The organism is Novilysobacter longmucuonensis (genome assembly GCF_046600735.1).
GTDB lineage: Bacteria > Pseudomonadota > Gammaproteobacteria > Xanthomonadales > Xanthomonadaceae > Novilysobacter_A > Novilysobacter_A longmucuonensis.
Window position 1 is genome coordinate 1 of sequence record NZ_JBJMAW010000009.1, and the last position, 114,035, is coordinate 114,035.

The window sequence follows — 114,035 nt, forward strand, 5'->3', positions numbered from 1 at the left end:
TCGCCCGGCTCGGGGTCGCGGCGCTGCGGATCCGGCGCCGGATCGGTCGGTTCGCGCCGTTCCGGCGCGGGCGGCTCCGGCTCCGGCCGCTCGTGTTGCGGCGCGGATTCGTGCTGCAGCCGGTCGGGCTGCGCGCTGTCAGGGTCGAGACTGCGAAATTCGCGCTGCATGTCCTGTCCGCTGCGTTGCAGGTCGTCGCGGGCCTCGCGCAGGTCGTCGTGGGTCTGCCGCAGGCTGCGCTTGAACTCCTCGTCGGCCAGCTCGTGCTCCAGTTCGGACTTCACCGAGTACCACTGCGCACGCGCGCGGCGCACCCACAGCCCGGCGAAGCGCGCGGCCTTGGGCAGGCGTTCGGGACCGAGCACCAGCAGCGCGACCAGCGCGACCAGGAATAGCTCGGAGAAGCCGATATCGAACATGGTCGAACGCCGTCGACGCCGCGCGCGGCGTCAGCGTGGCGTGCGGTCGTCGTGGCGCGGCGGCGTGTCCGCGTCCTGCTTGGGGGCATCGCTGCGCGGCACGTCGGCGCTGCGCGACTCGTCGCGCAACTGCGCATCGGGGCCGTCGTCATCCTTCACGCCTTTCTTGAAGCCACGCACCGCTTCGCCGAGGTCCTGGCCGACGTTCTTCAGGCGCTTGGTGCCGAACACCAGCACCACGACCACCAGCACCACCAGCCAGTGCCAGATACTCAAACTGCCCATGGGAATGCTCGGTCGCGAGGGGGACTCAGGATACCGCAGCAGCACTGGGTCAACGGTGAACCGTCAACGGTGAACAGGAGAGGCAAACCGCGAAAGCCGGACGCGCAGCCACTGCGCCTGCCCGCGCCCCACTCTTGACCGTTCACCCATTTACCCCGTCATGGCAGCGGCTCGACCTGGGTCGGGCTCTCTACGGTCTCGAACGGCTGGGGCTGGGGCTGCGGCTGGGGCTGCGGCTGTCCGGGGCTCCGGCCCTGGGCCGGCGGGGTCTGTGCGCTTGCCTGCGCGCCGGCCTGGACCGCCGCCCGGCCGCGGCCGGTGCCGCGGGCGTAGCTGGCCGCGGCGGTGGCTTCCTCGAGCTGGTCGCGGAAGTCGACGATTGCGTTGGATGGCTGCTGCGCCGCGCGGCCTTCGAAGATCATCCGCGGCGTGGTGCCCTGGCCGTAGGCCGCCTGGTTGGCGTCGTCATCGATGCTCAGCACCGCGCCGTCGAGCGCCACGCCGGCGAACAGCCCGCGTGCGCGCGACCACGACCAGATCTCTGCCTCCAGTTGGCCGTCGGTGGCCATCGCGGTGCTGCGCCCGATCGGGCCGGCGGCGATGCTGGCGTCGCCGCCGAGGGTGATCTTGCCGTTGACGATCGAGTCGAGCCCGCGCTGGCTGGTGAACACCAGCACGATGTCGGAGGACTGCACGCCGGCCTGGAAGCCGATGCTGCCGCCGGTGAGCTTGACGAAGGCCGGGTTGGACCAGGTGCCGTCGGGGCTCCTGACCGAGACCACGCCATGGCCGCGGCGGCCGCCGAACACCAGTCCGATCTTCAGCGTGTCGGGCACTACCACTATCCCGCGCGCCTGGTCGAGCAGCTTGTCGGGGATCGCCGACTCCGGGATGTCCTGGATGTCGGTCAGCACGCGCAGCGCGTTGCGCGCGCGGGCGTCCTCGGTGGGTCCGGCCACCGCGGCCGTGGCGAAGCCGAAGGTCAGCAGCAGGATGGCAAGGCGCGGCAAGCGGTGCATGGCGAACTCCAGCGAAGCGAATGGGGTGGTGGCGTGGACCGCGAGCGGCACGAGTTGGTTCAGGCTAGGCAGGCGGCAATGAATCGCCACGGAACTGGTGCATCGCGCTCCAGGTTGCCCCGGGGTGGTCGCCCAGGGTGGTCGTCCCCAGCGTGGTGGCGCCGATCTTCCCGCGCCCTGCCGGCAGCGGGCAAGCCGCTGCGGCGCCCGAGCCTGTCATCCTATGCCGATGACCGCGACATCCGCTTCCCAAACCCTGCCCGCTGACACCACGGCCGTGGTGCTGGTCAACCTCGGCACGCCCGACGCGCCGACCGCGCCGGCGGTGCGCCGCTATCTCGCCGAGTTCCTGCACGACCGCCGCGTGGTCGATCTGACGCGCTGGCTGTGGTGCCCGCTGCTGCACTTCGGCATCCTGCCGATCCGCTCGCCGAAGGTCGCGCGGAAATATGCGAGCGTCTGGCTGCCCGGTGCCGATGGCGGTTCGCCGCTGGCCGTGTACACCCGGCGGCTGGCCGCAGCGGTGCAGCGCGAGCTGCCCGACGCGCGCGTGATCGATGCAATGCGCTACGGCAATCCGGCGCTGGCGGGCGTACTGCAGCAGTTGCGCGCCGACGGCGCCGGTCGCGTGCTGGTGCTGCCGCTGTATCCGCAGTATTCGACCTCGACCACCGCGTCGGTCGGCGACGTACTGGCGCGCATCGACGGCTTGCCGGCGCGCATGGTCGAGGACTACCACCTCGATGCGGGCTGGGTCGCGGCGGTGGCCGCATCGATCCGCGCGCACTGGCAGGCGCAGGGCGCCGGCGAGCACCTGCTGTTCTCGTTCCACGGCCTGCCGCAGCGTTTCGCCGACAACGGCGACCCGTATCCGCGCCACTGCCAGGCCAGCGCCCGCGCCATCGCGCAGGCGCTGGAGCTGGCCGATGACGCCTGGACGCTGAGCTACCAGTCGCGCTTCGGTCGCGAGAAATGGCTGGAGCCGGCGACCAGCGTCACGCTGCAGGCGCTTGCGGCGCGTGGCGTGCGCCAGGTCGACGTGGTCGCGCCCGGATTTGCGGTCGACTGTTTGGAGACGCTGGAAGAGGTCGCGATGATGCTGGCGGAGGAGTTCGCCGAACGCGGCGGTCAGTTGCGCTATGTCCCGTGCCTCAACGACAGCGCGCCACATGCGCAGGCGCTGGCGGCAATCGTGCGGCGTGAGCTGGACGCGTGGCAGTGATGCGTTCTTCCGGCCGTGCCAGCGCTGCCTTGTCCGGTAGGAGCGACGTGAGTCGCGATTTCGCGGCTTCGATCGCTCGCATCATCGCGACTCACGTCGCTCCTACAAGGGCTGCATTGCGCTCTGCCATGGAAGCGACTGCGCACGGAAGTGGTCAGCTCCACCACGCCGATGCGTGAGTTCGCCATCGACACCCCGTTCGGCCGCATCAGTGGCCTGCGCCGAGACGTCGCCGGCGGTCCGCGCGTGCTTGCGCTGCATGGCTGGCTGGACAACGCGGCGAGTTTCGTACCGCTGGCGCCGCACCTGCCGGGGCTGGAGCTGGCCGCGCCCGATCTGCCCGGCCACGGCGCCAGCGCGCACCTGCCGGCGGCGGCGGACTACACCATGGTCGCGTTCGCACGTGCCGGTTTCGCGATCGCCGACGCGCTCGGCTGGGAGCGCTTCGGACTGCTCGCGCATTCGCTCGGCGGCGCGGTCGCCAGCGTGATGGCGGCAGCATGTCCTCAGCGCATCGAGCGCCTGCTGGTGATCGAGTCGCTCGGCGCGCTGGCCGAGGCCGACGACCGCACCGCGCAGCGTCTGCGCGAGGCGTTCGCCGCAGGGGCGCTGCCGCGCCGGCCGTTGCGCGTGTTCGACGACATCGCCACCGCGGTGCGCGCGCGCATGCAGGCCAATGCACTCAGCGAGGCAGTGGCGCGCCTGCTGGTCGAACGCGGTATCGCACCGGCCGCTGCCGATGCAGCCGGCTTCGTCTGGCGCAGCGATCCGCGGCTGACGCAGCCGACCGCGGTGCGCATCAGCGAAGCGCAGGTGCGCGACCTGGTCGCCGGCATCGCCTGCCCGACCCGGGTGATCTACGCCACCCCGGCGCAGCCCTATTTTCCCGAAGCGATCCGGCGTGCGCGCGCGGCGCTGCTGCCCGACGGCGAGCTGGTGGTGATGGACGGCAGCCACCACCTGCACATGGAGGACCCGGCCGGGGTGGCCGCGGCGATCGGCGACTTCTTCGATCGCCCATAGCAACCGACGCACCCGAGGTCCTGTAGGAGCGGCTTCAGCCGCGATCTGGAACAGTACGCGCCACCAAACATCCGATCGCGGCTGAAGCCGCTCCTACCAGGCGCGCGGTTCCGATCCGCCCTACGACAGCAACATGCGCAGCGTCGCCTTGAGCCGCCGGCCCTCGGCGCGGAAATAGTCGCGCTCCTCGCGCCAAGCCGGGAAGCGCACCTCGACTTCGCGCCAGAACGCGCGCGAATGGTCGGCGTGGATTAGATGGCACAGCTCGTGCACCAGCACGTACTCGAACGCCGAGCGCCGCGCCAGCACCAGCGACAGGTCCAGCGCCATCGAGCCGTCCGGCGCCAGCGAACCCCATTGCGAGGACATCACCTTGAAGCGGGTGCGGCGCGGGGGCCGCGGCAATCCAGGCAGGTAGCGCGGCAGCCAGCGGCCGAGATCGGTGCGCGCCTGCGCCTCGTAGAAATCGCGCAACGCGCGGCGTATCGCCGGCGCGCCGGCACGTGGCGGCACGGTGAATGCCAGCCCGGCGGCGTCGTCTTCGCCGACATGCTGCAGGCGTGTGTAGCGGCCGGCCTGCCACGCCAGTGGCAGCATCGCGCCGCGCAAGGGCAGAGAGTCGGTTTGGCCGCGCACGAGCCGTGGCAGCGCCTCGGCCGCATAGCTCGCGATCTGCTGCGCGAGCCAGTCGCGATGTTGTTCGACGAAGCGCTCGCCGGCCACGGCGCTGGCGCGCAGCGGCAGCGACAGCCGTGCACCGCGTTCGTCGACCGACAGCTTGATCCGGCGCGAGCGTGGGTCGCGCACGCGGCGCACTTCCACCACGCGTCCGTCCGCTAGCGCGAGTGGGAACGAATCGGACTGGATCGTGCGCGGTGCGAGCAGGCGGAAGGGGTTGGGCATCGGCGTTGATCGTGGCGGGACCGAGCACATTGTAGGAGCGGCTTCAGCCGCGATCGGATGGTGCAACGGGCAATCGGTTCACGATCGCCGCTGAAGCCCCTCCTACAGGAGACTACGCCTCGACCTTGCTCAGCTTGAGTGCGCTTTCCAGCACCACGAACAAGCGCTTGACCTCCGCGCTCATCAGGGCGAAGCGCGCATCAAGCTCAGCGCGCACGTCATCGCGCTCGGTGCTCTCGAGCTGGTCGACCGCGCCGTCGAGCAGCTTGAACTTGCGCAGCACCAGGTCTTCGCCGAGCACGAACGAGACGTGGTCATCCAGGGTAAGCGCCAGCCGCGTCACCTGCTTGCCGGACTCCAGGTGCTTGTTGATCTCCTCGCCCTGCAGTTCCATGCGCTGGCACTTGACCACCGCGCCCTGGTCGACCGGATCGCGCAGCTCGCACTCGTCGCCGAGCGAGAGTCCCTCCGGCAACGTCTCGCCGGCGAGCCAGCCGGTCAGGATCGAGCGCGGCGCGACCTCGGCGTTGAGCGGCAGCGCCGGAAAGCTGCCGAGCGCGCGGCGGATCTCACTGGCGACGTTCTCCGCGCTCTTGCGACTGGAGGTATCGACCACGCAGAGGCCGTGCTCCAGGTCGAGCAGCGCATCGGTGCGGCCGGGCTTGATGAACGCGCGCGGCAGCAGGTCGACGATGAGCTCGTCCTTGATCCGCTTGCGGGTGCGACCGCCGGGCTTGCGGCCTTCCTTCTGCTCGATCTCGGCCAGCTTCTTGGCCAGCATGTCGTTGACCACCGAGCCGGGCAGCAGCCGGTCCTCGCCGCCGACGGTCAGCCACAGCGCATCGTTGATCCGGTGCGACATCGCCTCGGCATCGCGACCGGCATCTTGTCGACCAAATGGCGAGATGAAACCGCGCGAGGATAGCTCCATCGGGCCGACCGGCTTGAGCCGGCATTCCTCCAGGCCGGCGTCGAGGTCGTCGAGCTTGGTGGTGAGGGGGAAACGGAACAGCGTGAGGTTGCGAAAGAACATCGAAAGTCCTGCAAGGAAACGAAAAGGAGTTTTTCAGCCCCTCCTTTTTCAAAGGGGGGAACTGCTGTGTTGGGCTGTCAGCCCGAGAAAATCGAACAGCTTCGGATCGCTCAGCTGCGACGGGCGGATGTCGCCCAGCGCCCGCGAGATCGTCTCGATGCGCCCCGGCGCCTCGCGCTCCCAGTCGGCCATCATCCGCTGGACCTGCTTGCGCTGCAGGTTCTCCTGCGAGCCGCACAGGTTGCACGGGATGATCGGGAACTGCCGGGCCTGCGCGTACTGCGCGATGTCGTGCTCGCGCACATAGACGAGCGGGCGGATCACCACGTGGCGGCCGTCGTCGCTGAGCAGCTTGGGCGGCATGCCCGACAGCTTCGCGTGGAAGAACAGGTTGAGGAAGAACGTTGCGACCAGGTCGTCGCGGTGGTGGCCGAGCGCGATCTTGCTGAAGCCTTCTTGCGCGGCATACGAGTACAGCGCGCCGCGCCGCAGCCGCGAGCACAGCGAGCACATGGTCTTGCCCTCGGGCACCACGCGGGTGACCACCGAATAGGTGTCTTGCTCGAGGACCTTGTAGGTCACACCGAGCGACTCGAGATACGCGGGCAGCACGTGCTCGGGGAAATCGGGCTGCTTCTGGTCGAGGTTGACCGCGACCAGCTCGAACTTCACCGGCGCCTTCTTCTGCAGCTGCAGCAGGATATCGAGCATGGTGTAGCTGTCCTTGCCGCCCGACAGGCACACCATGACCTTGTCGCCGTCCTCGATCATGCCGAAGTCGGCGATCGCCTGGCCGACCTGGTGGCGCAGGCGCTTGCCCAGGCGCTCGGCATCGGGCGCCCGCGGCGGCGGCGCGGCCAGGGGCAGCGGATCGAGCAGGGGCAATGCACGGGTGTTCATCGGCCGGCCATTCTACCGGTCGCGGCATCGATGACGGTCGCCGCGGCCGCGCGCTAAGCTGCGATGCATGAGCGAAAGCGACGATCCCGCCGAGATTTCACGCCGTCTGGCCGAGCTGCGGGTCGAGCATCGCGACCTCGACGCCGCGATTGCGCGCCTTGCCCCGCTGCAACTGGATAGCGAGCATGACGACCTCGCGCTGAAACGGCTGAAGAAGCGCAAGTTGCTGCTCAAGGACTGCATCGCGCGGCTGGAGAGCGCACTGATCCCGGACGAGCCGGCCTGAGCGGCCAAGGCCGGCCGTAGGAGCGGCTTCAGCCGCGAACCACAATGGTGTCCTTGCGGCCTCACCCGATGCTGTCGCGGCGTTGCGCGGGGCTCACCTTGGCCGGGACGAAAAGCTCGCGGCTGAAGCCGCTCCTACAGGGGGGGCGTTGCGGCTATGCCGCGGTGTCGCCGGGCCTGGCTGCCGCCGGGCTGACCTTCTCGATGGTGTGGCGCAGTTCGCGGCCGAGGATGAACTTGGCGTCCTTGGCCCAGGCCTCCAGGCGCGCGTCGAACACGAGTTTGCCGGCCTCGTCGGCCCAGACCAGCTTGAGTTCGCGCAACTTCTGGATGAAGCCGCGGAACAGGGTCTTGTCGAAGAACTCCGGCGCGGCCGGCGCGTACAGCAGGCTCAGGCGCTGCGCGGCCAGTTGGCACAGGCTTTCCAGCTCGCCGGCCGACAGCGTGCCGGCGCCGTTTTTCACCAGCACCGAGATGGCGATGTAGTAGCGCTCGAACGCCTGCTGCAGCGAGTGGCCGATCGCGCGCAGGCGGAACACCTCGTCGGTCTGGCCGGCGTTGCGCGCCAGGATGCCGCCGTCGTCCTCGCCGACCTGCTCGAGCAGGCCCTCGCGCATGAACAGGTCGGTGGTGCGCGACAGGCGCTGCACGAAACCGTCCTCGTCCCATGGCAGGAACAGCTCGGCCTGCAGGAACGGGTACACGCTGCGGCCCAGTCGCAGCACGCTGTTGCGGCTCATGCGGCGGTTGTGCTGGAAACAGCACGCGATCCACGAGGCGCCGGTGAACAGGTGCAGCACGTTGTTGCGGAAGTAGCTCAGCAGCACCGCGTTGTCGCCGCTCACCCCGAGCACGTCGCCGAGCGGGTGCGGGGTACGGGTGAGCACGCCGATGTCCTCGCCGTGGGCGACGATTTCGGCTGGCGTGTGCGGGGTCACGGTGACGCGGTCCAGCCGGCCCTCGGCACCGCGCTTGGCCCCGTCGGAATAGGGCACCTCGGCCAGCAGGGTCTTGCTCAGCGCAAGCTGGGCCAGCAGGTCGCCTTCGCCCATCGCGTGCTTGGGCGTGGACAGCAGCGCCAGTGCGAGCAGGTTGATCGGGTTGACGTCGGCGGCGCGGTTGACGTTGATCTGGATGCGCTCGGAGATGTGGCTGACCGCGGCCGGCAGCCAGGCCGGTTTTTCGTCCTCGGCCAGCGGCTCGCCGCGCCACTGCGGCGCGTGCTCGGCAAGCACCTCGCTGAGCCGGATGGGTTCGCCGAAATTCACCACCACCTGGCCGTAGTTGGAGCGCAGCACCTTCGGGATGCCGGCCAGCAGCGCCCAGATCGACTCCTTCCGCTTGGGCTTGCCGGAGAGCTCGTCGAGGTAGCTGCCGCCTTCCATGAGCTTCTCGTAGCCGATGTAGACCGGCTGGAACAACACCGGTCGGGTCGGCTGGCGCAGGTAGCCGCGCACGGTCATCGAGACCATGCCGCCCTTTGGCGGCAGCAGCCGGCCGGTGCGCGAGCGGCCACCCTCCACGAAGTATTCGATCGAGTAGCCGCCCGACACCAGCTGGGCGACGTACTCGCCCAGCACCGCCGAGTACAGCGCGCTGCCGCGGATCGAGCGGCGGATGAAGAACGCGCCGCCCTTGCGCAGCACGCCGCCGATCACCGGCAGGTTGAGGTTGATGCCGGCCACGATGTGCGGCGGCACGGTGCCGCGCGCGTACAGCAGGTACGACAGCAGCAGGTAATCCATGTGGCTGCGGTGGCACGGCACGTAGACCACCTCGTGCCCGGGCGCGTCCTGCTTGAGCTGGTCCAGGTGATGCACCAGCACGCCGCGGTAGATCCGGTTCCAGATCGGGGTCAGCATGAAGCTCAGCGAGCGCACCACCGGATGCGAGTAGTCCGCGGCGATCTCGTAGGCGTAGGCGTGCGCCTTCTTCCAGGCGTCGGCATAGCTGGAGCCGTCGCGCCGGGCCTGGATGGTGATCGCCTCCTTGACCGGCACGGCGGCCAGCACCCGGTCCACCAGCAGGCGCCGGGTCGACAGGTCCGGCCCGATCACCGCCGCGCGGATCAGCCGGAAGTGCGTACGCAGCACGCGCGAGAGCTTGCGCACCGTGCGTTCGGGCGGCAGGCCTTCGTCGATGACGCTGCGCAGCGACACCGGCGGGGCGAACCGCACCATGGTGTGGCGGCCGTTGAGCGCGATTGCGAGCAGCCGCCGGAAACCGCCGACCAGGGTCCAATTTTCCGAGAACAGCACCGAGAACCAGCCGCTGCTGTGGGCCGGGGCGCGGCCTACGAAGATCGACACCGGCACCAGTTGCACGTCCAGTGACGCATCGGCGCGGTGCGCGTCCAGCAGCCGGGCCAGCGAACCGGAGTGGGTGGTCGGCGACGGCGGGTTCTGGCCGAGCGACTGCAACGGCGCCAGCGCGCTGGCGTTGCGCCGCGACAGCGCGACATAGGCGCGCTTGCGGCCCAGCAGGTCGTCGGCCAGCGGCTGCAGCGGCGACGGCAGTCCGGTCTGGCGGCAGGCGCGCTCCAGGATCAGCGCGTTGGACAGGCCGTAGTCCTCCAGCACGTAGCAGACCGGACGGCCCTGGCCGTCGTCATGCTCGGCCGGCGTCCGCGGTTCGACCGTGAGCGTCACCCACGGCGCCATCAGCTTGCCCAGCAGCCGCAGCCACCAGGGGCCGCGGCTGCTGGACGGCCGCGCGTGGGCGGGTGCCGGGCGCGGCGGCGGCGTGGCGGCAGTGGCGATGGGCAACTCGTCCTGGGTGGGGTGTCCGGGCGACGGTGGCGCGGCTGGGTCGATCACGCGTGGCCGAACCGGACCGTCGGGCGCCGGGTCGGTCGCGGCCGAAGAGGCGGATTCCTCCGGCAGGTCCTGATCGCGCCCGGCATCGCTGGGCAGCCGGGGACCCGCGGCGGTCAGCGCGGCGGGCGCCGCCGGATCCTTGGGACCGTGGTCGGCGGTGGAAGGTGGCGACGCGGGCGCGGCGCCGGCCTCGACATCGCCGGGTGGGTCGCCGGCGCTGGCTCCGGGGAACGGCAGGGGTGTCTGTTTGGGCATCCCGGCCATTATGCCGGTTCAGCCGGTGGGCGCCCCGCGCTGCGGGTCGGGTGCCACAGGCGCGGCGGGCGCCGCCGCTGCCGAGACCGTCATCTCCGGCGCCGGGCCGGCCTCGGCTTCGGCATGACGCAGCGCATCGCTCAGGTACCAGCGGCCGTCGCGGCGCTCCAGCCGCACGATCGCATCGATCGGCTGGGTGCCCAGGGTGTAGCGCAGGCGCACCCGTGCGGTATCGCCGGTCTGCTCGAGGAGGCTGGCGTCGATGCTGCCGAGCGCGGCGTCCAGGTCCAGCCCGTAGTCGACCAGCGTCTGCTTGAAGCGGCCGAAAAACGGCCCCAGTCGCTGCAGACTGCGGTCCATGCCGAACCGGGCATAGGCGTCCGGATCGGTCAGGCCGGTCAGGCGCGCGGCGGCGGCCAGCTGCGGGATCGCGGTCCTGGCACGCTGCGGATCGCCCAGCGGCGCCTGCCGGCCCCACTGGCTCAGCGCGCCGATCAGCTGTACGTAATGCTCGCGCTCGACTTCGCTGTAGTCGCCCTCGCTGCGGACGTACTGCGCCGCGAACAGCCCCAGCGTGGCCGCGGCCGAGCGCAGTTCGCGGTGGGCGCCGGCGAACTGGCGCTGGTAGGTCGCCAGCAGCGCCGGTTCCGATTCGGGCGCGGCCAGGGAGCCGATGAAACCCGGCAGTTGCCGGTCCAGCGGCAGCTCGGTCAGGGGCCAGAGGGTGCGGCCTTCGCTCCATGCCGCCTCGATGCGCGCGTGCAGCTCCGGCGGCAGCGCGTGGCGGGCGTAGGCGGTGAGATCGTTGCGGCGCAGGTCGTCCGCGAGCCGGGTGACCGCCTCGACCGGCCCGGTCGGTTCGGCCGAGGCGGGATCCGCGGCCGGTGTGGCATTACGGTGGCACGCGGCCGACAGGGCCACGAGTGCGAGCGCGGCAAACGCGCGGTGGATCGATAACATCGGCGGCTCCCCAGTCGCTGGCGGCGGTGTCGTGCTGGCCACGCGCCCGGAGGGTACCAGCCCGGCCCGCGGCGGATCGGGGTGGGGTGCGCAGAAAGTGAGCTGGGTGGAGGCGCGCGAAGGCTGTGCCTGGGAACCGGCAGGTCGGGAGCTGTTTTTCGCTGCTGCTGGCTCAGGCCCGGACCGGCACTCGCCACTGCGACTGCCGCTACGGCGCCACGTCCAGCGCCGCACGCTTGGCCGCGCGGCGCGCCTCGCGCGGCTGGGTCCAGTCGTTGTTGAACGCGGCCGGCTCCCACGAACCATAGGTCGGGTTGGGCAGCATCCACCAGCGCTCGCCGAACCAGTCGCCGTACTCCTCCAGCAGATCGGCGCGGCCGGCGGCGGTGTTGCTGAGCACTTCGACGAAATCGCCGAGCTGATCGCCGAACTGCATCAGCACGCGATACTCGCGCCCGGCCCGCTGGCGCCGGCAGTTCTTTTCGCTGCCGTTCTGCTCGCAGCCCTCGACCACCGTGCCCAGGCCCATGAACACGCTGGAATCCTTGACCGGCAGGCCGACCGCGCGGAGGTTGGCGATCGTCGCCTCGTCCAGGTGCTGGGCGCGGTTGGAGATGTAGAGCAGAGTGATGCCCTTGGCATCGGCGGCGCGGGCGAACTCGACCACGCCCGGCAGCGCCCGCGCCTTCTTTTCGGCGACCCACCCCGCCCAGGTGACCTCGTTGTATTCCAGCCCGTTGCGGACCAGCCGCGCCTGGTAGGGCGAGTTGTCGAGCACGGTCTCGTCGATGTCCAGGATCACCGCCGGCGCCAGTCCGATGGCGGCGTTGGCGCGCTCCTCGGGCACCAGCGCGTCCCAGTTCGCCTCGGCCAGCGCCGTGTCCAGATGGTCGGCGGCGGCGCGAAAGGTCTGCAGGCTCAGCGCGCGGTATTCGGCCGAGGTCTGCACCCACAGCACCGCGTTGAGGTTGTCGTCGGCCGCGCCCGGATCGACCGCGCCAGCGATCGCGTCCTCACTCGCCGCCGGCGAGGCGGTCGACATCGCCGCGACTTCAGGCTCCGGCACCGGCGCTTCGGTGCGCTTGCAGGCGCCGAGCGCGAGGCTGCAGGCGAGGATGGAAACAGCGAGGGCGCGGGTGCGCATGCGCGGTGTACCGGTGGCGACGGAGCGGTGAGTGTAGCCGAGCAATATGGCGGCTCTGAGTCGGGCAGCGATCAGCCGTCGAGCAACGCCTTGATCGCGGCGAATCCCGCACTCGCGCGCTCCTGCTTGCGCGCGGCGTCGGCGACCGGATCGGCGCCGTCGCGCTGGATCTCGGCCGGGGGCAGTTCGTCGAGGAAGCGGCTGGGCTGCAGCCGGATCCGGTCGCCCCAGCGCTGGGTCTCGCGCGAGTGCGACAGCCACAGGGCTTCTTTCGCGCGGGTGATGCCGACGTAGAGCAGGCGGCGCTCCTCGTCGAGCCGGCCCTCCTCCAGGCTGGCCTCGTGCGGCAGGGTGCCGTCTTCGACGCCGACGATGAACACGTAGCGGAACTCCAGCCCCTTGGCGCCGTGCAGGCTCATCAGCCGCACCTGGTTGCCGGCATCGCCCTTGTCGGCGTGCGACAGAAGCGCAAGCTGCGCAGCCAGCTCGCCCGCGCCGGAACCGGCACGGCGTTCGGAACCGGCGTCGAACCAGTCGGCCAGTTCCTCCAGGTTCTGTTTGCGGCGCTGGTAGCCGGCCTCGTCCTTGCATTGCGCGCGCAGGGCGGCCAGAAGGCCGGACTTGTCGGCGAGCAGGCGCACCAGCTCGGCCGGCGCGAGCTTTTGCGCCTGGCCGCGCAAGCCGCGCACGATGGTGACGAAGCCATCGAGCCCATTGGCCGCGCGCGGGGTCAGCTGCTTGAGCGCGCCGACCGATTCGGCCGCGCGCGACATCGGCATGCCGGCGCGCTGGGCCAGCTCGGCGAGCTTGGCCAGCGTGGTCGCGCCGACCTCGCGCTTGGGCGCGGTCACCGCGCGCAGGAACGCCGCGTCGTCATCGGGGTTGGCGACCAGCCGCAGCCAGGCGAGCGCGTCCTTGACCTCGCCGCGCTCCAGGAACGCGGTGCCGCCCGACAGGTGGTACGGCACGCGCAGCAGCTGCAGCGCTTTCTCCAGCGCGCGCGACTGGAAATTCCCGCGGAACAGGATGCAGAAATCACTCCACGGCACCTGCTTGGCGGTCGCCAGGAAATGGATCTCGGCGGCGACCTTCTCGGCCTCGTGGGCGCTGTCGCGGCACTCCCAGATGCGGATGCGCTCGCCGTCGGCCTGCTCGCTCCACAGCGTCTTGGGATGCTCGTGCGGGTTGTTGGCGATCAGCGCGTTGGCCGCGCGCAGCACGCGATTGGAACAGCGGTAGTTCTGTTCGAGCTTGACGATCCGCAGCGCCGGATAGTCGCGGCCGAGCTCCAGCAGGTTGTCCGGGTTGGCCCCGCGCCAGGCGTAGATCGACTGGTCGTCGTCGCCCACGCAGGTGAACCGCCCGCTCGGGCCGGCCAGCGCCTTCAGCAGCCGGTATTGCGCATCGTTGGTGTCCTGGCACTCGTCGACCAGCAGGTAGCCGATGCGCTCGCGCCACGCCAGCGCGAGGTCCTGGTCGGTTTCGAGCAACTGCACCGGCAGCCGGATCAGATCGTCGAAATCGACCGCATTGAACGTGCTCAGCCGCGCCTGATAACGCGCATACAGTTTGGCCGCCTCGTGCTCACGCGGGCTGCCGGCCGCCGCGGCCGCTTGCTCCGGCGACAGTCCGGCGTTCTTGGCGCGCGAGATCAGGTTGCGCACGCCGTCGAGCACGTCGGGCTTGCTGCCCGGCGGCAGCAGGTCCTTGATCTGCGCGCCGGAGTCGTCGCTGTCGAACACGCTGAAACCGCGCCGCAGGCCGACCTTGGCGTGGTCGATCTGCAGCATGCGCAGGCCGAGCGCATGGAAGGTGCAGATCGTCAGCCCGTCGGCGGCATCGCCACGGATGCGCTTGCCGACGCGCTCGCGCATCTCGCGCGCGGCCTTGTTGGTGAAGGTGATCGCGGCGATGCGCTTGGCCGGCATGCGCCCGGAGGCGATCAGGTGCGCGATCTTCTCCACGATCACCCGCGTCTTGCCGCTGCCCGCGCCGGCAAGCACGAGCAGGGGGCCGTCGGTGTGCTCGACGGCGGCGCGTTGGGGGGAGTTGAGGCCGTGCATGCAGAAAGGGTCCGACTTGCCCATCAGTTTACCCGGGGCGCCAAGGCCCAGCGGCTACCCTGTCACACTCAGCCCGACAGGAACTGATCGGCATGCAACAGACACTCAGCGCCGCCGACACCCCGTCCCGGCAGGGCGGCCCGTAACTGCCATCCGGCCGCGCTCGTCGGAGAAGGCCTGAGACAAAGGGCGGCCGTCAACCCGGCCCGGGGTCGATCGCTCGGCCGCGATTCTGACTGCTGCCAGCCCCGGCGGCTCGACACGCGACGACGCGTTCGGCCCTTGCCTACAATCCGCCGATGGCCAAGCTCTACTTCTACTATTCGGCGATGAACGCCGGCAAGACCACCACCCTGCTGCAGTCGGCACACAACTACCGCGAACGCGGGATGCGGGTGGCGATCCTGACCCCACAACTCGACCACCGCGCCGGCAGCGGCATGGTCGCCTCGCGCATCGGCCTGCAGGCGCAGGCGATCACCTTCGATCGCCAGCAGGACCTGGAGGCGCTGGTGCGCGCCGACCTCGCCGCCGGGGGCGCGCTGCACTGCGTGCTGGTCGATGAGGCGCAGTTCCTCACCCGCAGCCAGGTCTGGCAGCTGAGCGAAGTGGTCGATGCGCTCGGCATCCCGGTGCTGTGCTACGGCCTGCGCACCGATTTCCGCGCGGACCTGTTCGAGGGCAGCCAGCACCTGCTGGCCTGGGCCGACGAGCTGAGCGAAATCAAGACGATCTGCCACAGCGGCAGCAAGGCGACGATGTCGGTGCGCGTCGATGCGCACGGCCGCCCGGTGCTGGCCGGGCCGCAGGTCGAGATCGGCGGGAATGAGCGGTATATGTCGGTCTCGCGCGCCGAGTACAAGCGGGTGATGCGTGGGGAGGGCGTCGGCGGCGAGGGCATGGCCGGCGAAGGCATGGCCGACCCGCGGCAGCCGCCGCTGCTGCTCTGATCCGGCGCGGCGGCCGCCCTAACCGGACGGAGCCGCGGTGCCAGGCCGGCGCACCGGGCGCGCCGGGGTCGCGGCCGCGCGCTCGGCGGTCGGGGTGCCGCACCCGGCGCGGATGCGCGCCACATCGCGGCGCAGCACGGCGCCATCGGGCAGCGCCAGCGCGAGTTCGTCCGACAGCGTCTGCAGCGTCTCGAGCGCCTGCTCGTGCTGCCCGCCGTCGCAGCGCAGGTGCGCGGCGTACGCGCGCGCGCGCCTCGCGACCGCGCGCGCCTCGCGATCCTCGGCGGGCAACTGCGACAAGGCATCCAGCCGCGCATCCATGGTGGCATCGCCGGACAGCCCGGTGTGGTAGGCCAGCACCACTTCACTGAGTCGCGTCAGGGGGTGGTCGCGGCCATAGCCGGCGCGGGTCAACTGCAGCGCCTGGCGCAGGCGCGCCTCGCCGGCGGCCGGCTCGCCCAGTGCGATCTCGACCTCGCCGAGCAGGCGGTCGATGTCGCCGACCAGCGCATGCCGCGCGCCGTAGTGCTCGCTGCGCAGCGAGCGCGCCTCCTGCAGCAGTGGACGCGCCTCGCCGGAGCGGCCGGCGGCGTGCAGTACCTGGGCGAGGTTGGACAGCGCCTCGGCGACGTTGACCGGATCGGCGTCTTCACGGGTGATCGCCAGCGCCTGTTGCAGCAGGTCGATCGCGCCCGGCAGGTCGCCGCGCTCCCAGGCGAGCAGCCCGAGGCGCAGGTAGCTGCCGGCCAGGTCCCGGTGGCCGGCGCCTAGTCGCTCGACCAGCTGCTGGTGGATTTCCCGGAAGCCGGCGTCGGCCTCGTCGTATTGCCCCTGGTCGACCTGCACCGCGGCAAGCTGGCGGCGCACCGCCAGGGTGGCGGGGTGGCCGGTGCCGTTGAGCTCCAGCGCGATCGCCAGCGCCCCGCGCAGCTCGCTTTCGGCGGCGCCGATGTTGCCGACGGCGCGGTAGAGGTTGCCCAGGTTGCGGCGGATCTCGATCAGCAGCGGATGCCGGTCGCCGACGTCGCGACGCAATTGCGCGCGTGCGCGATCGAAGCCGCGCAGCGCGGTCTCGACCTCGTCGACGTCGGCGTGCAGGCCGGCCAGGTCCATCAGGTTCTGGACCTCGCCGACGCTGTCGCCGCCGGTCTCGCGACGCAGTGCCAGCGAGCGCTCGAACAGTTGCCGCGCGCTCTGGCGGTCGCCGTTGACCCGATGGCAGCGGCCCAATTGCGAATACAGCTCGGTGGCCTGGGGTGGCAGTTGCGCCTGCTCGCGGCGGCTCAGCGGCAGCATCGGCTGCAACAGCGCGATGCACTCGTCGGATCGGCCGAGCATCCGCAACACGCGGCCGCGTTGGGCCAGCGACTCCAGCCGGAGGCTCGGCGGCAGATCGTCGCCCAGCAGCGTGATGATCTCGGACTGGCGATCCAGCAGTCCCAGCGCCTCGCGATAGTCGCCCAGCCCGGTGCGCACCCGCGCGACCACTCCGAGCAGCTCGGCGCGGTCGCGTGGCTGCCGCGCCAGTTGGCGGTTGCCGCGCTCGACCGCGTCATCCAGCAACTGCCGCAGGTCGAGCGGCTCGTTGGCGCGGGCACCACTGGCGTGGTCGAACAGGCCGACCATGAAATCCTGCATCGCCTGCGCGCGGCTGGCCTCCTGCACCGCCTCGCGCGCCTGCCAGGCCACGCTTGCCAGCGCGCCGACCAGTACCACCGCGACCAGGCTGCCGGACGCCACCGCCCAGCGCTGCCGGCGCAGGTACTTGCGCATCCGGTAGCCGATGCTCTGCGGGCGCGCCTGCACCGGCTTGCCGTCGACGTAGCGTTGCAGGTCCAGTGACAGGGCTTCGACCGACGGGTAGCGCTGCTCGGCGCGCTTGGACAAGGTCTTGAGCACGATGTTGTCGAGGTCGCCGGCCAGCGTGCGCGCGTGTCGGCGCCGCGCCGGCGTCGGGGTGGCCCCGTCGGTGGTGCGCAGTACCGCCTGCGATGGCCGCAGCGGATCGGCCGACAGGATCGCCTCCTCCCATTCGGCATCGCTGTTGCGCTTGAGCCGGTAGGGCTTGCTCTCGGTCAGCAGCTCGTACAGCACCACCCCGAGCGAGTAGACGTCGGTCATAGTGCTGACCGGCTCGCCGCGGACCTGTTCGGGCGCGGCATAGTGCAGGGTGAATGCACGCATGCCGGTGCGGGTCTGCTCGGGCGCCGGGACTTCGGTATCGAGCAGCTTGGCGATGCCGAAGTCGAGCAGGCGCACCTCGCCGCCCGGCGTGACCAGGATGTTGGAGGGCTTCAGGTCACGGTGCACGATCAGGTTGGCGTGCGCATGGCTGACCGCGTCGCAGACCTGGCGGAACATCTGCAGCCGCGTCTCCAGTGGCGTGCGCTGGTTGCTGCAGTAATCGGTGATCGGCTGGCCGTCGACATATTCCAGCGCGAGGTACGGCAGGCCGTCGGCGCTGATGCCGGCGTCCAGCAGCCGTGCGATGTTGGGGTGCGCCAGCCGCGCGAGGATCTGCCGCTCGCGGGTGAAGCGCAGGCGCAGGTCGGTGTTGGCCAGGCCCGGCCGCAGCAGCTTCAGCGCGACCCGGCGCTGGTACAGCCCATCGGCGCGCGAGGCCAGCCACACCTGTCCCATGCCGCCCTCGCCGAGCAGGCTTTCCAGCCGGTACGGTCCGACCTCGGTGCCGGCGCGCATGCCGTCGGCGGCCGGCATCATGATGGGCTTGGCGAGGAAGTCGTCGCGCTCCTGCTCCAGCGCCATCAGCGCCTCGAGATCCGCCGCCAGGGCCTTGTCCTCGGCGCGCAGCTCGTTGAGGCGCCGTTCGCGCGCCCGCGGCTCCAGCTCGAACAGTGCATCGAGCAGCGGGGACAGACGGCTCCAGTGTTCCGCGTCCACGGCCTGATCGACCTAGCTGTCCCGGAGCGACGCCAGCAGGAACAGCCGCGCCTTCTGCCAGTCGCGGCGGATGCTGCGTTCGGAACGTTGCATGAGCGCGGCGATCTCCAGTTCCGACAGCCCGCCGAAGTAGCGCAGTTCGACCACCTGCACCAGTCTCTTGTCGACCGCCGCAAGCCGGGTCAGCGCGGTGTCCAGGCCGAGGGTCTCCTCGTCCAGGCGCACACCGCCCTCGAGGTCCTCGGGCAGGTCGGTCACGCGGTGCAGGTCGCCGCCGCGCTTCTGCGCCAGGCGCTGGCGCGCGTAGTCCACCACCACGCTGCGCATCGCCGAGGCGGCGTAGGCGAAGAAGTGGGCGCGGTCGTCGAACTTGGCCTCGCGGCGGCCGACCAGTTTCAGGTACGCCTCGTGCACCAGCGCGGTCGCGTCGAGCGTATGCCCGTGCTGCCCGGCGAGCTGCCGGCGGGCCATGCCATGGAGTTCGTGGTAGAGCGTTGCGAGTACGTTGTCGAGCGCGCCACGGTCGCCATCGCGGGCCGCATCAAGCAACAGCGTGATCTCGGCGGTTTCGGCCATAGCCATACGGTGGTCCCCCCCTTGCAAGTGCGGCGGACTATAGCCCGCGCTGGTGTGACGATGATGCAGAGACGGACCGCTGGCGAGGGGCCCTGCGGCGGTCACGCCAGCGCCTGCGGCCAGGCTGCGCGCGGTCGCAGTTGCGCAGGGTCGGCACGCGGTCTGTGCCTTCCTGGCGGCGCGGCGAACGCACAAAGGTGGGGCAGAACGCGTGCCCCACCCGAACCGACCTTCAGCGTTGGCAGTGTGCGCACCAAACTGTCGCGCGCTGGCCGATCCAGGCCTGCTTCAGTGGACGCGCGCAGTGCCGGCAGGGCTCGCCGCCGCGGCCGTACACGAACAGTTCCTGCTCGAAATACCCGGGCGCGCCGTCGGGGCTGATGAAGTCGCGCAGGGTGGTGCCGCCGCGCGTGATCGCATGGACCAGGATGGCCTGCACCGCCTCGACCAGCCGCGCATAGCGCAGCCGCGAAATCCGCCCTGCCGGCCGCAGCGGCGAAATGCCCGCGGCGAACAGGGCCTCGGCCGCGTAGATGTTGCCGACTCCGACTACCACGCGCTGGTCCATCAGGAAGTTCTTGACCGGCGCACTGCGACCGCGGCTCAGCGCGAACAGGTAGTCGCCGTCGAACCCGGTGGCACGGCCTGCGTCCACCGCCGGCGGCGACCCGTGCATCACGCCCGCATGCGGCAGCGGTTCGGGTCCGAGCGCGCTAAGCAGCGGGTGGACCTCGCCGGTCGGCTGCCACAACAGGCAGCCGAACCGGCGCGGGTCGTTGAACCGCAGCACCCGGGACGGCTGGTCGCCGGTCGCCTCCAGCGCGAGATCGACGTGGTCGTGCGCGCGCAACGGGGCATTGGCCGGCAGCACCCGCAGGCTGCCCGACATGCCCAGGTGCCACAGTGCGGTGCCGGCGGCGGTATCGATCAGCAGGTACTTGGCGCGCCGGCGTACCGCCTGGATGCGCTGGCCCGGCAGCCGTTCGCGGATGGCCTCGGGGATCGGCCAGCGCAGGTCGGGCCGGCGCAGCACCACCGCCTGCACGCGCCGGCCCTCCAGGTGCGGCGCCAGGCCGGCGCGCGTGGTCTCGACTTCGGGCAATTCGGGCATCGGCCAAGCTTAGGTTCTTCGAAGGCGGAGTGCGGAACCGATGCGGGCGCTGGGTGCGGCGGCGTGTTCATGAAACGCCTGCGGGGCCCCGGCCGCGCCTGACCTGCGCCACCGGCAGCGGCTTCCTTTTCGCGGGCCTGAACGCGCCCCGCTCCATACCCGTGCGGACGGCGGCCGCGGATGGCATCATCGTGCCTGGACCGATGCCGCTGGTGTGGTCCACCCGCTTTCCGGAGTATCCATGTTCGCTTCCCTGCTCGATTTCCTCGCTGGCGGCCTGCTGCAGGCCAGCCTCGGCACGCTCGTGATCTATTTCCTGGTCGCCACCCAGCTCACCATCTTCTCGGTGACGCTGTACCTGCATCGTTCGATGGCGCACCGCGCGGTGGACTTCCACCCGCTCATCGCCCACGTGTTCCGGTTCTGGACCTGGCTGACCACCTCGATGGTCACCAAGGAGTGGGCGGCGATCCACCGCAAGCACCACGCCAAGTGCGAGACCGAGGAGGACCCGCACAGCCCGCAGATCAAGGGCATCAAGACGGTGTTCTGGCGGGGTGTCGAGCTGTATCGTGAGGCGCGCGCCGACCGCGAGTCGATCGAGAAGTACGGCAAGGGCTGCCCTGACGACTGGATCGAGCGCAATCTCTACTCGCGCTGGCCGACCATGGGCCCGACCCTGCTGCTGTTCATCAGCTTCGCCCTGTTCGGCTTCGCCGGCGTGGCGCTCTGGGCGCTGCAGATGGCGTGGATCCCGTTCTGGGCCGCCGGCGTGGTCAACGGCCTCGGCCACTGGTGGGGCTATCGCAACTTCGAGACCGCCGATACCTCGACCAACCTGACCCCGTGGGGTGTCTGGATTGGCGGCGAAGAGCTGCACAACAACCACCACGCGTTTCCAAGTTCGGCCCGATTCGCGCTGCGCCGGTTCGAGTTCGACATCGGCTGGAGCACCATCAAGCTGTTCGAGAAGCTCGGCCTGGCCAAGGTGCTGCGCGTGGCGCCTTCGCTGGACGTGCGCCCGAACATCGCGATGCCCGATGGCGAGACGCTGAAGGCGTTGCTGGCGATCCGCTTCCAGGCGATGACCGACTACTACCGCGGAGTCACCCTGCCGGCGCTGCGTGAGGCCGACGACCGCCTGCCGCGACCGCTGCGCAAGGCACTGGCCGACGGCGGCCGCTGGCTTGACGACGGCAAGCGCGCGCGCCTGCAGGAGTGGCTGGCCGAGCGTCCGCGCATGGCGACGCTGGCCGACTACCGCCAGCGCCTGGCGCAGGTGCTGGACGATCGCTCGCACGACGCCCAGGCGCAGCTCGCGCGGCTGCATGCCTGGTGCGCCGACGCCGAAACCAGCGGCATCCGCGCGCTGGAGGAGTTCTCGGTCCGGCTCAAGGGTTACGCGCTGGTCCCGGCCCGCAGCTGAGCGAGCGGCCGCGGCCGTGATCTCCCGCGCATTCGCGCACGAAAAACCCGCGCCTGACCGCGCGGTTTTTTTGTGCGCGTCGGGTCCGGTCACTCACGTGGCCCCCCCCTTTGAAAAAGGGGAGCAGGGGGGATTTGCTTCTGCTCCCGAGCAACAGCAAATCTCCCCCAAGCCTCCGCAGCGAGCAACAGCCAACGCTCCCGCGCTGGCACTAGCCACAGCGCTCCTGCTGTTGCCGTTGTTCGCCAGCGCGCAGGTCCGCGCCACCGGCGATTACCTGCAGCGCATGGACAGCGACGGCGACGGCCACGTGTCGTTGGCCGAGTACCAGGCGTGGATGGGCTACGCGTTCGGGCAGATGGATCGCAACCACGATGACGTGCTGAGCGCCAATGAACTGCCCGGCGGCCGCGGCCGTCCGGTCAGCCTGGCCGAGCATCGGCAGGCGCTGGCCGAGGCATTCAACCGTCAGGACCGCAATGGCGACGGCGCGCTGGACGCGCGCGAACTGGCGGCGCCGCCGCAATAGTGGTCGCGCAGCCGCGCGGGCTGCGTCATGGCATCCGCTGTGGCAACCGGTGGTGCTCTTCCTCGACGATGTAACGCAGCAGCTCGTCGTCCGGCGGCGGTTGGTCGTTGAGGAACACGCTGATGTCGCCGGTCACCTCCAGGATCGCGTACTGCACCTGCGCCAGCGAACGCGCGCCCTTGACCCGCAGTTCGGCGTAGAGCTCGCGCTGGGTGGTGCGTTCGCTGCGCAGGGCGTCATGGTCGACCACGCCATCGGCCACCAGCACCCGCGAGCGTGATTCCACGTAGTCGCGCACCTGCCGCGAATGCCCGCTGAGCATCTCCAGCAGCATGGTCAGGCTGGTTATCCCGACCAGGATCAGCGCCGCATAGATCAACGGCACGGTCGGATACAGCAGCGCGTCGCCGGCGGCCGAACCCAACGCGATCATCAGCATCTGCTGCATGGGGCTGAGGTTCTTCTGGCCGCGCTTGCCCAGCAGCCGCATCACCAGCAACAGGAGGCAGAACACCACCACGCACTTCAGTGCGACTTCCGCCAGATAGGAGTAGGGCTGCAGGCCCAGCAGCAGGCGGTCCCAGTGGAACGGTTCGAAGTCGGTTTCCATGGCGGATCCGGCGGCGGCAGAGGCCGTCATCTATAGGGCGCGCGGTGTGAGCGCGGTGACGAGGCAACGCGCGGCCAAAGCGCGGATGCCGGGTGCGGCCCGTGGGCTCCAGCGTCCCGCCCCTGCAAAAGCGGCGCATGCGCGTCACCGCGGCCACGCCGGCGGATGCGGCACACTGGGGCCCCTGCCGAATCGCTGCCCGGAGCGCGCCATGACCGATCCCGCCCCCGTCCATCCGATCGACCCGCAGTTCGCCGCGCAGGCGCGGATCACGCGTGAGGACTACGCGCGGCTGTACGGCGAATCGGTCGCCGAACCCGAGGCCTTCTGGAACCGCATCGCGCAGCGGCTGGACTGGATGACGCCGCCGACCCGGATCAAGGACGTCAGCTTCGACCTGGCAGACTTCCGCATCCGCTGGTTCGAGGACGGCGAGCTCAACGCCAGCGTCAACTGCCTGGACCGGCACCTGGCCACCCGCGGCGACAAGACCGCCCTGCTGTTCGAGCACGACGACCCGGCGCTGCCGGCCGAACACATCAGCTATCTCGAGCTGCACGCGCGCGTATGCCGGCTGGCCAATGCGCTGCGCGCGCTGGGCATGCGCAAGGGCGACCGGATCACGATCTACCTGCCAATGATTCCCGAAGCGGTGGTCGCGATGCTGGCCTGTGCGCGCATCGGCGCGATCCACTCGGTGGTGTTCGGCGGCTTCGCGCCGCAGTCGATCGCCGACCGGGTCGGCGATTGCGGCAGCAAGCTCATCATCACCGCCGACGAGGGCCTGCGCGGCGGCAGGAAGATCCCGCTCAAGGCCAACGTCGATGCGGCCCTCAAGCTGTCCGGCACCAACTCGGTGGAGACCGTGCTGGTGGTGCGCCATACCCGCGCCGCAGTCGACATGCAGATGCCGCGCGACCGCTGGTACGACGCGGTGGTCGACGAGCAGCCGAGCCAGTGCGAGCCCGAGCGCATGAATGCCGAGGACCCGTTGTTCATCCTCTACACCTCCGGTAGTACCGGCAAGCCCAAGGGCGTGCTGCACACCACCGGCGGCTACCTGGTGTATGCGTCCTACACCCACGAGGCGGTGTTCGACCTGCGCGAGGACGACGTCTACTGGTGCACCGCCGACGTCGGCTGGGTCACCGGCCACAGCTACATCGTCTACGGCCCGCTGGCCAACGGCGCGACCGCGCTGGTGTTCGAAGGCGTGCCGAACCATCCCGACGTGTCGCGCTTCTGGCAGGTGATCGACCGGCACCGGGTCACGATCTTCTACACCGCCCCGACCGCGATCCGCGCGCTGATGCGCGAGGGCGACGAGCCGGTGGCGAAGACCTCGCGCCAGTCGCTGCGGCTGCTCGGCACGGTCGGCGAGCCGATCAATCCCGAAGCTTGGCGCTGGTACTTCGAGGTGGTCGGCGACGCGCGCTGCCCGGTGGTCGATACCTGGTGGCAGACCGAGACCGGCGGGATCATGATCACCCCGCTGCCCGGCGCGATGGAGCTCAAGCCCGGCTCGGCGATGCGGCCGTTCTTCGGCGTGCAGCCGGCGCTGGTCGATGCCAACGGCGCAGAGCTCCTCGGCGAGGCCGAGGGCAACCTGATCCTGAAGGACTCCTGGCCCGGCCAGATGCGCAGTGTCCATGGCGACCATGCGCGCTTCATCGACACCTACTTCAAGACCTACCCCGGCGCGTACTTCACCGGCGACGGCTGCCGCCGCGACGCCGATGGCGACTACTGGATCACCGGCCGCGTCGACGACGTAATCAACGTCAGCGGTCACCGCCTCGGCACCGCCGAAGTCGAAAGCGCGCTGGTGTCGCATGCCAAGGTCGCCGAAGCCGCGGTGGTCGGGTTCCCGCACGAGGTCAAGGGCCAGGGCCTTTATGCCTACGTGACCCTGGTCGCCGGCGAGGCGCCTAGCGACGAACTGCGCAAGCAGCTGATCGCCCACGTGCGCCAGGAGATCGGCCCGATCGCCACCCCCGACCACCTGCAGTGGGCGCCGGGCCTGCCGAAGACGCGCAGCGGCAAGATCATGCGGCGGATCCTGCGCAAGATCGCCGAATCGGGCTCATCGGAGCTGCCGCCCGATCAACTCGGCGACACCAGCACGCTGGCCGATCCATCGGTGGTGCAGAGCCTGGTGGATGAGCGGCTGGGGCGGTGAGCTTCACGGCAACTGCAGATTCACAAGCAACAGCAAACCCCCGAGCAACAGCAAATCCCCCCCCACCCCCCTTTGAAAAAGGGGGGTGGGGGGGTGCTCTTCCCGGAGCTAGTGTGGCCGCCACCGCATCCGGTCGGCTCGCGTTCCGGGGTTCGCGCGTATCCTCCGGCGGCTGCACCATCCACCGCCACCATGACCGTACTGATGCCGATAAGAACCTCGCGCCGCTTTCGCCCGTTGCCGGCCCTGTCGTTGGTGCTTGCCCCGCTGCTGTTGGCCGCCTGCGCCGGCAACCTCAAGCCGACGGCTCCGGTCGATGTGGCGCCACCCCCGCCGCCGCCGGAGATCCGCATCGGTATCGCGCTCGGCGGTGGCGCGGCCAAGGGGTTCGCCCACATCGGCGTGATCAAGATGCTCGAAGCCGGTGGCATCAAGCCCGACGTGGTGGCCGGCACCAGCGCCGGCAGTATCGTCGGCGCGTTCTACGCCAGCGGCATGGACGCGTTCCAGATGCAGCAGCGTGCCGTTGCCCTGGACGAGGCCAGCATCCGCGATGTCAGCCTGTTCTCCGGTGGCGTGATCAAGGGCCAGAAGCTGCAGGACTACGTCAACGAGCAGGTGGATGACCGGTTCATCGAGCACATGCACAAGCCGTTCATTGCGGTGGCCACCCAGTTGGAAACGGGCCAGCGCACCTTCTTCGATCGCGGCAACACCGGACGTGCGGTGCGCGCATCCAGCAGCATTCCCGGCGTGTTCGAGCCGGCCGCGATTGGCCCGTCGCGCTACGTCGACGGCGGCGTGGTCAGCCCGGTCCCGGTCGATGCCGCGCGCCACCTCGGCGCCGACTTCGTGATCGCGGTGGACGTCTCCACCAGGGACGCCGGGACCGCGCCCACGCACATGGTCGGAATCATCGGCCGGTCGGTCGCCATCATGGGCCAGATGCTCGGCGCGCAGGAACTCGCACGCGCCGACGTGGTGATCCGGCCGAAGGTCAGCGACATCGGCCCGGCCGATTTCGAGCAGCGCAGCCGCGCGATACTGGAAGGCGAGAAAGCCGCACTTGCGGCGATGCCGCAGATCCGCGCCAAGCTCGCGCGCCTGCAGCAGGAACGTGCCGCCACCCTGGCACCGCCGCCGCCGGTGCGGGAGCAGACCGCAACGCGATGCGACCGCGGGTTGTTTGGCATCGGCGGGCTGCTGCGTCGCGATGAAGCCTGCGCAGGCGATAGCGCGGCGCGCTAGCCCGTCCGCACATCAGCCGCACGGGCGTTATGTCGGCGCATGGGCACGTGCCTGGCAGGAGCTCGAGTGGGCCACGCCCTGGGCGAGGCCCTTGCCGGGAGCACGGGAGCACGGGAGCAACAAAAAACCCGCCGTGCGGCGGGTTCTTTGCGTACAAGCTGGAAGGCGCTGCTCGATCTGGTGGATCCCCGCCTTCGCGGGGATGACGCAGTGACACAAAGGCGTTCGCGTTGCGAACGCGTCACTGCGTCACTTGATCTTGCCTTCCTTGTAGATCACGTGCTTGCGGACGACGGGATCGTACTTCTTGATCTCCATCTTGGCCGGCGTGTTCTTCTTGTTCTTGTCGGTGGTGTAGAAGTGGCCGGTGTTGGCCGAAGAGATCAGGCGGATCTTGTCGCGCTTGGAAGCCATGGGTCAGTCCTCCTCAGATCTTTTCGCCGCGGGCGCGGAGATCGGCCAGAACGGAGTCGATGCCGTTCTTGTCGATGGTGCGCATGGCGTTGGCGGATACGCGCAGCTTCACCCAACGGTTCTCACTGGCGACCCAGAAGCGGCGCTCGTGGAGATTGGGCATGAAACGGCGGCGGGTCTTGTTCATGGCGTGCGAGACGTTGTTGCCAGTCGTCGTTCGCTTGCCGGTTACTTGGCATACACGGGACATACGCACCTCGAAAGGATGTTGGGTGCTTCCCTTGGCCAGGGAGGCGGCGGCCCCGCCATCGACCGATGGCGCGCAATGCGGGTTGGAATCCTGCCGCGTCGGACGGCCCGGAATCGCGCTTCCGGGGGTGTCCTGCGCACCGGGGTGGGCTGGACGCAGCGAGCCGCGCATTATGCTGTGGTTTTCAGTGCTCTGCAAGCAGTTGGCGCCTGCGGTGAGGCCGGTCGTCAGGTGACCTGTAGGAGCAACGTGAGTCGCGATAACGCCAGCGCTCGAAGCTACAAACCGCGACTCACGTCGCTCCTACATGAGAGGAGCAGGGATCACGCGGTGGGCGTGCGCAGCTTTTCCAGCACGCCTTCGAGCGAGTCCAGGTCGCTGTAGTGGATCACCAGCCGGCCCTTGCCGCCGCGGCCGTGCAGCACGTTGACCTTGGTGCTGAGCGACTCGGACAGCTCGCGCTCCAGGGTGACGATGTCGGCCTGCGGCTTGACCTTGCCGGGCCTGGGCTTGCGGCCGCTGTCAGGCACCCGGCCGAGTGCGAACTGCTGGGCGCGGTGCTCGACCTCGCGCACCGACCAGCCGTGCTCGGCGGCATCGCTGGCGAGCTTGCCGGCGAGTTCCGGCGACAACGTCAGCAGGGCCCGCGCGTGGCCCATCTCCAGCCGGCGCGACTCGACCAGGGCGCGGATCGCCGGCGGCAGCTCCAGCAGGCGCAGCAGGTTGGACACCGCCGCGCGCGAGCGGCCGACCGCTTCGGCGGCCTGGGCGTGGGTCAGGTCGAATTCGTCGATCAGCCGCTGCAGCGCGGTGGCTTCCTCCAGCGGGTTGAGGTCCTCGCGCTGGATGTTCTCGATCAGCGCCATTGCCACGACCGTGCGGTCGTCGACCTCGCGCACCACCACCGGGATATCGCTGAGTCCAGCGAGCTTGCTCGCGCGCCAGCGGCGCTCGCCGGCGATGATCTCGTAGGTGCGGCTGCCGCGCACCGCCTCGCCGTTGCGCGCTTCGCGCACGACCTCCCGGACCACGATCGGCTGGATCACGCCCTGCGCCTTGATCGACTCGGCCAGCTCGGCCAGCTTGTCCTGGTCCCAGTGCTTGCGCGGCTGGTACTTGCCCGGCGCGAGCGCATCGACCGGCAGGGTGCGCAGGGTGTCGTCCGGGCTGGCTTCCAGCGCCGGCGCCCCGGCGGCGGCTTTGGGCCCGAGCAGCGCTTCCAGGCCGCGGCCGAGGCCGCGCTTCTTGGCCGCGCCGCCGGCGGCGGCCTTGTCGGTGCTCTTGGCGCCGGCCTTGTCGACGTCCTTGGCGGAACTCATGCCGCGGTCTCCTGCGATGCGGGGGTGGCCGGTCGCGCCGGCTGGTCGCGCTCGCGCTGGCGGCGCAGCACCTCGCCGGCCAGGCCAAGGTAGGCAATGCCGCCGCGGCTGGCGCGGTCGTAGCCGACGATGCTCTGGCCGTGGCTGGGCGCCTCGGCCAGGCGCACGTTGCGCGGCACGATGGTGCGGAACACGCGGTCGCCGAAGTGGTTGGTCAGTTCGGCCGAGACCGCATTAGCGAGGTTGTTGCGCACATCGAACATGGTGCGCAGCACGCCCTCGATCTCGAGCGCGGGATTGAGCCGGGACTTCATGCCTTCGATGGTGTCGAGCAGCGCGCTGACGCCCTCGAGCGCGTAGTACTCGCACTGCATCGGCACGATGATCGAGTCGGCCGCGGTCAGCGCGTTGATCGTCAGCAGCGACAGCGCCGGCGGGCAGTCGATCAGGACGAAGTCGTAGTTGCCGGCGACCGGTGCGAGCGCGCGCTTGAGCCGCAGTTCGCGGTCGTCCTGGTCCATCAGCCGGATCTCGGCCGCGGTCAGGTCGATGTTGCCCGGCAGCAGGTCGAAGTCCTCCGGCGTGCGCACGATCACGGTGGCGATGTCGGCCTCGCCCAGCATCACCTCGCAGACCGACTCCTCCAGCTCGCGCTTGTTGACGCCGCTGCCCATGGTCGCGTTGCCCTGCGGGTCCAGGTCGATCAGCAGCACGCGCTTGGGCGTGCGCGCGAGCGCGGCGGCCAGGTTGACCGCGGTGGTGGTCTTGCCGACCCCGCCTTTCTGGTTGGCGACGGCGATGATGCGGGCCATGCGGCTCGTCCCCTGTGGCTGGTGCGAAGAGGGCGCGGGGCGCCGCTCGGACCGGGGATTATGCCCGCCTCGGCCGGGGCTTGCTGGAACCGGAGGCCGGAGCTGCGACGGCGGTCGCGGGCCGGGATTGCCCATGAGCCGCCCGAAAGTCGGCCCGGCCCGTAGGAGCGGCTTCAGCCGCGAACCAGAACCCTCGACCCGCGTACCTGGCCGATCGCGGCTGAAGCCGCTCCTACCACAGCCCCGCTGTCACGACGCCCGCCCGATTTCGATCAGGTGCCGCTCCGCGTCCAGCCCGGGCACGCGCAGCGGATGCGCGGCGAGCAGCGTCCAGCCCGCGGGCAGCGCGGCGATCTCCTCGTGCGGGTAGACGCCCTTCATCGCCAGCAGCCGGCCGCCGGGCCTGAGCAGGTGGCCGCCGAGTTCCACGATCAGCGGCAGCGTCGCCAGCGCGCGCGCGGTGATCGCATCGAAACCGCCGGGCAGGCCCAACGCCTCGATCCGCGATTCGGCGACGCTCGCCCGCGTCAGTCCGAGCTGGCGGACCGCCGCGCGCATGAACCGCGCCTTCTTGCCGTTGCTCTCGACCAGGGTGACGTGCAGGCCCGGCTTGACGATCGCCAGCGGGATGCCGGGCAGGCCGGCGCCGGTGCCGAGGTCGGCCAATGCACCGCCGGACGCGGCGATCGCGTCGAGGTACGAATGCATCGCCAGTGAGTCGAGCAGGTGCTTGCCGACCATCTCGTGCGGCTCGCGCACGGCGGTGAGGTTGTAGGTCTTGTTCCAGCGCACCAGCAGTGCGAGGTAGGCCAGCAGCGGACTTGCGAGTGCGGGCTCGAGCGCGAGTCCAGACAGGCCGGTCTCAAGCGTGCGGCGCAGTTCGGGCGGAAACGGGGCGGGGCTGTTCATGAGGTCGCGAAGTATGACCGGTGCGTGCCTTCGGGTCTCTGCCGGTAGGAGCGACGTGAGTCGCGTGCACTTCCTCAACCGCATCGCGACTCACGTCGCTCCTGCAAGGGCCGAACAGGCCAGTCCGCCCGCTACGCCGGCCGCCATGCCAGCGCGCCGAGGTAGCCCGGGGCCGGCGCCAGTTCCAGCAGCGTCCAGTCCTGCGGCCGCCCCAGGGCCGGATCGCATTCGAGCAGCCGCAGCGTGCCGTCGACATCGCCGAACCGCAGGCGGTCCAGGCCGAACGACAGCCCGTGCCCGTGCGCCTTCAGCACCGCCTCCTTGGCGCACCACAGGCGCAGGAACGCGGACTCGCGTTGCGCCGGTGACAGCGATGCCAGCCAGCGGGTTTCACCGGCAGCGAAATAGCGCCGCGCCAGGGCCTGCGCGTTCGGCCGCGGCCGTTGCCATTCCAGGTCGATGCCGAGCTGCACGCCGGCGCCGATCGCGATCAGCAGCCCGCCGCCGCTGTGGCTCCAGCCGCAGTCGTGGTCCGCGCACGGCGGCTGCAGGCAGGGCCGCTGGCGTGCATCGCGCCGCAACGGCACGGCCTCGGCAGCCAGCCCCAGTTGCGCGGCCAGCCACGGGCGTGCCTGATCCTGAGCGGCAAGCCCCGGCTGGCGCGCTTGCCACACCCAGGCCGGATGTGCGGGCGGTGGGGGCGCATCCGGTGGAGCCGGGAGCGGCGGCGTTGAAGGTGGTGGCGGCAGGGACATCGATGCGGCGTCTGGGCTCGGCCCGGTGGGCCAGCGTAAGCTATGCGGCAGGGGGCGGCGCTGGACGCGCGATCGGACGAGGTCGGGCATGCCGCGCGCCGTGCCGGTGCATGCAACGAGCGGGATTTATCCGATGATGTCTGCGGTTGTCGACACCACTGCTGCTGAAGCCGGCGCGACGCCGCGCGCGGCCCTGAGCTTCGGCGAGGGCGGGCGCGCCATTGCCTTCGACCGCCACGGCGACATCTCGCTGGAGCGGTTCCGCGGCGAGGTCCGCGGCGTCGCCGCGACCCTGCCCGATGCGCCGTATGCGATCAACCTGTGCGAGGACCGCTACAGGTTCCTGGTCGCGTTCTGCGCCGCCGCCGCGCGCGGACAGACCACGCTGCTGCCGCCTTCGCGCGCGCCGGCGGTGATCGACGAGGTCATCGCCCAGCACCCCGACAGCTATTGCCTGGGCGATATCGCGCTGGTGCCCGCACCGCCGCGCTACCAACGCCTGCCGGCGACGCTGCCGCAGCCATGCTCGCCTGGCGCGGACGCGATCGCGCTGGAGATCGACGATGCCGCACTGGTCGCGATTGGATTCACCTCCGGCAGCACCGGCCATCCCAAGCCGAACCCGAAGGCCTGGGCGGCGTTCCGCGCCAGCACCGCGCAGAACCTGGCCGCGCTGGCCGACCTGCTGGATCCCACCGGCAGCACCCACCTGGTCGCGACGGTGCCGCCGCAGCACATGTACGGCATGGAGATGTCGGTGCTGTTGCCACTGCTGGGCCCGGTGGCGGTGCACGGCGCGCGGCCGTTCTTCCCGGCGGATATCGCGCGCGCGCTGCACGATGCGATCACCCCGCCGTTGCTGGTGACAACCCCGGTGCACCTGCGCGCCCTGCTCGAGGCGTGCCGGTTCGACCCGGCGATCGCGCTGCCGCCGCTGGCCGGGATCGTGTCGGCGACCGCGCCGTTGCCGGCCGAACTGGCCCGCGCCGCCGAAGCCCGCTTCGGCTGCGAGGTGCGCGAGCTGTTCGGCTCGACCGAGACCTGCATCCTCGCGCGCCGCCGCACCGCGCTGGAGGCGGCCTGGACGCCGCTGCCGGGCGTGCGGCTGTCGCCACAGCCCGATGGCACCGCGGTGCACGCGCCGTACCTCGCGCAGCCGGTGGTGCTGGCCGATCTGGTCGAGCTCCAGGCCGACGGCCGCTTCCACCTGCGCGGCCGCAACGCCGACCTGCTCGAGATTGCCGGCAAGCGCGCCTCGCTCGGCGACCTCACCCGCAAGCTGCTGGCGATACCGGGCGTGGAGGACGCGGTGGTGGTCCAGCTGGACGGTGCCGGCGTGCGCCGGATCGCCGCACTCGCGGTCGCGCCGACGCTCGACGCCGCGCAGATCTTGCGCACGCTGCGCACCAGCATCGATCCGGTATTCCTGCCCCGCCCGCTGCGCTGCGTGGCGGCATTGCCCCGCAACGAAACCGGCAAGCTGCCGCGACAGGCCGTCCTGGCAATGCTGCAGAGCGCTTCTTCACGCTGACGCGACAACCGGGCGCAGCCCAGCGCCCGCGCCCCTGACATCGCCATCACGCATACCTAGCAAAACTGTCTCCGCCCCCACGCAGGGGAGCATTCGACCCCCTCTGAATGGATAAGGAGACACGAGCATGATGGGCATCATCATTTGGCTTATCGTCGGCGGCATCATCGGCTGGATCGCCAGCATGATCATGAAGACCGACGGGCAACAAGGCATCTTCCTCAACATCGTCGTCGGCATCATCGGCGCGTTCCTCGGTGGCTGGATCGGCGGCATGCTCGGTCTGGGCGGCGGCGACATCAACCAGGGCGATTTCAGTCTCTCGGGTCTGCTGCTCTCACTGGTCGGTGCGATCGTGTTGCTCGCCATCGTCAACCTGTTCCGCCGCGGCCGCGCACGCTGAATGCGCTGCAATGAAGGACCGCAGGGCCCGGCTCACGCCGGGCCTCTTTACTGCGTCCGCGGTCGCGCCGCCGGTTGAGGCCGCGGCGCCGCCGCGGAGCAGTCGCTTCGCTGTGAGAAAGGTCAGCAGAGCACCCAGTCGCCCTTCTCGGCGGCGCAGCTGCCGGCCTGACTACTCGCAACGAGTGCAGCGAGCGACTCCCGGCGCTAGTCGTCCAGCTCGACCCACACCGGCGCGTGGTCGCTGGGCCGTTCCCAGGTCCGCGGCTCGCGGTCGATGCCCGCCGCCAGGCAGCGCGCCCGCAGCGCGTCCGAGACCAGCGTCAGGTCGATGCGCAGGCCGAGGTTGCGGCGGAACGCGGCCTGCCGGTAATCCCACCAGCTGAACTCGCGTGTGTCGTCGTCGGGCCTGCCGTCGCGGTGCAGCCGGTAGGCGTCGTGCAGGCCAAGCGCGCACAGGCGCTGCAGGGCTTCGCGCTCGGCAGTGGAGGTCAGGATGTGGTGGTCGTTCCAGGTCACCGGGTCGTGCACGTCCCGCTCGTCGGGGGCGATGTTGAAATCGCCCAGCACCACCAAGTGCGGATGCGCCAGCAGCTCCTTGATCAGCCAGCCCTGCACCGCTTCAAGCCAGCGCAGCTTGTAGGCGTACTTGTCGGTGCCGACGTCCTGGCCGTTGACCACGTACAGGTTGACGATGCGGATGCCGCCGAAGGTTGCGGCGATCGCGCGCTGCTGGACGTCCTCGAAGCCGGGGATGCCGATCTGCACGTCGCTGGCCGGCCCGCGCGACAGGATCGCCACGCCGTTGTAGCTCTTCTGTCCGCAGAACACGCTGCGATAGCCCAGCTCGGCCAGCGCGGTATCGGGGAAACGCTCGTCGTCGAGCTTGGTTTCCTGCAGCCCGACGATGTCCGGCGCACTTGCGGCCAGCCACTGTTGCAGGTGCGGCAGCCGCACGTTGAGCGAGTTGACGTTCCAGCTGGCGATCTTCATCGGGCAACTCTATCGGGCTGGCTTCATCACGCAAGCTTCATCGGAGGATTCTCCCCCGGCAGCGCGTGGCCGAGACCCTGTGCATCGCGGCAGTCCAGTCGACGCCGCACGCGCGATGGCATCATGGAACGCCCTTCGAGGCGAGCACCGCATGGACTGGATCGATCTGCGCAGCGACACCGTGACCCGACCCACCACCGCGATGCGCGAGGCGATGGTGCGCGCGGAGGTCGGTGACGACGTCTACGGCGAGGACCCCACGGTCAACGCGCTGCAGCAGCGGCTCGCCGACGAGCTCGGCTTTGCCGCAGGCCTGTTCGTGCCCAGCGGCACCCAGTCCAACCTGCTCGCGCTGATGGCGCACTGCGGCCGCGGTGACGAGTACCTCATCGGCATGGACGCGCATGCCTACAAGTACGAGGGCGGCGGCGCGGCGGTGCTGGGCTCGATCCAGCCACAACCCATCGTGCATGCGATCGACGGCACCCTGCCGCTGGATGCGGTGGAGCGCGCGATCAAACCGATCGACCCGCACTACGCGCGGACCACGCTGCTGTGCCTGGAGAACACCTGGCACGGCCGCGCGCTGCCGCCGGACTACCTGCGCGATGCCCGCGCCCTATGCGACCGCGAAGGCCTGCGCCTGCACCTGGATGGTGCGCGCATGTACAACGCCGCGGTCGCGCAGGGCGTGTCTCCGCGCGAAGTGGCGCGGCATTTCGACAGCGTATCGGTGTGCCTGTCCAAGGGCCTCGGTGCGCCGGTCGGTTCGGTGCTGCTGGGCACCGCGGCCCTGATCGACACCGCGCGGCGCTGGCGCAAGGTCACCGGCGGCGGCATGCGCCAGGCCGGCATCCTCGCGGCCGGTTGCCTGCACGCGCTCGACCACCACGTGGAGCGGCTGGCCGAGGACCACGCGCGCGCCGCGCAGCTGGCCGAAGCGCTCGCTGGCCTGGAGGGTCTGGAAGTGCTCGGGCAGCACACCAACATGGTGTTCGTCGCGCTACCGCCAGGGCGAGTGGACGCGCTGAAGGCGCACATGGACGCGGCACGCGTGCGGCTGGTGGTCGGCCAGGCGGGGGCGGTGCGGCTGGTGCTGCACCTGGATGTCGACGATGCCGGGTTGGCGCGAGTGGTCGATGCGTTCGCTACGTTCTTCACCTCAGCCAGCAGGCCGCCACTGCCCAGACCGTAGGAGCGGGCCATGCCCGCGATGCTCTGGTTGGACTCCGTCAGCGCTTCAGGCAGCGTGCGAAGAAGTGGCCGGTCAGGCGCAGCCGGTGCAGCAGGTCCTGGCCGCGCAGGCCATGCTTCGCGCCGGGGTAGGTCATCAGTTCGAATCGCTGCCCGCGCTGCTGCAACGCGCTCATCAGCGCGGTGGAGTTGGAGAACAGCACGTTGTCGTCGGCCATGCCGTGGATCAGCAGCAGTTCCGGCGCGTCGGCGCCGACCAGGCCGTCGATGTGCTCGAGCACGCGCGCGCCGCGGTAGCCGTCGACATTAGCCTCGGGCAGGTTCATGTAGCGCTCGGTGTAGTGGGTGTCGTACAGCGCCCAGTCGGTCACCGGGGCGCCGGCGACGCCGCAGGTGTAGGCGTCGGGCGCCTGGCCGAGCAGCATCAGGGTCATGTAGCCCCCGTTCGACCAGCCGTACACGCCGATGTGTTCGCCACCCACCCACGGCTGCGCCTGCAGCCACTCGACCCCGATGCGCTGGTCGGCCACCTCCACCGTGCCCTGCCTGCCGTACAGCGCGCCGCCGAATTCGCGCCCGCGCCGCGGGGTGCCGCGGTTGTCGATCGAGAACACCACATAGCCGTGCTGGGCGAGGTACTGGTTGAAGTCCGGCGTCCAGTTGCGGCGCACGGTCTGCCCGGCCGGGCCGCCATAGACATACACCACCACCGGGTATTGGCTGGAGGGATCAAAACCGCTGGGCTTGATCACGCTGTAGTGCAGTTCGGTCTGGCCGTCGGCCGCGGTCAGCGTTCCGAACTCGATCGGCCGGTGCGCCTCCCGGTACGGGGCGTATGGGTGGTCCGGGTCGGCCAGGTCGTTCTCGACCAGTTCGGCGATCCGGGTGCCGTCGTTGCGATGCAGGGTCAGCTGCGGCGGCGTGGTCGGGTTGGACCAGTTGTCGACGTAGACGCTGGTGTTGGCCGCGAACGTCGCCGAATGCACGCCCGGCTGTTGCGAGAGGCGCTCGATCGCGCCGCCGGCCAGTGGCACGCGATAGACCTGGCTGTCGAGCGGGGTGTTGCGGCCGGCGGCGAAGTACACCCACCCCGCGGCTTCGTCGACCGCGAGCAGCCCATCGACCGGCCAGTCGCCGGAAGTCAGCGCGGTGGCAGCGCTATCGGTGTCGAGCACGTACAGGTGCTCGAATCCGCTGCGCTCGCTGCTCCACAGCAGCCGTCCGTCGTCCAGGAAGCGCAGGTCGTCGTGCAGCGGCACCCAGGTGCCGCTGGTTTCGGTGACCAGCGTGCGCTGCGCGCCGCTGCCGAGGTCGGCCTCGACCAGGTCCAGGCGCTGCTGGTCGCGGGACTGGCGCTGGAACGTCAGGTGCTGCGGATCGCGCCAGTCGACCCGGGCCAGGTAGATGTCGCGCTCCTGGCCCAGGTCGATCCAGCGCGGCTGCGCCCCGGCCCGCGGGGCGATGACGCCGAGCTGGACCAGTACGTTGTCATCGCCCGCGGACGGGTAGCGCTGCTCGACCACTTCGGTGCGGTCCGGGTACACCTCGTAGCGCTTCTGCACCGGCACCGGGCTTTCGTCGATGCGTGCGAACGCGATCGCCGAATCGTCCGGCGCCCACCAGTAACCGGTGTGGCGGCCCATCTCCTCGTCGGCGACGAACTCGGCCACGCCGTTGCCGACCGTGTCGCTGCCGTCGTCGGTCAGCTGCACCGCCTCGCCGCTGGCCAGCTCGATCACCCACAGGTCGCGCTCGCGCACGAAGCTCACGTAGCCGCCCTTGGGCGAGAGCTTCGGGTCGGTGGCAAAATCTTCGCCATCGGTCAGCTTGCGCACGGCGTCGGCGCCGCTCTGGCCGAGGTCGAACAGGTACAGCTCGCCGCCCAGCGGGAACAGCAGCGAGCGCCCGTCGGGTGCCCACTGGTAGTCGACGATGCCGCTCAGCGCGGCGATGCGCTGGCGCTCGCGACGGGCCTTTTCGGCGTCGCTGAGCACTTCCACACCGGGCAGCACGTCCTCGGAATCCACCAGCATCCGGGTCTGGCCGGTGGCGATATCAAAGGCCCACAGGTCCAGCCGGTTCTTGTCGTCGGGCTTGCCACGCAGGAAGCCGACGCGGCTGCCGTCGGGCGCGATCTTCGGCTTGAGCAGGCTCGGCCCCGACAGCGGCGCATCGCCGGCCAGCGCTTCCAGGCTCAGCTTGCGCGGGGTGGGCTGCGCATCGGGGGTCTGGGCAAGTACGGGTGCGCTCATGAGGCTCAGAGTCGTGAACAGGACGGGCAGCAGGGTAGGAAGCGAGTGGACAGAGAACTTGGCAAGCCAGCGTGCGGTCATCGGCGGTCCGGGCGGTGAAATCAGCGCTCGAGTGTAAGCGGTGGCGATTCCGAAGCCCCTGTCCCGCGGGGAAGGGCTCATGAACGAGGTGAACCCGACATGGCACGACCCCCGGCCGCCCGCTACGCTAGCGCGCCTTTTGTCCAGCCCGACTGCCCATGCCCGATCTCCGCTCGCCCCGCCTCAACCCGCTGCCGGCGTTGATCTTCAGCTCGCGCTGGCTGCAGTTGCCGCTGTATTTGGGCCTGATCGTCGCGCAGGGCGTCTACGTGTTCCTGTTCATCAAGGAGCTGGTGCATTTGGTCAGCGATGCGCCCGGGATGACCGAGCAGACCATCATGCTGCTGGTGCTGGGCCTGATCGACGTGGTGATGATCTCCAACCTGCTGGTGATGGTCATCGTCGGCGGTTACGAGACGTTCGTCTCGCGGCTGGGGCTGCAGGGCCACCCGGACCAGCCCGAGTGGCTCAGCCACGTCAACGCCAGCGTGCTCAAGGTCAAGCTGGCGATGGCGATCATCGGCATCTCCTCGATCCACCTGCTCAAGACCTTCATCGAGGCCGGCACGATGGACTCCGGCCTGCCGCTGTGCGGCACCACCGAGGCGCTCATCGCCGCGCAGGAGGCGGCTGCCTTCACCCTCGCCAACCCGGGCCTGGTCGCAACCAAGATCTGCAGCAGCACCACTTCGACCGGGGTGATCTGGCAGACCATCATCCACACCGCGTTCATCCTGTCGGCCATCGGCATCGCCTGGACCGACAAACTGATGGCGCATGCCGGCAAGGCCAAGCTCGCTGCCGCCACGGCATGAGCGCGGCGTGCGCCGGATCCGCGCCGGCTTGACCGGCGCCGCCGCAGCGGGCTTGATTGGGATACGCAGAACCCAGGTCAGTGCCATTGCCAGCACCACCCGCGCCCGCATCCGCCCCCTCCAGCACCGCCAGTGACGATCACTACGCCCGCCGCGCCTTGCGCTACGGGTGGGTGCTCGCGGCGATGCTGCCGCTGCTGGGCCTTAGCCTGCTGTGGAACGAGTACGGCAACATCCAGGCGCGTACGCTGGCGCGCTCGCAGCTGCTGACCGAGGCAGTCGAGAAACAGCTCCGCGACCGCATGCACGTGGTCGCCGGCCAGCTCGAGGACGCCGCCCGCGCGGCGCGGCGATCAGAGGACAGCGCGGCAGCGGCCCACGCCAGAGGCCCCTCGATGCGCGGTGTGTACCTGGCCGCCGACGACCAGCCGCCCGCCGCCGACGGTTCCAGACCGCTCTCGATCGGCGCACCGCAGCGGCGCGACGGCCGCTGGGCGCTGCCGGTATCGCGGCGCACCGCGGGGGGAGTGCGGGTGCACGGGTGGGTCGATGCGGCGATCTTCGCCGACCTGGTGCAGGGTTATTCGCTGAGCGAGAACGACCGCATCGGACTGGTGCATGCCGACAGCGCGATCGTCGCGCGCTCCAACGACATCGACCGGCGCGTCGGTGAGCGGCTCGACGACTGGGCGCTGTTCGGTCCTGCCTGGCAGGGCGTGGCGAAGGGGCATTTCGACGAGCGCAGCCCGTACGACGGAGTCGAGCGCCGATTCGTGTTCAGGCGGCTGCCGGACCTGTCACTGGTCGTGGTGGTCGCCACCCAGCAGCGCAGCGTGTTGGCGGCATGGGCCGGCTTCGCCAGCATCGGGTTCGTGTTGTCTCTGCTGCTGGCGCTGTTATGGGTCCTGCTGACGCGGCGCCTGAGCCAGGGCCAGGCGCGGCAGGCGCGGCTGATCGGAAAGTTGCGCGAGACGATCCGAGCGCTCAACCGCACGGACGAGCGCCTGCGTCAGGCACACACGCTGGCAGGCATGGGCGAATGGGAGTGGAACCTCGACAGCGGCCTGGTCGACTGGGACCAGGAGACCTGGCGCATCTACGGGCGCACCCCTGGCGATGCGCCGCTGACGCTGGAGGATGCGTTCGCGGCGATCGACCCGCGCGACCGCGCCGGACTGCAGGCCCGCGCCGGGGCGCTGCTTGAACACGCCGACTTGCCGCGCAATGCGTCGCCGATCGATGCCGAGTTCCGCATCTCGCGCCCGGACGGCTCGATCCGCTGGTTGCAGACGCGCGCCCAGCCGGTCATCGGCAGCGACGGTAGCCGCCGCATCCGCGGCGTGCAGCAGGATGTCACCGACCTGGCGGAGGCGCGCGAGCGGCGCGACGTTGCCGAGCGCCAGTACCGTTTCCTGTTTGAGCACAACCCGCTGCCGATGTGGGTGTTCGACCGCGAAACCCTGCGGTTCCTCGCCGTCAACGAAAAGGCCATCGCCAAGTACGGCTACAGCCGCGAGCAGTTCCTGGCGCTCGGCGTGCTGGACATCCGGCCCGAAGACGAGGTGGCCGAGGCCAGGGCCTCGATCGCGGCCGAACCGGCGGCCGAGGACAACGAGCGGACCTGGCGCCACCGGCTCAGCGACGGCCGCATCATCTACGTCAACAATGCCCGGGTCGCGATCGATTTCGACGGCCGTCGCGCCTGGCTGGTGCTGATCCGCGACATCACCGAACAGGTCCGCGCCGAGGCCGAACGCGAGCACAGCGCGCAGCGCTTCCAGCTGATCGCGCGCGCCACCAGCGATGCAGTGTTCGACCTAGATCTCGGACACGACGCGCTGTGGTGGAGCGACAGCTTCTACTCCACGTTCGGCTATTCGCGCGAACAGATTCCCGGCGACCTGGCGGTGTGGCGCACCCTGGTGCATCCCGACGACGTGGCGCGGGTGATCGAGCGCCTGCGCGAAGCGATCGACTCCGACCGCATCGAATGGGAGGAGGAGTACCGCTTCCGCCACAGCGACGGCCGCTTTGTTGAGGTGGTGGAACGCGGCTACCTGCTGCGCGACGCCGACGGCCGTGCGATCCGCATGGTCGGCGGCATGCTCGATGTCAGCGAGAAGCGGCGCGCGGAGGCCGACCTGCGACTGCTGCGTCGGGCGGTGGAGGCGACCAACAACGGCATCATCATTGCCGACGCACGCCAGCCCGACCAGCCGGTGGTGTATGTCAATCCGGCGTTCGAGGAGATCACCGGCTACGCCGCCGAGGAGATCCTCGGCCGCAACTGCCGATTGCTGCAGCACGGCGACCGCAACCAGCCCGCGATCGAGGAGATCCGCCAGGCGTTGCACGAGCAGCGCGAGGTGCGGGTGCTGCTGCGCAACTACCGCAAGGACGGGGCGCTGTTCTACAACGATTTCCAGATCGCGCCGGTGCGCGACGCCACCGGCGTGCTGACCCACTTCGTCGGCGTGCAGAGCGACGTCACCGACCGCCAGCGCTCGGCCGAACAGCTGACCTGGCGCGCCACCCACGACGAACTCACCGGACTGCCCAACCGCCAGCTGCTGCTGGAGCGGCTGCAGCAGGCGGTGCTTCAGGCCGAGCGCGAAGGCACCGAGGTCGCGGTGGTGTTCATCGACCTGGACGACTTCAAGCTGGTCAATGACAGCCTCGGCCACAGCGCCGGCGACGAGGTGCTGCGGGCGGTGGCGCGGCGCCTGCAGGACGTGGTCCGCGGCAGCGAGACGGTCGGCCGGTTCGGCGGCGACGAGTTCGTGATCGTGCTGACCGACCGCATCATCGGCAACGAGCTGGAGCCGGTGATCGAGCGCGTCTGCACGGTGCTCAGCGAGCCGATCGAGATCGCCGGGGTGATGTACACGCTGACCCCGAGCATCGGCCATTGCCGCTACCCGGACTCGGGCTCGGATGCCGAGACCCTGCTGATGCGCGCCGACCTGGCGATGTACCAGGCCAAGCAGCAGGGCCGCAACCGCGCGGTCGGCTATCGCAGCGAGTTCGACGCGGCGGTGTCGCAGCGGCTGCAGCTGGTCTCGCAGTTGCGCGATGCGCTGCAGCGCAAGGAGTTCGGGCTGGCGTTCCAGCCGTTGTTCGGGCTCGACGGGAAGCCCACGGCGGTCGAGGCGCTGGTGCGCTGGCAACACCCGCAGCGCGGCCTGCTGATGCCCGACCAGTTCATCGGGGTCTGCGAGGAGAGCGGGCTGGTGGTCGAGCTCGGCCGCCGGGTGCTCCACGAGGCCGCACGCCACCACGCACTGCTCGCCGCCGCCGGGCTGGGCCACCTGCGCATCGCGGTCAATGTCTCGGCCGCGCAGTTCGCCCACGACCTCCATGCCGACGTCGCCGCGGTGGTGGCGCAGTTCGCGCTGCCGCCCGGCATCCTGGAGCTGGAACTGACCGAGAGCGTGATCATGGTCAATCCGGAACGCGCGATCCACGCGATGAAGCGGATCGCCGCCCTCGGGGTCGGGATCTCGGTGGACGACTTCGGCACCGGCTATTCCAGCCTGGCCTACCTGAAGCGGCTGCCGATAGACCGGCTAAAGATCGACCGCTCGTTCGTGCGCGACCTGGGCACCGATCCGGACGACGCCGCGATCTGCGCCTCGATCATCGGCCTGGCGCATACGCTCGGGCTGAGCACAGTCGCGGAGGGCGTGGAAACCGTGCAGCAGCACCAGTGGCTGCAGGCGCGCGGCTGCAACGAGGTGCAGGGCTACCTGCTCGGCCGGCCACAGCCGTTCGAACCGCTGCTGCCGACGCTGGCCGCGCGTGCGAGGGATCGGGTGGAAGAGAGAACGGTAGAGGGGTGAACGGTGTAGGGGTGAACGGTGAATGGGAAATGGGAAAACGGTGAACGGTGAACGGCCCAGGCCGAGGTCCTGCACGCCACCGTAGAGCCGAGCTTGCTCGGCTGCGCTTGCCACGACGTGAATGAACCGTCAGCGGAGCAAGCGCCGCTCCACCGTTCGCGGCTTGCGCGACACCGGCCGGTAGAATGGCGCGATGGATGTCTCCCACCTGCTCGACGCGCTGAACCCTGCGCAGCGCGAGGCCGTCAGTGCCGCGCCCGGCCATTACCTGGTGCTGGCCGGCGCCGGCTCCGGCAAGACCCGCGTGCTGACCCACCGCATCGCCTGGCTCAACGAGGTCCATGGCGTGCCGACCCACGGCATCCTCGCGGTGACCTTCACCAACAAGGCCGCCGGCGAGATGCGCGCGCGTGCCGACGCGCAGTTGCGCAACGGCTCGCGCGGCATGTGGATCGGCACCTTCCACGGACTGGCGCACCGGCTGTTGCGGCTGCACTGGCACGACGCCGGGCTGCCCCAAGGGTTCCAGGTGCTCGATTCCGACGACCAGTTGCGGCTGGTCAAGCGCGTCGTGCAGCAGCTCGAACTCGACGATGCGCGTTTCCCGCCACGCCAGATCGGCTGGTGGATCAACGCGCAGAAGGACGAGGGCCGCCGGCCGCAGCACATCCAGGCCAGCGACGACCAGTGGCTCGACACCATGCGCCGCGCGTATGCCGCCTACCAGGAGCGCTGCGAGCGCGCCGGCCTGGTCGATTTCGCCGAACTGCTGCTGCGCGCGCACGAGCTGCTGCGCGACAACCCGGCCCTGCTCAACCACTACCGCAGCCGGTTCCGCGAGATCCTGGTCGACGAGTTCCAGGACACCAACGCGATCCAGTACGGCTTCGTGCGGCTGCTCGCCGGCAGCAGTACTGATGGAAGCAGCGGCAACGTGTTCGTGGTCGGCGACGACGACCAGGCGATCTACGGCTGGCGCGGCGCCAAGGTCGAGAACGTGCAACGCTTCCTCAAGGATTTCAGCTCCGGCAACGGCAGCGGTGCGCAGACCATCCGGCTGGAACAGAACTACCGCTCCAGCGCCAATATCCTGGACGCGGCCAACGCGGTCATCGCGCACAACCCGGCGCGCCTGGGCAAGAAGCTTTGGACCGACACCGGCCAAGGCGAGCCAATCGACCTGTTTGCGGCCTACAACGAGATGGACGAGGCCCGCTTCGTGGTCGAGCGGCTACGCCAGTGGGTGCGTGACGGCGGCAGCTTTGCCGATGTCGCGATTCTCTACCGCAGCAACGCGCAGTCGCGCGCATTCGAAGAGGCGCTGATTTCCGCGCAGGTGCCGTACCGCGTCTACGGTGGCCAGCGCTTCTTCGAACGTGCCGAGATCAAGGACACGCTGGCCTACCTGCGGCTGGTGTCCAACCGTGCCGACGACGCCGCATTCGAACGCGCGGTCAACACGCCGACCCGCGGCATCGGTGAGCGAACGTTCGATGAGGTACGCCGCCGCGCGCGCGCCGACGCGGTGCCGTTGTGGGAGGCCGCGCGTCGCGTCACCGGCGACACCGTGCTCGCCGCGCGTGCGCGCAACGCGATTGCCGGTTTCGTGCACCTGGTCGATGCGCTCGACAGCGAGGCCGCCGAGTTGCCGCTGCCTGAGAAGATCGACCACGTGCTCGCCCGCTCCGGCCTGCGCGAGCACTACGCCCGGGAGTCGCAGGGCCAGCTCGACTCGCGCACCGAGAACCTCGACGAGCTGGTCTCGGTAGCCTCGCGCTTCGTGATCGGCGACGACGAGGATGCCGCGGCGATGCCCGAGCTGGTCGCGTTCCTGAGCTACGCCTCACTGGAGGCCGGCGAAGGCCAGGCCCAGGCCGGCGAGGCCGGCGTGCAGTTGATGACCCTGCACAGCGCCAAGGGCCTGGAATTCCCGCTGGTGTTCCTCGGCGGGCTCGAGGAAGGACTGTTCCCGAACAACAAATCGATCGAGGAGGCCGGCCGGCTCGAGGAGGAGCGGCGGCTGGCCTACGTCGGCATCACCCGCGCACGCGAGAAGCTGGTGCTGAGCTATGCCGAGGCGCGGCGCATCCACGGCAGCGAGATGTACGGCATCCCGTCGCGGTTCCTGCGCGAGATCCCGCCGGCGCTGCTGCACGAAGTGCGGCCGAAGGTGCAGGTCTCGCGGCCGATGTTCAATCCGCGCCCACGGGTCAATGCGGGACACGCCGCGATCGAGGCGCCGCCGGTGCAGCTGGGCGCCCTGGTGAAACACCCCAATTTCGGCACCGGCACGGTAACCGACTACGAAGGCACCGGCGCGCACGCGCGCGTGCAGATCAATTTCGACGACGCTGGCAGCAAGTGGCTGGTGCTGGCCTACGCGAACCTCCAGCCGGCGTAGTAGCTGTCCGGGGTCCGGGGTCCGGGGTCCGGGGTCCGGGGATCGGGGCTTCCGGATCGTGTGGCCGACTCCAGCCGTGCCTGCCAGAGGCGCTGGCTTTGCAGCCCAGCCTACGAGTTCTGCCGCTGGTGCCGCCGCGATCGACGAAGCTGCCGCCATTGCGAGCCGAGCCGACGTAGGGTAGGCACGCTCTTTGTGCCCACCATCGCAGCCGCGGACGCTCTGGCGGGCACGGAAAGCGTGCCCACCCTGTCGCGTCGCGGCATCCGGTTTTCGCAACATCAGCGCGTGCGGTGCCGCAGGCACAACGCTATTGCAATGCGATACCGAAGTGGAAGCCTTCGATCCGCAGCCCTTCGCGCAGGTAGAACGCGTGTGCATCCTGCCGCTGCGTGCCCGAATCCAGTTGCAGCCGCACGCAGCCCAGTCGCCTGGCTTCGGCCTTGAGCCAGTCCAGCAGCGCCTTGCCGTGGCCGCGGCTGCGCGTGCTCGCGTCGGTGACCAGGTCGTCGACATAGACGTGGCGGCCGATCGCGAGCATCTCCATCACCCGCCAGCCAGCGAACGCGCGTGGCACGGCCGCGCCATCGAACAACGCGGTGGCGCGATAGTCGTCGTCGTGGATCTGCCGCAGCACCTGGCGCACGAAACCGTCCTCGTCGAGCGCCGGACGCAGTTGCGCGACCACCGGCCAGACCGCGCGCAACGCGGCCTCGTCGTCGAGCGTGCGGATCACCGGGGCGGCGCTCACCATTCGAACAGCTTGTACTGCACCGGCGAAATCGTGCCTTCGCCCTTACTGCTGTCGAGCACGCCATCGCCATCGCTGTCGACCAGGTAATAGGTCGGGCCGCGCGGCGGGGTGATCTTGACCACGTGCAACTGGCCGGCGATGCGGTATTCCTCGATCACCTCACCGGCATCGGTGGTGCGAACGGCGACATCGGCGCCCTGCAGGTTCGCGGTGGGATCGGCGCCGGCGCCCGGCGTGGCGCAGGCGGCGAGCAGGCTCAGCAGGGCGAGCGGGACGGTCGGGGCGAGCGAAGACAAACGCATGGCGGTTCTCCAGGTTCGTGCCGGGCAGCATACGCCGCCGCCCGTCACGCCCGCATGCCGCCGGACGCGGCATGGTTGCACTTGGGCGGCGGCGCTCCGGGTACCCGCTGCCGCGTTGTCCCGTGGGCCCCCGCTGGTCAACTGCGTCTTCTTGTTCCCGGAGGCGATGTCGTGGAGCGGTTTCATGACCCACGCAATGGATAGGCACCCGATCGTGCGAGCGCACGCCGCAGGGCACGCGATGCGCGCGAGAAGGCTGTCGGTCAGCGCGATGCGCGCGCGATGCCATGCAGCCAGGTCCGAGGTCGGCGCATGCCGCCCGCCCGCTGATGCGTGATCAGGGCGACCCACGGAGGCGACGCAGGGTCCTGGTGCTGGACGGGCACAGCAAGGCGGCGGCCCAGGTGGTGCTGGCGCTGTCGCGGGCCTGCGCAGTGGACGTCGCTGCCACCGATCCGCAGTGCCTGAGCTTCGCCTCGCGCCGGATCGTGCAGCGCCTGCAGCAGCCCGAGTCGGCCGAGGCGCTGCGGGCGTGGCTGGCGGTGCGTGACCGGGAGAACTACTACGACCTGATCGTGCCGAGCACCGAGCACTCGCTGGTGCCGTTGAAGTCGCAGGAGCTGCAGCCGCACCTGCGGGCGAAGCTGGTGATTCCCGACGAGTCCTCGATCGACGTCGCCCTGGACAAGCACGAAAGTTCGGCGGTGGCGCGGCGCCTGGGCATCAAGGTGCCCGGCAGCACACTGGTCCGGGCACTCCATGAGTTGCCCGAGCAGCCGACATACCCGCTGGCGGTCAAGCCGATCCACAGCAAGGTGCTGGTCGAGGGCACGCTGCGGACGCTGACGGTGCGGATCTGCGCCACCAGCGCCGAGCGCATCCAGGCATATCGGCAACTGCTGCAGCACGGCGCGGTGGTCGAGCAGGAGTACTTCCGCGGGCGCGGCTTCGGGGTGGAGGCGCTGTTCGAGCACGGCACGCCGCGTTGGCTGTTCGCTCACGAGCGCGTCCATGAATTCCCGCTGACCGGCGGAGGCAGCACTTACCGCCGGGCGGTCGAGGCGCCGGAGGCGATCATCGCCGCCAGCGTGCTGCTGCTGCGGCACCTGCGCTGGCACGGCGTGGCGATGGTGGAGTTCAAGGTGGCCGACGATGGCGACTACCGGCTGATGGAAATCAATCCGCGCCTGTGGGGTTCACTGCCGCTGGCGGTGGCGGCGGGCGTCAACTTCCCGCTCGGGCTGCTGCAGATCGCGTGCGGCGAGCGCCTGGACCCGCAGCCCTGCTACCGGCGGGGCTTCTACATGCGCGACGTAACCGCCGATCTGCGCTGGTTCATGCATGCCGGCCGCGCGCGCTGGCAGGGCCGCGGCCTGTCGGTGAAGTCGATCACCGCCGGTGATTTCGCCGGCCTGTTGCGGCCGCTGTGGGGCCAGGAGCGCTGGGACCTGTTCCGGTGGCGCGAACCGGAGCTGTGGATCGCGCTGTCGCGGCGATCACTCGAGCGTTCGTGGACCGGCCTGCACAAGCTGGTGCGGCGTCCCGCGTCCTGAATCGCGCTGATGAGCGGCGGCGACAAGTTTGCGAGCCGCGTGTAGTCGGCGGAATCTGTGACCTGCGGCACATCAACTGTTCAGCATTGTGCGGGACGCGCCAAGACCGCGGCCTTCAACGTCACGCGCTCTTGTTTTTGCCGCACCTAGTATTCGCTGGTGACCCTCGAAAGCCCCCCCTCATACGACCACCCACTCATGGCTGCACGCGGCCAGGACCTCGCTCGGTCCAATCCGGATCTCCAGGATCCGTTCAACGACTGGCACTTCGCCGACCTGATCGCGCTGGCGGCGCACATCTGCGGCACGAGGTCGGCGCTGCTCACGCTGCTGGATCCGGCCGGTCAGTGCAATCCGCTGGTGCTGGCCTGCTCGGGCGCGCGCGACGACGACCTCGTGCCGATCGTGGCGTTGACCAGCGACTTGGCCGTGCATGGCGAAACCACGGTGGTGAGCGACCTGCGCGCCGACCCGCGCCACGCGCAACACCCGGCCGTGCGCGGTGCACATGGCATCCGCTTCTGTGCGGGCGTCGCGCTGGTCACACCGACCGGACGACGCATCGGGATGCTGAGCGTGCTGGACCGCGAGCCGCGCTCGTTGACAGAAGGCCAGATCCACCGGCTGCAGCTGCTTGCCCGGCAGACCTCGACGGTGTTGCTGGCGCCGCAGATGCAACAGGACCTGGACCGCATGAAACAGGCCATTCGCCTGGTCAGCGACGACCACCAGGCGCAACTGACGCTGCGCTCCATCGGTGACGGCATCGTCACGGTCGACCCGACCGGGCACATCACCTTCATCAACACCCTGGCCGAACACATCACCGGCTGGAGCATGGCCGACGCGATCGGCAAGCGCCTGTCGCAGGTGGTCACGCTCAAGGACGAGGACGGCCAGACCTTCGTGGTGCCCGATATCGAGCAGGCCGGTTTCACCGCCAATCCGCTGTCGGCCAAGACCCTGCTGGTGCGCCGCGACGGCCACGAGATCTCGGTGGAGGGCACATTTGCACCGATCATCGCCGACGACCGCTCGCTGGCCGGCACCGTGTTCGCGTTCCGCAACGCCACCGTCGCGCGCAAGGTGGCGGCCGAGTTGAACCACCAGGCCACCCACGACCCGCTGACCGGGCTGGCCAACCGCCGCGCGCTGGAGCGGCGCATCGGCCAGGCGCTCAAGAGCGTCGTGGAGAGCGAGAGCGGGCACGCCTTGCTGTACCTCGACCTGGACCGGTTCAAGGTGGTCAACGACACCGCCGGGCACCTGGCCGGGGACGAGTTGCTGCGCCAGCTTTCCGGGCTGCTCAAGGAGCATCTGCGCGAGACCGACACCCTGGCGCGCCTGGGCGGCGACGAGTTCGGCGTGCTGCTGGAGAACTGCGATGCCGGCCACGCCGAGATGGTCGCCGAGAAGCTGCGCTCGACCGTCGACCAGTTCACCTACGTGTGGAAGGACCGCTCGTTCGACCTCGGCGTCAGCGTCGGCATGGTGAAGATCCAGGACGACTCGCTGTCGCTGACCGACATCCTCAGCCATGCCGACGAGGCCTGCTACGCGGCCAAGGCGCTGGGCCGCAACCGCGTGCAGATCTACGAGCCCGGCGAGCACGCGCGGGCGCAGCACCACACCGAGCACGAGTGGGTCGAGGAGATCAAGGCCGCGCTGAATGAGGACCGCATGTTCCTGTGCAGCCAGTCGATCGTCAGCGTCGGGCCGGCCGAGTCCAACGACCAGCCCGACGGCCACGTCGAGGTGCTGCTGCGCATGCGCGCGACCAACGGCGCAATCGTGCCGCCGATGGCGTTCATCCCGGCGGCCGAGCGTTACCGGTTGATGCCGGCGCTCGATCGCTGGGTGCTCGGCTCGGTGCTCGGCCACCTGGTCGATACCCCGGGCGATCGCCGCTTGTATGCGATCAACCTGTCGAGCGCGTCGCTGCTGGACGAGAGCTTCCCCGAGTTCGTGCGGACCGAGATCACCGGGCGCAGGGTGGCACCGGAGCGGATCTGCTTCGAGATCACCGAGAGCGTGGCGATCGCCCATCTCAGCCGTGCGATCGAGATGATCGGCGAGCTGCGCGAGTTCGGCTGCCTTTTCGCCATCGACGACTTCGGCAGCGGGATGTCCTCGTTCAACTACCTCAAGCACCTGCGGGTCGACTACCTCAAGATCGATGGCTCGCTGGTGCGGGGGGTGGTGCACGATCCGGTGCACTACGCGATGGTCGAGTCGATCAACCGGATCGGTCAGCTGATGGGGGTGCGCACGGTCGCGGAGTTCGTCGAGGACGACGCCACGCTGGAGGCGGTCCGGGCGATGGGCGTGGACTGCGCGCAGGGCTTCGGCGTGGCCCGACCCTACAGCATCGAGCGCGCCCAGGCGGCGGCCTGAGCGCGCGCCGGCCGGGCGCCGGCCGCCGGTCGTGGGCCAGCATCGCGCGGCGTAGAATCGCGTGATGAAACGACTCGTACTGATCGACGGCTCCAGCTATCTCTACCGCGCCTTCCATGCACTGCCGCCGCTGACCAACGATGCCGGCGAACCGACCGGCGCGCTGTTCGGCGTGGTCAACATGCTGCGCGCCACGCTGGCCGAGAAGCCCGATTTCGTCGCCTACGTGGTCGATGCGCCGGGCCGGACGTTCCGCGACGATCTCGACCCGCAGTACAAGGCCAACCGCCCGCCGATGCCCGACGAGCTGCGCGCACAGGTGCAGCCGATGTGCGACATCGTGCAGGCACTGGGTATCGACATCCTGCGCATCGACGGGGTCGAGGCCGACGACGTCATCGGCACGCTCGCCTCGCGTGCGGTGGCGGCCGGCATCGATGTCACCGTGTCGACCAGCGACAAGGATTTCGCCCAGCTGGTATGCCGCACCGAGGGCGGCGCCGGCATTGCGCTGGTCAACACCATGAGCGGCAGCCGGCTCGATTCGGATGAGGCGGTCATCGCCAAGTTCGGCGTGGCGCCCGCGCAGATCGTCGACTACCTGGCGCTGATGGGCGACAAGATCGACAACATCCCCGGCGTCGACAAGTGCGGGCCCAAGACCGCGGCCAAGTGGCTGGCCGAGTTCGGCAGCCTCGAGGGCGTCATCGCCCGGGCCGACGCGGTCAAGGGCAAGGTCGGCGACAACCTGCGCGCGGTGGTGCCGAGGTTGCCGCTCAACCGCGAACTGACCACGATCAGGACCGATCTCCAGCTGGGTTGCGGGCCGGCCGACCTGGTGCTGCGCGACCGCAACGCCGAAGTGCTGCGCGTGCTCTACGCGCGCTACGGTTTCAAGCAGGCGCTGCGCGATCTGGACGGCGGTGCGGCCAGCGACGGCGGCCTGCGCAACACCGCCGCCGGCTACGCGCGCTCGACCGGCGCGCCCGAAAGCGCGACCGATCCTGCGTTGTCCGCGCCCGGCGAATACGAGCTGGTGCTGGAGCGCGCGCAGCTCGACGGCTGGATCGCCCGCTTGCACGCCGCCGACGAGTTCGCATTCGACACCGAGACCGACTCGCTCGATGCGCTGTGTGCCAACCTGGTCGGGCTGAGCCTCGCGGTAGAGCCCGGCCGCGCGTGCTACATCCCGCTCGCGCACCAGTACCCGGGCGCGCCGCAGCAGCTCGATCGCGATCTCGTGCTGGACGCGTTGCGCCCGCTGCTGGCCGACCCCGACAAGCGCAAGATCGGCCAGCACGGCAAGTACGACCTGCACGTGCTGCGCTGCCACGGCGTCGACGTGCAGGGCTATGCCGACGACACCATGCTGCAGAGTTTCGTGTTCAACGCCACCGCCAGCCGCCACGACATGGACTCGCTGGCCAAGCGCTACCTCGGCATCGAGACGGTCAAGTACAGCGACGTCGCCGGCAAGGGCGCCAAGCAGATCCTGTTTTCGCAGGTCGCGCTGGACGACGCCACCGGCTACGCCGCCGAGGACGCCGACGTCACCCTGCGCCTGCACCGGCTGCTGTCGCCCAGGCTTGCGGCCGAGCCGGCACTGCTGCGCGTCTACCGCGAGATCGAGATGCCGCTGGTACCGGTGCTCGAACGCATCGAGGCGGTCGGGGTGATGATCGACATGGACGAGCTGCGCCGGCAGTCGGTCGACCTCGGGCGGCGCATGCTGGCGGCGCAACAGAAGGCCACCGAACTGGCCGGGCGCACGTTCAATCTCGATTCGCCCAAACAGGTCTGCGCGTTGCTGTTCGAGGAGCTCAGGCTGCCGGCGCTGGTCAAGACGCCGAAGGGCCAGCCGTCGGCCAACGAGGAGGCGCTGGAGGCGATCGCCGAGCTGCACGAACTGCCGCGCGTGATCCTGGAATACCGCGGGCTGGCCAAGTTGCGCAGCACCTACACCGACAAGCTGCCGGAAATGGTCAACGCACGTACCGGCCGCGTGCACACCAGCTACCACCAGGCCGGCGCCGCGACCGGACGGCTCGCCTCATCCGATCCCAACCTGCAGAACATCCCGATCCGCACCGCCGACGGCCGCCGCATCCGCAAGGCGTTCGTCGCGCCGCCCGGGCGCCGGATCGTCGCCTGCGACTACTCGCAGATCGAGCTGCGGATCATGGCGCACCTGTCGGAAGACCCGGCGCTGCTGCGCGCGTTTTCCTCCGGCGCCGATGTCCACCGCGCCACCGCCGCGGAGGTGTTCGGCAAGACCATCGAGACGGTCGAGCCGAACGAGCGCCGCGCCGCCAAGGCGATCAACTTCGGGCTGATGTACGGCATGAGCGCGTTCGGCCTGGCCAAGCAGCTCGGCGTCAGTCGCGGCGACGCGCAGGACTACATCGCGCTGTACTTCAACCGCTACCCCGGCGTGCGCGAGTTCATGGAGCGCACCCGCCAGCAGGCGCGCGAGCAGGGTTATGTCGAAACCGTGTTCGGCCGCCGCCTCTACCTGGAGCACATCGGTGCGCGCCAGCAGGGCCTGCGCGCCGGCGCCGAACGCGCCGCGATCAACGCGCCGATGCAGGGCAGCGCGGCGGACATCATCAAGCGCGCGATGATCGACATCCACGGCTGGCTGGCCGGCCATGCCAGCCGCGCGCTGATGGTGTTGCAGGTGCACGACGAACTGGTATTCGAGGCCGACGAGGACTTCGTCGAAACCCTGCTGGCCGAGGCCACCGCCCGCATGTCCAGCGCGGCCGAGTTGCGCGTGCCACTGGTGGTCGACAGCGGCGTCGGCGGCAGTTGGGAAGAAGCCCACTGAAATCGTGGCGGCCGGACGTTAGGGCCACGTTTGCCGAAGATGTCTGAATGAATCGGTACTGAATCCAACAGATTCTTAACAGAAATCTTCACGAACCATCCATGTGCACAGTGGTCTCATAGCCCGTGACAGGTGCAACGCCTGTCACATGATCTCTCCCTCCCCTGGAGTGATCCGGAGCGAAGGCCCCTCCCCAGGCCCAGCTCCACCAGCCCCGCCGGCCCCCCCTGCCTGCGGGGCTTTTTTATGTCCGGTATCAAACTCCGCCAGCGCCGGTTCCCGGTCGCGGGCATGGCCCGCTCCTACAAAAACTCGTGTGTCTTTCGCTCGCACACCCTCAACCCAGCTCCGCCAACCAGTCGCGCGCCCGCAAGTATTCCGCGAGCCGCGCCTCCGCGCTCCCCGGCTCCGGGACAAAGCCGTACTCCCACCGCACCAGCGGCGGCAGGCTCATCAGGATCGACTCGGTACGACCGCCCGATTGCAGGCCGAACAGGGTGCCGCGGTCGAGCACCAGGTTGAACTCGACGTAGCGCCCGCGCCGGTACAGCTGGAACTGCCGCTCGCGCTCGCCCGATGGCGTGGCCTTGCGGCGCTCGACCAGCGGCAGGTACGCATCGAGAAAGCCATCGCCGACCGCGCGCTGATAGGCGAAGTCGCGCTCGAAATCACCGTGCAGGTCATCGAAGAACAACCCGCCGACGCCGCGCGTTTCGTTGCGGTGCTTCAGCAAGAAGTATTCATCGCACCAGCGCTTGTGCGCCGCGTAACGCTCCGCGCCACCGAACGGCTCGCACAGCGCCCGCGCGGTGCGGTGCCAGTGCAGCACGTCCTCGTCGAACGGATAGAACGGCGTCAGGTCGAACCCGCCACCGAACCACCACGCCACCGTCTCGCCATCGCGCATCGCACGGAAGTGCCGCACGTTCGCATGCGTGGCCGGCAGGTAGGGATTGCGCGGATGCAACACCAACGACACCCCCACCGCCCGCCACGACGCGCCGGCCAATTCAGGGCGCGCCGCACTCGCCGACGGCGGCAGCGCCGAGCCCGACACATCCGAAAACCCCACCCCCGCCTGCTCGAACACCGCCCCCTCGCGCAGGATCCGCGTACGTCCGCCGCCGCCCTCCGGGCGCTGCCAGGCGTCCTCGGCGAAACGCGCAGCGCCATCGGCGCCTTCGACCGCCGTGCAGATGCGGTCCTGCAGGCCGGTGAGGTAGTCGCGTACGCGGGTGAAGTCGCTCATGCCGCGCATTTTAGACGAGCGCGTGGATCGGCATTCCGCGGCCGGCCAAGGCTTGCGCGGCGAAGTCACCGCGGCCGCCGCTCAGTTGCATTTGATAATCATTATCAATAACATCCGCGGCCCATCGACAGCTGCCGTTGCCATGATCTGCCTTTCGCACCGCCTGACCTTTGCCATCGCCGCGGCGCTCGCTGCTGCACCGTTCGCCGTAGTTGCGCAGCAGACCGATGCGTCCGCGGCACAGCCGTCGATCGCCACCACGTCCGCGGCCGATGTGGCCCCGACCGATCTCGACGCCATCCAGGTGGTCGGCCGTGCGCAGCGCCTGTACCGGGTCGAGGAAAGCAGCCTGGCCACGCGCACCGATACGCCGCTGGAGCTGGTGCCGCAGTCGGTGCAGGTGATCAACCGCGAGTTGATCGACGACCAGGCCGCGCGCCAAGTCACCGATCTCTACCGCAACATCAGCGGCGTCAGTTTCTTCAGCTACGCCGGCGTCGTGCTGCGCGGCTTCCGTCAGGAAAACGTGCTTTACGACGGCTTGCGTGGCGACCCGTACGCGGGCTTCTCGGTGCCGCAGCTGTTCAACATCCAGCGCGTCGAAGTGCTCAAGGGGCCGGCCGGTGCCGCGTACGGCTCGGGTGATCCCGGCGGCGTCATCAACTACGCCACCAAGAAGCCGACCGCCAGGGTGGAGCGCCAGTTGCGCCTGGAAATCGGCGACAACCAGTACCGCGCGGCCTCGATCGAGGCCAGCGGCCCACTCGACGCGCAGGGCCGCGTGCGCTACCGCGTCGGGGCGTATGCCGACCACGAATCGCCGTTCCGCTACAACACCGGGCAGGACAGCCGCATCGTCGATGCCGGCTTCGCGTTCGACGTCGGCGACAGCGGCGAACTGCTGCTGCAGTACACCGACCTGCAGCAGGACCTCGACGCCAACCGCCTGCGCGGCGTGCCGGTGAACGACGCGGGCGTGTTCCTCACCGACCGGCGCTGGAACACCAACGAGCCCACCGACTTCCTCAATCTCGATGCGCGCATCGGCCTGGCGCGCTACACCGTGTCCCCGCACGAGCGGGTCGATCTCGACCTCGCCGTGCGCTGGTTCGACAACGCCGAGCGCCAGCAGTATCACGAGTCCCGCGGCATCGGGCCCGACGGGCGCACGGTGCGTCGCGAGTTCCGCGACCAGGCGCGCGACGTCGAGGGCGTGACCGCCGCCGGCCATGCCACGGTGTACTTCGCCACCGGCGCCGCCGAGCACACGGTGCTGGTCGGCGGCGACGCGTTCCAGCTCGACTCGGACTTTCTCGGCCGCACCGCGGTCGGCGTCGAGCGTGGCGGCCCGGTGCCGGGGCTGGATCTGTTCGACCCGGTGTACGGGCTCAGCGGTGCGGCCGACTACGGCCTGGACACCTTGCCGTTCCGCACGCCCTCGCGCACCCGCAGCCGCCAGGACGGCCTCTACCTGCAGGACCAGGTGGCGCTGGGCCAGCGCTGGCACGTGCTGGCCGGCCTGCGCTGGGACCAATTCGAGAACGAGAACCGCGTCAGCGGCGAGCGCATGGAGGGCGACGATCTGACCTGGCGCTTGGGCGCCACGTTCGAAGCGACCGATGCGATCAACGTGTACGCCAGCACCGCCACCGGTTTCGTGCCGCAGTCCGCCCGCAGCCAGGATCCGCTCGCCGGCGGGCCGTTCGAGCCGGAGCGCAGCCGCCAGTGGGAGCTCGGCGCCAAGTCGAGCCTGGCCGATGGCCGCATCACGCTCAACGGCGCGGTGTACCGGATCGAACGCAGCAATGTGGTCCAGGCCACCGGGCTGGACGCCGGAAATGACGGTGTCGATGACCTGGCCGCGCTGGGCCTGGTGCGCAGCAACGGCTTCGAACTGGACCTGCTGGCCGACCTGACCCCGCGCTGGGTGCTGAACCTCGCCTACGGTTACAACGATGCCCGCGTGGTGCAGGGCAATCCCGCCGCCGCCGGCAACACCGCCGGTAACGGCAGCGACCGCTTCGCCAATGCGCCGCGCCACAAGCTCGGCCTGTGGACGCGCTACGACCTGCCGGCGATCGCCTCCTCGATCGCGTTCGGCGCGGACTACGTCGGCGATCGCATCAGCCTCAACAGCCAGGCGGTCAAGGCGTACACCATCTTCGACGCGAGCTGGCAGACGCAGTGGCGCGACTGGACGTTCCAGGCCAACGTCAAGAACCTGTTCGACAAGGTCTACGCCGCCAGCGGCTTCATTCAGCGCACCGGTCACTTCCCGGGTGAGCCGCGGCGCGTGTACCTGCAGGCGCGCTACAACTTCTGAGCCATCGCTTGAGCGCGCAATCGCACCCGCTGCCGTCGCCAGGCGCAGCCGCCGACAAGACATCGCGGCGCGTGTGGTTCGACATCCACAGCTGGGTCGGGCTGAAGCTCAGCGTGCTGATGGCGTTCGTGTGCCTCACCGGCACGCTGGCGGTGTTTTCGTACGAGATCGACTGGGCGCTGCATCCGGAAATGCGGGTGCAGCCGGCGCCGCAGCGCGCCAGCTGGGGGGCGATGGTCGACGCGGTCCAGCGTGGCTACCCCGACTGGCAGTTCAACGCGCTGTCGGCGCCGCGCGGTCCGCGCTCGGCGGCGATGGCGAGCATGGCCACCCCGGCCGGCCGGCTGCGCTTCGTCTGGGTCGATCCGTACCGCGGCACCGTCACCGGCGACACCCACTGGTTCAACGCCCAGCGGTTCTTCCGCAACACCCATCGGCACCTGATGATGCCGGTCAAGTTCGGCGTGCCGATCGTCTCCGCGCTCGCACTCGCCCTGGCCGCGACGCTGGTGACCAGTCTGGTGATCTACAAGCGCTGGTGGCGCGGGTTCTTCACGCGGCCGCGGCCGGAGCGCCAGCGTCGCCTGTGGGGCGATGTGCATCGGCTGCTCGGCGTATGGAGCCTGTGGTTCGTGGCGCTGATCGCGGCGACCGGGCTGTGGTATCTGGTCGAATCGCTCGGAGGCGGTGCCGGAGGGCAGCCCCGGGTGCTGCCCGACGCCCCCACGGAGACGGCGACTGCGACGATCACGCCGGCGGCGGTCGACCGTGCGGTCGCGCGTGCGCGTCAGGACTGGCCCGATCTGGACGTGCGCCGCCTCGGCCTGTCCGAACGCGGGCTGGTCATCGAAGGCCAGGCGCAGGCGTGGCTGGTGCGCGACCGCGCCAATGCCGTCGGCTTCGATCCGGCGGGCAGGCGCGCATTCGGTCGTCGCGACGGCCGCGAGCTCGGCGTCCACCATCGGATTGCGGAGATGGCCGACCCGCTGCATTTCGGCACCTTCGGCGGCCTGGCCACGCAGCTGCTGTGGTTCGTGTTCGGTCTGGCGCTGACCGGGCTGAGCGTCAGCGGCGTGTACCTGTATGGCCTGCGCGTGGCCGATGCCCTGCGTGCGCAGGCACGCCGGTCGCAGCGTGCGGGTGTGCCGCGATGACCGCGCCGCGCGATGCCTGGCGCCTGGGCTGGCGCGGCATGGGGCGCTGGCGCTGGCTGTGCCTGGCGTTGGTGGTCGCCGCGTTCGTGCTGCTTCCGCAGGAACTGATGCGTTAGCCGCTGCAGGCGGCGCGGATCCTCATGAGGAGGGTCGCGCTGCCATCGCGACCGGTAGCCGCCGTTGGTCTGAGCGAAGCCCAGTCCGGGAGCAGGGCTCGTTGTTCGACGCTGCCTGCCTCGGCGATGGGCCGTCCAGGGCAATGGTCGTCATAATTGGCCGCTCGCCCGGTCGCGCCGCCCCCGGCGTGCGGGCGCCACGCCAAGAGCCGATGGACCTGCAGACCTTCCCCGACTATCCCTTCACCCCGCGGCGTTTCCAAGTGCGCCCCGGCATCGCGATGAGCTACCTCGACGAGGGTCCGCGCGAGGGCGAGGTGGTGCTGATGCTGCACGGCAACCCGTCGTGGAGTTACTACTGGCGCAAGCTGGTATCGGGGCTGAGCGGTCCGGCTTCCGCCGAGGGTGGCTCCGGCAAAGGCTACCGCTGCATCGTGCCGGACCATGTCGGCATGGGGCTGTCGGACAAGCCCGACGATGCGGCTTACACCTACACGCTGCAGTCGCGGATCGAGGACCTGGACCGCCTGCTGGAGCAGCTCGGGATCGGCGAGGACATCACCCTGGCGGTGCACGACTGGGGCGGCATGATCGGCTTCGGCTGGGCGCTGCAGCAGGCGCGCCGGATCAAGCGGCTGGTGATCCTCAACACCGCGGCATTCCCGCTGCCGGCGGCCAAGCCGATGCCGTGGCAGCTCAAGCTCGGGCGCGACTACAACCTGGGAGCGCTGGCGATCCGCGGGTTCAACGCGTTCGCCGCGGGTGCCGCGCGGGTCGGGACCCGCCGGCCGATGCCGCAGGACGTGCGCGCCGCCTATCTCGCGCCGTACGACAGCTGGGCCAACCGCATCGCGACCTTGCGCTTCGTGCAGGACATTCCGCTGTCGCCGCGCGATCGCGCCTGGAGCCTGGTCGAACGTGCCGGGCAGACGCTGCCGGAATTCGCCGACCGGCCGGCGTTCATCGGTTGGGGGCTGCGCGACTTCGTGTTCGACCGGCACTTCCTCGAAGGGTTCACCACGGCGCTGCCGAACGCGCAGGTGCATGCGTTCGAGGATGCGGGGCATTACGTGCTGGAGGACAAGGCCGAGGTGCTGGTGCCGGCGATCCGCGGCTTCCTGGATTCCCATCGGCCGAGACCTGCGCCGGTTCGCGGCTGAAGCCGCTTCTACCGGCTCAGTGGGGGCCAAGCTGTTGTAGAGCCGAGCTTGCTCGGCTGCGTAGTGGCCGCGGGCGAACAGCAGCCGAGCAAGCTCGGCTCTACGCAAGCGTGGTGCTTCTGTAGGTGCGCCCATGCCTCCGCAAGCATGGGCGCTCCTAAAGGGGAGTATTGAAGCGCTCGCTACAATCTGCGCATGAGCGAAGACTGCAATATCGCGGCGGCGCTGCCGCGCTTGGCCGCCGCGCAGCCCGATCGCATCGCGATGCGCTGCCCCGGTACGCGCGGAGCCGATGGACTGGCGCGCTACGACCTCACCCTGACCTATGCCGAACTCGAGTCGCGCAGCAACGCGATCGCGGCGGGGCTGGCGCTGCGCGGCATTGTGCAGGGCACGCGCACGGTGGTGATGGTGCGGCCCTCGCCGGAATTCTTTTTGCTGATGTTCGCGCTGTTCAAGGCCGGCGCCGTGCCGGTGCTGGTCGATCCGGGCATCGACCGGCGCGCCTTGAAGCAGTGCCTCGGTGAGGCGCAGCCGCAGGCGTTCATCGGCATCCCGCTGGCGCATGTGGCGCGGGTGCTGCTGGGCTGGGCCAGGTCGGCGCGCATCCGCATCACCACCGGTCGCCGCGCATGGTGGAGCGAGGCCACATTGGCGCAGGTCGAACGCGACGGGGCCGCGGCCGCGCCGCCACCCCAAGCCCGGACCGGACCCGATGACATCGCCGCGATCCTGTTCACCAGCGGCTCGACCGGGGTGCCCAAGGGCGTGGTGTACCGGCACCGGCATTTCGTCGCGCAGATCGGGATGCTCGGCGAGGCATTCGGGATCGCGCCAGGCGGGGTCGACCTGCCGACCTTCCCGCCGTTCGCGCTGTTCGATCCGGCGCTGGGGCTGACCTCGGTGATCCCCGACATGGACCCGACCCGGCCGGCGCGCGCCGATCCGCGCAAGCTGCACGACGCGATCACACGATTCGGCGTCGACCAGCTGTTCGGCTCGCCGGCGCTGATGGGTGTGCTGGCCGCGCACGGAATGCCTTTGGAGGGCGTGAAGCGGGTGATGTCGGCCGGCGCGCCGGTGCCGCCGGAGACGGTCGCGCGCCTGCGCGAACTGCTGCCGGATGATGCGCAGCTCTGGACCCCGTACGGCGCGACCGAATGCCTGCCGGTCGCGGTGATCGAGGGCCGCGAGCTGCAGGCCACGCGCACCGCGACCGAGCGCGGCGCCGGTACCTGCGTCGGACGCGCGGTGGCGCCTAACGAGGTGCGCATCATCGGGATCGACGACGCACCGATCGCGCAGTGGTCGGACGGGCTGCTGGTGGACGCTGGCGTGATCGGCGAGATCACCGTCGCCGGGCCGACCGTGACCGACAGCTACTTCAACCGCGACGCGGCGACACGGCTGGCCAAAATCGGCGAGCGTGGTGCTGATGGCGAGGAGCGCGTCGTGCACCGCATGGGCGATGTCGGCTACCTCGATGGCGAGGGGCGGCTGTGGTTCTGCGGGCGCAAGTCGCATCGGGTCGAGACGGCGCAGGGGCCGCTGTACACCGAGCAGGTCGAGCCGGTGTTCAACACTCATCCGCAGGTGCGGCGTACGGCGCTGGTCGGGGTGGGCACGGCGGGAATGCAGCTGCCGGTACTTTGCGTCGAATTGGCCGAGGGCGTGCCGCGCGGCGAGTGGCGGCGGATCGAAGGCGAGCTGCGGGGGATTGGCGCTGCATTCGCGCACACGGCGCGGATCGGGCGGTTCCTGCGGCACCCGGGGTTTCCGGTGGACATCCGGCACAACGCGAAGATCGGGCGCGAGAAGCTCGCGCTGTGGGCGAGCAAACGGGTTTTGTAGGAGCGGCTTCAGCCGCGATCGTGGATCAGTGCGGGCGCAGGACCAGGGGCTCGCGGCTGAAGCCGCTCCTACAGAAAGCATTGGATGTTTCGGGAGGCGAATGAAAATTCTGGTGACCGGCGGTGGCGGCTTTCTCGGTCAGGCCCTGTGCCGCGGTCTGCGCGAGCGCGGCCACGAAGTGGTCAGCTTCAGCCGCGGCCACTATCCGGCGCTCGATGCGCTCGGCGTGACGCAAGTGCAGGGAGATCTTGCGCAGCGCGATGCGGTGATCGCCGCGGCGCAGGGTTGCGATGCGGTGTTCCACAACGCCGCCAAGGCCGGCGCGTGGGGCAGCTACCAGAGCTATCACGCGGCCAACGTGCTCGGCACCCGGCACGTCATCGATGCCTGCCGCGAACACCGCCTCGGCCGGCTGGTCTACACCTCCACGCCCAGCGTCACCCACCGCGCGACCCGTCCAGTCCAGGGCGGCACCGCCGAGGACGTGCCCTACGGCGAGCACTTCAAGGCGCCGTATGCGGCGACCAAGAAGATCGCCGAGCAGGCGGTGCTGGCCGCCAATGACGCGTCGCTGGCCACCGTCGCGTTGCGGCCGCGGCTGATCTGGGGCGTGGGCGACAACCAGTTGCTGCCGCGGCTGGTCGAACGCGCCCGCGCGGGACGGCTGCGTCTTGTCGGCGACGGCGAGAACCTGGTCGATACCACCTACATCGATAATGCGGCGCAGGCACATTTCGACGCATTCGAGCACCTCGCGCCCGGCGCGGCATGCGCGGGGCGTGCCTACTTCATCAGCAATGGCGATCCGAAAACCATGCGCGAGACGCTCAACGGCCTGCTCGCCGCGGTCGGCGCGCCCCAGGTCGACAGGACCGTCCCGTTCGGCGTGGCCTATGCCGCCGGCGCGGTGTGCGAAGGCCTGTGGCGCGCGCTGCCGCTGCAGGGCGAGCCGCCGATGACGCGCTTCCTCGCCGAGCAACTGGCGACCACGCACTGGTACGACATGGCCCCGCCGCGGCGCGACTTCGGCTACGTGCCGCAGGTGACGTTCGCGCAGGGGTTGCAGCGGCTGCAGGCCAACGCGACCCCGTAGTGCCGAGCTTGCTCGGCATGGAAGGCATGCGGCGGAGGGCTGCCGAGCGAGCTCGGCACTACAATGCGGGCATGAGCCCACGTGCGACGCCGTTCCCATCCCTCAAGCCGCTGGCCGGGCGCACGCTGGAGGCCGCGCTGAACCGTGCGCTGGCGCTGGATCCGGAAACCCGCGACGCCCTGCGCAGCCTCGACGGCCGCCGCGTCGCCCTGCACCTCGCCAACCCCCCGCTGGCGCTGCAGGTGAGGGTCGCAGGCGAGCGCCTGGAGGTCGGCCCGGTGGATGCCGCCGACGCGCCCGACCTGTCGGTGCGCAGCACGCTGGGCGGGCTGATCTCGCAGCTGCCCGGCTTGATCGGCATGGGCTCGCGCGACGACAACGCCCCGCCGGTGGGCCGGCTGCGGATCGAAGGCGATGCCGACCTTGCGCGGCGCCTGCAGAAGCTCGCCGGACGCTTCGATCCGGACTGGCAGCAGCCGTTCGCGGCGGTGTTCGGCGACGTGCTCGGCGTGCAGGTCGCCAATGCGCTCGCCGACGGACTGCGCCATGCGCGCGGCGCGGCGGCGGCGCTGGCGACCAATGCGGCCGAGTTCGTCACCGAGGAGTCGCGTGACGTCGTCGCACGCGCCGAGCTGGAGGCCTTCCACGACGATGTCGACGCCTTGCGCGACGGCGTCGAACGCATCGCCGCTCGCGTTGCGCGGTTGCACGCCGGCACGGAGGGCTCCGCATGAAATCCGCGTTGCGGGCCTGGCGCATCGGGCGGGTGCTGTTGCGCTACCGGCTCGACGACCTGCTCGACGGCACGCCGGTGGAGCGCTGGCTGAAGCTGGCGCGGCCGTTCGTGCCGCGCGCCTCGCGCGAGATCGCGGCGATGTCGCGCGGTGCTCGCCTGCGCCTGGCGCTGCAGGAGCTGGGGCCGATCTTCGTCAAGTTCGGGCAGATCCTCTCGACCCGGCGCGACCTGGTGCCGCCCGACGTCGCCGAGGAGCTCTCGCAGCTCCAGGATCGCGTCGCCCCGTTCGACGGTGACGCTGCGCGCGCGATCGTGGAGAAGGCGCTCGACATGCCGATCACCCAGGCATTCGAGCAGTTCGACACCACGCCGCTGGCCTCGGCCTCGATTGCGCAGGTGCACGCCGCGATCCTGCCACCGGCCGGTGACCGGCCGGCGCGCGAGGTCGTGGTCAAGGTGCTGCGGCCCGACATCGAGCGCCAGATCGCCGGCGACATCTCGCTGCTCAACGCGATTGCCGCGGTGGTCGACCGCACCCATCCCAGCGCCGACAAGATCCGCCCGCGCGAGATCGTGCGCGAGATTGAAAGCACCCTGGCGGCTGAGCTCGACCTGCAGCGCGAAGGTGCCAACGCCAGCGTGCTGCGCCGCTTCTGGCTGGATACCGACGACCTGTACGTGCCGGAGGTGATCTGGTCGCACACCGGCGAGCGTGCGCTGACCCTGGAACGCGTGCGCGGCATTCCCTCCGATGACATCGAGGCGCTCGACGCCGCCGGCATCGACCGCCACGCACTCGCCGCCAAGGGCGTGCGGGTGTTCTACACCCAGGTGTTCCGCGACAACTTCTTCCATGCCGATGCGCACGCCGGCAACATCTGGGTTGACAGCGATCCGGCGCGCCGCGCCAACCCGCGTTTCATCGCGCTGGACTTCGGCATCATGGGCCAGCTCTCCGACGAGGATCAGTACTACCTCGCCGAGAACTTCATGGCGATCTTCAACCGCGACTACCGCCGCATCGCCGAGCTGCACGTGCAGGCCGGCTGGATGCCGGCGCACGTGCGGATCGACGAGCTGGAGGCGGCCACGCGCGCGGTGTGCGAGCCGTACTTCACCCGGCCGCTCAGCGAGATCTCGCTGGCCGAGGTGCTGGTCAAGCTGTTCCGCACCGCGCAGCGCTACGAGCTCACGCTGCAGCCGCAGCTGATCCTGTTGCAGAAGACCCTGCTCAACATCGAGGGGGTGGGGCGCCTGCTCGATCCGAAACTCGACATCTGGGCGGTCGCGCAGCCGGTGCTGCAGCGAATCCTGGTCGAGCGCTATAGCCCCAGGCGGCTGGCCTCGGAATTCCGCAAGCGCCTGCCGGAGCTGGTGACCCACGCCCCGCAGATGCCGCGGCTGCTGCACGCCTGGCTGACCCAGCAGGTCGAGGGGCGGCACGAGCTGCGGATGCGCTCGGAGGATCTGGCCGAGCTGTCGCGAGCGGTCCACGCGGCGCAGCGGCGCACGGTCGCGGCGATCCTCGGCATGGGGCTGCTGATCGTGGCGGTGGTGCTGTACGGGATGGATGCCGGCGGACCTCGGCTGTGGTCGGTCCCGGCGTCGTCGTGGATCGCCGGCCTTGGCGGGCTGTGGGCGCTGCTGGCGGCCTGGCCACGGCGTTGAGCTGACCCTCCCGCCCGAGCTGCTGCGTGCGCATGCCCGAACCGCCACCATCCGCCGCGTCGTGCGCGACCGCCTTGCCGGTGCTGTACGCCGACGATGCGCTTGCGGTGGTCGACAAGTCCGCCGGGCTGATGGTCCACGACAGCGCGCTCGCCCGCGGCGAGACCGACTTTGCCGCCGACCGCCTGCGCGAGCAGTTCGGCAGGCCGATCTTCCTGGTGCACCGGCTTGACCGCGCGACCAGCGGCTGCCTGCTGCTGGCATTCGATCGGGAGACCGCATCGAGGCTCGGCAAGATGCTGATGTCGCAGGAGGTCGAGCCCGGCGGCGCGTTCGAGAAAGACTACTGGGCGATCTGCCGCGGCTGGCCGGCGCCGGAGTTCGAGGTCGACCACGCGCTGGACGGCGGGCCCGGCAAACCGCTGAAGAAGCCGGCGGTCACGCGCTTCCAGCGCCTGGCGACCACCGAACTGGCGCTACCGTCATCGGGCTTCGACACTTCACGCTATGCGCTGCTGCGCGCGCAACCGCAGACCGGCCGCTTCCGTCAGATCCGGCGGCATCTCAAGCATGTCTCGCATCACCTGATCGGCGACAGCAGCCATGGCGACGGCCGCCACAACCGCAACTTCCGCACGCTCGGGATCCACCGAATGTTGCTGCATGCGCAGCGGCTGACGTTCACGCATCCGCACACTGGCACGCGCATCCAGGTGCAGGCGCCGCCGGATGTGCAGTTCGAACGCGCGCTGGCGTTGTTCGAAGGCGGCGTCACGTAGAGCCGAGCTTGCTCGGCTGCTCTTCCGGCCGCGCATCGCAGCCGCGGCTGGCGCGACGACTGCGAAGGGCGGAGCGAATCTCCCCCAATCCCTCTTTTCCAAAGAGGGGAGCCAGGCGGTGGCCGCAGAAGATCGAGCGCAACGAAATCCATCGACAAGGGCCGAGGATTCTCTGTTCGCGCCGTCTCGCTTAAAGTCGGCGCATGTCCGACGCTGTGCCCGCCCTGACCATCCCCGAGGCCGAGTTGGCCGAGCGCTTCGTGCGTTCGGCCGGGCCGGGCGGGCAGAACGTCAACAAGGTTGCCACGGCGGTCGAGCTGCGCTTCGACATCGCCGGTTCGCCCTCTTTGCCCGAGCCGGTGCGCGAGCGGCTGCTGGCCAAGCGCGACCGCCGGGTCACCGGCGATGGCGTGCTGGTGATCAACGCGCAGCGTTTCCGCACCCAGGAGCGCAACCGCCAGGACGCACGCGAGCGGCTGGCGGTGTTCATCGACAGCGGCTTGCGTGCTCCGAAGAAGCGTGTCGCTACCCGGCCCACCCGCGGCTCCAAGGAGCGCCGGCTGGGTGCCAAGCGCGAGCGCAGCACGATCAAGCGCGGCCGCGGCACCCAGCGCGACTGGGACTGAGGGCGATCGCTTGAGCCACCGCAGCGACGACGACACCGCCGCCCGCGTCGTGCTTGCGCTGCCGCCGAATGCGCCGCGGGTGCGGCCCAATCGCATGACCCGCTGGATCGGCCGCACCGCGCTGCGGCTGGGTGGCTGGCGCATGGTCGGTGCGTTCCCGGACATCCCCAAGCTGGTGCTGATCGGGGCGCCGCACTCCTCCAACTGGGACGGGGTGTGGGGCTTCGCGGCCAAGATGGCGCTCGGGTTGGACATCAAGATCCTCGGCAAGGATTCGCTGTTCCGGGTGCCGGGGCTGGGCTGGCTGTTGCGCAGGTTCGGTGTGATCCCGGTCGACCGCAGCGCCCCGCACGGGGTGGTCGAGCAGATGGCGGCGATGATCCACGGCGTCGACCGGCTGTGGCTGGGGCTCGCGCCGGAAGGCACGCGTCGGCCGGTGGAGCGCTGGAAGTCGGGGTTCTGGAAAATCGCCGCGGCCGCCGACGTGCCGGTGCTGCCGGCGTACTTCCACTATCCCGACCGGGTCATCGGCATCGGCGAGCCGTTCGTGCTGGGCCGCGACATGGCCGCTGACATCGAGCGGATCCGCGCCTGGTACCGACCCTGGCGCGGCAAATACCACGGCACGCCCTGAGGCCGGCTGCCTGCGGGCCGCGCGACGGCGGCCGGGCGGCCTGAAACGGTTGTTGGCACGGTCTTTGCTCAAAGGCTCTACTGCCACGTGGGATTCCAGCGCCGAGTGCGCGCTACACCCGGCCAGCGCGACCGGGGTCGCCAGTCGCGTCGCCGACCAGGAGAGGGCGCCGTCATCCAGCAGCCATCCAGTCCGTTCCAGTCCTGGGCATGCATGCGGCCGCGCATGCGCCCATGGACTCTGGCTGCATGACGGGCAGCGCGTCCCTGTTCGTGCTCGGTCCGAACACGCTGTTGAGCGCGGTCGGCCTGTTGCGCGGCCCGGACCCGACCGTGCCGACGCCGGCCGAGCGCTGGCAGGACGCGCGGGTCGAGGTGGTCATCGCCGCTGATCGCCAGCAGCACGACATCGTCTACTGCCTGGCCGGATTGCTGCGCCAGAGCCTGCGCCCGGAGTCGGTGGTGCTGATCGACGACGGCGGTTCCGATCGCGACGGCACCGCCCAGATCGCCCGCGAGTTCGCCCGCGCCAACGGGCTGAAGCTCAGCGTGATCGAGCAGACGTGGTCCTTCGGCAGGACCAGCACGATCAAGCGCCAGGCGCGCGAGTTCAAGGGCGATGTGCAGGTAGTGCTGGATGCCGGCACCGTGCTGGAGTCGCCCGATTACATCGAACGCTGCGTGCGCGAGCTGTACCAGGGCGTCGGCATCGCCAGCGCCTGCGGCACCTTGTTGCCGCTGCGCGGCCACGACCGACGCCGTTGGGCGCAAAGCGCGGAATTCGCGCGTTGGATCGGCCAGGACGTGTACCTCGACCCGGCGCTGCGCCGCGACTGGCTGCACCGGCTGCTGTGGTGGATGGGCAACAGCTATCGCGAGAGCGTGGGCGCGGTGCAGCAGCGCTTCTTCAATCGCGGGCACATGGCCCTGTTCGGCGGTATCGGCCACCCGGTGGGCGCTGCGGTGGCATACCGGCGGCAGTATCTGAAGGACCTGTTCGATCGCTACGAGCCGCTGTACGGCGACGAGTTGACCGCGCTGCCCGACCTGTTCATCGCCTTTGCCCTGAGCAACGAGGGCTACCGCAACGTGCAGGTGGCGGAGGTGCAGGCCCGCGCGCTCGGTCCGGAGATCCAGCACATGCCGCAGCTCACGTGGCGCGCGATCGCGGCGTTCCTGCAAAGCTGCCGCGATTTCGACGGGCTGCTGCGCACCCCGCTGAGATGGCCGCGCCGCTGGTGGCGGCAACGCCGCGACCGCGCCCGCGCGCAGGCGCCGCGCTGGCGCGACGCGCGCCGGATCGCCGAGGCCTACCGGCAACCGTTCGGCGAGCGGCTGACCCGGCAGCAGGGCCGGCCGATCGGCTGGGCGCTGTTTTTCGTCGCGATCGAGAAGATCGCGTTTCCGCTCGGCCTGCTGCTGCTGGCCGCGTCGGGCTGGTGGCTCGCGCTGGCGCTGATCATCGCCGCGGAGTGCCTGCTGAGCCTGGGCGTGCTGCTCGCCGTCTCGCCCAGCGCGCCGGCGAGGACCCTGCTCAAGGGCGTGCTGACCATCCCGCTGCGCTATGGCCTGATGCTGGTCGAGCTGGTCACGGTGGTCGATTTCATCCTGCGGCGCCCGGTGCGCACCGACCGGCGCCGGCAGCGTGATCTGGAAAGTCTCGAAGACCCCAACACGTAGGAGCGGCTTCAGCCGCGAACCCGAACCGGTATCCGGCGTGGCCGGAATCCAAGGCGCACCCTATGCGTCTTGTATAGAGGCTTGGCGGCGTCGCGGCTGGTCCAGAAGCTCGCGGCTGAAGCCGCTCCTACGACACCTGCGGCCTGACCAGCTCGCTGAACGCACGCGCCTGCGGGCTCAGGTACTTGCCCTTGCGCACCACCACGCCGTAACTGCGCGACGGGAAATACTCGGCCAGCGAGCGCGCCGCCAGCCGCTGGCGGTCGGCGTCGGTCAGGCAGATCGCGGTGACGATGCTGATGCCCAGGCCCATCGCGACGTACTGCTTGATCACCTCCCAGCCGCCGACCTCCAGCGCCACGGTGTAGGGCACGCGGTTCTGGTGGAACACCAGATCGACCATGCGGTAGGTGGTCAGGCGCTGCGGTGGCAGGATCAGGCCGTACGGCGAGAGGTCGTCGAGCCGCAGCTGCGCCTTCTGCGCGAGCGGGTGGTCGGGCGGGGTGATCAGCATCGGCTCGAACTGGTACATCGGCGTGTAGTCCAGATCGCCGGGCACGTCGAGCATCGAGCCGACCGCCAGGTCGACCCCGTCGGCGCGCAGCAGGTCCAGCCCGCTGGCGCCGGTGACGTTGTGCAGGCTGAGCCGCACCTTCGGATGGGCGGTGCGGAACGCCTCGATGATCCGCGGCAGCAGGTAGAGGATGGTCGAGCTGCCGGCGGCGACGTTGAGCTCGCCGGCATCGAGCCCGCGCAGGCGCTCGCGGAACGCCCCGTCGAGCCCATCGATGCCCTCCACCAGCGGCCGCGCCAGCTCGTACAGCGCCTCGCCCTCGGCGGTCATGACCAGCCGGCGGCCGCTGCGCTCCAGCAGGCGCACGCCGGTCTCGCGCTCCAGCGCCTGCAACTGCAGCGTCACCGCCGGCTGGCTCAAAAACAGCGCCTCGGCCGCCCGCGACACCGAGCCCAGCCGCGCGGTCTGGCAGAACGCCCGCAGCGGCTTGAGACGGTCGCCCTTGTAGGCAAAGCGGGGGTGGCTGGGCATTGGTGCGGATCCGGGTCGAGGGCGGCCCCCTGTAGGAGCGCCCCATGGGCGCGATGCTCTTCTGCCGAACGAAGCAAAAGCATCGCGCCCATGGGGCGCTCCTACAGGTTTCGCGGGAGTTATAAGGTCATCTAATAGCTATCATTGATAAATCTTCATTGTCAAATACATGCCGCACACACAGGGTGGTCTTGACTGCAGGTCCCAGTCATACGGAGCCACCCATGTCGGCAGTGATGATCGAAACCGCGGCCAGCGACGGCATCGAGGTCCGCGCGGCGGCACTTCCGGGCCAGGCGCAGTTGCTGCCGCGTGCCGCCCTGGCCTTGCTCGCCGACCTGCACCGCCGCTTCGAACCGGCCCGGCAGGCGCGGCTGGAGGCCCGCCGCGAGCGTCAGGCGTTCTTCGATGCGGGTGGCCTGCCGGATTTCCGCGACGACACCGCCGCCATCCGCGCGGGCGACTGGCAGGTGGCGGAGCTGCCCCAGGCGCTGCTCGATCGCCGGGTCGAGATCACCGGGCCGGTCGACCCCAAGATGGTCATCAATGCGCTCAACTCCGGCGCCAACTGCTTCATGGCCGACTTCGAGGACAGCACCTCGCCGACCTGGCTCAACCTGCTGGGCGGCCAGCGCGCGCTGCAGCAGGCCGTCGCCGGCACGCTGGAGTGGACTGCGCCCGAGGCGGGCAAGCGCTACACCCTGAAGCCGCACGACCAGCAGGCGGTGCTGCTGGTGCGCCCGCGTGGCTGGCACCTCGACGAGAAGCACCTGCGGGTCGATGGCGCCCCGCTCGCGGCCAGCCTGTTCGACCTCGGCCTGTTCGCGTTCCACAACGCGGTCGCGCTCGCCGCGAAGGACCGCGGCCCCTATTTCTACCTCCCCAAGCTCGAATCGATGGAGGAGGCGCAGCTGTGGAACGAGGTGCTCGACCACCTCGAGCGCGCGCTCGGCCTCGTCCGGGGGCAGATCAAAGTCACCGTGCTGATCGAGACATTGCCGGCGGTGTTCGAGATGGACGAGATCCTGCACGCGCTGCGTTCGCGCATCGCCGGGCTCAACTGCGGGCGCTGGGACTACGTGTTCTCCTACCTCAAGACCTTCCGCCGCCACCGCGACAAGGTCCTGCCCGAGCGCGGCCAGGTGACGATGAGCCAGCCGTTCCTGCGCACCTACTCGGACCTGCTGATCCACACCTGCCACAAGCGCGGCGCGCACGCGATGGGCGGCATGGCCGCGCAGATCCCGGTCAGCGGCGATGCCGCCGCGAGCGTCGCTGCAAACGATGCCGCCCTGGCCAGGGTCCGCGCCGACAAGCTACGCGAGGTCACTGCAGGCCACGACGGCACCTGGGTCGCGCACCCGGCGCTGATCCCGCTGGCGCGCGCGATCTTCGACGAGCACATGCCCACCCCGCACCAGCACCACGTCCGCCGCGACGACGTGCGCGCGCTGGATGGCGGCGACCTGCGCGAGCAGCTGCTCACGCCCGCGCTCGGCACGATCACCCGCGCCGGTTTCCACAACAACGTCGAGGTGTGCGTGCGCTATCTCGCCGCCTGGCTCGACGGCAACGGCTGCGTGCCGATCCACTGGCTGATGGAGGACGCCGCCACCGCCGAGATCGCCCGCACCCAGCTGTGGCAGTGGCTGCACCACGTGGACACACCGCACGGCCACGTGGGCCGCGGGGCCGACGCCGGGCGCGAGCCGCTGCACCTGGACGATGGCGACCCGGTCGACTTCGCCCTGCTCGAACGCGCGCTGCTCCGCCTGCCCAGCAGGCTGGCCAAGTCCAAGGACCTGCCCGGTGCCGGCCGCGTCAAAGAGGCGATCGAGCTGCTCGACCGGCTGACCCACGCCGACACCCTGGAGGAGTTCCTGACCCTGCCGGCGTACCAGCGCCTGTAGGAGCGACGTAAGTCGCGACCTGCGCCATCCCGACCGACCGACCGACGAATCGCGACTCACGTCGCTCCTACAAAAAAACCTTCGCAAGGATCTCCCGATCACCACGCCCTCCCCACCGCCGAATGCATTCCGTAGGAGCGGCTTCAGCCGCGAACCGGAACCGTCTGCTTGCGTTGCATCCGATCGCGGCTGAAGCCGCTCCTACAAATCCCCGCACGACCCCCCCATGGCACGACCCCCCCCGAGACAAGGACCCGCCCCCATGACCACGCCCCTGCCCACCGCCGAGCAACTCCGCCAGCAATGGCACACCGACCCGCGCTGGGCCGGCATCGAGCGCCCGTATTCGGCCGAAGACGTCGTGCGCCTGCGCGGCACCGTGCCGGTCGAGCATTCGCTGGCTTGCCTCGGCGCCGACAAGCTGTGGCATTCGCTGCAGACCGAGGACTTCGTCAACGCGCTCGGCGCGCTGACCGGCAACCAGGCCCTGCAGCAGGTCAAGGCCGGGCTCAAGGCGATCTACCTGTCGGGCTGGCAGGTCGCGGCCGACGCCAACCTCGGCGGTCAGATGTACCCGGACCAGTCGCTGTACCCGGCCGACTCGGTACCGGCGGTGGTCAAGCGGATCAACAACACGCTGTTGCGTGCCGACCAGATCCAGTGCGCCGAGGGCGGGGCCGAGGGTCGCGAGCACATCGACTTCCTGCAGCCGATCGTGGCCGACGCCGAAGCCGGCTTCGGCGGCGTGCTCAACGCGTTCGAACTGATGAAGGGCATGATCGAGGCCGGCGCGGCCGGCGTGCACTTCGAGGACCAGCTCGCCAGCGCCAAGAAGTGCGGACACATGGGCGGCAAGGTGCTGGTGCCGACCCGCGAGGCGGTCGAGAAGCTGGTCGCCGCGCGCCTGGCAAGCGATGTCATGGGCGTCCCGACGCTGATCGTCGCGCGCACCGACGCGGAGGCCGCCGACCTGCTGACCAGCGACATCGACCCCAACGATGCGCCGTTCACCACCGGCGAGCGCACCGCCGAAGGCTTCTACAAGACCCGCAAGGGCCTGGACCAGGCGATCAGCCGCGGCCTGGCATACGCACCGCACGCCGACCTGATCTGGTGCGAGACCGGCAAGCCCGACCTGGAGTTTGCGCGCAGGTTTGCCGAAGCCATCCACGCCCGCTATCCCGGCAAGCTGCTGGCCTACAACTGCTCGCCGAGCTTCAACTGGAAGAAGAACCTCGACGACGCGACCATCGCCAGATTCCAGACGGAGATCGCGACCTACGGCTACCGGTTCCAGTTCATCACCCTGGCGGGCTTCCACGCGCTGAATTACGGCATGTTCAACCTGGCCCACGGTTACGCGCGCCGGCAGATGAGCGCGTTCGTCGAGCTGCAGGAGGCCGAGTTCGCCGCCGCCGGCAAGGGCTTCACCGCGGTCAAGCACCAGCGCGAGGTCGGCACCGGCTATTTCGATGCGGTCACCCAGACCATCCAGGGTGCGCAGTCCTCCACCGTCGCGCTGAAGGGCTCGACCGAGGAGGAGCAGTTCGAACCGGCACGGGCCGCGGCGGCGGCCTGAAGGCAAGGCGAGAAGGCGGGCAGCGGTCGCAGCACCGCGGCGAAGCGGCGTGCTGTCGCAACCGCGCCGGCAGCCGGTGTAGGCGCCTCACCGACTCGTCTTGATCGCAGCGCGGGTCGCTATTCCGGTCAGGGGGTGGTGCTATCCTGCGGACTGATGTCGTTCAGCTTCAGCTGCACGTCGACAGGATCCCGGGGGGGCGGCCGCGATGACTCGCAACAAATTGGCGCCGACGCCCGCCGATGGCCCGGCCCGCGCCGATCCCCAGGCCACATCGCCCGATCAGCCCACATCGCCCGATCTTGCGACCGCAGTGCTCACCTCGGCCGAATTCGAGCTGTTCGCGCAACTCGGCCGCCTGCGCCCGGTGGCGGCCGGCGAACGCTTGTTCCGCCGCGGCGATCTTGGCACCACCATGTACGTGGTCGGAAGCGGGGAAATCGAACTGGATTTCGGCGAGGACCTGGTCGCCAAACGGCTCGGGCCTTGCGAGTTCTTCGGCGAACTCGGCCTGCTGATCGGCGACCACGCGCGCAGCGCCGACGCCACCGCCACGGCCGATGGCGAATTGGTCGAACTGCGCCACGAAGAGTTCCAGCGCCTGGTCGACCGCGACCCCGGCCTGGTCTCCTATTTCCTGCGCCGCGCGATCATGCGCGTGGTGCTCAACGAGCAAGGCCTGATCCGCCGCCTGCGCCGCCGCAACCACGACCTGCAGACCGCGCTGGACAACCTGCACGCCACCACCCACCAGCTCAACCAGACCGAACAGCTGGTGCGCACCGACGAGCTGACCGGGCTGTACAACCGCCGCGGCCTTGTCCTGCACCTGCAGGAGCGCCGCACGGATGGCCCGGCCGGCGGCATGGGCCTGATCCTGGTCGATTGCGACCGCTTCAAACAGGTCAACGACGACCATGGCCATCTGGTCGGCGACCGGGTGCTGCAGAGCGTGGCCAACATCCTGCGTTCGGTGGTCGGCCCGGACGCTATCGCCTGCCGGCTCGGCGGCGACGAATTCTGCCTGCTGGTCCCTGCCGCCACGCCCGCGGACGTGATGCGCTTCGCCAACTACATCGTGAGCACCGCCCAGCACCTGATGCAGGTGGCCGACGAGGCGGCAGCCGCACCGGCCATCTGCGCGCTCAGCGTCGGGGCCTGCCTGGGCGACCCGCAGGCGGACTGGAACGAGTGGTACGCCCAGGCCGACGCCGCGCTGTACCGGGCCAAGCGCCACGGCGGTGACCGGGTCGAATGGCAGGACCTGCCGCCCACGCCGGCCTGAGCGCACCCGAATGGAAATCGCCGCCATCCGCCCGGCCGATGTGCACGCCGAGTCCGAAGCGCCGCAACTGCGCACCATCCTGCTGACCGACATCTGCGACTCGATCAGTCTGGTCGAGCGTATCGGCGACGGCGCCGCGGCCACCTTCTTCCGCGAACACGACCGCCTGGTCCTGCGGCTGCAGCAGCAGTGGCGCGGCCGCCTGATCGACCGCTCCGACGGCTTGCTGCTGTTGTTCGAACGGCCGATCGACGGGCTTGGCTTCGCGATCGACTACGCGCGCGGCCTGCGCGAGCTCGGCACGCAGCGCAACCTGGACCTCAGCGCCCGCGCCGGCCTGCACGTCGGCGAAGTGCTGACCTGGCGCAACAGCGAGGAGGCGGTGCGGGTCGGCTCCAAGCCACTGGAAGTCGAAGGCCTGGCCAAACCGATCGCGGCGCGGCTGATGTCGATGGCGCGGCCCGGCCAGATCCTGCTCTCGGCCGTGGCCGAGCCGCTCGCCCACCGCGCCGCGCGCGAACTCGGCGAACGCGGCCAGCACATGATCTGGAAGTCGCACGGCCGCTGGCGCTTCAAGGGCATGCCCGAGCCGCACGAGGTGTTCGAGGTCGGCGAGCCCGGCATCGCCCCACTGCGCGCCCCGCCCAACAGCGCCAAGGCCTGGCGCGACATCCCGCTGTGGCGCCGCCCGGCCGCGCTCGTGGCCGAGGTGGCCCTATGCGTGGTCATCGCCATCGGCGCCTGGTTCGTCACCCGCCCCGCCCCGGCGATCGCGTTCAACGAGCGGGATTGGGTGGTCGTGGGCGACCTGCGCAATCTCACCGGCCAGCCACTGCTGGATGATTCGCTCGAGCAGGCGTTCCGCATCAGCCTGGAGCAGTCGCGCCACGTCAATGTGCTCAGCGACCTCAAGACCCGCGACACCCTCGCGCGCATGCAACGCGAGCCCGGCACCGAACTCGACCGCGCGATCGCCTCCGAGATCGCGATCCGCGACGGCGCCCGTGCGGTGATCCTGCCAACCGTCGCCGAAGTCGGCGGCCGGGTCCGGGTCAGCGCCGAGGTGATCGACCCGCACAACCAGACCACCGTATACGCCGAATACGCTGACGGAAAGGGCGCGGTGTCGGCGCTGGCGTCGATTGATGAAGTGACCGCGGCGCTGCGACAGAAGCTGGGTGAAGCAATCGCGGCGATCCACGAGAACTCGGCTCCGCTCCCCCAAGTGGCGACGAGCGATCTGGATGCTCTGCGCGCGTATGCATTGGGACAGCTTGCTTACGCGCAGTCTCGCCACGAGGAAGCTAGGAGCTTTTACCGGCAGGCCATCGATATGGATGAGAACTTCGCCCTCGCCTATATCGGGATGGCGCGATCGTCCTATGCCTTAGTCGACCTGCAGGCCGGTATTCCCTACTTGCGTAAAGCCGTCACGCTGAGTGCGAACCTGCCGGCACGGGAGCGGCTGTATTTGAACGCCTGGGTTACACAAGTGGATAAGCCTGTCGCCGCTTTGGGCGAATGGAAAACGATGGCGGCGTTGTATCCGGACGCCTTCCAGGCCTCTGCCAACGTCGCGGCGGCGTCCTACTGGCGAAATGATTTCGCTGGGGGAATCTTGTTTGCGGAGCGTGCTTCGGCCAGCCAATACGAGTTCAGTGCGCTCACGCTTGACACCCTGGGCCGTTTGCAACTCGGCCTTGGTCGATATGACGAGGCGGAGCGCTCCTTCGCGATGGCGCTTGAGGGGGGCTCAGGCTCAGCGGCGGTTGGACAGGCGATAACGCTTGCAGCGCAGGAACGATTCGCCGCGGCCGAGCGCGCGTGGCCGCAAAGTGCGGAGGCGGGTCAACTATATTTCGATCGCGTATCAATCCTGTTGGATCAGGGAAAGTGGAGTCAGGCAAGCAGCCATGCGCTTCAACGGATAGAGTCGAGCCAAGTAGCGCCATTGCGAGGTAGCGCGGCCGAGTTCCCGAAGGTGGTGGTCGACTGGATCAGCGGCAAGCATGAGTCCGCTGGCATCCGCCTCCACGAGGCAGTTGAAGACTCTTTAGCTTCATTGTCTCCGAATCAGAACACAGCGGATGCCCTGCAATATGCATATATGGCTTTGCATGGGGCATGGCTCGCGCAGCGGATGGGAAAACCGAAGGTGGCGCAGGATGTTCTGACCGCCCTTAGTTCCAAAGTGGAACTGATCAACACCCCTCCGGTGATGGGTATGTGGCTGATCGTCGGAGCGAATCAACCGTCGCCCCAAAAAACGCCTGCCGAGGTCGTCGATACGCTAGAGGCGGGCGTTAACGGCAGCGAACCATATCAGTTGCATGTGGCCTTGTTGGAGGCGTACGCGAAAGCCGGCCGATTTGACCGCGTTCGGAGTGAGGCTGAGTGGTTGTCGCGGCATCGAGGGCGCGCGTACTCCGAAAGTGGATGCGGATGGTGCCAGCAACCACTGAACGTGCTCGATTCGAGAATTGCCCACCTACGCGCGGCCGAGATCCTCGTTGCTGTGGGGGACAAGACCCAGGCATCAGCCGAACTCCAAAAATTCGATCGGGGTTGGGGGCCGTTGGAATTACCCGGTCAGCTGCGCTTGCGCCGCAACGAACTACTACGAATGCTCCACTGAATCGGGGTCATGGACAGACCTTGGGTCAAATGCTCCTTCATCAATTCGCGCGTTTTGGCGATCGTCGCCTTTGGTGAAATACGATCCACTTGGCAGCAACTCCAGATCGGCGGCACATCGGAGGGCGGTCCCGGGGGCATGAGCGGCGGGCCTTTGCGCGCGGCTGCATCCAATTCTGACTCAGAAGGCTTATAACCGGCCTCGATCAGGGCGGCCAGCGGGTTTTTCTTGAATAACCGGCGGAACTCGTTGTCGGTACTGAGTAGATCGAGCAGCTTGTCCGCGACTTCGGGATCGAGTGGTGCGGACTTCTTGCCGGCGGCCGCCTTCGAGCCGGTGGTCTTCTTCGTTGCCATTCCCCATTCCCCCTAACGAGGACCCGTTGCAGGCCCCTCGGGTGCGAATCTATCCTTGTCGATGTGGTGGAACAACCACATGTCCCCATAAAAAGGGCGAAGCCCGTGCGGGGCATGATTCTTCGCGAACCCCGAGGGTCGCAATGATTGCGCTACTTGCGCTTCAGACGCGTCGCGGTAGCAACGTCCAATTGAATTGGATTCTGTGACAAGCCTGAGGTCAACATTTCCCTTAACGTCGCACGTGCCTTGGTGATCTGGGCTTTCGATGCCAGCTTAGTAATGCCAAGGAAGCACCATGACGGCGACGCCAGCAGCGGCGACTCCACGAATCCGACCTGTTCCAGCGCCTTTTGCGCATCACGCCTGAATAAGCGACGAAAAGCGTCATCCGTGCTCAGCAGATCGAGCAACCGATCGGCCGCTTTCGGGTCCAGCGGCGCCGACCGCTTCCTGGCAACGGCAGAAACATGCGTGTTGGTATCGAGCGCGACGGACTGCATGGCGTTCTCCTTGTGATGGACAATGGATGGCGTAGCGAGCCCTAGGGTACAGCAGCACGCTACGCTGATCCGCGCGTCATTGATGATCATCGGGGTTGACTCAGGGGGCTGTTTGTATGCGTATACGTCGTTGCGCGGTGTTGTTGCTGGAGCCACGCGAAGAAGTGGGTTTCGATCTGGAGCACTTGCTGGCCGGCGGCAACGGTCTGAGGCGCGAATGCCGCTGGCTGGCACTGGCGCCGCACTTGGGCGCTGAAGTCGAGGTCGATGCCGCCGAGCGTGAGTTGCTCGGCGCGGTGAGCCCGAGCGAATGGATCGACGCGCGCGAGCTCGCCACGGACGCCGCCGCGGTGCTCAAGCGCCTGCTCAAGGAAGGCCTGCTGATCGGCAGCGGCAAGCGCCACGCCGCGCACCGCGAGCGCGACGAGCGTTTGCGCGCGACCTACTGGCACCCGCTGGCGGCGACCCTGCACGCGTTCACGAGGTGGCGCGGCGCCGATGCCGTTGCCAACATGCGCGACAGCGGCACCGAGACCGCACAGCAGATGCGCGAGGTGCTCGGCGCCCCGCCGGTGGAGGCCGCCGACCGCGGCGGAAACGCACATTCTCTGCCATTGCCGCGCAGCACGCCGACCGCGTTCGACGAGCTGCTGGCGCGCCGCGCCACCTGCCGCAACTTCAATGCCGCGCGGGCGCTGCCGCACGCGCTATTCGCGCAACTTCTGGACCGCGTGTTCGCGGCCAAGGCGCAGGTGCGGGTCAGCGACGACACCGTGTTCTTGAAGAAGACCAGTCCGTCCGGCGGCGGCCTGCACCCGGTCGAGGCCTACCTGATCGTGCAGCACGTCGAGGGCGTCGCGCCCGGGTTGTACCACTACCGCGCCGCCGAGCACGCGCTGGATCCGATGCCGTCGCCGGACGGGCCGCTGCGCGAGTTCGTCATGCAGGCCGTCGCCCAGCAGCACTGGTTCGCCGACGCCCACGTGCTGGTGCTGCTGTCGCCGCGCTTCGATCGCACCAACTGGAAGTACCGCCACCACGCCAAGGCCTACCGCGCGGTTGCGCTGGAAGCCGGGCACCTGTCGCAGACCCTGTACCTGTCCGCGACAGAGGCGGGCCTCGGCGCGTTCATCACCGGCGCGATCAACGAGGTCGAGGTGGAACAGGCGTTCGGCCTCGATCCGATCTGCCAGGGCGCGCTGGCGATCTGCGGCTTCGGCTGGCGCGGCGAGGTAATGGAGACCACCGAACTCGATCCGGCCGGGGAGATCTGGGTATCGGAAGCGGAGGCCGCGGGGCAGCTACCCGACTGATCCGGTGCCTGCCTTTGTAGGAGCGCCCCATGGGCGCGATGCTTTTTGTTCCGGTCGCCGTCGAGTTCAAGCGCATCTCGGCGACCTGGCATCGCGCCCATGGGGCGCTCCTACAGAGATCATTCGATTCGGGCTGGGCTGGTGGATCCCGATCACGCGGCCCGGGCGTCTATTCCGCGATCGGCGCGGCGGTAGCCGATCGCCTCGGTCAGGTGCGCGGTGGTGATGTGCGGGGTGTCGGCGAGGTCGGCGATGGTGCGGGCGACGCGCAGGATGCGGTGCATCGAGCGGGCCGACAGCTGCAGGGTGTCGACCGCGCGTTCGAGCAGGTCCTGGTCGCGCTCGCTCAGGCGGCAGGTCGCGGTGGTCTCGCGCTGGCTGAGCTGGGCGTTGGCCTTGCCGGCGCGGCAATGCTGGATGGCGCGGGCCTGCACCACGCGCGCGCGGATGTCGTCGCTGCGCTCGCCCTCGGGGGCGTCGGGCCGCAACTCGACCGGCGGCAGCCGCGGAACCTCCACGTGCAGGTCGATCCGGTCGAGCAGCGGGCCGGAGATGCGCGCGCGGTAGCGGCGGGTGGCGTCCTCGCTGCAGCGGCAGCGGCCGCTGGCGTCGCCGGCCCAGCCGCAGGGGCAGGGGCAGGGGTTCATCGCCGCGACCAGCTGGAACCGCGCCGGGAATTCGGAGCTGCGCGCGGCGCGCGACACCGTCACCAGCCCTGACTCGAGCGGCTCGCGCAGCACTTCCAGCGCACGGCGGTCCCATTCGGGCAGCTCATCGAGAAACAGCACGCCGTGGTGCGCCAGCGAGATCTCGCCCGGTCGCGGTTCGGCGCCGCCGCCGACCAGTGCAACCGCGCTGGCGGTATGGTGCGGCGAGCGGAACGGGCGCTGGCGCCAGCGCGCCGGGTCCAGTCCGCGGCCACTGACCGAGGCGATCGCCGCGGCCTCCAGCGCTTCGGCTTCGCTGGCCTCCGGCAGCAGGCCGGGCAGGCGCGAGGCCAGCAGCGTCTTGCCGCAGCCGGGCGGGCCGATCAGCAGCAGGTGGTGGTTGCCGGCCGCGGCGATCTCCAGCGCGCGGCGCGCGTGCACCTGCCCGCGCACATCGGCCATGTCGGGGCCGTGTTCGCGCACCGCCGGCGGCGCGGTCGCCGCCGGCAGCGACTTGCGGCGGTCGAGCATCGCGCAGACCTCGAGCAGGGTGCGCGCGGTATAGGCCTCCACCCGGCTCGCCAGCGCGGCCTCGGCGCCGTTGCCCGCCGGCACGATCAACTTGCGTCCGGCATCGGCCGCGGCCAATGCGGCCGGCAGTACCCCGTCGACCGCGCGCAGTTCGCCGGTCAGACCGAGTTCGCCGAGGAACTCATACTCATCGAGCGCCTCAAGCGGGATCTGCCCGCTCGCGGCGAGGATGCCCAGCGCGATCGGCAGGTCGAAGCGGCCGCCGTCCTTGGGCAGGTCGGCCGGTGCCAGGTTGAGCGTGATGACCCGCGCGGGGAACTCGTACTGCGCGCACATGATCGCCGCGCGCACCCGGTCCTTGGCTTCGCGCACCGCCGCCTCGGGCAAGCCGACGATCGACATAGTTGCGTCAATTAAATCGGTACCAATCCAGCCGTCACTGCCCTCGGCGCTGGTTTGATGTGAACCGCCTCGCGCGCGCGGGTAGGCGCGCCCGCTCCGGTAGAGGGAGGCTGATGACTAGCGTCTCAGTCCGTGCGATGCTCGTGCCTTATTCTGCGGGTATGGGGGTGCCTAGATGTACAAGGACGAGCGTGACATCTACTTCTACGACGCGATTACCCGCGTCTGGAATCGCAAGTACAAGGGATTGGCGTCGTTCCCGCATTACGAATTGGCAAAGGCCATTAAGGAACTGTTCGACGCGGACCGTGCGGAGTACATCCAGAAGAACACCCTCCAATCAACGTACATCACCGACATGCGACTCCATCAGGATCGATGCGAAATGTTGATTGGCTTTGCGGATACCGTCGCGGCTGACCCGACGCTCAATGACCGACCCGCTCGCAAGCGTCGTTTTGTAAAGAAAGCCGGAGGTGAAGGCTTGGAGCATTCGGCGCACATCATTTGGCATTACGAAAACAAAGCCAACAACAGTGCATGCAATTTCTACCTGGAGGGCGCGGTCGGTTTGCGCTCTACTACTATTGTTCGATTCCTGAATAGATTACTTCGCGCCTACTCGGACGTAAGCAAAAAGTTCTATGTGCCTGACCCGGAAGGTACTGTGGACGCCGCCGGAAACTACACGACCATCAAGACTCGCCCGAAAATAGATTTGATGGGGCATCCGTCTCAGGAGTTTCTCAAAGACCTGAAGCGCGGCGAACTCAGTGAGCTAGAGCTGTACACCGAAACGCAGCGAAACAAGATTTGGGACTCGAACGGCTATGCCATCGAGGATCGGCGTTCCGTCATGATCAAGCCTAACTCTAAGAAACAAAAGTTGATCCCCAAGGCGAAGAGTTTGCTCGATGGTGTGTTGACGAAAACAGTTAAAAGAGACTATGAGTACGCGCGCGTCAGCTTCAAGACCGAGACGAATGTGCCCAGGAGTGTTCGCATCTTTTCGTCGAACTACAATCTTATCAATGACGACACATACGTAAAGAAGGAACGTGTCAAAGCACTGGGCGGGAACCTCCCGAACGCTTTCGACTCTTTTTACGGTCCCATACTCAATCGAATGCGGGGCTTGGCGGGCATTTAGTCCATGGGAGTAGGCGATGTTTGCTCTGATATTCTCGCCGCTGTCTTATTTGCGCATAAGACACGAATCCAAGTGGATTACCGATTGGGTGTACCCCCTTGTGTTTTCCACCGTTTCCGTTGCGCTCATCTTTGCTTTCGGCGAGAAGGGTGCGATCTCCGGCAGAGACGGACTGATCGACCGCCTGCTCCTCGTCAGCTCAGTGCTGCCCGGTTTCTATATCGCCGCACTCGCGGCGATCGCAACGTTTAACAGGCCAGACATTGATGAGTTCATGCCGGAGCCGACGCCGCGCCTATCTGTCGATATCGGCGGACACGGCAACGTGATTCGATTAACTCGTCGCCGTTTCCTTTCTCATTTGTTTGCCTTCCTATGTTGGGAAAGCCTAGCATTGATGATTGCATGTGTATTCGCCGGCATCGTTGGGAAGGAAGTTATCTCGCACTTCCCGGCGACGCTCGCGCACTGGGCTACGATTGGGTTCACGTTTGTCGTTCTGCTCGTCTTTTGGCAGATGATTTGCGCTACGTTTCTTGGTCTCTACTACCTCGGAAATCGACTGCATCACCCGACCTATTAGCCTCGCTGCGCACGGCGCACAAGCTAATCTAGGATTTTCTGCGCCAATTTACCGCCCGCTGATCCACGCGGAGCGCGTCTGCCAAGATACTCTGCCAGCATCTCTTGGGGTGACACACCTATCGCCTCAGCAATTTCAACAAATTCGACTAAATCGATCCGACGCTCGCCCCGTTCGCATTTGGAGACGAAAGTTTGTGTATTTCCGAGGCGCGCTGCCAGCTCAACTTGAGACACGCACTGTTGCTTCCTCGCTTCTCGCAAGATTCCTAGTAACAGGCGATAGTCGGGGTTGTGAGTGGAGCCTGTCATGTGCCTGACCGCTGGGTCAGGGCACGCTAAAGTCCGTTGCAGGATAGTCCAAAATCGGCTATATGTGTTGTGTTGGCACGGGCAAGCCTTCCGTGGCCACAGTGGTCAACCTACAAAGGAGCAGGGGAATGCAGAAGCAGGTGTTAGTGGCGGCACTTCTCGTGGGGATCGCGGGATGCTCAAGTGGAGCGCAGTTACCGCAGGATCAGGGCAGTAATTCAGCCGGCAGCGGGGGCTTGGTGGATGAATTGAGCGCCGCCTTTACTCCGAGTGCTTGGTCGATTGAGAAGGTGAGCTCCGGCATCGACGGCGAAACATATACGGCTACCCGAGTGTACTCGTTCCCGGATCGGCAGACGCAGCTCCAGGCGACCGCTTCATGTGTCGCGGGAACGGGGATCAGTGAACTCGTCATCGACTCATACCTAGGCGCGCCGGAGAATCCACACGATGGAAGCGCCTTTGTAACTTCGACTAATGGATTTGGATTCCAGGTCGCGACGGGTCGGGTCAAGTCTGTGGACGGGTCCGTCGCGGATCTGAGCTCCTACTTCACCCTCGGAGTAGATTACAACAACCGGCTCATGTTTGACTTCAACAACCCGATTTCGCAGGCGGCGATACCGCAAGCTCCTGGCTACAGTTCTCTCGCTTCGATGGTTGAGGAGGGGGATATCAACTACGCGAGGCTATTGCTCGCTGCTGTCCCGATGACGGTCGAAGTTAAGAATGGTGCGGGGCTGTTTGAGCTTGAGATTGACAGAAGTGAAGAGTTAACTGAAGCGCTTCAGGCGTGTGGTGCGGGATCAGCGCTCCTCACGGAGCAATATGTGACCCGCGTCCAAGAAGTAGAGCAACGCGAGCGCTCTGCAGCACTGGACGCGCTTAAAGGCATCTGCTTAAGCCGGGGGCAGATCAACAAATCCTTGGTGACTGATTCTTTCCGTATGGGCAGTCGCTCGGATGAGTTTCTCGCAAAGATCGAACATTTCTCCATCCCGTTGGATTGTGCAACTTCGGCTCCAGATGAGCTGTCGAAGTTCAGCGCAAACATCGACGGCTACCTGCTCAGAGCCCAGGAGCAAGGAACCCCTTGCTCACGAGACGCCCTCTTAAAGAGTGCGGCAGAGATGGGGCTTGATGAAGCCGTTTGGGATATGTATCTAAAGAGCTACTGTCAGGCTTGACAGGCCTCTAGACGTACTGGCGGGGTGCTGTTCGGCAACGGACAGCACTCTGCGCTCGCATCATAAGCACCCGATCCGCTTAGCCCTCGCAATAACATTCTTGACCCCCGTAGCAGTCCACTGCCTTCCCCGCTGAGTCTCAATGCGCTGTTTGTTCAGCAGCGCGGCGATTCGCGAGAGGGGTGGGCTGCCCGTAGCAGACATCGCCGCTATGTGCGGCGAAACAGATTCGGCGAATCGATCCGCCTTCTCAACGGCGAACTTGCTCGCGCTCCGTGCTTGCTTAGCAGCATTGGGGTTTCCGAGAACGATGCCCTTCGCCTTTGCGCTCTGCAGCGCCGCCTTCGTCCGCTTGCCGATCATCTCGCGTTCGTACTCTGCGACAGCCGCGATGATGTGTATGGTCAGCTTGTTGGCGTGAGGTAAATCTGCCGCCACGAACTCTACTCCGGATTCCATAAGTCGGGTGATGAAGTAGACATTTCGCGCCAGCCGATCGAGCTTGGCGATCACTAGTACCGCCTTCCTGGCTTTCGCAAGGCGGATGGCTTCATTCAGCTTAGGTCGTCCACTGTTGGCTCCGGACTCGACTTCTTCGTACTCCCCAACGATTTGACCTCGTACGCCGAGCACATGTGCCTGTACTGCGGTCCTCTGGGCACCTAATCCAAGCCCCGTTGCCCCTTGCCTCTGCGTCGAAACACGGTAGTAGGCGACGAATTCCAGCATTTCTGTGGTTCCTTATAGAGCCCATATGTTCCTTTGGACTTTATAGAGAGCGTCAGCGAGGGCAATCTTTTCAAACAAGATCGATCTTTCTGACGAAACAAGATCCATCTTTCGGCGGATAAGCGGCTCCGCCAGATAAATACAGGACCACCGTGAACCTGGTCCTGTCTTATGTCGACGTTTTCAGCCGAAAATCTCCAAGCCGCCTACCTGCAATGGCTATCTGAACCAGACGTCGAAGACGCTGTCGCCGGGACGATCACGTTCAAGCGAACCTTCAACGGGCGCCCTATTTCCGAAAAAGCCGCTGCTGACGCTGTCCGCGTGTTCGGACGCATGCTTCAGTGCCATGCCTACGGAAACCGATTCAAGAAGGGCAAGGCATGGTTGACGTTCATCGCCGTCAACGAAGGTGGTCGCGAACCCGGACAAAAACATCCGCATGTGCACTTCTTTCTTGAGGTGCCCGAAGGTTGGTCCACCGACGGCTGGATGGAAGTTGTTAGAAAAAAAATCGATAAGATTGAATGTTTCGGCTCAGAAAATTGTGTGGTAAAGCCAGTAGTTGATGGCGGATGGCTCGATTACATGTTTAAGCGAAGCGATAAGAACTGCTACGCAGATGCGCTCGATATCATCAGTTTGTGGACCAAGAGCCGGTCCAACTAAGGTCGTACCGAGGGTCTTCCTTAGCTCAACCACAGGGCGCTGATGGCGCCTTGATGGCGGAGCTTTGCCAAAAAGAAACGGAAACAAACAATGAAAAGAAGAGATCCGAACATCAGCCGTCTGCTCAGAGACGCGCAAGCCAAACTGAAAGGGACGAGTCGCGCACAAGGGATCGAAGCGAAGGTGCAGCAATTAGTTCTGCTAGCTGACGGGCTGATCCAATTAGTCGATGCGCTTTCAACGGCACAGACAAGTCCCAGTCGATGAGAAGCCGGCTGTTACAGGAGGCGACTAAACACCTACGTCGCTTCGAAGCGCGAAAGCCGCTTCATACGTTGGAGCCGCTTGTCTGAACCAAGCTTCAGACGTCGCATATTCAGCCCTCGAACGATTTGATGCTCGTCGTTTCGGAATCTAATGCTCGCTTCGAACCCAAAGTCATTGAGGTACTGCTCCAGCTCGTCGGCTTGAACGTGGGGTAGCAAGGTGTCCCAGCCCTCTTCCGTTGGGTCGCGGGACAACACTGCTTCGACGTCCCGTCGAAGCACGATCGTCTGAATCATTCGTTGCAACTCGCCGGCAAGTGCCCGCCGCGAGCGGGCGCGCTTCTCAGGGTCCTCCACATCGATCGCCGCCCTCAATTCTTCCAAGATAATTTTTCGCTTTTTGGGGTCGATGACTAGCAAGTCCTCGATCTCGGCATCGAGAAGCTGGATTTGTTGTTTAAGCCGATCCTGATTGCGCTCGAGGTCTCGAAGAAGAGACAGGGTACTTGTGGGCATCGGTCCGCTATCTGAGAGCATCGCTTGATTTAGATTGCCGATCTTCTTATCGATTGCTTCGAGATCGTTACGTGCGTTCTCCCGGTCGGTTTTCCTGCCACGTAGCTTCGTCGAAATAGCTTCTCCGCCAATCAGCTTCTCAATGTCCAAGTAGTCGAGGCTAGAGAGGATAACCTGCTCCACAGGCTCGTAGCGGAATGCTCTAGTTTCACAGCCGCCACGAGAGACCGCTACCGAGCACTTCAAATATTTGCTGTCTTTAGTCTTGCCGCCCTTATCTAGGTAGCGCATCGTGGATCGACATGCAGCGCAATGCACCAAACCGGTGAAAAGGTTGGCAAATGTCCGCCCCTTGCGTCCTTTGCCTCCGTTGCGGCGGCGATCTGCCGCCAGTTGTGCCTCGCGGAAGACTTCAGGACGTATTACTTGAGGGTAATAGCCTTGAATTGGTTCGCCGACTGGCATGCGGAGTTTCTTCTTGTCGGGCGAGATTTCTGTCTTGTGAAGCTGGAATTCGCCGAGCACGGACCGATTGGTGAGGATTTTCTTTATGTATGAGTCGCGCCAGATCGGCTTTTCCTTGTTCTTGGCTCGAAGGCTGGTCTGCCGGGTGATACCCCAAGCCTTTTCGTTCCGCTCGTTTAGCAATCGGGCAGTTGAATAGATGCCATAGCCATTACAGGCGAGCTCGAAAATCTCTTCAACGACGGCGGCGCGCTCGGGGATTGCCTCAATGACACCTGCTGCTCTGTTTACGCGGAGCCAGGCGGGCACCGTTGCAGTCAGGATTTTTCCTTCGCTAACGAGCGTCTTTCTCTTTTGGCTCCACGCCGCGGAAAGCAGGTTCGACTTGCGAGCTGATTCACCGTGAGCCCGCATCATTGAGCCAAGTGCCACAAATAGCTTGTATTGGTTTTCTGCAAAATCTGCAGCGGAGTAGCGCATGCCGTCGTCTAACGTGATCACGACGACACCACGCATGATGATCTCAGTGAATGTCGCCATCGCCGCCAGTGGCGTCTGCCGAGTCAATCGATCCATTGATTCCACGATCAGGTAGCTGCCGAGTGGAACCAGATTGTTCGAGAGAGCGTTCAGGAATCGCCCAAGAGCGCCCTGCTCGTTGTCTCCCCGGAAGGCGGACTTGCCAATGTCGTCGTAGTTCTCGACGAGTTCCAGGTTGTTGTCTGCTACATACTGCTCGGTCCGATCGTACTGACGCCTAAGGGAGTCGCCTTGAAGCTGCTCCTTGGTAGACATGCGTACGTACGAGTACGCCTTGACGACGGACTTACGCGGAAGGGTGACCTCTGACATTGGGGTGCCGTTGGAGGCAGGGAAGTTGGAAGCGCCGTTGGTTCCTGTCTCGTCCACTGGATCCAGCTCGTCATGGCGCGGAATTTATTACTATACAACAGGGACATCCGCGGAACGCCGCCGGCCAGATACACCTCGACCCGTACTTCGGGCGCGCGCACGCCCGACCGTGCACGGCTGTGCACGAGCGCCAGATTCATGGCGGCGACTCAGTGGTGCGGTGCGGAGGACGGCGGGTGCGCCGCCGGCGCGGCGCCGAGCTGCGCTTCCAGCGTGGCCACCGCGCGCTGGAGCTCGTCAAGCTTCTCGCGCGTGCGCAGCAGCACCGCGCGCTGCACCTCGAACTCCTCGCGCGTGACCAGGTCGAGCTTGCCCAGCCCGGTCTGCAGCACCGACTTGAAATTCTGCTGCAGCTCGTCGCGCAGCTCGCGCGAGGACTCCCCGCGCAGCCCCGGCGGCACCAGGCTGCTGAGGCGGCGGGCGAGGTCGTCGATGTGGCTGAGATCGATCATCTGGATGGCTCCTCCGGCAGTGCGTGCAGCTTGGCGGGCCCACCGTGGTGATGCCGTCAGCGCGGGCCGCGCTGCGCTGTCGGAAAAATCTGACGCGGGGACTCCGGGCCGGAACTCTGACGCGTGGTGCGGCACTCTACCGCAGGCATCATGGCGAGGGGTCGCGCGTTATCCTGCCGCCGCGGAGCATGCAGACGCCCAGTGTCGAAACACCAGGAGAAAGCCGGATGAAGATGGTCATGGCGGTGATCAAGCCGTTCAAGCTCGACGACGTGCGCGAGGCGCTGGCCGAGGCCGGCGTGGCCGGCATCACCGCCACCGAGGTCAAGGGCTTCGGGCGCCAGAAGGGCCACACCGAGCTGTACCGCGGCGCCGAGTACGTGGTCGACTTCCTGCCCAAGATCAAGCTGGAAGTGGCGATCACCGATGATCAGGCCGACACCGTGGTCGAGGCGATCATGAAGGCCGCCGGCACCGGCAAGATCGGCGACGGCAAGATCTTCGTCTGGGACCTGGAGCGTGCGGTGCGGATCCGCACCGGCGAGCTGGATGGGGATGCGTTGTAGGTTTGCCCCCTCTCCCGTTTGCGGGAGAGGGTTGGGGTGAGGGCGCGCGACAGTGCGATAGGGGCAAAACGGCCCAGTCGAGCGGTGTGCTGTGTAGCTTCGTCGCATGTGCCGTTTCGCGTGCCCTCATCCGCCCTTCGGGCACCTTCTCCCGCAAACGGGAGAAGGGGACATGCTGCAGGGTCAAGGCGTCCTGGGCCTTACTCGCCCAGCGCCTCGGCCACGAACGGCGGTGCCACCAGCGCGCCGCGATGGATGTCGGCGCTGTAGTACCTGGTCTTGAAGCTCTTCGCGCGAGCCTCGTCGTCGCGGAAATCGAAGCCGCCGCCTTTTTTGGCCAGGGTGCAGCTCCACCAGCCGGTCGGGTAGCACGGTTGCGGGAACGGCAGCGTCTTGAACGCGGCGAAGCCGGCCTTGCCCATTTCGCCGCGCATCTGCTGGATCAGCTCCAGCAGCACCAGCGGCGATTCGGACTGCTGCACCAGGATGCCGTCGTCCCTGAGCGCGCGGAAGCAGCTCTCGTAGAACGCGCGGTTGAACAGTCCCTCGGCCGGCCCGACCGGGTCGGTCGAGTCGACGATGACCACGTCGAGGCTGCCGGGCGCGCAGTTCTTCATATAGGCGATGCCGTCGTCGAACAGCAGCTGCGCGCGCGGGTCGTCGTTGGACTCGCACAGTTCGGGGAAATACTTCTCGGCCATGCGCGTGACCTGCTCGTCGATGTCGCACTGCACCGCCTGCTCGACGCCGGGATGCTTGAGCACCTCGCGCAGCGTGCCGCAGTCGCCGCCGCCGATGATCACGACGTTCTTCGGTGCGCCATGGGTGAACAGCGCCGGGTGCGACATCATCTCGTGGTAGAGGAAGTTGTCGCGCGTGGTCAGCATCATCGCGCCATCGATCAGCATCAGGTTGCCCCAGTCGGTGCTCTGGAAGATCTCGATCTTCTGGAACGCCGACTGCACCTCGTCGAGCTTGCGGGTGATGCGGAAGCCGATCGCCGAACCGGAGGTGTCGAAGTTCTCGTAGTGCCACGTCGTGTCGGTCATCGTTGTGTCCTGTTTTTGCTCGTCATCCCGCGCAGGCGGGGACCGGAGGCTTCGTCGCGAAGTGCCGTTCAAACGAAACGCGTGTCCGCAAACCTAAGTCACTGGGTTCCCGCGTTCGCGGGAATGACGGTCTCGGGAAGGGCCGCGAATTGTAGCGAACGCCAGCGTAAGGCCCCGTGCATCCGTGCGATGACAGCCGCGTTGCGGGCCGGGCGCTAGAATGCGCGTCCCTCACGTCCGTGGTTGCAAGCCGATGTCCGACTGGTCGCCCGATCAGGCCCGCAAGACCTACTCGATCCCGCACTGGAGCGAGGGTTATTTTGATGTCGACGCGGCCGGGCGGATCACGATCCGGCCCCAAGGCGACCAGGGCCCCACCGTGGCGTTGCCGGACATCGTCGATGCGGCGCGTGCCAATGGCGCGCGGCTGCCGATGCTGGTGCGCTTCCCGGACATCCTCGGCGACCGCCTCGGCAAGTTGCAGGGTGCATTCGCGCAGGCGATGAGCGAGGCGGAGTACCCCGGCGGCTACACCGCGGTCTATCCGATCAAGGTCAACCAGCACCAGGGCGTGGCCGGCACCCTGGCATCGCATGCCGGCGAAGGCTTCGGCCTGGAAGCGGGCAGCAAGCCGGAACTGATGGCGGTGCTCGCGCTGAGCCGGCCGGGCGGGTTGATCGTCTGCAACGGCTACAAGGATCGCGAGTACATCCGGCTGGCATTGATCGGGCGCAAGCTCGGGCTGGAGACCTTCATCGTCATCGAGAAGCCCTCCGAGCTGCCGCTGGTGATGGAGGAGGCGAAGAAACTCGGGGTGACGCCCGGCCTCGGCGTGCGCATGCGGCTGGCTTCGCTGGGCGCCGGCAAGTGGCAGAACAGCGGTGGCGACACGGCCAAGTTCGGACTCAGCCCGCGCCAGGTGCTGGACCTGTGGAAACGCCTGCGCGATGCCGGCATGACCGATTGCCTCGGCCTGCTGCATTTCCACATGGGCTCGCAGATCTCCAACGTGCGCGACATCGCCAGCGGCATGCGCGAGGCGACGCGCTATTTCGTCGAGCTGTCGGTGCTCGGCGCCAAGGTGCGTTACATGGACGTCGGCGGCGGCCTCGGGATCGACTACGAGGGCACCCGCTCGCGCAGCTACTACTCGATCAACTACGGCGTGAAGCAGTACGCGCTCAACATCGTGCAGCCACTCAGCGAAGCCTGCACCGAATACGGCCTGACCCCGCCGCGCGTGGTCACCGAGTGCGGCCGCGCGATGACCGCGCACCATGCGGTGCTGGTGGCCAACGTGGCCGAGGTCGAGCAGGCGCCGGAGGGCCGGGTGCCCGATGCCCACGATGACGAGCCGCCGGTGATCCGCCACCTGCGCGACATCCACGGCGACCTGGACGCGCGCCCGGCGGTCGAGCTGTTCCACGAGGCCCAGCATCACCACGCCGAAGGGCTGGCGGCCTACGCGCTCGGCCAGATCGACCTGACCCACCGCGCGCGGCTGGACGATCTGTTCTACGCGATCGCGCATGCAGTCCGCGCGCGATTGAGTGCGGCCGAGAAGAGCCACCGGCCGGTGCTGGACGAGCTCAACGAGCGCCTGGTCGACAAGTACTTCGTCAACTTCAGCGTGTTCGAGTCGATGCCCGATGTGTGGGCGATCCAGCAGGTGTTCCCGATCGTGCCGATCGAGCGGCTGGACGAGGCGCCGCAGCGGCGCGGCATCATCGCCGACATGACCTGCGATTCGGACGGGCGCATCGACACCTACGTCGAGAGCGAGACGCTCAGCAGCTCGATGCCGATCCATGCGCTCAGGCCCGGCGAGAGCTACCGGCTCGGCTTCTTCCTGGTCGGTGCGTACCAGGAGATCCTCGGCGACATCCACAACCTGTTCGGCGATACCGACGCGGTTGAGGTGCGGGTCGACCGCGATGCCGACGGCGGCTACCGGCTCGTGCAGCAGCGACGCGGCGACACCGCCGACGTGATGCTCGACTACGTCGGCTACGCATTGTCCGACCTGCGCGAGGCGTACCGCGCCAAGGTCGCCGCCGCCAGCCTGCCGGCAGACGAAGCCGATCAGCTCAGCGCCGCGCTGGAGGCAGGCCTGACCGGCTACACCTATCTGGACGATGCGCCGCTGGGATGATGACGAGCTTTTTTTGACGCGGATCAGAGCGAAAAAGGCGGATAAGGCCAACAGAAGAAAGTTCTATCCGCGTTGATCCGCGTCAAAAGCTTCGCGTTCGAGTCCGGTATCAGGGTGCGCCGATATTTGGACGATGCGTCGCAGCGATGCTTGTTGTCTGATGAGCCTGTTTGATGCGGATCAGAGCGAAGAAGGGCGGATAAAAGACGAACAAAGAAAAAGCTCTATCCGCGTTTTTATGCGCGTTGATCCGCGTCAAAAAGCTTTCGCTCGACCGAGATCAGTCCCAAGGAGAGATGTCTCATGAAAGTCGGTTTTATCGGGCTGGGTGCGATGGGTGCGCCGATGGCGCGCCACCTCCATGGCGCCGGGCTGCTGGTCGCGGTCGACAACCGGACCCGGAGCAAGGCCGATGCGTTGGCCACCGAGCTGCGCGTGCGGGCGGTGCGCTCGGCCGACAACTTCGCCGATTGCGACGCGGTGGTGCTGTGCGTGTCGCTGGATGCCGACGTGCTGGAAAACGTCGCCGCGCTCGCGCGGGTGCTGAAAAAGGGTGCACTGGTGGTCGATCACTCGACCGTCTCGGTGCAGACCGCGCGCCGCGCCGCGGCAATGCTTGCCGCCGAGGGAATTGGTTTCCTCGATGCGCCGGTCTCGGGCGGGGTCGAGGGCGCACGCAAGGGCACGTTGTCGGTGATGGTCGGCGGCAAGGCCGATCATCTCGAGCAGGGCAGGCCGCTGCTGCAGGCCTACGCCGCGCGCATCAGCCACATGGGCCAGACCGGCGCCGGCCAGGCGACCAAGGCGGTGAACCAGGTGCTGGTGGCCGGCATCAACGAGGCGGTGTGCGAGGGGCTGGCACTGGCCGAGAAGCTGGGACTGGACGCCGAGCGCCTGGTGCCGACGCTGATGGCCGGCGCGGCCGGCAACTGGTTCCTCGGCAAGCGCGGCGAGACCATGCTGCGCGACGAATTCGCGCCGGGCTTCAAGTGCGGCCACATGCTCAAGGACCTGCGCATCGTGCAGGCGATCGCACGCGAGGCCGGCACGCGCACCGCCACCGTCGAGCAGGCGCTGGCCGACTATGCCGCGCTGGTCGAGCGCGGCCACGGCGACAGCGACACCTCGGCCCTGATCACGCTCAAGCGCGGCGGCTGAAGCGCACGGCGTTTTCGTAGACTGGGCTGACAAGCCCAGCGCTGTTCGGGATGTCGCAAAGCGCTGGGCCTGTCAGCCCAGCCTAGCGGTCAGTCACGCGCCACCTGCAGCCGCCGGTGTGCGGCACGCTCGCCCAACACCGCGCCCAGCCAGGCGGCGGCCAGGGTCAGCACGATCGCCAGTGCGTTGTACTGCAGCATCGCCACGATCGAACGCATTGGCGCGGGCCCGCCCGGTGCGGCGAATGTGCCCAGCACCGCCAGCGTCGCCAGCCACACCGCGGCCATCAGGCCCAGCGCCAGCCAGCGGAATCCCGGCCGGCGCGCGACCCAGCCGCCCGCGCCCATCGCCAGCAGCACGCCCAGGATGTCGGCCAGCGGCAACGGCCCCAGCGCGGTGTCCAGGCCGCGCTCCAGGTCGCTGCCGAACAGATGGACGACCAGCGCGAGCACGATCAGCGTCGCCAGCGCGGCGATGCACCCAAGAAGAATGCGCACGTCCATTGCCGTTCCCGTGCCGATGATGCGGCGAGTCTAGCGCACGGCACGGCGGCGTTTTCGACACGGACCGGCCGCACCAAACGACCATGGCGTGCTCGATCCCGCAAGGCGCATGGGCCCGATTGAGCCTCGTCGCCATCCTCGCAACGGGCGCGCGCGATCGCCCCGTGGCGCGCGTCTGCAGAAGTCGTGCCCTACTGCACCTTGATCGCCATCGCCGGCAGGCCGCCGTTCTCGAGCTTGCGCTTGGCCTCGGCCAGGTCGCTGGCGGTGCCATACGGGCCCATGCGTACGCGATAGACCGTGTTGCCACCGATCTGCGCCGACTCCACCCGCGCGCCCAGCCCGAGCAGGGCGATGCGCGCCTTCAGTTCCTCGGCCTGGCCGGAGGCCTTGAACGCGCCGGCCTGCAGCAGGTAGCGGGTGCCATCGCCGGCAACGGCGCCCGATCCGTCTGGCGCAAGCGCGGCGTCGGCGCTATCGCGCGGGGATGTCGCTGCGGTGTCATCGGCGGACACCGGCCGTGGCAATGCCGCCGCCTCGGCCGGGTCCTGCGACTGGCGGCGCTCCAGCGCCTCCAATCGCTGCGCCTCGGCGCGCTCGGTCGCGGCCAGTTCGGCATCGCTCACCGGCACTTCCCGGCCCGGCAGCAGGGTATAGAAGTCGTACTCGGGGCCGGTCCGGGGCTCGTCGCCGGGCGCGGCGCGGTTGCCCCCGCCCTCGGGGACCACCACGTCGTCGGCGCCGGCGGCGACCGGTGCCGGCCTGGCGTCGGGATTGGGCTGCGGGCGGAAGAAGCCATCGCCCTCGGACTCCAGCAGCCGCGGCGTCACGATCATCAGCACCACCGCCACCAGCGCGCCGAGCACGGCCCAGGCCCAGCCCGGCAGGCCGCCAGTACCGGGATTGCGTCGCGCCTGCGATCTGCCGCGTCGTGCCACTACATCACCTCGGGGGCGCTGACGCCCAGTAGTTCAAGCCCGTTGGCGAGCACCTGGCGGGTCGCCATCGCCAGCACCAGTCGCGCATCGCGGGTGGCGGCGTCCTCGACCAGGAACTGGTGGTCGTTGTAATAGGTCTGGAAGGTCTGCGCCAGTTCCAGCAGGAATGCCGCGACCTGGTGCGGCTCCAGGTGTTCGCCGGCCGCGGCGACCACGTCCGGGTAGCGCAGCAATGTGACCACCAGTTCATGCGCGGCGGCGTCCTCCAGGTCGAGCCGCTGGGCCAGGCCGTGGTCGCGGTCGAAGACCAGGCCGCGTTCATCCATCTGCCGCATCAGGCCGCACATGCGCGCGTGCGCGACCTGCACGTAGTAGACCGGGTTGTCGAGCGACTGGCTGCGCGCCAGGTCGATGTCGAAAGTCAGCTGCGAGTCGGGCTTGCGCGCGACCAGGAACCAGCGCGTGGCATCGCGCCCGGCCTCATCGACCAGGTCGCGCAGGGTCAGGTAACTGCCGGCGCGCTTGGACAGCTTCACTTCCTGGCCGCCGCGCATCACCGTGACCATCTGGTGCAGCACGTACTCCGGCCAGCCCTGCGGGATGCCGGCATCGAGCGCCTGCAGTCCGGCGTGCACGCGGGCCAGGCTGCCGTGGTGGTCGGCGCCCAGTTCGGTGATCGCGCGCTCGTAGCCGCGCTGCCACTTGGACAGGTGGTAGGCGACGTCCGGCACGAAGTAGGTGTAGCTGCCGTCGGACTTGCGCATCACGCGGTCCTTGTCGTCGCCGAAATCGGTGCTGCGCAGCCACAGCGCGCCGCCTTCCTCGAAGGTGTGGCCGTGGGCGACCAGCTCGCGCACGGTCTCCTCGACCTTGCCATCGGTGTACAGCGAGGACTCCAGGAAATACACGTCGAACGCGACCCCGTAGGCGGCAAGGTCGTCGTTCTGCTCGCGGCGCAGCCAGGCCACGGCGAAGCGGCGGATCGCGTCGAGGTCATCGGCGTCGCCGGCCGCGGTAATGGTGTGGCCGTCGGCCTCGACGCTGGCGCCATCCAGATAGGCGCGCGCGACCTCGCTGATGTAGTCGCCGCGATAGCCGTCCTCGGGCCAGTCGGCATCCTCGGGGGTGCGGCCCTGCGCGCGCGCCTGCACCGAGATGGCGAGGTTGTTGATCTGCGCGCCGGCGTCGTTGTAGTAGTACTCGCGCGCCACGTCCCAGCCATTGGCCTGGAGCACGCGTGCGATGCAGTCGCCGATCACCGCGGCGCGGCCGTGGCCGACGTGCAGCGGCCCGGTCGGGTTGGCCGAGATGTACTCGACCCCGGCGCGATGGCCCTGGCCGGACCGGTTGCGCCCGTAGTCCCCGCCCTGCGCGAGGACATTGCCGATTTCGCGCCGCCAGGCGGCCTCGTCGACGTGGAAGTTGACGAACCCGGGCCCGGCGATCTCGACACGCGCGATCTCGGCACTGGCCGGTAGCGCCTCGACCAGCGCCTGCGCGATCGCGCGCGGATTGCTGCGCGCCGGCTTGGCCAGCAGCATGGCCGCGTTGGTCGAGAAATCACCCAGGCCGCGGGCCTTGGGCCGCTCGATCACGAAGTCCGGGATGGCGAGGTCGCCCGGGAGGATGCCGGCGGCCCGCAATGCATCGATGGCCTGCACGACGAGCGCGCGGAGGGTGGCTTTCACAAGGTTCTGCGGAATATTGCGGAACCGCGCATTGTACGCGGGCCCGCTCGCTGTTGTAGGAGCGGCTTCAGCCGCGATCGGACATTCCCATTGCTGGCCCGGACACCCGATCGCGGCTAAAGCCGCTCCTACAGGGGGCATGTGGAGTTACACCCACCCTCGCGCCGCCAGCGAGACCGGCGGGCCGTCGGCGATCACGAAATGGTCGAGCAGGCGCACATCGACCAGGGCCAGCGCCTGTTTCAGGCGCGCGGTGACCGCCCGGTCGGCCGCGCTCGGCTCCGGGTTTCCGCTGGGATGGTTGTGATTTGACGTGTGGGGATCGTTAGCCTCTTATCCGTGAACGACCCACCAGGATGATCTGCTTATGGAATTGATCTGGGCCACTGAAGATCTCCGGCTGGCTGGGATGTCCTACAAGGGTCTTCCGATCCTGTTGGACAAGGACATGGCAAGCGTTGAGCCAGCGAACCGGTTCTTGAGATACCAGCTTGTTCATCGAGGAAGAGTGGCCAGCGTTAAGTCGTGGAAAACGTTTGGACAGCACGTCTACGACTTCTTCTCATTTCTAGAAGCCAACGATCTACGCTGGGACGAGAGGCGAGGTCTCGAAGGGGAAAGCCAACTTGCTGCCTATCGCGACTACTGTTTGCGCATATGTAGGCTAAAGCCAAGAACAATCAATCAACGGCTAGGGACCATCGTTAGGTTCTACGAATACGCCTATCGGCAGAACTGGATCGCTTTTTTACCCTACGAAATGGAAACCGTTGGCCGTGGTCGAGATACGAGCCTGCTCGAGCATCTAACGCCATTCAGAAAGGGGACTAGGTCTGCGGACGTCATGCTTCGCGCGCAACGCCCTGAGGTGAAATACCTTTCTCGCGACCAGCTAAGGCTATTGCTAGCCTCAATACATAACGACACGCACAAGCTTATGGTGCGGATGGGACTTCAAGTCGGTTTGCGGCGGGAAGAAATAGCCACCTTCCCCACAGCTTATATAGCAAAGGCGCGTCAGCGCGCAGGCCGCACGGGAATGATTAAAATTCGGCTCGTGCCGACTGACGGTAATGGGCTGAAAACCAAGGGAAATCGCGAACGCTCTGTGTTCTTTCCTGCGGGACTCGTCGATGATCTATGGGACTACATTGTGCATCAGCGGGCTCAACTGTTGAGGCATTCAGAGTCCGAGCCAAGCCAGCTATTTCTTACATCGCTAGGGACGCCGTGGGCGAATGATGGAAAAGGATTCCTAAGAGTACTTAGAGACATTGGCAACAAAATCAACGTTAGTGTTCACCCACATCTCCTGCGACATACCTACGCAACTTATACATTGGCGGCGCTGCAGACCAAGCGCATCGGGATAGACCCGCTTGTATTTATACAAAGGCAGCTCGGGCATGCATCCATATCGACGACTCTTTGTTATGCGCATATCGCCAGCGAACTTGTCCTAACTGCCGTCACTGCATACGACGATGAAGTTACGGAGTGGAGCAGATGAGCGCTAGACGAAAGAATTTCGTCGTCAGTGAGCTAGCGCCAACTACTGAACAAAAGTGCACAAATGCGGAGTCGACGCTCCCCCTTCTACACGGCAGCACAATCGTAAGATTCCCGCCAAGTCCGTTGCCCTCACGCAAATTCGATTTCGGCCCATTCTATGGGACTGGAGCTGATGAGGTGACATCTGCAATTCAGCACCAAGTCTGTCGCTTCCTTGAAGGCAAAGACCGGCAACTAGAGATCCCTAGCATCATCACAATCTGCCGTTTGGGAGCGCGCTCATTTCTGTCTTTTCTCAGGACTGAAGCGGTTTGGCGCGGAAGATCGGTCGTTCTGACCGATATAGATCGTTCGATGATTAATCGGTACTTGGCATATATTCGGATTGAGAAAGCCAGTCTTTCAGGTCGGCGCAGAACTTACAGCACCGTCAAGTCTGTAATACTATCGCTGAGTGCGCGAGGACTAGTGGAGGGGCGTGCACTATTTCCGGATAACCCTTTTCCTCGAACAAGAGGACAGGGACACTCGGCCAAGGGCTATTCGCCGATGGAGCGGCAGTCAATAGCACGGGCGTTGAGGGAGGCGATAGCTCCGTTATTCCAAGTAGGGTGCGGGGAGCCCTCCAGGCGAATGCTTGTGTACTGCCTGCTTAGCGTGGCATTACGGACTGGTCGCAACCTTTCACCTCTCCTGGATTTGGATGTTGATTGCTTGCGTCCGCATTTTAAAGAGGGCATGAAACTTCTCGTTGTGACAAAGCGTAGAAGTGCAATTGAATCAAGCATCGCTGTTCGAGGTCGCGAGACGGCTGATTCGATTGTTGGTGTGATGCCAAGCACTGTTCGCCTGATACAGCGTGTCACGGAGCTTTCCGAGGCGTATCGAAATGAAGCCCCCGAAGCAATTCGTAACAAGCTATGGTTGTTTCGCTACCGGGGGAAGGTCAGATGTTTAAACCCCTCACATCTAACAGTGCCCGCGCGCGAGCTTTCGGCTCGTTTCCATCTAGTTAACGATGAGGGTGCCTTGCTGAGAGTGAATACTGCGCGGATGCGAAAGACATTCGCAAATCGCGTGTTTGAGATCACCGAAGGAGACCTTCACGCTACGGCCTCAGCAGCGGGGCACACACCGAGCGTCGCAGATGATCATTATCTCGCCCCAGATCGACAATCCGAAAGGAATTGGAGATTCATGGGTGAGATGCTCGCAAGTGAGCTCAATGACGGAAAAGTCGGAAGCGGATCGGAGCCCACGCCAGTGGGTCGTTGCCGTGACAACACGTATGGCGAGTACGCGCCGAAGAGCGGCGCTCACTGCACAAACTTCCTCCGGTGCATGCGATGCCGATCATACGTAGTCACGGCAGAAGATTTGCATAAGCTGTTTAGTTTTTATTGGCTTTTGGTCAGCGAGCGAAAGCAAGTAAGTAGCCGCCAATGGTCGCGTCACTACGGCTCGATTGTCCGAGCAATTGACCGGGACATTGCCGAGAGAGGGGTGACATTGAAGCTCTTCTCTCAATCCGAAGTTGATTCCGCCCGAAAACAGGCGTTGGATCATCCACACCCCTATTGGTCGGAAAGAGGGAGTTTGTTGATGGAGACGTTAGGATAATGAAAGAGTCTCGACAGACCTACGCCCACGAGCTCGAAGAGAGCGAGAGGGCGAGACTTATTGTGAGCGCTGTAGAACTTGAGGGAAGAATGCAGGCGGTCAGCCGCTATCGCGACCCGGTTTGGACTTTGGTGGGAGGGCCCACGAACGTGTCGATGTGCCGTCGCAAACTTGACTTTGGCAACGTGCCGGACTGCTACAGAGAGTCCTTCAAAGCAATTCTATACACGTACCAAAGTGAGGGCAGACGGAACCGTCCATGCCCCGGCGATGCCTTTCTCACGCATGTCTTCATGTGCGCATTACCATTTTTTCGCTATTTGGTTGCAATAGGCGTGAAGAGCCTTGGTAGCGTTACACCCGTAGCTTGCGCGGGCTACGTCAATGCGTGCCGTAAGGAGACTACAAAGCAGGGGAAGCCATTGCAGCCGGGGTCGATACAACTTCGATTTCTGACGGTAGAGATTATTTACGATCTAAGTCAGCGTGGGAGCGATCCGATGCCAACGCATCCGTGGCCCGATTCTTCTGCGCAGATACTTGCGGGCGTCGTGGGGAAGAATTCGAGGGCTCTGGCTGAGGCCAAAACTGCGGTCATTCCAGATAAATTTTTCGTTTCAGCATTTCAAGCCGCCTCCAGGTTGTTGGAGGCAGCTGATGAGTTGCTTCTATTGCGTGACACTTGGGCGGGACTCATCAAAGAGTCGCCTGACGAATACACGTCCGCCACCCGTACGAAATATCTTGCCACACAAGGTTGGCGGCGTGGCGGAGCGCGCGGACTCCAGAACGCCTTGGTGGACCTCCGAACAGCTTGCTACATCGTAATTGCTTCTCTCTCGGGGTGCCGAAACCATGAGCTCGCATATCTTGAGCGCGGCGCAACATACAGCACCGTAAAAGATGGAGAAAGATACTGGTGGATGCGTTCGCGCTCTTCAAAGACTTACGTCGGAGCATGCGAGTGGATGATTCCCGTGGCAGCCGTTAAAGCGATAAGAATTCTGGAGCGCTGGGCCGCCCCCTATCAGGCGGAGCTGCGCCAAACAATTGAAGATCTACGTAACGAAGATCCGTTGAATCCGGTCATCGCGGAGGCAGAACGCCACGTCAACGCGCTGTTTTTGGGCAAGCACAACGGCGGGACGCCCCGTACGATCGACGTTGCGACGTGGAAATATTTGTTTGATGTTTTTGGAAAGAGGCAGGGAATAGAGTGGGAATTCAAAAGTCATCAGTTTCGGCGAACGTTCGCAGTCTACGCTGCGCGCAGTAAGTTTGGAGATCTCAGATACCTAAAGAGCCATTTCAAGCATTGGTCGATGGATATGTCATTAATGTATGCTCTTAATGATCTTCAGGAAACCGATCTTCTTACGGATGTCGCTGGCGAGGTTGAAGATATTCAAACGGAGTTGCTCGATTCATGGATGAGCCCAGGGACGCAACTCGCTGGAAGGGGCGGCAGGAACATAGTGCGATTCCGTGATGCCCATCCAATTCCTCTTTATAAAAGTCAATCCGAGATGGTAAAAAGCATCTCAAAAGGGGTGCATATTCGCAGCAACGGTCACGCATGGTGCACAGCAGACGCGGGATCGGAGTGTGTGGGCAATGGGGGATTGGATCGGTCCCGCTGCTCCGAATGTGTTCACGGTGTAATTGGAGCAGAGCATCTCTCCTTCTATGAAAGGATGAGACAAGAACTCCGCGGGTTGTTAGACCTCGATGACATTGGAGAACCTGGGAAGGCTAGGGTACAAAGAGACTTGGCTAGATGCGAACAAGTCATCTGCGACTTAGGCAAGGGGGGCGCCACAGATGACTGACAAACGGCTTTCTGGGTCGGATCGGCTTCAGCAATTGTTGCTGGCAATTCGCAAGGTCGAATCTGGTCGATCCAAACAGATTGGACCGCAAAAACTATCCATTGCGGCGGTGGCTCGGGAAGCGAATGTAAGCCCCGCACTAATACACAACAGCTACCCCACCGTTGCAGCGCTGATTCGAGAGAAGCAATCTACCAACGGCCAGTCTCGCGCTAGCGCCCGGCTTGAGAAGCTGGAGCTCTACAAGTTGAGAATTCGAGAGCTTCGGGAAGAAGTTCTGGAGACTAGAAGAAAGCTCTCCCAGATTGCTTCCATAAATGAAGTTCTGGTCATCGAGAACGCCCGCCTCATAGCTTGCTTGGATAACCCCGATGTAGTGGTGCTACCTACACCAAGAAGGCGCTAGCCAACGCTAGACATCGGCATGTGCAATAGCGCATGGTGTATGTTTAGAGGCTTGTTTGACGCGGTGACACTGGTGGATTGGCGGCCCAGTATCGCTGAACTAGGGATGGAATGATGCGCGATTATTCAGCTCTCGATGCCGAAGCCCTAATAGCAATTTCCGATCCGATTGACTGGGCCTATACGGTCTTGAACAAGGCAATCGCTCAGTACGATCCATACCCGGAATGGGTAATAGCTATGCAAGAGCGCGTGGAACGGATGGATGCCGCCGCGCTGACTGCGGTTCGCGAAGCCTTGGGAGGAAAAGTACCCGTTGACACCCTTGGCTATGACGGCCACGAACTGTTCTACGATTTCTTTCCGTACGTCGGGCCGCATCCCGAGGCGAATAAATTCTACGCCGCGATGCGCGAGCTCGGCGGAGATGTAAGGCATGAGAAGAGCCGAATGGCGCTCAGTCCGCCAGAGGGTAAGGCGGAAGTTGTCAAAGACTCCGCGGCGGACGAATAGCGATGGAAGCTGTCGTTGAGCGAGTGCTCAACAGCCACCTTTTAGCGGGCTCGCAGCGATACGCTTTCCGGGCGTCTCACCGTTTGCAGGGCAGCGAAGTATCTGAAGCTGGCTGCTACGGCACCCTGGCGCCATCCATCGTGCTGGTCGGCGCGCGCAACGAGGATCCATTGTGGCAGAACCTTGGCGCAGTCGGCTGAAACCTTGACCAGAGTCGTCATCGGGGTAACGTCGGAAATTCGCGCCGGAATGCTTCGCCTAAGAGTCGATCTTGGTAGCGTGATGCAGATCAACATTTTGTCACTACCACGGAGATGCCATGGAGCCCGTCGGCGTCCTGCTGCGCACGCACTTTTCCCTGCATCATGGACAGACGATAGCCTCCGGCGACCTCTTCGCCGGCATCGATCCTCCGCCGGCCAAGCTCATGGAAGGGTGGGACTATCCAACTGCCGTTTCTTGGGCGTGGTGCGATGGGGTTCACTTCCGCGGCTGGGCGTACCACTCCCAAGTGATCAATTAATCAGCAACACCTGCCGGGCATACACTTCCCGATGGGATCAAATGTTCAAGGTGAGCTAACGAATGACTGGATACAACACCAATTTGGCTGCCGAGTTCTATGTGCTATCGACGCTGCATCGTCTTGGTGTGGATGCAAACCTGACGCTAGGCAACAAAAAGTCGGTGGACATTGCGGTCGTCCGGGGCACCGGCGATGCCATCACGGTGGATGTCAAAGGTCTGGCCAAGGCAACGGGTTTCCCCATCGACAATGTGAAGCCAGGGACGCCACGACATTATCTGGTGTTCGTCTGCTACATGGGGACGATCGGTGAGCCGACAGTGCCGCCGCGCAGCTGGATCGTGCCATCCACGGAACTGGAACCTTTTATCTACAACGCACCTGGAGGCCGGCGGCTGGTTGGCGCCGGCACGCTACGCGACAAGGCACTGCGCTACCTCGAAGCATGGCACCTGATCACTTGATGTGACGGATCCTGGGCGAGTCGCACGTCATGGGCCCTCCATCAGCGCCCTTGGTAGAAGCAGACGTTGCGGAACTGGGCGCTGTCCGGATCTTTTAGCCTGGATGAAGCCGCTCTTGCGTCGCTCCATCCACATCAGCTCGCGGATCTCTTGGTCGGCTGTGGTCGCTGTTCCTGGATTGGCTATGGACATGTCTTCGCTACCCGACAGCCCCCTACTTAGCTCCACGACCATGAACTGTATGCATTAAACACCTGCGACAGTTCGTGCGGGGCCTTTCCATCGACTATCCCGGAGTGATAGGAATGCTGGATTGATGACGGCTCTTTACCGATCGAATTTGCTTGGTATGGCTTGATTCTAGGCGCTGCTGCTAGTTCCCAGTAGGACGTATTGATAGTTCGCAACCAAGTAAAAAGCCTAGCTTCGCCCCCCGCCGCTTCGATGTAGGCACGGGCAGACTCCAAGCTGCGACCTGAAGTGCAGATGTCGTCAACGACCAGCACAACCTTATCCCGAAGATTGATCGCACCTTTGTTCGGGGCAGCCGCAAAGTTTTTATGTGGATGCTGGTTTAGCTGTATCGACTGAATTTGGTTAACGAATGTTCGCTGGGCGGCCTTGATGGGCTGGCTTTTAGCGGCAGATGTGTGGCGAATTAACAGGTCATGGTAAAAACTCATGCGAAGGCACTTGCCTAAGCGCATCAGTGCCGCCTGCAGACTGTCATCGCTGGGAGTTGCCGCCGACGCACTGTGCCCCGGGTACGTGCAGATATATTTCACCCCAATCAACAGGCCGCTAAAATACAGTGTTGAAATTGTGAGATAGAACCAAAATTCCGGATGCCCGTAGCCAAACTTGGCAGCTTGCTTGGCATCCTCGCCAAACAGAGCATAAGCGTCAATCATTGTCGAAAACGGCCCCGCAGAATGATAAATCAGCCCGCCATTATTTAGGGCGAAGAAAAGCGGGTGTTTTCTCATCGCAAACACAAAACAAAAGCGCGCCAGCTCGCTGACGGTCTTCACCGCAAACCCATAGCTTGATAATTGGCCATACCAATCCGCCCGAATATGAAGCAAATTGTTATTGACACCCGCCCGCATATCCTCGTCAGTTCCGCCGAGTAAAATGGTCTCATGCTTTTGCACGCCATACTGGTTCAGCACGGGCACCACAGAATCGGCAAGGCGCCGGGACGGTTTTCCATCCTCGTGCGCACCGTGGGCCGCGATCTTGACCCCGGCCAGTTCTGAAAAGTATTCGTGCAAACTCGTTGTCTTGTTGTAGGTCCACTTTCGATTGGACCACAGAGCAACGTGCACTCCATTTTCGGTCAACTGCTTAGCCAGCTTCGCCAACTGTTTTAGGACAGCCTTGTCCACCTTGTTGTCTTCATTGGCAATGGTTCCAGACACGCTGATCAGCAACAACTTCAGGCTCATGATCCACCCCCAAACAGATCCGTCTGTTGAGCTTTACTGACAACGGATATAGATACAGCTTGACGGACAGACTCCAAAAATTCCTGATGCTGCCGCGGAACCACGAAGGAGGCATCAGCCACTCCGTGATCGGGATGGTTCGGGACACCTTCGACCATCAGGTTCAGCGACGGCCGCCCTAACGCCTTCGCGAAGCGGATTGTATGGGCAGTGCCAGAGCTACGCCGCCATTCGGGGGCAATTACGCAACGCGAAAGCGCAGCCTGAAGGCGGTTGCGCATAACAAAGTTTTGCCCCGTTGGTTCTGAATACGGCATGTATTCGGATAGCAGCAAGCCCCCGCTCTCAACAATGTCATCTGCAAGCCGAATATTGCTCGATGGGTACGGCCTAAGGATTCCGGTCCCAAGGACAGAAATTGTGGGAACACGCAAAACGAGCGCCCATTCGTGGGCCACCGAGTCGATACCCTTTGCCAAGCCGCTGACCACGGGAAGTCCATCCTGGGCCGAAACCGAAACGGCAAACTTGGTTAAAAAATCACCTACAACAGTTGGCGATCGCGTGCCGACGACGGCCACGCTGTCAGCAGACAGTAGGTCAATATTTCCTCGGCAGAACACCCATAACGGACGAGTTTCATGAGGCAGATCAAGGAAGCGAGCCGGGTAGAGTGGGTCGCCATGACAGATCAGATGAACATCAGACGCTCGCAAGTGAGAAATAAGTTTCTCACCAAGATCCATTAGCTTCTCTTCGAGGTTGGTCCTCGAATGACTTTTCAGAGAATCATGGAGAAGCGGATCCAACTCCCCACTAGCAATCTTATATGCGGCTTCCGGGACTCCGCCTAGCTCACGCAGAGTCTTGAAGCCCACACCTTTTATTTGGCTTAGTCCCAAAAATAGCGTGGCGTTCTTATCGTATGAAGGCATGGGTATTAGCGCCCCCTCTGCCCGATCACTGTCAACAGTTGGTCGCGCACATTGCGTCCCTTGTCGTCGGTCTTATGGGCCATCAGGTAGACCCCCTTCCCACCACTATGCTTCGCCCACAGATCGCCGACCATGCGCTTCTCCTTCTCCTGATCGGCAGTGAAGCGATCGGCGCCTTTGTATTCGACCACCAGCAGTCGGCCATCTTTCAGGCGGACCACGAAGTCTGGATAGGTGCGCTGGGTTGCCGTAGGCATCCAGAACTGACTGGGGTGGACTAGGTTGCGCACCCAGAACTCGACCTCATCAAGGAAGTCGATCGCCTGGGCGCACTCAAATTCTTCGGTGATGACGCCCTTGCCCGTCTTCCAATCTAGGTCGCCCGGCACCGGGTAGTAGTGCTTTCGGAAGCGATAGGCGCCCTTGTAATACCAGCGTGCCGGATACATCGACATGTCGGCGGGGTAAGTAAAGGCGTAGTCAGGCTCACCATTGCTGACCAGCTCCAGTCCGTCATGGAACAGCGCCTGCTGGAAGCCCTCCCGGTAGGCACCGCCTTTGGCATGAGCCAACTGTTCGCCGAGCTTCCGCCGAAGGATGAATTGGCCCTTGAGCAGTTGGGCGAGCGAGAAGCCGCGATCATCCATCAGGCTCCTGATTGCCCGTCGCAGCCACTCGCGTTTCACAGGTTGCTTTACCGATGGCTCGCGGATCTCAAGGTCCAGCCACCCGACAAGATCGACCTCGGTGCGGTCCTGGGCAAAGCCCGGCAAATAGGTCGCCACGTCATCCTTGATCTGGTGGAACTGGACGACCTTGTCGCCGAGATAGACCTCGAAGGTCATGCTGTCTTCGTTGAACTTGAACGAGGACAAATCAGGCGGGCTGGCCAGCAGGTCCCAGTCGAAGGTTGCCGACACTGCACCGCGGTCGACGAGCTCAAGCTCACCCTGCTCCAGCGAATATAGGCGCGGGACCTGGAACACGGCGCCGCGCTCGCTGGGTGCCTTGGCGGCTAGCGTTGCTTGTTGGTGGCGCTCGATCGCTTCACCAACTGCGTCCTTCTGCCGTGCCGGCACAGCGGCCACGATGGCCTCAACCGTAGCGACGTCGAGTTCATCGGTAATCTCGACCGTTCCGCCCTTGCCATCCTCATCGGGCGTAAAGAGCACGCGCTCCTTGTCTCGTTCGGGCGCGTTGGTCAGATCCGGTGCCTTAGACAGGGGAATGCGGGTGGTCGGAAGCTCAGGCGGCGTCGCAACGCCCCCCTTCAGGGGCAGCTTTCCGTCATCAGGCTGGTCCTTACGGATTGCAGCCGCGGCCTCCATGGGATTGAATCCGATGTTGATCAGCGACTGGGTAAGCTCGCCCGCCGCCTTGCCGAAACTCTCGGTAATGACGTGGGCGTAGGCCTTATTCATAACCTCCTGCTTCCGGCGGGTGGCATACGGCATCCGCAGCACACGGCCGAGCAATTGCTGGATGTCCTTGTCGCTCTTGACCTGGGCCACGGAGCAGAACACATAGGCAAACGAACAGTCCCAGCCTTCCTTCAATGCTTGTTTGGTGATGATGACTTCGATCGGACAATCCTTGGCGAACAGGTCGATGCCATCGATCTCGCGTTGGTCTCCCGTGGCAATGGCGACCGCCTTCTCGTTGACGCCATCAGTCTCGATCAGGTGCCTCTTGACCTCCTCGACCGTGGCTGCGCCACGGGAGTTCTCAGCCTGGATCAGCAGGATTGGGCGGATGTACTCGGGTTCGTCCAGCGCCGTCTTCGCCAAGGACTTGCGACGGGCCACAGCACTGCTCACTGCCGCCTGCCACTCCCCGTTGTGCTCCTTGAGCACGACTGGGAACTTGATCATGTTCTCAGCCTTGAGCTCGAACGCTGACACGCTGACCAAGACATTCGATGAAGCCACATCGGGAGTGGCCGTGAGCTCGACAACTGCCTTCGGACCCAATCGCTCGTAGACCGTGTAGGACAGCGGAGTGGTGGCGTTATGGGCCTCGTCCATGATGACGAGTGGTCCGTGGAGCTTAAGCAGGTTGGCGAACGATGCCAGGGCCTTGCCGTTCGCGCCTTTCTCCAGATATTCCAATTCCTTGGCGCTGCCACCGAAGTGTGGCTCCAGGTCTTCGTGATACTCGTAGACCTTGCGTCCCTCTTGGTTCTCCACGCGAAGTGCGGCGACGGTGGAGATCACGACACACACTTTGGTGCCAAGGTCCGTGGGTCGGATTTGGGCGAAGTCGACAACATCGAAGATGGCAACCTGACCACCGAACGCATCGTCCAATTCCTGACGATAGGGGTGGCGCGGATCGCGAAAGGCTTCCAGCGTCTGGGCCTTGATCTGGGTGGTGGGAACCATCCACATGACCAGGGGAAACTCGCGCTCCAAGTAAGCGGTGCTCGCCGTTTGGATGATGTGGGCTCCCATCACCGTCTTGCCGCCACCTGTAGGGATTCGCAAGCACACATAGGGCACCGCTGGCTGGTCTGGCATCGGCTTGTAGTCCGCAACCAGACCTTTATCTACGGTGTTGACGAAGGCCTTCTCCGGACCCTCAAGGCGGGCGGCCTCGAAGAAGCGCTCCAAGCTGTCCAAGGCGCGGCGTTGGTAAAGCTTGAGTGCGAGAGACATGGTTAGTGCGCCTTGATGTCGTAAGGGGTCTGCTTAAAGGTGATCTCCAACTCACGCAGTTGCTCTTCGGGCAGCGCGCAAGCCTCGCCATAGATCACCTTCGGCCCATCGAACGGCGCCAGAGACCGCAGCACGCGCTTGGTCAGGACGTTGCCGCCACTCTTGCTGTCGTCCCCCAGGATGCCGTTAAACAACAGGTAGTACCCGACCCCAGCATGCTCGCCAAGAAGGGCTTCCTTCTTGGCGCGTGTGGAACGCGCAGTGCCGGTTTCAGCGAACCAGACATGGGCGGCCAAGTGCTCGAACCGGATGCTCTCGCGGATGTGTCCGTTCTCATCGAAAACGGGCACTCCAAGCTTGTAGAACCGAAATCCACCGCCCCCTTTCCAGCCGACGGCTGCGGAGATTCCACCCTGCTCACCTTCAACAACCTTTACCATTCTAGGTTGGCAATGGCTACGGGCGTGCTGCCCTTCTTCAATTCCGATCCAGCGCCGTCCCATCTTGTGCGCGACAGCTGCGGTTGTCCCCGAACCTAGGAAGCTATCCAGGACTAGGTCGCCTGGGTTGGTTGCGATATCCAGAATTCGCTTGATTAGCCGTTCGGGTTTGGGGGTAGCGAACGTGTCGTTCTTCCCCATCAACTGGTGCTGCTCTTTGGCCGCCTCATCGGTATGGCCTACTTCGTCTGAAGGCCACCATGTCCAAGGCACAACACCCTCGGTTTCATCGAGGAAGCGGATGATATTGGGTTGTGAGTTGTTGTTCTTGCCAAAGTAGATCCGGCCGGCCGCCTTGAGCTTCAGGAACTCGGGCTCGATCGTGCTCCAGCATCGTCCTTCGGGCGGGACATGAACCGCGCCCCCCGGAGCCGTGATTGAATACATCTGATTGGCTCGATAGCCCTGAGCCGTCATGGGAATGGGGCGCCATCGGCGATTCGATGCTGGATCGATGTTGCGGTAGACCTCCGCCTGCTTATCCGTGAAGGGAACCCGATTTCGAATTTTCTTGAATCGAGCTGGATCCTCCGCGAAGACCATGAGGTAGTCGTGGACATCACCAATTGCTTCTCGGTTCTCTCGCGAATAGCGCTTCTGCCATACACACGTTGCAACAAATCGGCCGCGGCCAAACAGCTCGTCGAGGATGACCTTTAGGTAGTGCCCCTCGTTGTCATCGATGGTGATCCAGATTGATCCATCCGCGGAAAGGAACTTTCGCAACAGCTCAAGCCTGGGATACATCATGGACAACCATTTGGCGTGCTCCAAATTGTCGTCGTATTGTTCGAAGGCGCTCTTCGTGTTGTAAGGCGGATCTATGAAGATGCACTTCACCTGCCCTGCGTAGTAGGGCAGCAAGGCCTTCAGTGCGTCGAGGTTGTCCCCTTCGATGAGCATGTTCGAGGAGTCGACATCGCCATGGGACAGGCGCGCCACCGGCTCCAGGAGCCGGTAGGGGGCCAACGCCGCGCGGGTCAGGTCGGCGTCTCGGTTGAACCAGGACAGCAAAGGCATTCAGCGGATCTCCAGAAGCAGACGGACAGTATCCTTCACGAACCAGCATACCGGCCACCTTCGCAGGGGCTGAGATGCCCTAAGACATTGTCTCCAAAGGGGTTCATAGCCCTAGCTCATAGGAACGATTACCGGCGCATGCGGAGCATCACCCGCGGCCACTGAAGTCCCGGCCCGCTGCCGGCCAAGAACGAACCTTCCGTCGGCGCGCAATGACACGCACTTGCCAACGCCTGGCCGTGCACCCAGCTGCCCCACCATGAAGGGCTTCCTGGTCAGTGTTGAAGTGGCGCACGATGCGCGTGCTGGTGAAGGCCGTTGCACGGTGTCGCGACACGCCCTGAGCGTATTGCGCAGGTATAAACCAGGCTTCAGGGAATTGCGCTAAAGGCCGGTCAATTCGAGGGGCACGCTCATGAAACAAGATGATGAATGGCTCGATCGTGAAGGACTTTACGAACTGGTCTGGAGCGAGCCCGTCTCCAAACTCGCCCCCCAGTTCGGATTATCTGGAGTCGGCTTTGCCAAAATGTGCAAACGCATGGGCGTCCCACTCCCGAATCGCGGGTTCTGGGCACGCAAGCAAGCTGGCCAGTCCCCTCGCAGACCGCCACTGCCCAAAGCCAAGCCCGACCAAGACCAAAAGGTTCAACTTCGACGTCTGACTGACGACGCGCAAATCGCTTTTTCTGAAGCCAAGCAGAAGGCGGCCGAGGCAAAAAGGGCCATGCGAGACATCGAATTCCCCAGCGAGCTGGTGGATCCACATCCATTAATTCGAGCCGCAACGAACCGATTGAAGAGAAAGACCGGGTGGAGCCACCACAAGGGGCTTCGGTCGGCGCCCGACGAGATCCTGAATATCGAAGTCACGGAACGCTCTTTGGACCGGGCGCTGTTGATAATGGACGTTCTGCTCAAGGCAACTGCCGGCAGGTCCGGAGAGGTCCGCATTAACTCCGAAAAGAAGGAAACCTTGCTCCGTCTAGACGGCGTTGATCTTCCCATTACCCTGACAGAGCACGTCGGCCGCACACGCCATGAGATCACTCCCGAGGAGAAAAAAGCGCAGGAGCGCTACTGGAACAGATCATACCGTGATAAGAACGCCCCTTATCCACACATCCCGCAATACGACTATCACCCAAGTGGCCAGCTGACACTGACCGTGGGCCGCTGCCCATCTAGGACCTGGCGAGACACTCCCAGGACGCAACTCGAAAAGCGCCTATCCGAGATCATCCCGGGCATTGCTGCTGTAGCCATCGAGATGCGACAGCGCGAAGAGGAACAGGCGCAAGCGGAAGCCGAGCGGCAAGCAGCAAAGGATCGCTATGCCACCAAGATGAAGGAGCGCTCCGATGAAAGACAGGCTTTCAGGCAACTAAGGAGGGATGCGCGGAACTGGGCGATGGCGAACCAGATTCGCGCCTATATCGATGGTGTAGCGCAAGGCAAAGAGCACGGCGCACTGCATTCGGATGCTGCCGCATGGGCAGCATGGGCGACGCAAAAGGCCGCATGGGTTGATCCAATGATCAAGGTGTCTGACAGAGTCCTAGACGCACCGGAACCTGAGCGGCCGAGCTACTGGTGGTAGCGACGGTTGCGTCCGCTATCGGCCAGAAGCGGTCGCTTGCTACTAAGCGATGGTCAATGCCTTGAGGCCATCAATGCCCTCGAACTTTGCAGGTCGGATGATCTGCTTTTCGACCCGACTGCGCGCATACACTCGTGTCAGCCGCCAAAATTCAATCGTCCAGCAACAGGTGGTTTCGACTCCGCCAGCGCCCCCATTGCAACGGTAATCCGCGCAAGCTTGCCCGGGGTGGCCGGAAAATCCGCCAGACGTCGTTACAGCCTGACAGCGGTGCGAGCTCCATTTCGTCATATCGACTCGGGCGCCGGTGTTTACGAACTTCTCGAACAAAAAAGGAAACTCATGATGGCCATTCGCTACTTGCGGCAAGGTGCTGTCATGCTTCTATTCCTGCTGATTGTCGGCTGCGCCAACCTGCAAACGTTGGACCGTCATAGCCGATTGCCCCTCGCTGATGGTGCTGGGCGCGCGATCCATTTGGATGCCCAGCAGCGTCTCGTTGTATTCACGGCGGAGGGGTACTGCGCTGAGCCTAGTCCCGACGCTCTCGCCGCGTACGCCGCGGCGCTGGGCGTTGGTAGCGGTAGCCTTCCCGGCAACACTGTCGCCGCATCCACCGCCTTCAACGGCTTGGCTGGCTCGATCGGCTTGCGTACCCAGTCGATCACGTTGATGCGCGACACCTTGTATCGCACGTGCGAAATGATGTTGAACGGCAAACTCTCCAGAGCACAGATTTCGGTATTAATGGCGCGGAGCCAGGATCTCACAGTAGTAATAATGGCCATTGAGTCCCTGACGGGCGCCGTGGTCGCGGCACCGGTGACGCTTGCCCCAAGCGGGTCCGCAAGTTCGTCTGCGGCAATAGTGGGCAATGCTGAGAACCTCAGTGCCGCGCGTGAGCGCGAGGCAGCCGCTAGATCGAGCTACGTGACGAAGAAGGCAGCGGCGGAGCAGTCGGCAACGGAGCATACCCAAGCCATGACCGCGGTCGCGACCGCCCAGGCACAGGTGACACCAACAACCCCGCAGAATGATTCTCTGCGTGCAGAGCTGGCGGCGGCAATGAAACGCGAGTCCGCAGCGGCAGCGGCAAAGGCGGCGGCCGACCAAGCCGAGGCTGTTGCGAAACAAGAAATGGAAACATGGGCCGAGACGTTGGCGATGCTTGAAAAGCTCAAAGATTCGGCGATGTCTGGTTCGACCGCCAGCGTAGGAGGAGTAGCGCACGCCGGCGCAGCGGTCTATCAACCGCAAATTGACAGCGAAACTGTGAAACACATCTCCAGCACGGTGAAGGTGTTGGTCCAGGAACTGTTGCAAAAGACGTATTTCAACGAGACGTGTCTGGCAGTATTTACAGAGCAGGAGTTCGAAAATCCCCGCCTGACTGATGACGTCAACGAGCTGAGGATTTTGTGTTTGGAATACTGGAAGCTGAAGAAGAAAGAAGCGTTCCAGTGATATTCTGGAGTGCCACCTGCCAAATCGTCTCGACACTTCGCGGCGCGGCTTAAATCAGCTCTCGGTTCGACGTCCGCTTTGGGTCGAAAGCGGACGTCGGTCGATCACATCAGCAGACTAGACCCTGGTCGGCTTGTCTCCAAGCGGTCGCTACGCGTCAGCCCCATCGTCCGAAGTTGAACCTTGGGTCGCTTCGCCTTCGAGAGCTGCCCGAAGGGACTCGAAGATTGACGCCATCGGCTCGCGATATTCTTCGCGCAAGAATTTTGCGTCCTGGAGCAGTCCGCGAACAGCGGATCGTGGGTCCACCGCGTCTTTGTCGCGCACGTCCTTGGCCGGGATCGTGAAGAACCTGTAGTCCGGAAAATCCTGTCGGAGCCTTGGCAAGGTAGCTGCCTGGTCGTTATCCAGAAGCCCGGCCACCTTCTTGTAACCCATTCCCTGGAGAAGACGGCAGACGTGTCCCATGTTCCCGGCGCCGCCAACGCCCCAGCCGAACAGGTGGCCCGGCACGCGGCCGATCGGCAGCTGACGCGCCACGACCGGATACAGCATCACGTCGTCCTGACCCTCGGTAAGCACGATGCCATCATCTTGGAAGAACAGCTCTCGGGCATCCAGACCAAACGTGTGTGGCGCCTTGGTGTTGGGGTTCTCTGGATCGTGGATTTTCTTCAGCGCCGCCCGGCCCTGATCGCTGAGCTGGTAGACGTTCGAGCCCTCGCCTTCGGCGGCGATCCGAACGAGCGCAGCACCTTGAGCGATCGCTGCAGGGTCAATGAAGTACGGGGAATGCGTCGCAATGACGATCTGCATTTCGGCAGACAGCCGGACGATGGCACGCACCACGCGTCGAATGATCGCCGGATGGAGGGACAGCTCGGGCTCGTCAATGGCAACGATACCGCCGGCAGAGGTACTCGTGAGCGCGTCGACGATGGAGAACAGGCTGACAATGCCTTCGCCCGCACCGTCGCTGGAGTGGCTCGCCGCCCCGTTGCGCAGACGAATGTAGTAGTTGCCCTCCGATGACTGATCGATGGTCCACTGCGGGATGTATCCCAGCAGCTCACCGAGCAACGCGTTGAACTTGCTAGGATCTTTCTCGATTTCGAAGAGCCGCATCTCGAACGAAGTCAACTCCGCCATCCGGCGGGCAGGTAGGCCGACCTGTTGTTGATAGTCCTGCAACGTTCCCTGCGCTCGCGCGAAATAGGGCTGGAAACCTCGGCGCGAAGGGACCACGCGGATCGGATCAGGTTCGTACCCGGGCCGAGCCGTGACATCGACGTCATCCCTTGTATGGACCGATTGACTGCTGCCTGCGGCCTGGCTCTCGATCACCTCGGTTTGACCTTCGACACGGCCAGGCTGGCCGTTTTCTCCAGCGGTCCGTTTCTCAAACTCGTAAACGATTCGCACGAAATCCGCGTGTTTATTGCGAACCCCCTCGGAGAAGCTCGGCGTCTGGTGGCCTGATCGAGCCCGCAGCGCTTCGATCACCGTCGACTTACCCGAGTTGTTGGCGCCAGTAATGACTGTTAGGCCACTGCCCTCGCGCCGGTCCTCCGGCATGGCCAGATGAATCACGCGCTGCACGTTGAAGCCGCGGTACCCGGCAATCGAGAGTGTCTTCAATAAGCTCAAACGGAACTCCGCAGTCTCTTGTAGGCAGCTTGGTTATGTTGACACGTAGTCTAGGAGGTACAAGGAAGCTGCTCTTCGGATTAGCGGCCCAGCCAGGTGCGCAGCTGACTCGACTGCCGCGGACTTCCGTCAGGGTCGCGAAGCTCCCTTCGCCTACCCTCCATAGCGTTCCCTAATCTTCTGCCCTATGACGTCCGCTTGCGGCCAGAAGCAGCCATTACCGCTGGGTCGATAAAAGTTGATCACCGCAACGTTTCTAGCGTTTGCTGGGCCAAGGCAGGTGCCCATCCAGTTCCTTCAGGCCCCCGTCGTCCTCTTCTCGGCTATGGGCGATAGATTCCGTCCTCTCGGGCAATTCCTCAGCATCTAGGCGCAAGAGTGTCAGCGTCTGGTCCCTTGAGGCATCGTAAATCGCATCTTCAAGCACAATGCCGCCCTCGACATCGTCAAACCAGACATCCGCATCCAGCTCGATCGGCCCGGCTCCGGCTGAATTTTTGCGCAATGCTGCAGACATTGAGTGGTCGGGCAGCGCGATGCCGGAAGGGACCCAGAGCTTCGCGTCACGCAAGGCAGGAGAGCGGAACGCGTACTTCAATTTGCCCCCTTGCGAAACGACGAATGCACATGGCTCGGGAGAGAAGGCGACCATGCGTGAGCCGGTCGCCAACAGCGATGCATTGAACTGCTCAGCCAGATCCGCCATGGACTGGGCATTAATCTCCATCTTGAGCACCTCCGGCCTGAACAACGACACGGGGAGCAAAAGCTCCGCAGCGAAGATATCGCAGCACACCTCGTTAGGCGGCCGACGCTCGTAGCTCCAGGACAGGTCACCATGTTCCGACTCCAGCTCCAGCACAACGTGCCCGATCTCATGACAGATCGTGAAGCGCTGGCGACGCTCAGAATCTCTGGCATTGACGCCAATCGTGTGACGGCCTTTCACCGTCATCGTGTAACCGGCCTCGCCTTCGCCAAGATCATCGTCAACGATGGCCTTGGCGTCGATGTGAGCGAGATACGCCTCTAGCGAAACAGGAACTGACGTCGGGGCCACTGCCCGGACGAATTTTCGGGCGCGTTGCTCTGCTGTGAAGTCATTCATCGTCTGCATCAATCACCCTTTGAGCGCGCTCGATTAGAGCCTTCGGTTCGGGCCTGGTCGCTCCGCGATGACGGACGCCATACGCCACTTCGAAAGTCTCGATTGGTACTGAAGGACTCTCAAGTACGTATCGGACCAAGGCCGCATCCCCGGAAGGGTGGTCCGATAGGTAGACCAGTATCTCGGCGTCCCGAGCTGATGGCTTCAAGATCCTGATGAGGCGCTCCAGAACCTCGGACGAAGGGGACTCCTTCTGACCCGTTTCCAGACGATGTATGTAGGCGTGATCCACGTCGGCCAATTGGCCCGCTTCACGCAACGACAGCTCACGACGCTCCCGAAAAAACCGCAGAGCCTCTCCCAGGGGGGGTAACGACACGATGCCTCCTTGACAGGCGGAACTTATTGCCCTAGCTTGTTGTCTAACTGGACAACAGAAGCCCTCCCAGATATGTCCCATAGGGGTCAGGAGGGCCGTAAAGCCTACCATGACTGTTGTCTGTGCAGACACCATAACGAAGAGCTAAGAAGGAAAGTGTGACGCAGGGCGTGCGACGGAGTCGCCACA

Annotated in this window: 91 protein-coding genes and 3 pseudogenes; 48 read left to right on the forward strand and 46 right to left on the reverse strand. The window is 66.4% G+C overall.

What is annotated here, in order from left to right; translation table 11 throughout:
• The 3 genes from tatB to ACJQWM_RS09800 all read right to left on the reverse strand — a co-directional run.
• Positions 1 to 419 (reverse strand): Sec-independent protein translocase protein TatB (gene tatB, locus ACJQWM_RS09790; RefSeq protein WP_411306795.1); only part of this gene is annotated, 419 nt, incomplete at its 3' end.
• A 30-nt stretch (positions 420 to 449) separates the two neighbouring features.
• Positions 450 to 704: a Sec-independent protein translocase subunit TatA gene (gene tatA, locus ACJQWM_RS09795; protein ID WP_332708160.1), complete on the reverse strand. Its 255-nt coding sequence runs from the start codon at positions 702 to 704 to the stop codon at positions 450 to 452.
• A 158-nt stretch (positions 705 to 862) separates the two neighbouring features.
• Positions 863 to 1,723 carry a lipid-binding SYLF domain-containing protein gene (locus ACJQWM_RS09800; RefSeq protein ID WP_411306796.1) on the reverse strand — a complete coding sequence of 287 codons (861 nt, stop codon included), beginning with the start codon at positions 1,721 to 1,723 and terminating at the stop codon, positions 863 to 865.
• A 229-nt stretch (positions 1,724 to 1,952) separates the two neighbouring features.
• Between ACJQWM_RS09800 and hemH the strand changes: the two genes are divergently transcribed.
• Both hemH and ACJQWM_RS09810 read left to right on the forward strand, forming a co-directional pair.
• A complete protein-coding gene (hemH, locus tag ACJQWM_RS09805; RefSeq protein WP_332707467.1) occupies positions 1,953 to 2,945 on the forward strand; it encodes a ferrochelatase in 993 nt (330 codons plus the stop codon).
• Between the two features lie 171 nt (positions 2,946 to 3,116).
• A complete protein-coding gene (locus ACJQWM_RS09810) occupies positions 3,117 to 3,968 on the forward strand; it encodes an alpha/beta fold hydrolase (RefSeq protein WP_332707469.1) in 852 nt (283 codons plus the stop codon).
• A gap of 120 nt (positions 3,969 to 4,088) precedes the next feature.
• Here ACJQWM_RS09810 and ACJQWM_RS09815 read toward each other — a convergent pair whose 3' ends face one another.
• From ACJQWM_RS09815 to ttcA, 3 genes are all read right to left on the reverse strand, one after another.
• The gene (locus tag ACJQWM_RS09815) at positions 4,089 to 4,871 is read right to left on the reverse strand and encodes a YgjP family zinc-dependent metalloprotease (RefSeq protein WP_332707472.1); all 783 of its coding nucleotides are present in this window, start codon (positions 4,869 to 4,871) and stop codon (positions 4,089 to 4,091) included.
• Positions 4,872 to 4,983: 112 nt separating this feature from the next.
• On the reverse strand, positions 4,984 to 5,904 hold the full coding sequence (locus ACJQWM_RS09820; protein ID WP_332707475.1) for a recombination-associated protein RdgC: 921 nt from the start codon (positions 5,902 to 5,904) through the stop codon (positions 4,984 to 4,986).
• A 48-nt stretch (positions 5,905 to 5,952) separates the two neighbouring features.
• Positions 5,953 to 6,804 (reverse strand): tRNA 2-thiocytidine(32) synthetase TtcA, encoded by an 852-nt coding sequence (gene ttcA, locus ACJQWM_RS09825; RefSeq protein ID WP_332707478.1) that lies wholly within the window; start codon positions 6,802 to 6,804, stop codon positions 5,953 to 5,955.
• A 67-nt stretch (positions 6,805 to 6,871) separates the two neighbouring features.
• Here ttcA and ACJQWM_RS09830 point away from each other — a divergent pair, with 67 nt between their 5' ends.
• Complete coding sequence (locus ACJQWM_RS09830; RefSeq protein ID WP_330970181.1) at positions 6,872 to 7,090, forward strand: YdcH family protein; 219 nt, start codon at positions 6,872 to 6,874, stop codon at positions 7,088 to 7,090.
• Between the two features lie 154 nt (positions 7,091 to 7,244).
• On the opposite strand, the gene plsB is transcribed toward ACJQWM_RS09830, so the two are convergent.
• The 4 genes from plsB to ACJQWM_RS09850 all read right to left on the reverse strand — a co-directional run bounded on the left by plsB (position 7,245) and on the right by ACJQWM_RS09850 (position 14,327).
• Positions 7,245 to 9,971 carry a glycerol-3-phosphate 1-O-acyltransferase PlsB gene (gene plsB, locus ACJQWM_RS09835; protein WP_411306807.1) on the reverse strand — a complete coding sequence of 909 codons (2,727 nt, stop codon included), beginning with the start codon at positions 9,969 to 9,971 and terminating at the stop codon, positions 7,245 to 7,247.
• 207 nt (positions 9,972 to 10,178) lie between these two features.
• Positions 10,179 to 11,120, reverse strand: coding sequence for a hypothetical protein (locus tag ACJQWM_RS09840; protein ID WP_332707485.1), 942 nt, complete (start codon positions 11,118 to 11,120; stop codon positions 10,179 to 10,181).
• A 208-nt stretch (positions 11,121 to 11,328) separates the two neighbouring features.
• A complete protein-coding gene (locus ACJQWM_RS09845) occupies positions 11,329 to 12,264 on the reverse strand; it encodes an HAD family acid phosphatase (RefSeq protein WP_332707488.1) in 936 nt (311 codons plus the stop codon).
• A 71-nt stretch (positions 12,265 to 12,335) separates the two neighbouring features.
• Positions 12,336 to 14,327 (reverse strand): UvrD-helicase domain-containing protein, encoded by a 1,992-nt coding sequence (locus tag ACJQWM_RS09850; RefSeq protein WP_332707491.1) that lies wholly within the window; start codon positions 14,325 to 14,327, stop codon positions 12,336 to 12,338.
• 299 nt (positions 14,328 to 14,626) lie between these two features.
• Here ACJQWM_RS09850 and ACJQWM_RS09855 point away from each other — a divergent pair, with 299 nt between their 5' ends.
• Positions 14,627 to 15,277, forward strand: a complete 651-nt coding sequence (locus tag ACJQWM_RS09855) for a thymidine kinase (RefSeq protein ID WP_332707494.1) — start codon at positions 14,627 to 14,629, stop codon at positions 15,275 to 15,277.
• 18 nt (positions 15,278 to 15,295) lie between these two features.
• On the opposite strand, the gene ACJQWM_RS09860 is transcribed toward ACJQWM_RS09855, so the two are convergent.
• The 3 genes from ACJQWM_RS09860 to mutM form a co-directional block, all read right to left on the reverse strand.
• On the reverse strand, positions 15,296 to 18,178 hold the full coding sequence (locus ACJQWM_RS09860; RefSeq protein WP_411306797.1) for a serine/threonine-protein kinase: 2,883 nt from the start codon (positions 18,176 to 18,178) through the stop codon (positions 15,296 to 15,298).
• A 12-nt stretch (positions 18,179 to 18,190) separates the two neighbouring features.
• Positions 18,191 to 18,760, reverse strand: coding sequence for an ECF-type sigma factor (locus ACJQWM_RS09865; RefSeq protein ID WP_332704716.1), 570 nt, complete (start codon positions 18,758 to 18,760; stop codon positions 18,191 to 18,193).
• Positions 18,761 to 18,986: 226 nt separating this feature from the next.
• A complete protein-coding gene (mutM, locus tag ACJQWM_RS09870; protein ID WP_332704714.1) occupies positions 18,987 to 19,865 on the reverse strand; it encodes a bifunctional DNA-formamidopyrimidine glycosylase/DNA-(apurinic or apyrimidinic site) lyase in 879 nt (292 codons plus the stop codon).
• 241 nt (positions 19,866 to 20,106) lie between these two features.
• On the opposite strand from mutM, the gene ACJQWM_RS09875 reads away from it, so the two are divergent.
• A complete protein-coding gene (locus ACJQWM_RS09875) occupies positions 20,107 to 21,291 on the forward strand; it encodes a DesA family fatty acid desaturase (protein WP_332704712.1) in 1,185 nt (394 codons plus the stop codon).
• A gap of 205 nt (positions 21,292 to 21,496) precedes the next feature.
• Positions 21,497 to 21,820: an EF-hand domain-containing protein gene (locus ACJQWM_RS09880; protein ID WP_332704727.1), complete on the forward strand. Its 324-nt coding sequence runs from the start codon at positions 21,497 to 21,499 to the stop codon at positions 21,818 to 21,820.
• A 25-nt stretch (positions 21,821 to 21,845) separates the two neighbouring features.
• Here the strand turns inward: ACJQWM_RS09880 and ACJQWM_RS09885 are convergent, their stop codons facing one another.
• Entirely contained in the window at positions 21,846 to 22,430 is a 585-nt protein-coding gene (locus ACJQWM_RS09885) for a DUF421 domain-containing protein (protein ID WP_332704710.1), read from the reverse strand.
• Between the two features lie 211 nt (positions 22,431 to 22,641).
• On the opposite strand from ACJQWM_RS09885, the gene acs reads away from it, so the two are divergent.
• Both acs and ACJQWM_RS09895 read left to right on the forward strand, forming a co-directional pair.
• On the forward strand, positions 22,642 to 24,609 hold the full coding sequence (gene acs / locus ACJQWM_RS09890) for an acetate--CoA ligase (RefSeq protein WP_332704708.1): 1,968 nt from the start codon (positions 22,642 to 22,644) through the stop codon (positions 24,607 to 24,609).
• Between the two features lie 192 nt (positions 24,610 to 24,801).
• Positions 24,802 to 25,857, forward strand: a complete 1,056-nt coding sequence (locus tag ACJQWM_RS09895) for a patatin-like phospholipase family protein (RefSeq protein ID WP_332704706.1) — start codon at positions 24,802 to 24,804, stop codon at positions 25,855 to 25,857.
• Between the two features lie 249 nt (positions 25,858 to 26,106).
• Here ACJQWM_RS09895 and rpmG read toward each other — a convergent pair whose 3' ends face one another.
• The 6 genes from rpmG to ACJQWM_RS09925 form a co-directional block, all read right to left on the reverse strand.
• Positions 26,107 to 26,271 carry a 50S ribosomal protein L33 gene (gene rpmG, locus ACJQWM_RS09900; RefSeq protein ID WP_332704704.1) on the reverse strand — a complete coding sequence of 55 codons (165 nt, stop codon included), beginning with the start codon at positions 26,269 to 26,271 and terminating at the stop codon, positions 26,107 to 26,109.
• Between the two features lie 13 nt (positions 26,272 to 26,284).
• The gene (gene rpmB / locus ACJQWM_RS09905) at positions 26,285 to 26,521 is read right to left on the reverse strand and encodes a 50S ribosomal protein L28 (RefSeq protein WP_036191474.1); all 237 of its coding nucleotides are present in this window, start codon (positions 26,519 to 26,521) and stop codon (positions 26,285 to 26,287) included.
• 323 nt (positions 26,522 to 26,844) lie between these two features.
• A complete protein-coding gene (locus ACJQWM_RS09910) occupies positions 26,845 to 27,840 on the reverse strand; it encodes a ParB/RepB/Spo0J family partition protein (RefSeq protein ID WP_411306798.1) in 996 nt (331 codons plus the stop codon).
• Complete coding sequence (locus ACJQWM_RS09915; RefSeq protein WP_411306799.1) at positions 27,837 to 28,652, reverse strand: ParA family protein; 816 nt, start codon at positions 28,650 to 28,652, stop codon at positions 27,837 to 27,839. Before ACJQWM_RS09915 ends, ACJQWM_RS09910 begins: the two co-directional genes overlap by 4 nt.
• A 249-nt stretch (positions 28,653 to 28,901) precedes the next feature.
• Entirely contained in the window at positions 28,902 to 29,561 is a 660-nt protein-coding gene (gene rsmG, locus ACJQWM_RS09920) for a 16S rRNA (guanine(527)-N(7))-methyltransferase RsmG (RefSeq protein WP_332704702.1), read from the reverse strand.
• Between the two features lie 131 nt (positions 29,562 to 29,692).
• Positions 29,693 to 30,235: a 4'-phosphopantetheinyl transferase family protein gene (locus tag ACJQWM_RS09925; RefSeq protein WP_332704700.1), complete on the reverse strand. Its 543-nt coding sequence runs from the start codon at positions 30,233 to 30,235 to the stop codon at positions 29,693 to 29,695.
• 217 nt (positions 30,236 to 30,452) lie between these two features.
• On the opposite strand from ACJQWM_RS09925, the gene ACJQWM_RS09930 reads away from it, so the two are divergent.
• Both ACJQWM_RS09930 and ACJQWM_RS09935 read left to right on the forward strand, forming a co-directional pair.
• Positions 30,453 to 31,847 (forward strand): AMP-binding protein, encoded by a 1,395-nt coding sequence (locus ACJQWM_RS09930; RefSeq protein ID WP_411306800.1) that lies wholly within the window; start codon positions 30,453 to 30,455, stop codon positions 31,845 to 31,847.
• Between the two features lie 130 nt (positions 31,848 to 31,977).
• On the forward strand, positions 31,978 to 32,250 hold the full coding sequence (locus ACJQWM_RS09935; protein WP_332704722.1) for a GlsB/YeaQ/YmgE family stress response membrane protein: 273 nt from the start codon (positions 31,978 to 31,980) through the stop codon (positions 32,248 to 32,250).
• 206 nt (positions 32,251 to 32,456) lie between these two features.
• Here the strand turns inward: ACJQWM_RS09935 and xth are convergent, their stop codons facing one another.
• Positions 32,457 to 33,242, reverse strand: a complete 786-nt coding sequence (gene xth, locus ACJQWM_RS09940) for an exodeoxyribonuclease III (RefSeq protein ID WP_332704696.1) — start codon at positions 33,240 to 33,242, stop codon at positions 32,457 to 32,459.
• A gap of 151 nt (positions 33,243 to 33,393) precedes the next feature.
• Here xth and ltaE point away from each other — a divergent pair, with 151 nt between their 5' ends.
• On the forward strand, positions 33,394 to 34,437 hold the full coding sequence (gene ltaE / locus ACJQWM_RS09945) for a low-specificity L-threonine aldolase (protein ID WP_332704694.1): 1,044 nt from the start codon (positions 33,394 to 33,396) through the stop codon (positions 34,435 to 34,437).
• A gap of 37 nt (positions 34,438 to 34,474) precedes the next feature.
• Here ltaE and ACJQWM_RS09950 read toward each other — a convergent pair whose 3' ends face one another.
• Entirely contained in the window at positions 34,475 to 36,688 is a 2,214-nt protein-coding gene (locus tag ACJQWM_RS09950; RefSeq protein ID WP_332704692.1) for a S9 family peptidase, read from the reverse strand.
• A gap of 239 nt (positions 36,689 to 36,927) precedes the next feature.
• Here ACJQWM_RS09950 and ACJQWM_RS09955 point away from each other — a divergent pair, with 239 nt between their 5' ends.
• From ACJQWM_RS09955 to uvrD, 3 genes are all read left to right on the forward strand, one after another.
• Positions 36,928 to 37,584 (forward strand): TIGR00645 family protein, encoded by a 657-nt coding sequence (locus ACJQWM_RS09955; protein WP_332704691.1) that lies wholly within the window; start codon positions 36,928 to 36,930, stop codon positions 37,582 to 37,584.
• Between the two features lie 86 nt (positions 37,585 to 37,670).
• Positions 37,671 to 41,423, forward strand: coding sequence for an EAL domain-containing protein (locus tag ACJQWM_RS09960; RefSeq protein WP_332704689.1), 3,753 nt, complete (start codon positions 37,671 to 37,673; stop codon positions 41,421 to 41,423).
• Between the two features lie 193 nt (positions 41,424 to 41,616).
• On the forward strand, positions 41,617 to 43,824 hold the full coding sequence (uvrD, locus tag ACJQWM_RS09965) for a DNA helicase II (RefSeq protein ID WP_332704687.1): 2,208 nt from the start codon (positions 41,617 to 41,619) through the stop codon (positions 43,822 to 43,824).
• 310 nt (positions 43,825 to 44,134) lie between these two features.
• Here the strand turns inward: uvrD and ACJQWM_RS09970 are convergent, their stop codons facing one another.
• Positions 44,135 to 44,578 carry a GNAT family N-acetyltransferase gene (locus tag ACJQWM_RS09970; protein ID WP_332704685.1) on the reverse strand — a complete coding sequence of 148 codons (444 nt, stop codon included), beginning with the start codon at positions 44,576 to 44,578 and terminating at the stop codon, positions 44,135 to 44,137.
• On the reverse strand, positions 44,572 to 44,880 hold the full coding sequence (locus ACJQWM_RS09975; protein ID WP_332704683.1) for a DUF2782 domain-containing protein: 309 nt from the start codon (positions 44,878 to 44,880) through the stop codon (positions 44,572 to 44,574). Before ACJQWM_RS09975 ends, ACJQWM_RS09970 begins: the two co-directional genes overlap by 7 nt.
• A 329-nt stretch (positions 44,881 to 45,209) precedes the next feature.
• Here ACJQWM_RS09975 and ACJQWM_RS09980 point away from each other — a divergent pair, with 329 nt between their 5' ends.
• From ACJQWM_RS09980 to polA, 3 genes are all read left to right on the forward strand, one after another.
• Positions 45,210 to 46,433, forward strand: a complete 1,224-nt coding sequence (locus ACJQWM_RS09980) for a carboxylate--amine ligase (protein WP_411306801.1) — start codon at positions 45,210 to 45,212, stop codon at positions 46,431 to 46,433.
• A gap of 198 nt (positions 46,434 to 46,631) precedes the next feature.
• Positions 46,632 to 48,827: an EAL domain-containing protein gene (locus ACJQWM_RS09985; RefSeq protein WP_411306802.1), complete on the forward strand. Its 2,196-nt coding sequence runs from the start codon at positions 46,632 to 46,634 to the stop codon at positions 48,825 to 48,827.
• 64 nt (positions 48,828 to 48,891) lie between these two features.
• A complete protein-coding gene (gene polA / locus ACJQWM_RS09990; RefSeq protein ID WP_332704677.1) occupies positions 48,892 to 51,654 on the forward strand; it encodes a DNA polymerase I in 2,763 nt (920 codons plus the stop codon).
• Between the two features lie 337 nt (positions 51,655 to 51,991).
• On the opposite strand, the gene hemF is transcribed toward polA, so the two are convergent.
• Positions 51,992 to 52,903, reverse strand: a complete 912-nt coding sequence (hemF, locus tag ACJQWM_RS09995) for an oxygen-dependent coproporphyrinogen oxidase (protein ID WP_332704675.1) — start codon at positions 52,901 to 52,903, stop codon at positions 51,992 to 51,994.
• 142 nt (positions 52,904 to 53,045) lie between these two features.
• Here hemF and ACJQWM_RS10000 point away from each other — a divergent pair, with 142 nt between their 5' ends.
• The 11 genes from ACJQWM_RS10000 to ACJQWM_RS10050 all read left to right on the forward strand — a co-directional run bounded on the left by ACJQWM_RS10000 (position 53,046) and on the right by ACJQWM_RS10050 (position 66,722).
• Entirely contained in the window at positions 53,046 to 55,226 is a 2,181-nt protein-coding gene (locus tag ACJQWM_RS10000) for a TonB-dependent siderophore receptor (protein WP_332704673.1), read from the forward strand.
• Between the two features lie 8 nt (positions 55,227 to 55,234).
• Positions 55,235 to 56,380: a PepSY-associated TM helix domain-containing protein gene (locus ACJQWM_RS10005; protein ID WP_332704671.1), complete on the forward strand. Its 1,146-nt coding sequence runs from the start codon at positions 55,235 to 55,237 to the stop codon at positions 56,378 to 56,380.
• 334 nt (positions 56,381 to 56,714) lie between these two features.
• Positions 56,715 to 57,656 (forward strand): alpha/beta fold hydrolase, encoded by a 942-nt coding sequence (locus ACJQWM_RS10010; RefSeq protein WP_411306808.1) that lies wholly within the window; start codon positions 56,715 to 56,717, stop codon positions 57,654 to 57,656.
• Between the two features lie 195 nt (positions 57,657 to 57,851).
• Complete coding sequence (gene oleC / locus ACJQWM_RS10015; protein WP_332704667.1) at positions 57,852 to 59,507, forward strand: olefin beta-lactone synthetase; 1,656 nt, start codon at positions 57,852 to 57,854, stop codon at positions 59,505 to 59,507.
• A 100-nt stretch (positions 59,508 to 59,607) separates the two neighbouring features.
• Positions 59,608 to 60,600, forward strand: coding sequence for a 2-alkyl-3-oxoalkanoate reductase (gene oleD, locus ACJQWM_RS10020; RefSeq protein WP_332704663.1), 993 nt, complete (start codon positions 59,608 to 59,610; stop codon positions 60,598 to 60,600).
• A gap of 71 nt (positions 60,601 to 60,671) precedes the next feature.
• Positions 60,672 to 61,334: a ubiquinone biosynthesis accessory factor UbiJ gene (locus ACJQWM_RS10025; protein ID WP_332704661.1), complete on the forward strand. Its 663-nt coding sequence runs from the start codon at positions 60,672 to 60,674 to the stop codon at positions 61,332 to 61,334.
• Positions 61,331 to 63,004 (forward strand): ubiquinone biosynthesis regulatory protein kinase UbiB, encoded by a 1,674-nt coding sequence (gene ubiB, locus ACJQWM_RS10030; protein ID WP_332704659.1) that lies wholly within the window; start codon positions 61,331 to 61,333, stop codon positions 63,002 to 63,004. The genes ACJQWM_RS10025 and ubiB overlap by 4 nt, the downstream gene beginning before the upstream one ends.
• 32 nt (positions 63,005 to 63,036) lie before the next feature.
• A complete protein-coding gene (locus ACJQWM_RS10035; RefSeq protein ID WP_332704658.1) occupies positions 63,037 to 63,783 on the forward strand; it encodes a pseudouridine synthase in 747 nt (248 codons plus the stop codon).
• A 203-nt stretch (positions 63,784 to 63,986) separates the two neighbouring features.
• Positions 63,987 to 64,409 (forward strand): alternative ribosome rescue aminoacyl-tRNA hydrolase ArfB, encoded by a 423-nt coding sequence (gene arfB, locus ACJQWM_RS10040; protein WP_332704656.1) that lies wholly within the window; start codon positions 63,987 to 63,989, stop codon positions 64,407 to 64,409.
• A 94-nt stretch (positions 64,410 to 64,503) separates the two neighbouring features.
• Complete coding sequence (locus ACJQWM_RS10045; protein ID WP_332704720.1) at positions 64,504 to 65,043, forward strand: lysophospholipid acyltransferase family protein; 540 nt, start codon at positions 64,504 to 64,506, stop codon at positions 65,041 to 65,043.
• A 248-nt stretch (positions 65,044 to 65,291) separates the two neighbouring features.
• On the forward strand, positions 65,292 to 66,722 hold the full coding sequence (locus tag ACJQWM_RS10050; RefSeq protein ID WP_411306803.1) for a glycosyltransferase: 1,431 nt from the start codon (positions 65,292 to 65,294) through the stop codon (positions 66,720 to 66,722).
• 127 nt (positions 66,723 to 66,849) lie between these two features.
• Here the strand turns inward: ACJQWM_RS10050 and ACJQWM_RS10055 are convergent, their stop codons facing one another.
• Positions 66,850 to 67,767 carry a LysR family transcriptional regulator gene (locus ACJQWM_RS10055; RefSeq protein WP_411306804.1) on the reverse strand — a complete coding sequence of 306 codons (918 nt, stop codon included), beginning with the start codon at positions 67,765 to 67,767 and terminating at the stop codon, positions 66,850 to 66,852.
• A 224-nt stretch (positions 67,768 to 67,991) separates the two neighbouring features.
• Between ACJQWM_RS10055 and aceB the strand changes: the two genes are divergently transcribed.
• The 4 genes from aceB (at position 67,992) to ACJQWM_RS10075 (ending at position 75,176) form a co-directional block, all read left to right on the forward strand.
• Positions 67,992 to 69,677 (forward strand): malate synthase A, encoded by a 1,686-nt coding sequence (gene aceB, locus ACJQWM_RS10060; protein ID WP_332707612.1) that lies wholly within the window; start codon positions 67,992 to 67,994, stop codon positions 69,675 to 69,677.
• A gap of 262 nt (positions 69,678 to 69,939) precedes the next feature.
• Positions 69,940 to 71,256 (forward strand): isocitrate lyase, encoded by a 1,317-nt coding sequence (gene aceA / locus ACJQWM_RS10065; RefSeq protein WP_332707609.1) that lies wholly within the window; start codon positions 69,940 to 69,942, stop codon positions 71,254 to 71,256.
• Between the two features lie 208 nt (positions 71,257 to 71,464).
• Complete coding sequence (locus tag ACJQWM_RS10070; RefSeq protein ID WP_332707606.1) at positions 71,465 to 72,541, forward strand: GGDEF domain-containing protein; 1,077 nt, start codon at positions 71,465 to 71,467, stop codon at positions 72,539 to 72,541.
• A gap of 10 nt (positions 72,542 to 72,551) precedes the next feature.
• The gene (locus ACJQWM_RS10075) at positions 72,552 to 75,176 is read left to right on the forward strand and encodes a putative peptide modification system cyclase (protein WP_332707604.1); all 2,625 of its coding nucleotides are present in this window, start codon (positions 72,552 to 72,554) and stop codon (positions 75,174 to 75,176) included.
• On the opposite strand, the gene ACJQWM_RS10080 is transcribed toward ACJQWM_RS10075, so the two are convergent.
• Entirely contained in the window at positions 75,131 to 75,532 is a 402-nt protein-coding gene (locus ACJQWM_RS10080; RefSeq protein ID WP_330970166.1) for an NHLP-related RiPP peptide, read from the reverse strand. The two genes, ACJQWM_RS10075 and ACJQWM_RS10080, sit on opposite strands and share 46 nt — an antisense overlap.
• Positions 75,533 to 75,684: 152 nt before the next feature.
• Complete coding sequence (locus ACJQWM_RS10085) at positions 75,685 to 76,125, reverse strand: NHLP-related RiPP peptide (protein ID WP_411306805.1); 441 nt, start codon at positions 76,123 to 76,125, stop codon at positions 75,685 to 75,687.
• Positions 76,126 to 76,151: 26 nt separating this feature from the next.
• On the opposite strand from ACJQWM_RS10085, the gene ACJQWM_RS10090 reads away from it, so the two are divergent.
• Complete coding sequence (locus ACJQWM_RS10090; RefSeq protein WP_332707597.1) at positions 76,152 to 77,348, forward strand: putative peptide maturation dehydrogenase; 1,197 nt, start codon at positions 76,152 to 76,154, stop codon at positions 77,346 to 77,348.
• A gap of 152 nt (positions 77,349 to 77,500) precedes the next feature.
• Here the strand turns inward: ACJQWM_RS10090 and ACJQWM_RS10095 are convergent.
• A pseudogene (locus ACJQWM_RS10095) lies at positions 77,501 to 78,922 on the reverse strand (YifB family Mg chelatase-like AAA ATPase); the annotation flags it as partial.
• Between the two features lie 181 nt (positions 78,923 to 79,103).
• Between ACJQWM_RS10095 and ACJQWM_RS10100 the strand changes: the two are divergent.
• Positions 79,104 to 80,078: a hypothetical protein gene (locus ACJQWM_RS10100; protein ID WP_332707346.1), complete on the forward strand. Its 975-nt coding sequence runs from the start codon at positions 79,104 to 79,106 to the stop codon at positions 80,076 to 80,078.
• 16 nt (positions 80,079 to 80,094) lie between these two features.
• Positions 80,095 to 80,661, forward strand: a complete 567-nt coding sequence (locus tag ACJQWM_RS10105; protein WP_332707342.1) for a hypothetical protein — start codon at positions 80,095 to 80,097, stop codon at positions 80,659 to 80,661.
• 23 nt (positions 80,662 to 80,684) lie between these two features.
• On the opposite strand, the gene ACJQWM_RS10110 is transcribed toward ACJQWM_RS10105, so the two are convergent.
• Complete coding sequence (locus ACJQWM_RS10110) at positions 80,685 to 80,972, reverse strand: helix-turn-helix domain-containing protein (protein WP_332707339.1); 288 nt, start codon at positions 80,970 to 80,972, stop codon at positions 80,685 to 80,687.
• A 128-nt stretch (positions 80,973 to 81,100) separates the two neighbouring features.
• Here ACJQWM_RS10110 and ACJQWM_RS10115 point away from each other — a divergent pair, with 128 nt between their 5' ends.
• The gene (locus tag ACJQWM_RS10115; RefSeq protein WP_332707336.1) at positions 81,101 to 82,159 is read left to right on the forward strand and encodes a hypothetical protein; all 1,059 of its coding nucleotides are present in this window, start codon (positions 81,101 to 81,103) and stop codon (positions 82,157 to 82,159) included.
• A 60-nt stretch (positions 82,160 to 82,219) separates the two neighbouring features.
• On the opposite strand, the gene ACJQWM_RS10120 is transcribed toward ACJQWM_RS10115, so the two are convergent.
• Positions 82,220 to 82,888, reverse strand: a complete 669-nt coding sequence (locus ACJQWM_RS10120; protein ID WP_332707333.1) for a recombinase family protein — start codon at positions 82,886 to 82,888, stop codon at positions 82,220 to 82,222.
• Positions 82,889 to 83,059: 171 nt separating this feature from the next.
• Between ACJQWM_RS10120 and ACJQWM_RS10125 the strand changes: the two genes are divergently transcribed.
• Complete coding sequence (locus ACJQWM_RS10125; RefSeq protein WP_332707330.1) at positions 83,060 to 83,557, forward strand: hypothetical protein; 498 nt, start codon at positions 83,060 to 83,062, stop codon at positions 83,555 to 83,557.
• Between the two features lie 299 nt (positions 83,558 to 83,856).
• Here the strand turns inward: ACJQWM_RS10125 and ACJQWM_RS10130 are convergent, their stop codons facing one another.
• The 3 genes and pseudogenes from ACJQWM_RS10130 to ubiK all read right to left on the reverse strand — a co-directional run bounded on the left by ACJQWM_RS10130 (position 83,857) and on the right by ubiK (position 86,168).
• The gene (locus ACJQWM_RS10130; protein ID WP_332707327.1) at positions 83,857 to 85,713 is read right to left on the reverse strand and encodes a recombinase family protein; all 1,857 of its coding nucleotides are present in this window, start codon (positions 85,711 to 85,713) and stop codon (positions 83,857 to 83,859) included.
• Between the two features lie 38 nt (positions 85,714 to 85,751).
• Positions 85,752 to 85,856, reverse strand: a pseudogene (locus tag ACJQWM_RS10135) (magnesium chelatase domain-containing protein); the annotation flags it as partial.
• Positions 85,857 to 85,865: 9 nt separating this feature from the next.
• Positions 85,866 to 86,168 (reverse strand): ubiquinone biosynthesis accessory factor UbiK, encoded by a 303-nt coding sequence (ubiK, locus tag ACJQWM_RS10140; protein ID WP_332707324.1) that lies wholly within the window; start codon positions 86,166 to 86,168, stop codon positions 85,866 to 85,868.
• A gap of 227 nt (positions 86,169 to 86,395) precedes the next feature.
• On the opposite strand from ubiK, the gene ACJQWM_RS10145 reads away from it, so the two are divergent.
• Positions 86,396 to 86,734 carry a P-II family nitrogen regulator gene (locus tag ACJQWM_RS10145; RefSeq protein WP_332707321.1) on the forward strand — a complete coding sequence of 113 codons (339 nt, stop codon included), beginning with the start codon at positions 86,396 to 86,398 and terminating at the stop codon, positions 86,732 to 86,734.
• A gap of 200 nt (positions 86,735 to 86,934) precedes the next feature.
• Here ACJQWM_RS10145 and speE read toward each other — a convergent pair whose 3' ends face one another.
• Positions 86,935 to 87,783, reverse strand: coding sequence for a polyamine aminopropyltransferase (gene speE / locus ACJQWM_RS10150; RefSeq protein ID WP_332707318.1), 849 nt, complete (start codon positions 87,781 to 87,783; stop codon positions 86,935 to 86,937).
• A 253-nt stretch (positions 87,784 to 88,036) separates the two neighbouring features.
• Here speE and speA point away from each other — a divergent pair, with 253 nt between their 5' ends.
• Together speA and ACJQWM_RS10160 are read left to right on the forward strand one after the other, a co-directional pair.
• Positions 88,037 to 89,935: an arginine decarboxylase gene (gene speA, locus ACJQWM_RS10155; RefSeq protein WP_332707315.1), complete on the forward strand. Its 1,899-nt coding sequence runs from the start codon at positions 88,037 to 88,039 to the stop codon at positions 89,933 to 89,935.
• Positions 89,936 to 90,214: 279 nt separating this feature from the next.
• Positions 90,215 to 91,093: an NAD(P)-dependent oxidoreductase gene (locus ACJQWM_RS10160; RefSeq protein WP_502361723.1), complete on the forward strand. Its 879-nt coding sequence runs from the start codon at positions 90,215 to 90,217 to the stop codon at positions 91,091 to 91,093.
• A gap of 89 nt (positions 91,094 to 91,182) precedes the next feature.
• On the opposite strand, the gene ACJQWM_RS10165 is transcribed toward ACJQWM_RS10160, so the two are convergent.
• The 4 genes and pseudogenes from ACJQWM_RS10165 to ACJQWM_RS10180 form a co-directional block, all read right to left on the reverse strand.
• A complete protein-coding gene (locus ACJQWM_RS10165; protein WP_332707309.1) occupies positions 91,183 to 91,596 on the reverse strand; it encodes a hypothetical protein in 414 nt (137 codons plus the stop codon).
• Positions 91,597 to 91,787: 191 nt separating this feature from the next.
• Entirely contained in the window at positions 91,788 to 92,534 is a 747-nt protein-coding gene (locus ACJQWM_RS10170; protein WP_332707306.1) for an SPOR domain-containing protein, read from the reverse strand.
• Positions 92,534 to 94,222 carry an arginine--tRNA ligase gene (argS, locus tag ACJQWM_RS10175; protein WP_332707303.1) on the reverse strand — a complete coding sequence of 563 codons (1,689 nt, stop codon included), beginning with the start codon at positions 94,220 to 94,222 and terminating at the stop codon, positions 92,534 to 92,536. Before argS ends, ACJQWM_RS10170 begins: the two co-directional genes overlap by 1 nt.
• 147 nt (positions 94,223 to 94,369) lie before the next feature.
• A pseudogene (locus tag ACJQWM_RS10180) lies at positions 94,370 to 94,528 on the reverse strand (JAB domain-containing protein); the annotation flags it as partial.
• Between the two features lie 61 nt (positions 94,529 to 94,589).
• Here ACJQWM_RS10180 and ACJQWM_RS10185 point away from each other — a divergent pair.
• The 6 genes from ACJQWM_RS10185 (at position 94,590) to ACJQWM_RS10210 (ending at position 101,091) form a co-directional block, all read left to right on the forward strand.
• Entirely contained in the window at positions 94,590 to 95,732 is a 1,143-nt protein-coding gene (locus ACJQWM_RS10185; RefSeq protein WP_332707852.1) for a tyrosine-type recombinase/integrase, read from the forward strand.
• Between the two features lie 1,621 nt (positions 95,733 to 97,353).
• The gene (locus ACJQWM_RS10190; RefSeq protein ID WP_332707850.1) at positions 97,354 to 99,183 is read left to right on the forward strand and encodes a hypothetical protein; all 1,830 of its coding nucleotides are present in this window, start codon (positions 97,354 to 97,356) and stop codon (positions 99,181 to 99,183) included.
• On the forward strand, positions 99,176 to 99,589 hold the full coding sequence (locus tag ACJQWM_RS10195; protein ID WP_330969837.1) for a hypothetical protein: 414 nt from the start codon (positions 99,176 to 99,178) through the stop codon (positions 99,587 to 99,589). Before ACJQWM_RS10190 ends, ACJQWM_RS10195 begins: the two co-directional genes overlap by 8 nt.
• A gap of 113 nt (positions 99,590 to 99,702) precedes the next feature.
• Entirely contained in the window at positions 99,703 to 100,101 is a 399-nt protein-coding gene (locus ACJQWM_RS10200) for a hypothetical protein (RefSeq protein ID WP_330969838.1), read from the forward strand.
• Positions 100,102 to 100,420: 319 nt separating this feature from the next.
• The gene (locus ACJQWM_RS10205; RefSeq protein ID WP_330969839.1) at positions 100,421 to 100,624 is read left to right on the forward strand and encodes a hypothetical protein; all 204 of its coding nucleotides are present in this window, start codon (positions 100,421 to 100,423) and stop codon (positions 100,622 to 100,624) included.
• A gap of 62 nt (positions 100,625 to 100,686) precedes the next feature.
• Positions 100,687 to 101,091 carry a PDZ domain-containing protein gene (locus ACJQWM_RS10210; RefSeq protein ID WP_330969840.1) on the forward strand — a complete coding sequence of 135 codons (405 nt, stop codon included), beginning with the start codon at positions 100,687 to 100,689 and terminating at the stop codon, positions 101,089 to 101,091.
• 218 nt (positions 101,092 to 101,309) lie between these two features.
• Here the strand turns inward: ACJQWM_RS10210 and ACJQWM_RS10215 are convergent, their stop codons facing one another.
• Genes ACJQWM_RS10215 through ACJQWM_RS10230 form a run of 4 tightly spaced genes read right to left on the reverse strand, consistent with a single transcriptional unit; the run spans position 101,310 to position 107,648 of the window.
• Entirely contained in the window at positions 101,310 to 102,539 is a 1,230-nt protein-coding gene (locus tag ACJQWM_RS10215; protein ID WP_330969841.1) for a phosphoribosyltransferase family protein, read from the reverse strand.
• Positions 102,536 to 103,474 carry a DNA-processing protein DprA gene (locus ACJQWM_RS10220; RefSeq protein ID WP_330969842.1) on the reverse strand — a complete coding sequence of 313 codons (939 nt, stop codon included), beginning with the start codon at positions 103,472 to 103,474 and terminating at the stop codon, positions 102,536 to 102,538. The genes ACJQWM_RS10215 and ACJQWM_RS10220 overlap by 4 nt, the downstream gene beginning before the upstream one ends.
• A 5-nt stretch (positions 103,475 to 103,479) precedes the next feature.
• Positions 103,480 to 106,128, reverse strand: coding sequence for a DEAD/DEAH box helicase (locus tag ACJQWM_RS10225; RefSeq protein ID WP_332706272.1), 2,649 nt, complete (start codon positions 106,126 to 106,128; stop codon positions 103,480 to 103,482).
• Between the two features lie 2 nt (positions 106,129 to 106,130).
• The gene (locus ACJQWM_RS10230) at positions 106,131 to 107,648 is read right to left on the reverse strand and encodes a site-specific DNA-methyltransferase (protein ID WP_330969903.1); all 1,518 of its coding nucleotides are present in this window, start codon (positions 107,646 to 107,648) and stop codon (positions 106,131 to 106,133) included.
• A 415-nt stretch (positions 107,649 to 108,063) separates the two neighbouring features.
• Here ACJQWM_RS10230 and ACJQWM_RS10235 point away from each other — a divergent pair, with 415 nt between their 5' ends.
• Together ACJQWM_RS10235 and ACJQWM_RS10240 are read left to right on the forward strand one after the other, a co-directional pair.
• Entirely contained in the window at positions 108,064 to 109,248 is a 1,185-nt protein-coding gene (locus ACJQWM_RS10235; RefSeq protein ID WP_330969904.1) for a hypothetical protein, read from the forward strand.
• A gap of 345 nt (positions 109,249 to 109,593) precedes the next feature.
• Positions 109,594 to 110,712 carry a hypothetical protein gene (locus ACJQWM_RS10240; protein ID WP_332706277.1) on the forward strand — a complete coding sequence of 373 codons (1,119 nt, stop codon included), beginning with the start codon at positions 109,594 to 109,596 and terminating at the stop codon, positions 110,710 to 110,712.
• Between the two features lie 150 nt (positions 110,713 to 110,862).
• Here ACJQWM_RS10240 and ACJQWM_RS10245 read toward each other — a convergent pair whose 3' ends face one another.
• From ACJQWM_RS10245 to ACJQWM_RS10255, 3 genes are all read right to left on the reverse strand, one after another.
• Positions 110,863 to 112,359, reverse strand: coding sequence for an ATP-dependent nuclease (locus ACJQWM_RS10245; protein ID WP_330969906.1), 1,497 nt, complete (start codon positions 112,357 to 112,359; stop codon positions 110,863 to 110,865).
• Positions 112,360 to 112,615: 256 nt separating this feature from the next.
• Positions 112,616 to 113,467, reverse strand: coding sequence for an ImmA/IrrE family metallo-endopeptidase (locus tag ACJQWM_RS10250; protein ID WP_332706280.1), 852 nt, complete (start codon positions 113,465 to 113,467; stop codon positions 112,616 to 112,618).
• Positions 113,460 to 113,981, reverse strand: a complete 522-nt coding sequence (locus ACJQWM_RS10255; protein WP_330969908.1) for a helix-turn-helix domain-containing protein — start codon at positions 113,979 to 113,981, stop codon at positions 113,460 to 113,462. The genes ACJQWM_RS10250 and ACJQWM_RS10255 overlap by 8 nt, the downstream gene beginning before the upstream one ends.
• Positions 113,982 to 114,035 lie beyond the last annotated feature (54 nt).

Excerpts from the sequence above, each read along its gene's own strand:
- tatA (WP_332708160.1), bottom strand. The coding sequence starts at position 704 with ATGGGCAGTTTGAGTATCTGGCACTGGCTGGTGGTGCTGGTGGTCGTG.
- ACJQWM_RS09800 (WP_411306796.1), bottom strand. The coding sequence starts at position 1,723 with ATGCACCGCTTGCCGCGCCTTGCCATCCTGCTGCTGACCTTCGGCTTC.
- hemH (WP_332707467.1), top strand. The coding sequence starts at position 1,953 with ATGACCGCGACATCCGCTTCCCAAACCCTGCCCGCTGACACCACGGCC.
- ACJQWM_RS09810 (WP_332707469.1), top strand. The coding sequence starts at position 3,117 with ATGCGTGAGTTCGCCATCGACACCCCGTTCGGCCGCATCAGTGGCCTG.
- ACJQWM_RS09815 (WP_332707472.1), bottom strand. The coding sequence starts at position 4,871 with ATGCCCAACCCCTTCCGCCTGCTCGCACCGCGCACGATCCAGTCCGAT.
- ACJQWM_RS09820 (WP_332707475.1), bottom strand. The coding sequence starts at position 5,904 with ATGTTCTTTCGCAACCTCACGCTGTTCCGTTTCCCCCTCACCACCAAG.
- ttcA (WP_332707478.1), bottom strand. The coding sequence starts at position 6,804 with ATGAACACCCGTGCATTGCCCCTGCTCGATCCGCTGCCCCTGGCCGCG.
- ACJQWM_RS09830 (WP_330970181.1), top strand. The coding sequence starts at position 6,872 with ATGAGCGAAAGCGACGATCCCGCCGAGATTTCACGCCGTCTGGCCGAG.
- ACJQWM_RS09840 (WP_332707485.1), bottom strand. The coding sequence starts at position 11,120 with ATGTTATCGATCCACCGCGCGTTTGCCGCGCTCGCACTCGTGGCCCTG.
- ACJQWM_RS09845 (WP_332707488.1), bottom strand. The coding sequence starts at position 12,264 with ATGCGCACCCGCGCCCTCGCTGTTTCCATCCTCGCCTGCAGCCTCGCG.
- ACJQWM_RS09850 (WP_332707491.1), bottom strand. The coding sequence starts at position 14,327 with ATGCACGGCCTCAACTCCCCCCAACGCGCCGCCGTCGAGCACACCGAC.
- ACJQWM_RS09855 (WP_332707494.1), top strand. The coding sequence starts at position 14,627 with ATGGCCAAGCTCTACTTCTACTATTCGGCGATGAACGCCGGCAAGACC.
- ACJQWM_RS09865 (WP_332704716.1), bottom strand. The coding sequence starts at position 18,760 with ATGGCTATGGCCGAAACCGCCGAGATCACGCTGTTGCTTGATGCGGCC.
- mutM (WP_332704714.1), bottom strand. The coding sequence starts at position 19,865 with ATGCCCGAATTGCCCGAAGTCGAGACCACGCGCGCCGGCCTGGCGCCG.
- ACJQWM_RS09875 (WP_332704712.1), top strand. The coding sequence starts at position 20,107 with ATGTTCGCTTCCCTGCTCGATTTCCTCGCTGGCGGCCTGCTGCAGGCC.
- ACJQWM_RS09885 (WP_332704710.1), bottom strand. The coding sequence starts at position 22,430 with ATGGAAACCGACTTCGAACCGTTCCACTGGGACCGCCTGCTGCTGGGC.
- acs (WP_332704708.1), top strand. The coding sequence starts at position 22,642 with ATGACCGATCCCGCCCCCGTCCATCCGATCGACCCGCAGTTCGCCGCG.
- ACJQWM_RS09895 (WP_332704706.1), top strand. The coding sequence starts at position 24,802 with ATGACCGTACTGATGCCGATAAGAACCTCGCGCCGCTTTCGCCCGTTG.
- rpmG (WP_332704704.1), bottom strand. The coding sequence starts at position 26,271 with ATGGCTTCCAAGCGCGACAAGATCCGCCTGATCTCTTCGGCCAACACC.
- rpmB (WP_036191474.1), bottom strand. The coding sequence starts at position 26,521 with ATGTCCCGTGTATGCCAAGTAACCGGCAAGCGAACGACGACTGGCAAC.
- ACJQWM_RS09910 (WP_411306798.1), bottom strand. The coding sequence starts at position 27,840 with ATGAGTTCCGCCAAGGACGTCGACAAGGCCGGCGCCAAGAGCACCGAC.
- ACJQWM_RS09915 (WP_411306799.1), bottom strand. The coding sequence starts at position 28,652 with ATGGCCCGCATCATCGCCGTCGCCAACCAGAAAGGCGGGGTCGGCAAG.
- rsmG (WP_332704702.1), bottom strand. The coding sequence starts at position 29,561 with ATGAACAGCCCCGCCCCGTTTCCGCCCGAACTGCGCCGCACGCTTGAG.
- ACJQWM_RS09930 (WP_411306800.1), top strand. The coding sequence starts at position 30,453 with ATGTCTGCGGTTGTCGACACCACTGCTGCTGAAGCCGGCGCGACGCCG.
- ACJQWM_RS09935 (WP_332704722.1), top strand. The coding sequence starts at position 31,978 with ATGGGCATCATCATTTGGCTTATCGTCGGCGGCATCATCGGCTGGATC.
- xth (WP_332704696.1), bottom strand. The coding sequence starts at position 33,242 with ATGAAGATCGCCAGCTGGAACGTCAACTCGCTCAACGTGCGGCTGCCG.
- ltaE (WP_332704694.1), top strand. The coding sequence starts at position 33,394 with ATGGACTGGATCGATCTGCGCAGCGACACCGTGACCCGACCCACCACC.
- ACJQWM_RS09950 (WP_332704692.1), bottom strand. The coding sequence starts at position 36,688 with ATGAGCGCACCCGTACTTGCCCAGACCCCCGATGCGCAGCCCACCCCG.
- ACJQWM_RS09955 (WP_332704691.1), top strand. The coding sequence starts at position 36,928 with ATGCCCGATCTCCGCTCGCCCCGCCTCAACCCGCTGCCGGCGTTGATC.
- uvrD (WP_332704687.1), top strand. The coding sequence starts at position 41,617 with ATGGATGTCTCCCACCTGCTCGACGCGCTGAACCCTGCGCAGCGCGAG.
- ACJQWM_RS09970 (WP_332704685.1), bottom strand. The coding sequence starts at position 44,578 with ATGGTGAGCGCCGCCCCGGTGATCCGCACGCTCGACGACGAGGCCGCG.
- ACJQWM_RS09975 (WP_332704683.1), bottom strand. The coding sequence starts at position 44,880 with ATGCGTTTGTCTTCGCTCGCCCCGACCGTCCCGCTCGCCCTGCTGAGC.
- ACJQWM_RS09980 (WP_411306801.1), top strand. The coding sequence starts at position 45,210 with ATGCGTGATCAGGGCGACCCACGGAGGCGACGCAGGGTCCTGGTGCTG.
- ACJQWM_RS09985 (WP_411306802.1), top strand. The coding sequence starts at position 46,632 with ATGGCTGCACGCGGCCAGGACCTCGCTCGGTCCAATCCGGATCTCCAG.
- polA (WP_332704677.1), top strand. The coding sequence starts at position 48,892 with ATGAAACGACTCGTACTGATCGACGGCTCCAGCTATCTCTACCGCGCC.
- hemF (WP_332704675.1), bottom strand. The coding sequence starts at position 52,903 with ATGAGCGACTTCACCCGCGTACGCGACTACCTCACCGGCCTGCAGGAC.
- ACJQWM_RS10000 (WP_332704673.1), top strand. The coding sequence starts at position 53,046 with ATGATCTGCCTTTCGCACCGCCTGACCTTTGCCATCGCCGCGGCGCTC.
- oleC (WP_332704667.1), top strand. The coding sequence starts at position 57,852 with ATGAGCGAAGACTGCAATATCGCGGCGGCGCTGCCGCGCTTGGCCGCC.
- oleD (WP_332704663.1), top strand. The coding sequence starts at position 59,608 with ATGAAAATTCTGGTGACCGGCGGTGGCGGCTTTCTCGGTCAGGCCCTG.
- ACJQWM_RS10025 (WP_332704661.1), top strand. The coding sequence starts at position 60,672 with ATGAGCCCACGTGCGACGCCGTTCCCATCCCTCAAGCCGCTGGCCGGG.
- ubiB (WP_332704659.1), top strand. The coding sequence starts at position 61,331 with ATGAAATCCGCGTTGCGGGCCTGGCGCATCGGGCGGGTGCTGTTGCGC.
- ACJQWM_RS10035 (WP_332704658.1), top strand. The coding sequence starts at position 63,037 with ATGCCCGAACCGCCACCATCCGCCGCGTCGTGCGCGACCGCCTTGCCG.
- arfB (WP_332704656.1), top strand. The coding sequence starts at position 63,987 with ATGTCCGACGCTGTGCCCGCCCTGACCATCCCCGAGGCCGAGTTGGCC.
- ACJQWM_RS10045 (WP_332704720.1), top strand. The coding sequence starts at position 64,504 with ATGACCCGCTGGATCGGCCGCACCGCGCTGCGGCTGGGTGGCTGGCGC.
- ACJQWM_RS10050 (WP_411306803.1), top strand. The coding sequence starts at position 65,292 with ATGACGGGCAGCGCGTCCCTGTTCGTGCTCGGTCCGAACACGCTGTTG.
- ACJQWM_RS10055 (WP_411306804.1), bottom strand. The coding sequence starts at position 67,767 with ATGCCCAGCCACCCCCGCTTTGCCTACAAGGGCGACCGTCTCAAGCCG.
- aceB (WP_332707612.1), top strand. The coding sequence starts at position 67,992 with ATGTCGGCAGTGATGATCGAAACCGCGGCCAGCGACGGCATCGAGGTC.
- aceA (WP_332707609.1), top strand. The coding sequence starts at position 69,940 with ATGACCACGCCCCTGCCCACCGCCGAGCAACTCCGCCAGCAATGGCAC.
- ACJQWM_RS10070 (WP_332707606.1), top strand. The coding sequence starts at position 71,465 with ATGACTCGCAACAAATTGGCGCCGACGCCCGCCGATGGCCCGGCCCGC.
- ACJQWM_RS10075 (WP_332707604.1), top strand. The coding sequence starts at position 72,552 with ATGGAAATCGCCGCCATCCGCCCGGCCGATGTGCACGCCGAGTCCGAA.
- ACJQWM_RS10080 (WP_330970166.1), bottom strand. The coding sequence starts at position 75,532 with ATGGCAACGAAGAAGACCACCGGCTCGAAGGCGGCCGCCGGCAAGAAG.
- ACJQWM_RS10085 (WP_411306805.1), bottom strand. The coding sequence starts at position 76,125 with ATGATCATCAATGACGCGCGGATCAGCGTAGCGTGCTGCTGTACCCTA.
- ACJQWM_RS10090 (WP_332707597.1), top strand. The coding sequence starts at position 76,152 with ATGCGTATACGTCGTTGCGCGGTGTTGTTGCTGGAGCCACGCGAAGAA.
- ACJQWM_RS10100 (WP_332707346.1), top strand. The coding sequence starts at position 79,104 with ATGTACAAGGACGAGCGTGACATCTACTTCTACGACGCGATTACCCGC.
- ACJQWM_RS10105 (WP_332707342.1), top strand. The coding sequence starts at position 80,095 with ATGTTTGCTCTGATATTCTCGCCGCTGTCTTATTTGCGCATAAGACAC.
- ACJQWM_RS10110 (WP_332707339.1), bottom strand. The coding sequence starts at position 80,972 with ATGACAGGCTCCACTCACAACCCCGACTATCGCCTGTTACTAGGAATC.
- ACJQWM_RS10115 (WP_332707336.1), top strand. The coding sequence starts at position 81,101 with ATGCAGAAGCAGGTGTTAGTGGCGGCACTTCTCGTGGGGATCGCGGGA.
- ACJQWM_RS10120 (WP_332707333.1), bottom strand. The coding sequence starts at position 82,888 with ATGCTGGAATTCGTCGCCTACTACCGTGTTTCGACGCAGAGGCAAGGG.
- ACJQWM_RS10125 (WP_332707330.1), top strand. The coding sequence starts at position 83,060 with ATGTCGACGTTTTCAGCCGAAAATCTCCAAGCCGCCTACCTGCAATGG.
- ubiK (WP_332707324.1), bottom strand. The coding sequence starts at position 86,168 with ATGATCGATCTCAGCCACATCGACGACCTCGCCCGCCGCCTCAGCAGC.
- ACJQWM_RS10145 (WP_332707321.1), top strand. The coding sequence starts at position 86,396 with ATGAAGATGGTCATGGCGGTGATCAAGCCGTTCAAGCTCGACGACGTG.
- speE (WP_332707318.1), bottom strand. The coding sequence starts at position 87,783 with ATGACCGACACGACGTGGCACTACGAGAACTTCGACACCTCCGGTTCG.
- speA (WP_332707315.1), top strand. The coding sequence starts at position 88,037 with ATGTCCGACTGGTCGCCCGATCAGGCCCGCAAGACCTACTCGATCCCG.
- ACJQWM_RS10165 (WP_332707309.1), bottom strand. The coding sequence starts at position 91,596 with ATGGACGTGCGCATTCTTCTTGGGTGCATCGCCGCGCTGGCGACGCTG.
- ACJQWM_RS10185 (WP_332707852.1), top strand. The coding sequence starts at position 94,590 with ATGGAATTGATCTGGGCCACTGAAGATCTCCGGCTGGCTGGGATGTCC.
- ACJQWM_RS10190 (WP_332707850.1), top strand. The coding sequence starts at position 97,354 with ATGAAAGAGTCTCGACAGACCTACGCCCACGAGCTCGAAGAGAGCGAG.
- ACJQWM_RS10195 (WP_330969837.1), top strand. The coding sequence starts at position 99,176 with ATGACTGACAAACGGCTTTCTGGGTCGGATCGGCTTCAGCAATTGTTG.
- ACJQWM_RS10200 (WP_330969838.1), top strand. The coding sequence starts at position 99,703 with ATGCGCGATTATTCAGCTCTCGATGCCGAAGCCCTAATAGCAATTTCC.
- ACJQWM_RS10205 (WP_330969839.1), top strand. The coding sequence starts at position 100,421 with ATGGAGCCCGTCGGCGTCCTGCTGCGCACGCACTTTTCCCTGCATCAT.
- ACJQWM_RS10210 (WP_330969840.1), top strand. The coding sequence starts at position 100,687 with ATGACTGGATACAACACCAATTTGGCTGCCGAGTTCTATGTGCTATCG.
- ACJQWM_RS10215 (WP_330969841.1), bottom strand. The coding sequence starts at position 102,539 with ATGAGCCTGAAGTTGTTGCTGATCAGCGTGTCTGGAACCATTGCCAAT.
- ACJQWM_RS10220 (WP_330969842.1), bottom strand. The coding sequence starts at position 103,474 with ATGCCTTCATACGATAAGAACGCCACGCTATTTTTGGGACTAAGCCAA.
- ACJQWM_RS10225 (WP_332706272.1), bottom strand. The coding sequence starts at position 106,128 with ATGTCTCTCGCACTCAAGCTTTACCAACGCCGCGCCTTGGACAGCTTG.
- ACJQWM_RS10230 (WP_330969903.1), bottom strand. The coding sequence starts at position 107,648 with ATGCCTTTGCTGTCCTGGTTCAACCGAGACGCCGACCTGACCCGCGCG.
- ACJQWM_RS10235 (WP_330969904.1), top strand. The coding sequence starts at position 108,064 with ATGAAACAAGATGATGAATGGCTCGATCGTGAAGGACTTTACGAACTG.
- ACJQWM_RS10240 (WP_332706277.1), top strand. The coding sequence starts at position 109,594 with ATGGCCATTCGCTACTTGCGGCAAGGTGCTGTCATGCTTCTATTCCTG.
- ACJQWM_RS10250 (WP_332706280.1), bottom strand. The coding sequence starts at position 113,467 with ATGAATGACTTCACAGCAGAGCAACGCGCCCGAAAATTCGTCCGGGCA.
- ACJQWM_RS10255 (WP_330969908.1), bottom strand. The coding sequence starts at position 113,981 with ATGGTGTCTGCACAGACAACAGTCATGGTAGGCTTTACGGCCCTCCTG.